This window comes from Hominiventricola aquisgranensis (assembly GCF_040096225.1).
Taxonomy (GTDB): Bacteria; Bacillota; Clostridia; order Lachnospirales; family Lachnospiraceae; genus Hominiventricola; species Hominiventricola aquisgranensis.
Genome location: NZ_JBBMFC010000001.1, coordinates 1 through 115,343 on the forward strand (window position 1 = coordinate 1; position 115,343 = coordinate 115,343).

At 45.3% G+C, this 115,343-nt stretch carries 94 protein-coding genes and 3 pseudogenes (1 of these 97 running past the window's edge); 92 read left to right on the forward strand and 5 right to left on the reverse strand.

The annotated features are described in order from the left end of the window. Positions 1-353: 353 nt before the first annotated feature. The 8 genes from WMO62_RS00005 to glgB all read left to right on the forward strand — a co-directional run bounded on the left by WMO62_RS00005 (position 354) and on the right by glgB (position 8,839). Positions 354-1,316 (forward strand): substrate-binding domain-containing protein, encoded by a 963-nt coding sequence (locus WMO62_RS00005; protein WP_178756516.1) that lies wholly within the window; start codon positions 354-356, stop codon positions 1,314-1,316. Positions 1,317-1,399: 83 nt separating this feature from the next. Further along, a complete protein-coding gene (gene pstC / locus WMO62_RS00010; protein WP_117496557.1) occupies positions 1,400-2,254 on the forward strand; it encodes a phosphate ABC transporter permease subunit PstC in 855 nt (284 codons plus the stop codon). Then, positions 2,247-3,122: a phosphate ABC transporter permease PstA gene (gene pstA / locus WMO62_RS00015; RefSeq protein WP_435390373.1), complete on the forward strand. Its 876-nt coding sequence runs from the start codon at positions 2,247-2,249 to the stop codon at positions 3,120-3,122. Before pstC ends, pstA begins: the two co-directional genes overlap by 8 nt. Before the next feature lie 7 nt (positions 3,123-3,129). Next, the gene (gene pstB / locus WMO62_RS00020) at positions 3,130-3,879 is read left to right on the forward strand and encodes a phosphate ABC transporter ATP-binding protein PstB (RefSeq protein ID WP_349143376.1); all 750 of its coding nucleotides are present in this window, start codon (positions 3,130-3,132) and stop codon (positions 3,877-3,879) included. 4 nt (positions 3,880-3,883) lie between these two features. Next, positions 3,884-4,531 (forward strand): phosphate signaling complex protein PhoU, encoded by a 648-nt coding sequence (gene phoU / locus WMO62_RS00025; protein WP_118596125.1) that lies wholly within the window; start codon positions 3,884-3,886, stop codon positions 4,529-4,531. A gap of 38 nt (positions 4,532-4,569) precedes the next feature. After that, complete coding sequence (locus tag WMO62_RS00030) at positions 4,570-6,264, forward strand: Na/Pi cotransporter family protein (protein WP_349143377.1); 1,695 nt, start codon at positions 4,570-4,572, stop codon at positions 6,262-6,264. 134 nt (positions 6,265-6,398) lie between these two features. After that, the gene (locus tag WMO62_RS00035; RefSeq protein ID WP_349143378.1) at positions 6,399-6,914 is read left to right on the forward strand and encodes a Gx transporter family protein; all 516 of its coding nucleotides are present in this window, start codon (positions 6,399-6,401) and stop codon (positions 6,912-6,914) included. Positions 6,915-6,994: 80 nt separating this feature from the next. Further along, positions 6,995-8,839, forward strand: coding sequence for a 1,4-alpha-glucan branching protein GlgB (gene glgB, locus WMO62_RS00040; protein WP_349143379.1), 1,845 nt, complete (start codon positions 6,995-6,997; stop codon positions 8,837-8,839). Here the strand turns inward: glgB and WMO62_RS00045 are convergent. Next, positions 8,787-9,884, reverse strand: a complete 1,098-nt coding sequence (locus tag WMO62_RS00045) for a HAMP domain-containing sensor histidine kinase (protein ID WP_349143380.1) — start codon at positions 9,882-9,884, stop codon at positions 8,787-8,789. The genes glgB and WMO62_RS00045 overlap by 53 nt on opposite strands. Beyond that, a complete protein-coding gene (locus tag WMO62_RS00050) occupies positions 9,881-10,555 on the reverse strand; it encodes a response regulator transcription factor (protein ID WP_117496565.1) in 675 nt (224 codons plus the stop codon). The genes WMO62_RS00045 and WMO62_RS00050 overlap by 4 nt, the downstream gene beginning before the upstream one ends. Before the next feature lie 317 nt (positions 10,556-10,872). Here WMO62_RS00050 and WMO62_RS00055 point away from each other — a divergent pair, with 317 nt between their 5' ends. From WMO62_RS00055 to WMO62_RS00180, 26 genes and pseudogenes are all read left to right on the forward strand, one after another. Beyond that, positions 10,873-12,084 (forward strand): ROK family protein, encoded by a 1,212-nt coding sequence (locus WMO62_RS00055; protein WP_349143381.1) that lies wholly within the window; start codon positions 10,873-10,875, stop codon positions 12,082-12,084. Between the two features lie 78 nt (positions 12,085-12,162). Next, entirely contained in the window at positions 12,163-13,029 is an 867-nt protein-coding gene (locus WMO62_RS00060; RefSeq protein ID WP_349143382.1) for a class II fructose-bisphosphate aldolase, read from the forward strand. A gap of 24 nt (positions 13,030-13,053) precedes the next feature. Further along, positions 13,054-13,737, forward strand: coding sequence for a D-lyxose/D-mannose family sugar isomerase (locus WMO62_RS00065; RefSeq protein WP_349143383.1), 684 nt, complete (start codon positions 13,054-13,056; stop codon positions 13,735-13,737). A gap of 15 nt (positions 13,738-13,752) precedes the next feature. Next, on the forward strand, positions 13,753-14,874 hold the full coding sequence (locus WMO62_RS00070; RefSeq protein ID WP_349143384.1) for a carbohydrate kinase family protein: 1,122 nt from the start codon (positions 13,753-13,755) through the stop codon (positions 14,872-14,874). Positions 14,875-15,062: 188 nt separating this feature from the next. After that, positions 15,063-15,692: pseudogene (locus tag WMO62_RS00075) on the forward strand (substrate-binding domain-containing protein); the annotation flags it as partial. A gap of 7 nt (positions 15,693-15,699) precedes the next feature. Next, a pseudogene (locus WMO62_RS00080) lies at positions 15,700-16,173 on the forward strand (site-specific integrase); the annotation flags it as partial. A gap of 185 nt (positions 16,174-16,358) precedes the next feature. Then, the gene (locus WMO62_RS00085) at positions 16,359-17,918 is read left to right on the forward strand and encodes an efflux RND transporter periplasmic adaptor subunit (RefSeq protein ID WP_349143385.1); all 1,560 of its coding nucleotides are present in this window, start codon (positions 16,359-16,361) and stop codon (positions 17,916-17,918) included. Next, positions 17,918-20,974, forward strand: a complete 3,057-nt coding sequence (locus tag WMO62_RS00090; RefSeq protein WP_349143386.1) for an efflux RND transporter permease subunit — start codon at positions 17,918-17,920, stop codon at positions 20,972-20,974. The genes WMO62_RS00085 and WMO62_RS00090 overlap by 1 nt, the downstream gene beginning before the upstream one ends. A 139-nt stretch (positions 20,975-21,113) precedes the next feature. Continuing rightward, positions 21,114-22,373, forward strand: a complete 1,260-nt coding sequence (locus tag WMO62_RS00095; protein WP_349143387.1) for a sensor histidine kinase — start codon at positions 21,114-21,116, stop codon at positions 22,371-22,373. Beyond that, positions 22,354-23,178, forward strand: coding sequence for a response regulator (locus WMO62_RS00100; RefSeq protein ID WP_117496575.1), 825 nt, complete (start codon positions 22,354-22,356; stop codon positions 23,176-23,178). Before WMO62_RS00095 ends, WMO62_RS00100 begins: the two co-directional genes overlap by 20 nt. Positions 23,179-23,332: 154 nt before the next feature. After that, positions 23,333-24,145, forward strand: a complete 813-nt coding sequence (gene spo0A, locus WMO62_RS00105; RefSeq protein WP_118438126.1) for a sporulation transcription factor Spo0A — start codon at positions 23,333-23,335, stop codon at positions 24,143-24,145. A 76-nt stretch (positions 24,146-24,221) separates the two neighbouring features. Further along, entirely contained in the window at positions 24,222-25,658 is a 1,437-nt protein-coding gene (gene glgA / locus WMO62_RS00110) for a glycogen synthase GlgA (protein ID WP_349143388.1), read from the forward strand. A 112-nt stretch (positions 25,659-25,770) separates the two neighbouring features. Beyond that, positions 25,771-25,956, forward strand: a complete 186-nt coding sequence (locus tag WMO62_RS00115) for a hypothetical protein (protein ID WP_117496578.1) — start codon at positions 25,771-25,773, stop codon at positions 25,954-25,956. A 15-nt stretch (positions 25,957-25,971) separates the two neighbouring features. After that, positions 25,972-26,229 (forward strand): spore coat protein, encoded by a 258-nt coding sequence (locus WMO62_RS00120; RefSeq protein ID WP_117496819.1) that lies wholly within the window; start codon positions 25,972-25,974, stop codon positions 26,227-26,229. A 522-nt stretch (positions 26,230-26,751) separates the two neighbouring features. Beyond that, positions 26,752-27,525 carry a sirohydrochlorin cobaltochelatase gene (locus WMO62_RS00125; protein WP_349143389.1) on the forward strand — a complete coding sequence of 258 codons (774 nt, stop codon included), beginning with the start codon at positions 26,752-26,754 and terminating at the stop codon, positions 27,523-27,525. A 174-nt stretch (positions 27,526-27,699) separates the two neighbouring features. Then, positions 27,700-30,620, forward strand: a pseudogene (locus WMO62_RS00130) (insulinase family protein). A 12-nt stretch (positions 30,621-30,632) separates the two neighbouring features. Continuing rightward, positions 30,633-31,538 (forward strand): GTPase Era, encoded by a 906-nt coding sequence (era, locus tag WMO62_RS00135; RefSeq protein ID WP_147601892.1) that lies wholly within the window; start codon positions 30,633-30,635, stop codon positions 31,536-31,538. Between the two features lie 59 nt (positions 31,539-31,597). Then, a complete protein-coding gene (locus WMO62_RS00140; RefSeq protein ID WP_349143390.1) occupies positions 31,598-31,753 on the forward strand; it encodes a hypothetical protein in 156 nt (51 codons plus the stop codon). Next, positions 31,695-32,357, forward strand: coding sequence for a DNA repair protein RecO (recO, locus tag WMO62_RS00145; RefSeq protein ID WP_118627087.1), 663 nt, complete (start codon positions 31,695-31,697; stop codon positions 32,355-32,357). Before WMO62_RS00140 ends, recO begins: the two co-directional genes overlap by 59 nt. Before the next feature lie 54 nt (positions 32,358-32,411). Next, positions 32,412-33,008, forward strand: a complete 597-nt coding sequence (locus tag WMO62_RS00150) for a hypothetical protein (protein WP_117496583.1) — start codon at positions 32,412-32,414, stop codon at positions 33,006-33,008. Between the two features lie 18 nt (positions 33,009-33,026). Then, the gene (locus tag WMO62_RS00155; protein ID WP_118438122.1) at positions 33,027-34,424 is read left to right on the forward strand and encodes a glycine--tRNA ligase; all 1,398 of its coding nucleotides are present in this window, start codon (positions 33,027-33,029) and stop codon (positions 34,422-34,424) included. Positions 34,425-34,546: 122 nt separating this feature from the next. Beyond that, positions 34,547-36,208, forward strand: coding sequence for a diphosphate--fructose-6-phosphate 1-phosphotransferase (locus WMO62_RS00160; RefSeq protein ID WP_117496585.1), 1,662 nt, complete (start codon positions 34,547-34,549; stop codon positions 36,206-36,208). Between the two features lie 263 nt (positions 36,209-36,471). Further along, entirely contained in the window at positions 36,472-39,102 is a 2,631-nt protein-coding gene (gene ppdK, locus WMO62_RS00165) for a pyruvate, phosphate dikinase (protein ID WP_349143391.1), read from the forward strand. A 467-nt stretch (positions 39,103-39,569) separates the two neighbouring features. Further along, positions 39,570-40,196, forward strand: a complete 627-nt coding sequence (locus WMO62_RS00170; protein ID WP_349143392.1) for a TetR/AcrR family transcriptional regulator — start codon at positions 39,570-39,572, stop codon at positions 40,194-40,196. Between the two features lie 527 nt (positions 40,197-40,723). Continuing rightward, positions 40,724-49,261 (forward strand): hypothetical protein, encoded by an 8,538-nt coding sequence (locus WMO62_RS00175; protein WP_349143393.1) that lies wholly within the window; start codon positions 40,724-40,726, stop codon positions 49,259-49,261. Between the two features lie 543 nt (positions 49,262-49,804). Then, complete coding sequence (locus WMO62_RS00180) at positions 49,805-51,094, forward strand: M18 family aminopeptidase (protein WP_349143394.1); 1,290 nt, start codon at positions 49,805-49,807, stop codon at positions 51,092-51,094. Positions 51,095-51,104: 10 nt separating this feature from the next. Here the strand turns inward: WMO62_RS00180 and WMO62_RS00185 are convergent, their stop codons facing one another. Beyond that, positions 51,105-52,373, reverse strand: a complete 1,269-nt coding sequence (locus tag WMO62_RS00185; protein ID WP_349143395.1) for a sensor histidine kinase — start codon at positions 52,371-52,373, stop codon at positions 51,105-51,107. A 211-nt stretch (positions 52,374-52,584) separates the two neighbouring features. Between WMO62_RS00185 and WMO62_RS00190 the strand changes: the two genes are divergently transcribed. From WMO62_RS00190 to hflC, 9 genes are all read left to right on the forward strand, one after another. Further along, positions 52,585-53,424 (forward strand): DegV family protein, encoded by an 840-nt coding sequence (locus tag WMO62_RS00190; protein ID WP_349143510.1) that lies wholly within the window; start codon positions 52,585-52,587, stop codon positions 53,422-53,424. A gap of 71 nt (positions 53,425-53,495) precedes the next feature. Continuing rightward, positions 53,496-53,735 (forward strand): hypothetical protein, encoded by a 240-nt coding sequence (locus WMO62_RS00195; protein ID WP_349143396.1) that lies wholly within the window; start codon positions 53,496-53,498, stop codon positions 53,733-53,735. A gap of 124 nt (positions 53,736-53,859) precedes the next feature. Next, a complete protein-coding gene (locus tag WMO62_RS00200; protein ID WP_349143397.1) occupies positions 53,860-54,423 on the forward strand; it encodes an ECF transporter S component in 564 nt (187 codons plus the stop codon). Between the two features lie 15 nt (positions 54,424-54,438). Next, complete coding sequence (locus WMO62_RS00205; RefSeq protein WP_349143398.1) at positions 54,439-55,050, forward strand: uridine kinase family protein; 612 nt, start codon at positions 54,439-54,441, stop codon at positions 55,048-55,050. Then, a complete protein-coding gene (gene larC / locus WMO62_RS00210) occupies positions 55,047-56,339 on the forward strand; it encodes a nickel pincer cofactor biosynthesis protein LarC (RefSeq protein ID WP_349143511.1) in 1,293 nt (430 codons plus the stop codon). Before WMO62_RS00205 ends, larC begins: the two co-directional genes overlap by 4 nt. 42 nt (positions 56,340-56,381) lie before the next feature. Continuing rightward, on the forward strand, positions 56,382-57,296 hold the full coding sequence (locus tag WMO62_RS00215) for a DUF6363 domain-containing protein (RefSeq protein WP_147601900.1): 915 nt from the start codon (positions 56,382-56,384) through the stop codon (positions 57,294-57,296). A 446-nt stretch (positions 57,297-57,742) separates the two neighbouring features. Further along, a complete protein-coding gene (locus WMO62_RS00220) occupies positions 57,743-57,916 on the forward strand; it encodes a hypothetical protein (RefSeq protein ID WP_349143399.1) in 174 nt (57 codons plus the stop codon). An 84-nt stretch (positions 57,917-58,000) separates the two neighbouring features. Continuing rightward, entirely contained in the window at positions 58,001-59,014 is a 1,014-nt protein-coding gene (hflK, locus tag WMO62_RS00225; RefSeq protein WP_349143400.1) for an FtsH protease activity modulator HflK, read from the forward strand. Positions 59,015-59,018: 4 nt separating this feature from the next. Next, positions 59,019-59,987, forward strand: a complete 969-nt coding sequence (gene hflC, locus WMO62_RS00230; RefSeq protein ID WP_349143401.1) for a protease modulator HflC — start codon at positions 59,019-59,021, stop codon at positions 59,985-59,987. A 68-nt stretch (positions 59,988-60,055) separates the two neighbouring features. Here the strand turns inward: hflC and WMO62_RS00235 are convergent, their stop codons facing one another. Then, positions 60,056-61,288, reverse strand: a complete 1,233-nt coding sequence (locus tag WMO62_RS00235; protein ID WP_117496595.1) for an argininosuccinate synthase — start codon at positions 61,286-61,288, stop codon at positions 60,056-60,058. A gap of 260 nt (positions 61,289-61,548) precedes the next feature. Here WMO62_RS00235 and argC point away from each other — a divergent pair, with 260 nt between their 5' ends. The 22 genes from argC to WMO62_RS00345 all read left to right on the forward strand — a co-directional run bounded on the left by argC (position 61,549) and on the right by WMO62_RS00345 (position 84,665). Then, a complete protein-coding gene (gene argC / locus WMO62_RS00240) occupies positions 61,549-62,589 on the forward strand; it encodes an N-acetyl-gamma-glutamyl-phosphate reductase (RefSeq protein ID WP_118510242.1) in 1,041 nt (346 codons plus the stop codon). A 49-nt stretch (positions 62,590-62,638) separates the two neighbouring features. Next, positions 62,639-63,091, forward strand: coding sequence for a GNAT family N-acetyltransferase (locus tag WMO62_RS00245; RefSeq protein WP_118716922.1), 453 nt, complete (start codon positions 62,639-62,641; stop codon positions 63,089-63,091). 2 nt (positions 63,092-63,093) lie between these two features. After that, entirely contained in the window at positions 63,094-64,320 is a 1,227-nt protein-coding gene (gene argJ, locus WMO62_RS00250; protein WP_147601901.1) for a bifunctional glutamate N-acetyltransferase/amino-acid acetyltransferase ArgJ, read from the forward strand. 40 nt (positions 64,321-64,360) lie between these two features. After that, positions 64,361-65,257, forward strand: coding sequence for an acetylglutamate kinase (gene argB / locus WMO62_RS00255; protein WP_147601902.1), 897 nt, complete (start codon positions 64,361-64,363; stop codon positions 65,255-65,257). Then, on the forward strand, positions 65,250-66,434 hold the full coding sequence (locus tag WMO62_RS00260) for an aspartate aminotransferase family protein (protein WP_349143402.1): 1,185 nt from the start codon (positions 65,250-65,252) through the stop codon (positions 66,432-66,434). The genes argB and WMO62_RS00260 overlap by 8 nt, the downstream gene beginning before the upstream one ends. A 17-nt stretch (positions 66,435-66,451) precedes the next feature. Continuing rightward, positions 66,452-67,765 carry a sugar ABC transporter substrate-binding protein gene (locus WMO62_RS00265; protein ID WP_349143403.1) on the forward strand — a complete coding sequence of 438 codons (1,314 nt, stop codon included), beginning with the start codon at positions 66,452-66,454 and terminating at the stop codon, positions 67,763-67,765. 58 nt (positions 67,766-67,823) lie between these two features. After that, positions 67,824-68,255 carry a DMT family transporter gene (locus WMO62_RS00270; protein ID WP_349143404.1) on the forward strand — a complete coding sequence of 144 codons (432 nt, stop codon included), beginning with the start codon at positions 67,824-67,826 and terminating at the stop codon, positions 68,253-68,255. A 90-nt stretch (positions 68,256-68,345) separates the two neighbouring features. Then, positions 68,346-68,828, forward strand: a complete 483-nt coding sequence (locus tag WMO62_RS00275) for a ComEA family DNA-binding protein (RefSeq protein ID WP_118438107.1) — start codon at positions 68,346-68,348, stop codon at positions 68,826-68,828. Between the two features lie 10 nt (positions 68,829-68,838). Beyond that, positions 68,839-69,528, forward strand: a complete 690-nt coding sequence (locus WMO62_RS00280; protein ID WP_117496604.1) for a response regulator transcription factor — start codon at positions 68,839-68,841, stop codon at positions 69,526-69,528. Beyond that, on the forward strand, positions 69,521-70,954 hold the full coding sequence (locus tag WMO62_RS00285) for a sensor histidine kinase (RefSeq protein WP_349143405.1): 1,434 nt from the start codon (positions 69,521-69,523) through the stop codon (positions 70,952-70,954). Before WMO62_RS00280 ends, WMO62_RS00285 begins: the two co-directional genes overlap by 8 nt. A 12-nt stretch (positions 70,955-70,966) precedes the next feature. Continuing rightward, positions 70,967-71,878, forward strand: coding sequence for a GerMN domain-containing protein (locus WMO62_RS00290; protein WP_349143406.1), 912 nt, complete (start codon positions 70,967-70,969; stop codon positions 71,876-71,878). Continuing rightward, positions 71,875-74,073: a DNA internalization-related competence protein ComEC/Rec2 gene (locus WMO62_RS00295; RefSeq protein ID WP_349143407.1), complete on the forward strand. Its 2,199-nt coding sequence runs from the start codon at positions 71,875-71,877 to the stop codon at positions 74,071-74,073. The genes WMO62_RS00290 and WMO62_RS00295 overlap by 4 nt, the downstream gene beginning before the upstream one ends. A 115-nt stretch (positions 74,074-74,188) precedes the next feature. Beyond that, positions 74,189-76,108, forward strand: a complete 1,920-nt coding sequence (locus WMO62_RS00300; protein ID WP_118759908.1) for an OPT family oligopeptide transporter — start codon at positions 74,189-74,191, stop codon at positions 76,106-76,108. Next, positions 76,101-76,445 (forward strand): PqqD family peptide modification chaperone, encoded by a 345-nt coding sequence (locus WMO62_RS00305; RefSeq protein WP_147601907.1) that lies wholly within the window; start codon positions 76,101-76,103, stop codon positions 76,443-76,445. The genes WMO62_RS00300 and WMO62_RS00305 overlap by 8 nt, the downstream gene beginning before the upstream one ends. A gap of 129 nt (positions 76,446-76,574) precedes the next feature. After that, complete coding sequence (locus tag WMO62_RS00310; RefSeq protein WP_349143408.1) at positions 76,575-78,020, forward strand: aminoacyl-histidine dipeptidase; 1,446 nt, start codon at positions 76,575-76,577, stop codon at positions 78,018-78,020. Between the two features lie 10 nt (positions 78,021-78,030). Beyond that, positions 78,031-79,023 carry a DNA polymerase III subunit delta gene (gene holA, locus WMO62_RS00315; RefSeq protein WP_349143409.1) on the forward strand — a complete coding sequence of 331 codons (993 nt, stop codon included), beginning with the start codon at positions 78,031-78,033 and terminating at the stop codon, positions 79,021-79,023. A gap of 686 nt (positions 79,024-79,709) precedes the next feature. Beyond that, the gene (locus WMO62_RS00320) at positions 79,710-79,925 is read left to right on the forward strand and encodes a helix-turn-helix domain-containing protein (RefSeq protein ID WP_349143410.1); all 216 of its coding nucleotides are present in this window, start codon (positions 79,710-79,712) and stop codon (positions 79,923-79,925) included. Positions 79,926-79,952: 27 nt separating this feature from the next. After that, on the forward strand, positions 79,953-80,939 hold the full coding sequence (locus WMO62_RS00325; protein WP_349143411.1) for a DNA cytosine methyltransferase: 987 nt from the start codon (positions 79,953-79,955) through the stop codon (positions 80,937-80,939). Continuing rightward, a complete protein-coding gene (locus WMO62_RS00330) occupies positions 80,887-81,762 on the forward strand; it encodes an NgoMIV family type II restriction endonuclease (RefSeq protein WP_349143412.1) in 876 nt (291 codons plus the stop codon). The genes WMO62_RS00325 and WMO62_RS00330 overlap by 53 nt, the downstream gene beginning before the upstream one ends. Before the next feature lie 36 nt (positions 81,763-81,798). Further along, positions 81,799-82,848 carry a DNA cytosine methyltransferase gene (locus WMO62_RS00335; RefSeq protein WP_349143413.1) on the forward strand — a complete coding sequence of 350 codons (1,050 nt, stop codon included), beginning with the start codon at positions 81,799-81,801 and terminating at the stop codon, positions 82,846-82,848. Continuing rightward, positions 82,848-83,939 (forward strand): DUF262 domain-containing protein, encoded by a 1,092-nt coding sequence (locus WMO62_RS00340; RefSeq protein ID WP_349143414.1) that lies wholly within the window; start codon positions 82,848-82,850, stop codon positions 83,937-83,939. The genes WMO62_RS00335 and WMO62_RS00340 overlap by 1 nt, the downstream gene beginning before the upstream one ends. Beyond that, positions 83,940-84,665, forward strand: a complete 726-nt coding sequence (locus WMO62_RS00345) for an MAE_28990/MAE_18760 family HEPN-like nuclease (protein ID WP_349143415.1) — start codon at positions 83,940-83,942, stop codon at positions 84,663-84,665. Between the two features lie 71 nt (positions 84,666-84,736). Here WMO62_RS00345 and rpsT read toward each other — a convergent pair whose 3' ends face one another. Beyond that, positions 84,737-85,000: a 30S ribosomal protein S20 gene (rpsT, locus tag WMO62_RS00350; protein WP_117496612.1), complete on the reverse strand. Its 264-nt coding sequence runs from the start codon at positions 84,998-85,000 to the stop codon at positions 84,737-84,739. Between the two features lie 226 nt (positions 85,001-85,226). Here rpsT and gpr point away from each other — a divergent pair, with 226 nt between their 5' ends. The 27 genes from gpr to WMO62_RS00485 all read left to right on the forward strand — a co-directional run. Then, on the forward strand, positions 85,227-86,096 hold the full coding sequence (gene gpr / locus WMO62_RS00355) for a GPR endopeptidase (protein WP_117496613.1): 870 nt from the start codon (positions 85,227-85,229) through the stop codon (positions 86,094-86,096). Between the two features lie 54 nt (positions 86,097-86,150). After that, positions 86,151-87,488, forward strand: coding sequence for a stage II sporulation protein P (spoIIP, locus tag WMO62_RS00360; protein ID WP_349143416.1), 1,338 nt, complete (start codon positions 86,151-86,153; stop codon positions 87,486-87,488). A gap of 115 nt (positions 87,489-87,603) precedes the next feature. Then, a complete protein-coding gene (gene lepA / locus WMO62_RS00365) occupies positions 87,604-89,418 on the forward strand; it encodes a translation elongation factor 4 (RefSeq protein WP_117496614.1) in 1,815 nt (604 codons plus the stop codon). 1 nt (position 89,419) lies between these two features. Continuing rightward, positions 89,420-90,565, forward strand: a complete 1,146-nt coding sequence (hemW, locus tag WMO62_RS00370) for a radical SAM family heme chaperone HemW (protein WP_349143417.1) — start codon at positions 89,420-89,422, stop codon at positions 90,563-90,565. A 22-nt stretch (positions 90,566-90,587) separates the two neighbouring features. Beyond that, on the forward strand, positions 90,588-91,505 hold the full coding sequence (locus WMO62_RS00375; RefSeq protein WP_147601913.1) for an AAA family ATPase: 918 nt from the start codon (positions 90,588-90,590) through the stop codon (positions 91,503-91,505). Next, positions 91,505-93,283, forward strand: coding sequence for a cobaltochelatase CobT-related protein (locus WMO62_RS00380; protein ID WP_349143418.1), 1,779 nt, complete (start codon positions 91,505-91,507; stop codon positions 93,281-93,283). Before WMO62_RS00375 ends, WMO62_RS00380 begins: the two co-directional genes overlap by 1 nt. A 13-nt stretch (positions 93,284-93,296) precedes the next feature. Beyond that, the gene (locus WMO62_RS00385; protein ID WP_118596106.1) at positions 93,297-93,524 is read left to right on the forward strand and encodes a hypothetical protein; all 228 of its coding nucleotides are present in this window, start codon (positions 93,297-93,299) and stop codon (positions 93,522-93,524) included. Between the two features lie 242 nt (positions 93,525-93,766). Next, positions 93,767-94,426 (forward strand): polysaccharide deacetylase family protein, encoded by a 660-nt coding sequence (locus tag WMO62_RS00390; protein ID WP_349143419.1) that lies wholly within the window; start codon positions 93,767-93,769, stop codon positions 94,424-94,426. 75 nt (positions 94,427-94,501) lie between these two features. Further along, positions 94,502-95,239 (forward strand): LytR/AlgR family response regulator transcription factor, encoded by a 738-nt coding sequence (locus WMO62_RS00395; protein WP_349143420.1) that lies wholly within the window; start codon positions 94,502-94,504, stop codon positions 95,237-95,239. Between the two features lie 127 nt (positions 95,240-95,366). Continuing rightward, a complete protein-coding gene (locus WMO62_RS00400; RefSeq protein ID WP_118438096.1) occupies positions 95,367-95,930 on the forward strand; it encodes an isomerase in 564 nt (187 codons plus the stop codon). Positions 95,931-96,008: 78 nt separating this feature from the next. Next, positions 96,009-96,536, forward strand: a complete 528-nt coding sequence (locus WMO62_RS00405) for a LemA family protein (protein WP_349143421.1) — start codon at positions 96,009-96,011, stop codon at positions 96,534-96,536. Between the two features lie 12 nt (positions 96,537-96,548). Next, positions 96,549-97,598, forward strand: coding sequence for an SHOCT domain-containing protein (locus WMO62_RS00410; protein ID WP_349143422.1), 1,050 nt, complete (start codon positions 96,549-96,551; stop codon positions 97,596-97,598). Positions 97,599-97,619: 21 nt separating this feature from the next. Further along, complete coding sequence (locus tag WMO62_RS00415) at positions 97,620-99,584, forward strand: clostripain-related cysteine peptidase (RefSeq protein WP_349143423.1); 1,965 nt, start codon at positions 97,620-97,622, stop codon at positions 99,582-99,584. Between the two features lie 193 nt (positions 99,585-99,777). Further along, entirely contained in the window at positions 99,778-100,257 is a 480-nt protein-coding gene (locus WMO62_RS00420; RefSeq protein WP_349143424.1) for a DUF2975 domain-containing protein, read from the forward strand. Positions 100,258-100,269: 12 nt separating this feature from the next. Continuing rightward, positions 100,270-100,494, forward strand: a complete 225-nt coding sequence (locus tag WMO62_RS00425; RefSeq protein WP_117496642.1) for a helix-turn-helix domain-containing protein — start codon at positions 100,270-100,272, stop codon at positions 100,492-100,494. Beyond that, on the forward strand, positions 100,481-101,770 hold the full coding sequence (locus tag WMO62_RS00430) for a DUF4153 domain-containing protein (protein WP_349143425.1): 1,290 nt from the start codon (positions 100,481-100,483) through the stop codon (positions 101,768-101,770). The genes WMO62_RS00425 and WMO62_RS00430 overlap by 14 nt, the downstream gene beginning before the upstream one ends. A gap of 61 nt (positions 101,771-101,831) precedes the next feature. Further along, on the forward strand, positions 101,832-102,329 hold the full coding sequence (locus tag WMO62_RS00435) for a heme-degrading domain-containing protein (protein WP_118438090.1): 498 nt from the start codon (positions 101,832-101,834) through the stop codon (positions 102,327-102,329). 141 nt (positions 102,330-102,470) lie between these two features. Then, positions 102,471-103,112 (forward strand): phosphoribosyltransferase family protein, encoded by a 642-nt coding sequence (locus WMO62_RS00440; RefSeq protein ID WP_349143426.1) that lies wholly within the window; start codon positions 102,471-102,473, stop codon positions 103,110-103,112. 114 nt (positions 103,113-103,226) lie between these two features. After that, complete coding sequence (locus tag WMO62_RS00445) at positions 103,227-104,306, forward strand: carbamoyl phosphate synthase small subunit (protein WP_349143427.1); 1,080 nt, start codon at positions 103,227-103,229, stop codon at positions 104,304-104,306. Further along, positions 104,299-107,496, forward strand: coding sequence for a carbamoyl-phosphate synthase large subunit (gene carB, locus WMO62_RS00450; RefSeq protein ID WP_349143428.1), 3,198 nt, complete (start codon positions 104,299-104,301; stop codon positions 107,494-107,496). The genes WMO62_RS00445 and carB overlap by 8 nt, the downstream gene beginning before the upstream one ends. Positions 107,497-107,560: 64 nt before the next feature. Next, positions 107,561-108,277, forward strand: coding sequence for an MATE family efflux transporter (locus tag WMO62_RS00455; RefSeq protein WP_349143429.1), 717 nt, complete (start codon positions 107,561-107,563; stop codon positions 108,275-108,277). A gap of 208 nt (positions 108,278-108,485) precedes the next feature. Beyond that, positions 108,486-109,850: an MATE family efflux transporter gene (locus tag WMO62_RS00460; protein ID WP_349143430.1), complete on the forward strand. Its 1,365-nt coding sequence runs from the start codon at positions 108,486-108,488 to the stop codon at positions 109,848-109,850. Between the two features lie 874 nt (positions 109,851-110,724). Continuing rightward, a complete protein-coding gene (locus WMO62_RS00465; RefSeq protein ID WP_349143431.1) occupies positions 110,725-111,183 on the forward strand; it encodes a phage holin family protein in 459 nt (152 codons plus the stop codon). Between the two features lie 68 nt (positions 111,184-111,251). Beyond that, complete coding sequence (locus WMO62_RS00470; protein WP_349143432.1) at positions 111,252-111,965, forward strand: N-acetylmuramoyl-L-alanine amidase; 714 nt, start codon at positions 111,252-111,254, stop codon at positions 111,963-111,965. A 379-nt stretch (positions 111,966-112,344) separates the two neighbouring features. Continuing rightward, positions 112,345-113,067 carry an ABC transporter ATP-binding protein gene (locus WMO62_RS00475; RefSeq protein WP_117496651.1) on the forward strand — a complete coding sequence of 241 codons (723 nt, stop codon included), beginning with the start codon at positions 112,345-112,347 and terminating at the stop codon, positions 113,065-113,067. Further along, positions 113,064-114,815: a COG1361 S-layer family protein gene (locus WMO62_RS00480; RefSeq protein ID WP_349143433.1), complete on the forward strand. Its 1,752-nt coding sequence runs from the start codon at positions 113,064-113,066 to the stop codon at positions 114,813-114,815. Before WMO62_RS00475 ends, WMO62_RS00480 begins: the two co-directional genes overlap by 4 nt. A gap of 12 nt (positions 114,816-114,827) precedes the next feature. After that, positions 114,828-115,343, forward strand: the start of a protein-coding gene (locus WMO62_RS00485; RefSeq protein WP_349143434.1) for an ABC transporter permease. It continues 837 nt past the right edge of the window; only the first 516 of its 1,353 coding nucleotides appear in the window; it begins with the start codon at positions 114,828-114,830; the stop codon falls past the right edge of the window.

Below are 115,343 nucleotides of genomic sequence, written 5' to 3' on the forward strand. Positions count from 1 at the left end.
CGCATAGTATAATTACCATTGGTATTGTTATTTAGTAGCATAATTAATTATACCAAAAAATCGCTCAGACCTCACGGTCTGGGCGATTTTTCTGTCAGGGGAGTTTTTTTACAGCCCCTGTTTCTTGTTTTGAGAAAACTATCAGTTCAACTTTATTTATACATCCAACTATCCTAAACAAGCAACAAATGTACAGACGCCGGTGCGCTGGCATCAGATTTTACATACATTTCACATAAAAGCGATTTTAGATTTTACATGGGAACGGTAATATCATAGGCGTACTAAGGAAATGGCATTAAATCAGAAAGAGCCAAACAAAAAGTCATGACATGAAGGAGAGAAGAATTATTATGAAAAAAGTAATCGTAGCAATGATGTTAATGGCAATGACCGCAACCACAGTTGCAGGATGCGGAAGCAATGATACAGCAGCAGATACCACAACTGAGACCGCAGCAGAGGACACCACGGCAGATACTGCTGATGCAGCAGAGGATACCGCAGCAGATACCGCCGCAGCAGGAGCAGCAAGCGGAGCAATCTCCGTACTGTCCCGTGAAGATGGATCCGGTACCAGAGGCGCATTCATCGAGCTGTTCGGAATTGAGCAGAAAGATGCAGATGGTAATAAAGTAGACAACACCATCGACAGCGCAGAGATCACCAACAGTACTTCTGTAATGATGACTACTGTAGCAGGCAACAAAGCAGCTATCGGTTATGTATCTCTTGGATCCTTGGATGAGAGCCAGGTAAAAGCAGTTCTGATCGACGGAGCTGAGGCAACTGCTGAGAATGTAAAGAGCGGAACCTACAAAGTATCCCGTCCGTTCAACATCGCAACCAAAGGTGATCCGGATGGACTTGCAAAAGACTTTATCGATTTCATCTTAAGCGAGGAAGGTCAGGCAGTTGTTGAGGAGAACGGTTATGTAAGCGAAGGCAATACCGGAGCATTTGAGGGAACCAAGCCGGAAGGCAAGATCACAGTCGGTGGATCTTCTTCTGTAACACCGGTTATGGAGAAACTGAAAGAGGCTTATACTGCAGTGAATCCGAATGCAACCATCGAAGTACAGCAGAGTGATTCTACCACTGGTATGACTTCCACGATTGATGGAACCTATGATATCGGAATGGCTTCCAGAGAGCTGAAAGATGAAGAAGCTGCACAGCTGACTCCGCAGGTGATCGCACTGGATGGTATCGCAGTTATCGTAAACAAAGAGAACCCGATCACTGAACTTACTTCTGAAGATGTACTGAACATCTACACCGGAGTAACCACTGACTGGTCCGAGATCGCTCAGTAAAAACAGCTGCACAAAGGGCAGGATGCAAGGGTGAAAACAGGATGCTTTCACCCTTGCCTGTTTACGCAGATGGGAGAATCTATATGAAAAATGTAAAAGAGACCGTCATGCACGGAGTATTCCTAATCGCAGCATGTGTTTCTATTCTGGCAGTAGCTTTGATCTGCATCTTTTTGTTTGCCAATGGACTTCCGGCAATTGCCAAGATTGGACCGATCAAGTTTCTGACCGGGATCAAATGGAAGCCAATGAATGAAATCTTTGGTATCTTTCCTATGATCGTGGGAAGCATCTATGTGACCGCAGGAGCCATTCTTGTGGGAGTTCCCATCGGAATCCTGTGTGCGGTATTTATGGCAAGATTTTGTCCGAAAAAAATATATCCGATCCTGAAACCGGCCATTGAGCTGATGGCAGGAATTCCTTCCATAGTATATGGATTTTTTGGACTGGTGGTGATCGTTCCGATCATACAGCAATTGACCGGAACCAGTGGAAAAGGAGTACTTACAGCTTCTGTTCTTCTGGGAATCATGATCCTGCCAACGATCATCGGAGTTTCAGAGAGTGCGATCCGGGCAGTTCCGGAGAGCTATTATGAAGGAGCACTGGCACTGGGAGATACCCACGAACGCAGTGTGTTCTGTGCTGTTCTTCCGGCAGCAAAGTCTGGAATCATGGCAGGTGTGATCCTTGGAGTTGGTCGTGCTATCGGAGAGACCATGGCGGTGATCATGGTGGCAGGTAACCAGCCGGTGATACCAGGAAGTGTGCTGGCAGGTGTCCGTACCATGACAGCCAACATTGTACTGGAGATGGGCTATGCGGCAGGACTTCACAGAGAAGCACTGATCGCTACAGGTGTAGTGTTGTTTGTATTTATTCTGATCATCAATGTGCTGTTCTCGCTAATCAAGAAGGGAGATAGCAATGGCTAAGAAGGAAAAGGATTATACAAAGATTCAGAAAATGAAAGCAGCAGCTTTAAGAATACTGGTCTGGGGAGCAACAGTCATCACAGTGGCAGTGCTGGTATCTTTAATCGGATATATTCTGATCAAAGGTGTTCCCTGCTTGAAGCCAAGCCTGTTTGCATGGGAATACAATACGGATAACGTATCTATGATGCCGGCGATCATCAACACGATCGTAATGACATTTGTAACTCTTCTGTTTGCAGTGCCGGTAGGTGTATTCTCTGCCATTTATCTTGTTGAATATGCGAAGCGCGGCAACAAGCTGGTGAAACTGGTTCGTATGACGACAGAGACACTGTCCGGTATTCCTTCTATTGTATATGGATTATTTGGTTACCTGATGTTTGGTGTAGCATTTCACTGGGGCTATTCTATGCTGAGCGGTGCTTTGACATTGGCTATTATGGTTCTCCCATCCATTATGAGAACCACGGAGGAAGCATTAAAAGCAGTGCCGGATTCCTATCGGGAAGGAAGCTTTGGTCTGGGAGCCGGACGACTTAGAACCGTATTTGTAGTCATCCTGCCAAGTGCGATTCCTGGTATTCTGGCAGGTGTGATCCTGGCTATCGGTCGTATCACAGGTGAAACAGCAGCACTGATCTATACAGCGGGAACCGTACCTGGTATCCCCACTACAAAACTGGCTGGTGTGCCAATCTTTGATATGATGTCATCCGGCCGTACACTTGCAATACATATGTATGCACTTTTGAACGAAGGTCTCTATATGGAGCAGGCTTATGCAACTGCAGTGGTATTGCTTGTTATGGTACTTTTGATCAATGCACTTTCCGCATTTATTGCGAAGAAGTTTACGAGGAGCTAAGAAAATTATGGGTAAATTTAACATATCGAATCTGGATCTTTATTACACAGATTTCCATGCCTTGAAAAATGTAAATCTGGATCTTCCGGAGAAAGAGATCACAGCGTTCATCGGACCTTCCGGATGCGGAAAATCCACTTTGTTGAAATCCCTGAATCGTATGAATGATCTGGTAGAAGGATGTAAGATCACCGGGGAGATCACTTTGGACGGTGTAGATATCTATAAAAATATAGATGTAAACCTGTTGAGAAAACGGGTGGGAATGGTATTCCAGAAGCCGAATCCATTTCCGATGAGCATCTATGACAATATTGCCTATGGACCGAGAACCCACGGCATTTATAATAAATCCAAGCTTGACGATATCGTTGAGAAGTCTTTGCGCGGAGCAGCCATCTGGGATGAAGTAAAGGATCGTCTGAAAAAGAGCGCACTGGGAATGTCCGGTGGACAGCAGCAGCGTCTCTGCATTGCGAGAGCACTGGCAGTACAGCCAGATGTGCTTCTGATGGATGAGCCGACTTCCGCACTGGACCCGATCTCCACATCCAAAGTAGAAGACCTGGCACTGGAGCTGAAGAAAGATTACACCATTATCATGGTTACTCATAACATGCAGCAGGCAGCACGTATCTCTGATAATACCGCATTTTTTCTGCTGGGAGAAGTAGTCGAGTATGACAAGACCGAGAAACTGTTCTCTATGCCGAAAGACCGGAGAACTGAGGATTATATTACAGGAAGGTTTGGTTGATGATATGAGAAATCAGTTTGAAAAACAGTTGCAGCAGTTGAACGAAGATCTGATCAGTATGGGAGCCCTCTGTAAAGAGGCTGTGGCGGATGCCATGACAGCTCTTCTGTATTCTGATAAACAGGCAAGACAGAAGGCATTCCTGACAGAATATGAGATCGACCACAAGGAGCGCGATATTGAGTCTCTGTGTATGAAGCTTCTGCTCCAGCAGCAGCCGGTGGCAAGAGACCTGAGAAATATTTCCGCAGCTCTGAAGATGATCTCTGATATGGAGCGGATCGGAGATCAGGCATCCGATATTGCGGACATTACCAAATATCTGGAGAATAGTGAGCTGACCCAGCATGTACATATCCAGCAGATGGCAGAGGCAGCTATGGGAATGCTGACAGACAGTATTGAAGCATTTGTAAAGAAAGATCTGTTGCTGGCCAGAAAGGTCATGAAGCAGGATGATGTGGTGGATGAGCTGTTCAATCAGGTGAAATCCGAGCTGATCACAGCTATTGCAGAAGAGTCGGATCAGGGTGAGATTTGCATTGACATGGTAATGGTGGCAAAATATTTTGAACGTATTGCCGATCATGTAGTGAATATTGCCGAGTGGGTGGAGTATTCCGTCACCGGAGAACATAAAGCGCACGAGTAAATAGTTTTATAGAGAAAGATAATGGGGAAAGAGGACAAATGAAAGAAAATATGCAGATTGTATTTGGACTGTTGGGTGGACTTGCTGTATTCATCTATGGCATGAATCTGATGAGTGAAAGTCTTCAGAAGGCAGCCGGAGAGAAAATGAAGTCGATTCTTGCACTTCTGACAAAGAACCGGATCATGGGTGTGATCGCAGGTGCACTGGTAACTGCTGTATTGCAGAGCAGCAGTGCCACCACGGTCATGGCCATTGGTTTTGTCAGCGCAGGACTTATGAGTCTGCCACAGGCAATTTCGATTATTTTCGGAGCAAATATTGGTACTACTATGACCGCACAGATTATAGCCTTTAAGATCACAGACTATATTTATGCGTTTATTTTTATTGGATTTATTCTGACATTCGTCTGTAAATCAGAGCGGATCAAGAGTATCGGACAGACTATATTTGCATTCGGCTTATTGTTCCTTGGCATTGAGACCATGGGGGATGTGATGAAGCCGCTGGCATCCAGTCCGGTGTTTACAGATCTGATTGGAAAAGTGTCCGGTATTCCGGTGCTTGGACTTCTGCTTGGTACGGCAATGACGCTGGTAGTACAGAGCAGTAGCGCGACGATTGCAGTTCTGCAGAATTTTGCAGCCCAGCCGGGTGCAGATGGAGTGACGAGTATTCTGGGACTGGTGGGAGCAATCCCGATTCTTCTGGGAGATAATATCGGAACGACCATCACTGCACTGCTGGCATCTCTTGGACAGAGCCGTGATGCCAAGAGGACGGCGATTGCACATACCATTTTCAATCTGTCCGGCTCCCTTGTATTTATCTGGTTTGTAAAGCCTTATGCTGCACTGATCCAGGCAATCTCTCCCAAGGGACCGGAAGTGGAAGTAATCTCCAGACAGATTGCGAACGCGCATACATTATTTAATCTGACCATGACGGTAGTGTGGGTATGTCTGCTCGGATTGATGGTGAAGATCGTTATGTGGCTGATCCCGGATGCAAAAGATGCAAAAGTCAATCCGCTTCAGCCGGCTTTTCTTGATAAGAAAGTTATCGGTCAGCCAACTGTTGCATTGAAGCTGGTGGCCAAGGAAGTGCTGCACTGCAGTGGAATGGTAAAAAATATGCTGAAGGATCTGGCAGGGCTTAGCAAAAGTGAAGATCCAGCACTGGTTGGAAAGATCAAAGAACAGGGTCAGACGCTTCATTCCTTGATGGAAGCTATCAATGATTATCTGGCAGAGCTGTTTTCTGCAGGTGTACTGACAGAATTGCAGGCAACACAGACAGCCAAACTCATGCATGTGTGTGGAGATGTGGAACGTATGGGAGAACTGGCTGCTGATCTGACAGATGTGATTGCAGGTAAAATGGAACTGAAATACAGTTTTTCAGAAGAAGCTATGGAGGATCTGAGAAAGAGCCTGAAACAGATATCCAAGATGTATGGGGATGCCATGCGGGCATTGGAACAGGGAGAACCGGAAGAACCGGAGAAGCTGATCCATCGTCGGGAAAAAGTCATGGATCTGGATATCAACATGCGGAAAGCCCACATGGATCGGGTGAACAAAGGAAAGTGCAAAGCAAAATTATCGGCACCGTTCACCAGACTGCTTCACTGTGTGGACCGTATGGGAAACAGCTGTGTGAATCTTGCAGATATGGCCATGGAACACATGAACTTTGGATATTTTCTGGATATGGAGGATGACAGATGAATCAGGTCAGCTGTTATCAGAACAGAGAATTCTTCTTCAAAAAAGCTTATGAATTAAGCACTCATTTGGAATAATATCAGGTTTTCACAGAACCCCTTTCTATGATAGAATAAACATAGAAAGGGGCTTTTGTTATGCAAAATAAAACAAAACGATTGGCACTCATGGGACTTCTGACTGCTCTTGGACTGATCATAGGCTATATTGAATTCTTAATACCGATTCCACTGGGAATCCCGGGGGTGAAGCCGGGATTTGCCAATATTGTGATCGTATGGGCACTGTACAGTCTGGGACCATGGGAGGCACTGATGATCAACGGTATGAGGATCTTTCTGTCTGGTTTCTTATTTGGCAATTTTTCCATGATCCTATACAGTCTGGCAGGAGCAGCGGTAAGTTTTCTGTGTATGTGTCTGGCAAAGAAAAGTGGGCTTTTCAGTATGACAGGTGTCAGTATGATAGGTGGTGTCATGCACAATATGGGGCAGCTTCTGGTGGCTATGGCAGTGCTGGAAACAGTAAGTCTGGTTTACTATGGACCGGTGCTTCTGGCTGCGGGGGTGATCACCGGGCTTCTGATCGGCATCGTGACTGGAGAAGTGAAGAAGAGGATTACGGCCGCATTGGTGAAAAAGATAGAATCATAGTACGAAAACGCATTCTTTGTATCTTGTTTCCGTAACGTGTTTCCGATAGAATAGAGAAAAAGATTAAACGGGGGAAATGTATGGATTTTCAGAAATTCTTACAGGGAAAGGCATTTGATGCCTATGAATATTTTGGGGCACATCTGACAGAAGAGGGAGCTGTGTTCCGTGTGTATGCACCGAATGCGGCTAATGTGGAAGTACAGGGAGATTTTTCCGGCTGGAAGTTGCTGCCCATGAAACAGAAACAGAATCCTGGTGTTTTTGAACTTGAGATAGCAGGGGCAGAAGCCGGAATGTATTATAAATATGCGATCACAGGTGCGGATGGACAAGTTGTTTACCACTGCGATCCTTATGGAATGCTTATGGAGCTTCGTCCTGGATTTGCATCCCGGATCGTAGATCGTACCTGGAAGTTTACGGATGAGAAATGGATGCAGAAGAGGGATGTGGGAAAGAATTACAATAATCCTATGAATATCTATGAGCTGCATGCAGGTTCCTGGAAGCAGAAGGAGGACGGCAGCTGGTATGATTATGAGGAGCTGGCAGAGGAGCTGATCCCATATCTGAAAAAAATGGGATTTAATTATATTGAATTTCTGCCGCTGTCAGAGCATCCTGCAGACTGCTCCTGGGGATATCAGAATACAGGATTCTTTGCACCTACATCCCGCTATGGAACACCGCAGCAGTTGAAACGACTGGTAGAGATGTGTCATGAGCAGGGAATCGGTGTGATCACAGATTTTGTGCCCGTGCATTTTGCCATGGATGATTATGGACTGAAGGATTTTGATGGAACACCATTGTATGAGTTTCCACATCCTGATACAGCCTACAGTGAGTGGGGAACCATGAACTTTATGCACAGCAGAGGAGAAGTTCGGAGCTTTCTGCAAAGTGCGGCGAATTACTGGCTGACCGAATTTCATTTTGACGGTATCCGTATGGATGCTATCAGTCGTGCCATCTACTGGAATGGTGATCCGGCCAGGGGAGTCAATGAACGGGCAGTGGAATTCTTAAGAAATATGAATGCAGGGCTTCATAAGCTTCATCCATCGGCGATTCTGATGGCAGAGGACTCGACCGATTTTCCGAAGGTAACCGCACCGACAGAATATGATGGTCTTGGATTTGATTATAAGTGGGATATGGGCTTTATGAATGATACCCTGCGGTTTTTCCAGACTGCACCTGTGTACCGTCCATATGATTATCACAAGCTGAGCTTTTCCATGATGTATTTTTACAGTGATCTGTTCCTGCTTCCTTTTTCCCATGATGAAGTGGTACATGGAAAAGCAACGATCATTCAGAAAATGTTTGGTGACTATGAGATCAAATTCCCGCAGGCAAAGGCATTTTACGCTTATGTGTACATGCACCCGGGCAAGAAGCTGAATTTTATGGGAAATGAGTTTGCTCAGTTCCGGGAGTGGGATGAGACCAGGGAACAGGACTGGGATCTGCTGAAATATCCGCTTCATGATGCATTCCAGCGGTTTTATGCGAAGCTTTCTCATCTTTATCTGGAAGAGCCGGCATTGTATGATGGAGAATATAATTCAGACTGCTTTGGATGGCTGGAAGTGGATGCTGCGGACTATGTGACTTATGCATGGGAACGGAAAGCATCCGGTCAGACGATCGTGACGGTTATGAACTTGTCTGATCAGTTCTGGAAAGATTTCCGGGTAGCTTTGCCGGAACAGTATGAACTGACAGAGCTTTTGAACACAGACTGGGAAGAATTTGGTGGAAATACAAAGCCGGAGGATCAGAACTGGTCGGTGGAGAACAAGCCATATAAAAAGAAGGAGCAGGCCCTGTGTCTGGACCTGCCGCCGTTTACAGCAAGAATATTTAAGGTAAAGAGTGTAAAGCACTCTGCTCAGAAGAAGACTCCGAAGAAATAGTATGTGCCGGAAGGCGGACAGTGAAGGTGCTTCCCATGTCGGGAGCACTTTCCACTTCCACAGAGCCTCCGTAAAGGGTAACGATCTGGCGGACTAACGCAAGTCCCAGGCCGTTTCCCTTTTTTTTGTGGGAAGTATCACCCTGATAAAATTTGTCAAAGACCCGTTGCTTTACCTCTGGTGTCATGCCGATGCCCGTATCCGTGAAGCTGACGGTCAGCCAGTCCTTGTCCATGAAGGCACGGATCGTGATCTCACCGCCTGCCGGAGTGAATTTGATGGCATTGTCCAGCAGATTATTCCAGATATGCGAAGTCAGTTCCCGGTTGCCTTTCCAGATGATAGAATCCAGATCCGGATCGATCACCAGATTTTTTTCAGACCAGATCGTTTCCCGCAGCAGGATGCATTGCCGGATCTGTTCATCCACATGGAAGGATTCCTGGTCTGTGATGATCGTCTGATTCTCCAGACGGGACAGACTTAAGATATTTCCGGTCATATGAGACAATTCTCTTGTTGTCCGGATGATGATATTGATATATTCATTTCGCTCTTCAGCAGAGAGAGTATCGTCCTGCAGAAGGGTGGCATATCCACTGATGGTGGCGAGAGGGGTCTTGAATTCATGGGAGACACTGGAGATAAAATCAGAGTGAAGTGTCTCAGTACTGTTCAGTTCCTGCACCATATGATTAAAATTGGTCAGAAGATCATGGATCTCACCCTTGTGCGGATCTGCATCCAGTTTCACATTGTAATTGCCTTCTGCCACCTGCTGCATGGATCTGGAGAGCTGAGTGATCGGGTTAAGCGCATGCTTGAAGATAAACATACTGATAAACACCCCAAGGATCGTTGTGATGATCGCCAGCACAAAGATAAAATGCAGTCCGGTCAAGGGCAAGGGAAGCAGATTCCACACATTCAGCTGGTTCATCAAGTGAATCGTAAGACCTACGATCAAAAAGGAAAAAATCATCATCCAGAAACAGCACACGACCACTTTTGCCCAGATGGAATAAAAACTATTTTTCATTTTCATTTGGTGATCATCCCCTTATAACCAAGTCCCCTTACGGTCTGGATCTGAAAATAAGGAATATCCCGGAACCGGTCTCTCAGCCGGTTGATATGCACATCCACGGTACGGATATCGGTCTCGGAATCATATCCCCACAGCTCGTCCATGATCTGCTGACGGGTAAAGGTATGGTTCGGGAAGGACAGAAGCTTGTACAGCAGCTGAAATTCCTTCTGAGGAAGGATCTGGGAATTATCGTCAATTGTGACGGTCAGATTGATATAGTCCAGGCACACATGGTCAAATTCCAGTTTCTTTTCATAGATGATCTTTGCTCTTCGAAGCAGCGCTTCCACGCGAAGCAGCAGTTCATTGACATCAATGGGTTTTACCATATAGTCATCAATGCCCAGCTTAAAGCCTTTGGCTTTGTCCGGGAATGTATCACGGGCTGTAACCACAAGGATCGGCAGCTGATACCCACTGTCTCTGAGTGCTTTGGTAAGATCATATCCGTCCATGTTCGGCATCATCAGATCGGTAATGATCAGGTCAATATACATCTGATCCAGCAGAGCCAATGCTTCCTCGCCGTCTGTGGCAGAAGCAGTCTCATAACCATTCTTATTTAATACACGGCAGATCAGCTTGTTCAAAGCCTGATCGTCTTCAACAACTAAAATGTGAAACATACGCTTGTCACCTCAAATATAAATTATCATTTATCATAACTGGATTTATCATAAAGGACGTTTGTGAACGGAGTGTGAATTTGTAAAATATTTTCTACAGCTGTTGCTGGGTTTGGGGAGCATGGGTTATACAAATCTTTAAGTTTTGTGAAAAGTGAATGATTACCAGATGTTGAATTTGTATATTTTGTATACAAATTGTGCATCTGGTAATTTTTTTTGCACATTTTATGAAAAAACTATTGACAATTAGTAAAAGGAATGTATCATGTAAATATAAAGTAAAAGCGTTGTACTAATAACAGGAGCTAAAGCAGATGTCAAAAACAGGTGTGAATAACAAACTTTTGAAACAGAAGAACCGTGGTTTACTGCTGAAGCTGATTGCAACCGGGGAATGTAGTTCAAGAATTGAGCTGGCACAGAAGACCGGCCTGGCCAAGATGACCGTTTCTAATATTGTTAACGAATTTTTGGAAAACGATATGCTGGAAGAACGGGAGAAAGTACAGACGGAGGGAAAGGGAAGAAATCCTATTCAGCTCAGTATTTCACCCAGAGCACCTAAGCTGATTGGTGTGCATCTGTACCGGGAAGGCTGTAATGTGATTTTATGTGATCTACAGCTGAATATACTTCGAAAATTCAGTTTTCCGGTGACATCTGCCAATGCAGAAAATCTGATGGAACAGATACTGGATGCGATTGACAGGATGTTTGTTGAGGCAAAAGGAGAACGAATCTGGGGAATTAGTATTTCCGCACTTGGTCCGTCGGATATTCTCAGAGGAAAAATACTGAAACCTACGAATTTTTGTGGAATTCAGGATTTGGAACTGAAGAGAGAGATAGAATTAAGGTATCAGATGCCGGTCTATTTTGACAGTGAGAGTAACGGTGCTGCCATTGTAGAAAAATACTACGGAAATGGAAGTGACTGTGAAGATTTTATCTACGTAGTTCTGGCAAATGGTGTAGGAAGCGGTCTGGTAGTGGGTGGAAAGCTTTACACCAGTATCAGCGGCATGACATGCGAGTTTGGCCATGTGAGCATTAACTGGAAGGGGCGACCCTGCAATTGTGGAAGCAGAGGCTGTCTGGAAACCTACATTTCCAGTAAAGTGCTGGAAGAAAAGATGCAGAGAGTAACAGGCGAGATAAAGAGTTTCCGGGAATTCTGTCAGGAAATAGATCTGGCATTGAAACGAGAGCAGAATAGAGAAACGGAATTTAATGGGAAAGAGAAACAAATAGATCTGATTCTCAGGGAAATGGCAGAATACCTGTCCTGTGGTATTACTAATTTCTCCAATGGTCTGAATCCACAGAAGATTATTATTGGCCATGACGGTTACTGGGTGCCGGATCAATATCTCAGACTGGCAGAAGAACAGGCCAATGAACGGCTTCTTACCAGGCGATACCGGAAAATCAAGGTGATGAAATCTCATTTCCAGGCGGAGGGAACGGTGTTCGGCTGTGCAGGTGCACTGCTGACTGCCATTTTTGAAGGAAAATTATTTGAATAAGCGTAAAGCGGTTACACTGGACAATAGTCCATAAATTATACATCATGATAGGCAGAAAAAAGAAGGAGGAATTTTATAATGTTGGCAACATTAAAAGACGTTCTGAAAGTAGCAGAGGAGAAAGAGATTGCTATCGGCGCATTTAATGCACCGAATCTGGAAAGTCTGCAGGCTGTTATGGCAACTGCAGAGGAGATGGATCTTCCAGTGATCATTCAGTTTGCACCGGTTCATGAGGTACATAATCCGCTGGCGCTTATGGGACCTCTGATGGTGGATTTCGCGAAGAAAGCAAAAGTTCCGGTATGTGTACATCTGGATCATGGTGACAGCATTGACCGTGTGAAATTTGCACTGAGCATGGGATTTACTTCTGTTATGTATGACGGTTCCACTCTTCCGTATGAGGAAAATGTGGCAAATACCAAGCTGGCAGCAGAACTGGCACATGCACAGGGAGCTGACATTGAAGCAGAGCTTGGAAGCATGGGAAAGACCGAGTCTGGAGAAGGTGTAGGAAGCGGTGAAGATGATGAGACTAAGATTTACACTGATCCGGTACAGGCAAAGGATTTTGTGGCAAGAACAGGTGTGGATGCACTGGCATGCTCTTTTGGCACCACTCATGGTATTTATCTGAAGAAACCGCGTCTTGATTTCTCTGTAGTAGAAAATGTAAGAAAAGAGACGAATGGTATTCCGGTTGTTATGCATGGCGGTTCCGGCGTCAGCAAAGAAGATTTCCATGCAGCCATTCAAGCAGGCGTCCGCAAAATCAACTACTTTACCTATATGGACCGTGCAGCTGGTATGGCCGTACAGAAATGGGCAGCAGAACTGAAAGAAAACGTTCCGCCATTCTATACCAGTGTGACGGCTGTAGCCAAAGAAGCAATGAAAGAAAATGTAAAAGATGCTATGCGTACATTTGCGCGTCTGGATTAATCGAAAAAAGGGGGATTTACGATTATGAAACGTTCCAGAATCAATCAGGTCATTAAAGATATGGAAGCTCTGGCAAAAGAAAATGGATTTCACCTGCCGCCGTTCTGCAGCTGGACACCGGAGGAATGGGCAGAAAAAGGTCATGAGTGTGATGAGATCCGTGACAATAAATTAGGATGGGATATTACAGACTATGGTCTTGACAGATTTGATGAAGTAGGATTTGCGCTGGTAACTATTCGGAATGGTAACCTGAAAGATCCAAAATATAAGAAACCTTATGCGGAAAAACTTCTGATGCTGTATCCGGGACAGGATTCTCCGCTTCACTATCATTGGAGCAAGATGGAGGATATTATCAATCGCGGTGGAAATGATCTTTATATTACTGTATTTAACGGTGCAGATGGTAATAAAAAACTGGATACAGATGTAACAGTTGTAACAGATGGAGTAGAAAGAACTGTTCCTGCGGGAACAAAAATTAAGCTGACTCCGGGCGAGAGTATTACTATTACCCAGTATCTGTATCATGATTTCATCATGCCGAAAGAAGGCGGACCGGTACTGTTAGGAGAAGTTTCCATGTGCAACGATGATGAAAACGACAACTGCTTCTATGAGAAGATGGGACGTTTCCCGGAGATCGAAGAGGATGAACCACCATATCGTTATTTGTGTACGGAATATCCGGCAGCAAAAGACTGATGGAGGAATTTCTCTATGGAGAAGAAAATTGTAGTGGCTGGACATATCAGCGTGGATATGACGCCGGTATTCCAGGGAAGTAAAAAGAAAAGTCTTTCGCAGATACTGTGTCCGGGAAAGCTGATCCGCACTGGAGATATGGTTGTCTATAGCGGAGGTGTAGTATCCAATACGGGTCTTGCACTTCATAAAATGGGAGCAAATGTTCATCTGGCAGGAAAAATTGGAAATGATGCATTGGGTGAAATGATGCTCGCTATGATGAAACAGCATGGAACCGAAAAAGATCTGATTATTGATGATGCAGTGTCGACTTCATACACCATAGTGATTGCACCACCTGGAATTGACCGTGTATTTTTACATGGACCGGGTGGAAATGATACCTTTGTGGCGGACGACCTGAAAGAAGAACTTCTGGATGGTGCAGCACTGGTACATTTTGGCTATCCGCCTCTTATGCGGAAAATGTATGAAAATGATGGTGCTGAGCTGGTAAAACTGTGTAAAAGGGTTCATGAAAAAGGAGCGGCCATGTCTTTGGATCTGGCAGCGGTTGATCCGGATTCTCCGGAAGGACTTGTAGACTGGAAAAAACTTTTGACATGCGTACTTCCGGAGGTGGATTTCTTTGTACCGAGTATGGAAGAACTTTGCTTTATGCTGGATCGTCCACGTTATGAAAGCTGGATAGAACGGGCAGGAGATGGCGATGTGACGGAAATCCTGGATCTGGAGAATGATATCCGTCCGCTGGCATCCCAGGCAATTGATCTGGGCGTAAAGGTTCTTATGTTGAAGTGCGGTGCACAGGGAATGTATTATCAGACGGCCGGGACTGATCTGATTTCCAAAATTCCGCCGGCAGTGGAATTGAAGGTGGAAGACTGGGCAGACAAATCCGGATTTCAGAAGAGTTTCATTCCCAGCAGAGTACTTTCCGGAACCGGAGCAGGTGACTCCAGTATTGGCTGTTTCCTGTACTCCATGCTGCATGGCTACCCTGTAGAACGCTGTATTCAGCTGGCGGCAGCCCAGGGGGCATCCTGCGTAGAGGAAGTAGATACACTAAGCGGTCTTCATACACTTCCAGAACTGGAAGCCAAGATCGCAGCAGGATGGAAAACAAGAGAATAAGAAAACGACAGGAGCAGTGCTTATGTGACAAATCACATGGCACTGCTTCTTTACTTTGTGACAAGTGGCATGTGAAGTATGACAAATGTCATGAAAAAATCGTTACAATGTACAGGTGTACAAATCATGAAAATCATATATGATACAAATATCACAAAACAATATTATTTTAGGGGAGGAAAACCAAAATGAAAAAGAAAGTTCTTTGTGCACTTCTGTGTACAGCAATGGTAGCATCTTTAACGGCTTGCGGAAGCAGCTCATCTAAGCCGGCAGATACTTCTGCTGATACTGCGAAAGAAGAGAGTACCGACGCCGCAGATGATACCGCAGAAGCAGATACTGCTGATGCAGCAGCATCTGAGGGAGGAAGAGTTTTTGGTTATACTTGTATGGATGGAACCAACCCGTTCTTCGTAACTCTGGAAGCTTCAATCCGTGAAGTTGTAGAAGCACATGGTGACACTCTTATTTCCATGGATCCGGCAAACGATTCCAATACTCAGATTAATCAGATTGAGGATATGATCTCCAGAGGCGTAGAGTTCATGTTCGTAAACCCGGTTGACGCTGACGGTATTATCCCGGCACTGGATATGCTGAAAGAGGCAAACATCCCGATGTTTGGCTTCGATACTCAGGTTGGTGATATGAGTTATCTTACTTCTTATGCAGGATCTGATAACTACAATGCTGGTTATGTTTGTGGTGAAGACCTGGCTAAGAAAATTCCGGAAGGTGGAGATATCCTTGTACTGGATTCCCCGACCATGCAGTCTGTAACAGACAGAACCAATGGATTCCTGGATGCAATCAAAGAATGCGTTTTCGGAAGCTCTTGCAATTACACCTGCGGATTTTGATTTTGCCAGACAGACATTATCGATCAGCAAGACATGGGATTATAAAGGAGAGGGTGGATTTCTGCCTACAAAGAACAAGTCTTCTGTGAGAAAGATACAGATTGACTGGCAGATTGTAGTAAAATTTTCTGAACTAACGAAAGGTCTCCCTGAAAATGCGCCTATCTTTGTCGGAGCGACTAAAATATATAATTCAACAGTCAACGATGTGCTGACCAGACACTGTAAGGAGTGCGGTATTTCAGAGATTTCCATTCATGGACTCCGTCACACACATGCATCCTTGCTTTTGTTTGCGGGTGTATCTATTGCCAGCGTTGCACGCAGACTGGGACATGCGAGTATGACAACAACACAGAAGACGTATCTACATATTATTCAGGAACTTGAAAATAAGGATGTAGATCTTGTAATGAGAACGCTTTCCGGATTATAAAATTAGAATGTAGAGGGATTGCTTACGCTGATAAAGAACAACTGCAGGTTTTTATAAAAGAAAATTTGCAGTTGTTTATTTTATGCCAAGATCCAAATATTGTTACAGAAATTTATAATTTGTTTATAATCGGGTTATAATCTGTACACGGCTAAAAATTGAAAAAGATGACAGGAGGAGACAACATGAAAGCAAAGAAACTTATGGCAATGGGACTCGCAGTGACACTCTGCGTATCCGCGACCGCTTGCGGTAAGAATAAGGAGACAACCCAGGTCAGCAAGGTTTCTGTAGAAGTGGAAAATCCCCAGATGGGTGAATTGACCAGTGATACTACTTACATAGGTACAGTAGAACCGCAGCAACAGGTATATGTGATGCCGAAGCTGTCCGGAACAGTCACACAGGTCAATTATAAAGTAGGAGATACGGTAAAGGAAGGCGACGTACTGTTCAAAATCGATGATGAAGCATATCAGGTTCAGATGGACAGCGCACAGGCAGCATACAATACGGCACAGGCAGGAGCTACGGCGGCGACCAGCGGAGCCAGAGATCTCCAGAATTATCAGACTGAGGAGCAGATCCGTCAGCTTCAGAAAAATCTGAATGATACATATGAAAGTAAAGATGATATGGAAGATGATCTGGATGACACCAGAGAAACTATCAAGACAATGAGTGCAGCAAAGCAGCAGGCTCAGGCGGCAGTTGATAATGTGACAGAGCAAATTGGTGTAAAAGAAAAAGAAATTGAAGAGGCTAAAGTAGCAGGTAAGGATATATCTGTGAAGGAAACAGAGCTAGAGCTTCTGAAGTCTAAGAAGGCAGCGGCACAGCAGCAGTTAGAAACAGCAAATACAACGCTTTCTTCTTTGAACAGCGCAAAATCTCAGCTCAAATCCGGCATCGACCAGATTGAGACCAGCCAGGATACCTTGACAGACAGCTTAAATACTGCAAAACAGGCTTACTCCATCACACAGAACGAGGTATATCCGCAGACAGATGCAACGTATACTGCACAGCTTAACCAGGCAGCCGTAGGTATTGAGTCTGCACAGATGCAGCTGGATTATTGTACGGTGACGGCTCCGATCAGTGGTGTGATCGAAGCAATCAATGTAGAAAAAGAAGGAATGGCAGCAGCAGGTAATGTGGCATATATCATTTCCAACAAGGATTCCATGACTGTGACTTTTGATGTGGCAGAGGCTGCAAAAAATGCATTGAACATAGGTGATCATGTGACAGTGGAACGTAATGGACAGACCTTTGACGGAAGCATCACCGAGATCGGAACGATGGCAGGTCAGCAGACCAAACTGTTCCGTGTCAAAGCAACCGTGACAGGCGCCGGAGATGCCCTGCCAAACGGTGTATCTGTAAAGGTAAGTGCCACCACAGAAAAAGAAGACAATAAGATGTTGATTCCATTTGATTCGCTGTATTTCTCAGGTGGAGATGCTTATGTGTACTGCGTGGAGGACAATAAGCTGGTTCGTACTTCTGTAACAGTAGGTCTTATGGATGATGAACATGCAGTGATCGAAGACGGGCTGACAACTGACAGTCTGGTTGTGGATAACTGGTCTGCCAAATTAAGAAATGGTGCAGAAGTAGAGATCGTGACTCTCAACGGAGAAGATGTGGTAAACAATACAGAAGACACATCTGAGGAAACAGAAGAGTCACAGGAACAGGCAACCGATGAGACATCTGCGGATGAGGAGGCTGCCGAGTAATGAATAGATTGACGAGGTTAGTGTTAAAACGGTCAGTAACGACTCTGCTGGCAGTACTTGCTCTGGTAGTATTCGGATTCTCATCACTGACCACTCTGCGTCTGGAGCTTATGCCGGATATGGAGATGCCGATGAAGATCGTATATACTGTATATCCGGGTGCAGATTCCGAGTCTGTGGACGATCTGGTGACAACGCCCATCGAGGATAAAATCGGAAGCTTAAGTGGTGTAAAATCCATCACTTCCAGTTCCATGGAAAATGTCTCCATGGTACTTCTGCAGTATGATTATGATCAGAATGTAAATGATGCATATCTGGATCTGCGGGCAGCATTGGATCAGGTAAAATCAGACCTGCCGGACGACAGTCAGGATCCTATGATCATAGAGATGAATATGGATTCTATGCCAAGCATTACCTATTCTGTCAGCACCTCCGATGGAACCGATGCCCTGGCATTTGCCAATCAGGATGTGGTTCCGGAGCTGGAAGCACTGAGCAGCGTGGCACAGGTCACTGTGTCTGGTGGACAGGAACAGTACATAAAAGTGGAGCTTGACAGAAATGCACTGAACCAGTATGGACTGAACATGAACTCCATAGCTCAGTATATCAAGGCAACGGATTTTACGATCCCGTTGGGAAATCTGGAGCAGGGAAGTCAGTCCATCAGTGCCATCAGCACTTCGGATAATGATACTGTACAGGCAATCCGGAATATTCCGCTGTATACAGCTACTGGAAGTGTGATCCATCTGTCTGATGTGGCAGATATTGACTGGTCTGTGAAGGATGCAGACAGTATTGCAAGATTTAACGGGGAAGACACCGTAACGATCTCCATGACCAAGAATCAGAGTGCCAGCACCATCGGTATGGTAAATGATGTGAAAAAGGTCATGAAAAATATTTCAGAGCAGAATGAAAATGCAGTGATCGAAGCTTCCTATGATGCATCGGAAATGATCTTTGAATCCTTAAGTTCTGTAGGAAGTACACTGGCTTTAGGTGTTATCCTTTCCATGATCGTTCTGTTCATTTTCTTCGGCGACTGGAAAGCAAGTATTATCGTAGGATGCTCAATGCCGATCTCGCTCCTCATGACGGTGATCGTTATGGCTTTGATGGGCTTCTCTTTGAACATTATGACTCTGGGTGGTCTGGTCATCGCCATCGGTATGATGGTAGACAGCTCCAGTGTCGTGATCGAGAGCTGTTTCCGTGCAAGAGATCGAGTGCCGGATTTCAAAGAGGCAGCACTGCAGGGTACCACAGAAGTGATTTCCTCTATTGTGGCATCCACCATCACAACGGTTGTTGTATATCTGCCGTTGTGCTTCTCCGGTGGAATGACCGGACAGATCTTTATTCAGCTGGGTCTTACGATTGTATTCTCCCTGGTGGCATCCCTGATCTCTGCGATCACTCTGGTACCACTGTTCTTTAAGATGTATCAGCCGCAGCAGAAGGAAGATCTGAAGATCAATCATTTGCTGGATATCATCAAAGAAAAATATGACCATATGGAGAGAAAAGTTCTTCACAGGAAAAAAACAAGCGTTCTGGTAGCAGTGTTACTGCTGATCGCTTCCTTCGTGATACTGAGCTTTACTAACATTGTAGCCATGCCAACCATGGATGAAGGTATGGTCAGCGTAGAAGCTACGTTCCGTCCCGGAACCAGGGTGGAGACTGTCAGTGAGCAGATCCTTCCGATCGAAGCTATGATCGCAGCTGATGAAAATGTAGAGAATTACACGATGACGGCTTCTTCCGGTAGTGCAACCATCTCTGTCAACTTAAAAGATAAGAGAAAGATGAGCACGCAGGAAGTGGTGGATAAATGGATCGAGGATACCAGTGATATTGTGGATATGCAGCTTGATATCACCATGTCAAGTTCCATGTCAATGGGAACAAGCTCCAGTTCCGGCGCATCCATTACCATTGGATCTGTGAATCTGGAAGATGCAAAAGAAGCTTCGGAGATGATCCAGGAAGCAACATGGAATATTCCAGGTGTGCTGAATGTATCGTCTGATGCAGGAAATAACACGACACAGCTTCGTGTTGTGGTAGATCCGTTAAGTGCCATGAGCCACGGTATGACACCGGCGCAGGTGGCAGGCGGTCTCTATAGCATGCTGAGCGGAACCACAGCCATGACAGTTACCTCAGACGGTGAGGAATATGATGTGGATCTTGAGTTTCCAAAGGGAACCTACGACAATGCCAGTCAGCTGATGGATGCAGATATTGGAGGTATTCCATTGTCCGAGCTGGCAACAGTTGAATATACCAATGCAGCGCAGACAATTATGAAGATGGATGGCAAGTATACCGTGACGGTAACAGCGTCCTGTCTGTCTGATGACAAATCCGATATTCAGGATGCTATGGATCAGTTACTGACCACACTGGATCTGCCAGACAGCGTATCTGAGGCTAAGACTCTGATGGATACCATGCAGGATGATATGTTTGGCGATATGGGTAAAGCCCTGGCAACTGCAGTATTTCTGGTATTTCTGGTAATGGCGATGCAGTTTGAGTCACCAAAATATTCGCTGATGGTCATGCTGAGTATCCCGTTCAGTTTAATTGGTGCCTTCGGTCTGGTATTTATCAGTGGAATTGATTTCAGTATGGTCGGTCTGATGGGTGTGCTGACATTAGTCGGTACGGTAGTAAATAATGGTATTCTCTATGTTGACGGTGTAAATATGATGCGCCGCCGGATGGATGTGGAGGATGCCCTGATCGAAGCCGGTAAGACCAGACTTCGTCCGATCCTGATCACTACACTGACAACTGTCATTTCCATGACACCAAGTGCCCTTGGATTTGGCGGAAGAAGTTCTGTTATGATGCAGGGTATGGCACTGGTCATCATCGGAGGTCTGGTAGCGTCTACGATCCTGATTCTGGTATTGATGCCGGTATTCTATCTGATCGTATATGGAACCAGCAAGAAGAACAGACGGAAAAAGAGACAGAAATATTATTTCTGGAAGAGAAAAACAAATACAGAAAAGCCTTTGGAAGAAGTATAAAAGCTTTGAAAAGAGAGGGGATTACGGAGAACCGTAATCTCCTTTTCGGTTTGCCGCATGCATAATTGGCTGTTGTTGTTTTGTTGTAGTCTGCCATGTATTCTGTTCCTGTAAAAAAACAGAAGATGAAGGCGAATAAATGGACTTTATAAAAGAAAAACTGAATATATGGAGAAACTATGGATTTGAAGCAAAAAAAATCCGGTTTTTGGAATTTTCGCTGGCGGAATATAACGCAAAAGTGCTGATCAACTGTCTGTGTATTGGTATTCCGATTATGTTCTTGCTGATTTGTATAAGAAGTGTGGCACTGGGATTTGAGAAGGCAAATGTATGGCCCATGGTGCTGGCCATCATAATATTTGTGTATTTGTTGTATTCTACAAAAGATCTTCTGAAATCGCGGATCAGGCTGAAGAAACACATTCATGTTCTGACCCGGATTTTCATCTGGACCATTTACGGAATGGCATTATATTACGATATTATGATGCGGCCGGGAGAGATCAACGGTATGCTCTGTGCAATCTTCATCGGGATGGAACTGATCTTCGCAGAATATCCGGAGAATCACCTGAAGATGGTTCTGTATGCATATCTGCTCACCATCTGTGTGGAGCTTCTGTTTGAGCATGGCGAGATCATGGTAATCAATCTGACCAACAGTCTGATCGCCATGCTGGTTGGACTCTATGTATCGTGGAATCAGTCCAGAGATCGGTTTACGATTCTGCTGTACAGGTACACAGAAGGATCAGAAGAAGAACAGAGAGTACGGACACAGATGATGCTGTCGCAGATCCGGCCACATTTTATCTACAATATTCTGGCATCGATCCAGGTGCTTTGCCTGAAGGATCCCCAGAAAGCAGCCGGAGCAGTTGCCTGCTTTTCCAGTTATCTAAGGGGAAATATGGATGCCATCGGCAACGAAAATCTGGTGCCGTTTCCTTATGAGCTTGCTCATGTGGAGAACTATGTGACGCTGGAAAGGATCCGGTTCGGAGAGAAACTTAAGGTCTGTTATGAATTTGAAAAAGGCTGGGATATGGATTTTGACATTCCTGTGTTGAGTTTACAGCCTATTGTGGAAAATGCCATCAAATATGGTGTAGGAGATAAAAAAGGCGGAGGAACCGTGTGGATTTCTGTACGGCGGGAAGGAGACAGTGCTTTGGTAGAAATCAGAGATGACGGAGTTGGTGTAGATGCACGCAACCTGAACGAACTCCCTATCCGGGATGATGGAAAGACCCATGTGGGACTGCACAATGTACAGGCGAGAGTAAAGCTGATGGCAGGAGGAAGCCTTGAATTTTTCAGCAAAAAAGACTGGGGAACGATCGTGACGATCAAGGTTCCGTGGAGGAGGAAGATACATGAATATACTGGCAGTTGATGATGAGCCTTTGATGCTGTGGCAGTTGACAGAAAATCTGAAACGCATATTTGAAAAACCGGAATATCGAGTCAGCGGATTTGATGAAGTGGATGATGTGATGGAATGGCTGGATGCACAGGAGAAGGGATCCATCGCCTATGCATTTCTGGATATCAAGCTGCGTGGGATGTCAGGAATTGAACTGGCCAAGGACATCAGAGAAAGAAGCCCGGAGACAAAGGTGATCTTCTGCACCGCTTATTCGGATTATGCTATGGAAGCATTTTCCGTCCATGCAGTAGGTTACTTGCTAAAGCCAGTCAGTGAAGGAGACATCCGGGATGTGCTGCGGCAGCTGGATCAGATTCTGACCAAGCCGTCAAAAAAGTCCGGAGTTGTGGTAAGAGTGCAGACATTTGGCGAATTTGAAGTGTTTGTGAATAACAAACCGCTGGTATGGGAGCGGAAAAAAGCACGGGAGCTGATGGCATATCTGGTAGACAAGCGGGGAGCATCCGCGACAACGGCGGAGATCGCCCTGGCATTGTGGGACGATGACAGCAAGATCCGAAGTGTACAGACGATCATTTCATCTCTTCGAAAGACCCTGAGGAAGGCCGGGGTGACAGATGTTCTGGTCAAATCAAGGAACAGGACAGCTGTGGATGTCTCAAAGATCTGTTGTGATCTGTATGAATTTATTGATGGAAACGTGGCAGCAGTCAATGCTTATCGAGGTGAATATATGTCCAATTACAGCTGGGCTGAATTTACCAATGGGCATCTGTATCACCAGACCTTTCACCGGTTTGAAGATAGTTGACAGGAGATATTGGGCTTGTCGAAAATGACTGTCGAAACCGGTAGACGGGATGAGCTTGTCAGATACTACAGCCTTTTTTATAATCTGACTATAAATGCTGATACGTTTTGTATAAGGATGTAGAAATCCAATAGGATAGTGGGGAGGTTTGTATATGAGCAAATGGAGCATTGCGATTGCAGATGATAATGAAAGAATGACAGAGATTTTAAGCGAGATCATGAAGCAGGATGAGGATCTGCAGGTTGTGGGAATCGCCCACAATGGAGAGGAAGCCTGTCAGCTGATCCGGGACAAAGGGCCGGACATTATGCTGCTGGATATCATTATGCCAAAGCTGGACGGACTGTCTGTGATGGAGCGGATCAGCCAGGATACGAAGATCAAAAAGAAGCCGGAGTTTGTTGTTGTATCCGCCATTGGACAGGAACGGATCACAGAAGATGCATTTCTGTTAGGCGCAAGTTACTACATTATGAAACCTTTTGACCATGAGATGCTGCTGAACCGGATCCAGAGCCTGAAGCATGCAGGAACGAAAGTGCGATCTGAGATCCGCACAGAAAGCAGGAAAGTGGTTCCCTATGAAAATAAAAAAGAATATGTGGAACGGAATCTGGAGACAGATGTGACCAATATGATCCATGAGATCGGTGTTCCGGCTCATATCAAAGGATACCATTATCTGCGGGATGCCATCATGATGGCAGTAGAGGATATGAACATGTTGAATTCGATTACCAAGATTCTGTATCCGACTATTGCCAAAAATCATCAGACTACACCAAGCCGTGTGGAACGGGCCATCCGTCATGCTATTGAAGTAGCATGGAGCCGTGGAAAGATGGATACCATTGATGAATTATTTGGATATACGGTCAGTGTTGGGAAAGGAAAGCCTACCAACTCAGAATTTATCGCATTGATTGCCGACAAGATCCGACTGGATTATAAAAAGAGAGCATAACCGGATGAAAACTTCTTTCAAAGAACTTCTCTTTGCGGTATAATAATACGAGAGTATAAAAACTGGAGGGGAAGCGATGAAGAAAATACTTTTTGTTGCATCAGAATGCGTTCCATTTGTAAAGACAGGGGGTCTTGCAGACGTTGTTGGTGCACTTCCGAAATATTTTGATAAAGAAAAATATGAGGTTCGTGTGATACTTCCGAACTATCGGTTTATTCCTGCAAAATGGAAAGAACGCATGCAGTTTGTAACAAGTTTTTATATGGATATGGCATGGAGAAGCCAGTATGTGGGAATCATGGAGATGGAATATGCGGGGATTCATTATTATTTCATCGACAATGAATACTATTTTAATGGGGATAAACCATATGGCTACATCCATGAAGATGTGGAAAAGTTCGCATTCTTTTCCAGAGCGGCTCTGTCTATCCTGCCAGTAGTAGGATATCAGCCGGACATCATTCACTGTCATGACTGGCAGACAGGTCTGGTGCCGGTATACTTAAAAGACAGTTTCCACGAAGGTGGATTTTATTCCAATATGAAATCAGTGATGACCATCCATAATCTGAAATTCCAGGGTGTCTGGAATATCCCGACCGTGCAGGATGCGACCGGACTTGATATGTCTTATTTTACAGCAGACAAGCTGGAAGCATTCGGTGATGCCAATTACTTAAAGGGAGGCATCGTCTATGCAGACCGGATCACGACGGTGAGCCGTACCTATGCTGAGGAGATCAAGACTCCGTTCTTCGGAGAGCATCTGGATGGACTCATGCGTGCCAGAGCCGGACAACTGACCGGAATTGTTAATGGTCTTGACTATGACGAGTGGAATCCACAGACGGACGAACATATTTATAAGAATTATTCCGTGGACAATTTCCGGAAGGAAAAGGTAAAGAACAAGCTGGAGCTTCAGAAGGAGCTTGGACTTGCGCAGGATAAGAAAGCCATGATGATCGGTATTGTATCCCGACTGACAGATCAGAAGGGATTTGACCTGATCGACTGTATTATGGATGAGTTCTGCCAGGATGCAGTACAGATCGTGGTGCTGGGAACCGGCGAGGAGCGTTACGAGAATATGTTCCGTCATTTCGCATGGAAATATGGCGACAAAGTGGCAGCCTGCATCTATTATTCCAACGAGATGTCGCATAAGATCTATGCAGCCAGCGATGCATTCTTGATGCCGTCTCTGTTCGAGCCGTGTGGATTGAGTCAGCTCATGAGTCTGCGTTATGGAACACTGCCGATCGTTCGTGAGACCGGTGGACTGAAAGATACCGTGGAACCGTACAATGAGTATGAGGAGACCGGAACCGGATTCTCCTTCACCAATTACAATGCTCATGAGATGCTGGGTGCGATCCGCTATGCGGAGGAGATCTACTATGACAGAAAGCGTTCCTGGAATAAGATCGCAGAGCGTGCCATGAAAGCAGATTTCTCCTGGAGCCATTCTGCAAAAGAATATGAAAAATTATATGATGAAATGTAGATGATACAGAGTCCGGTACAGGAATTCTGGAAAATTTTAAATGTTATGAAAACCTCCCTGTGAACACATACTACTGCCGTAATCAGTATGGTTCACAAGGAGGTATTTTATTATGGCACAGTTATCAGAACTGGATGTACAGAATCTTCGTCATCTGATCGGCGGCAGCGAGACCTGTCATGCAAAATTTTCTGCATATGCGCAGGAAGCAACTGACAGCCAGGTTCGACAGTATTTTGAGCAGGCGGCTCAGTCTGCCAAAGAAAACAAACAGCAGCTTATGGGATTCTTGAAATAGGAGGAACAGATCATGATGGATGAAAAGACCATGGTCAGTGATACACTGACCGGTATCAACGGAGAACTGAAAATGTATGCGGAGTATATTTCTCAGAGCGAGGATCCGAAGCTTAAACAGACACTGAAGCAGATGAGAAATAAGGCAGAGGCTGCTCAGGAGCAGATCTATCAGATCGCCAGGGAGAAATCCTATTATGTGCCTGCGGCCCCAGCAAGCAGAGAAGAAATCGAACAGGTGAGATCACTGTTTAAGCCGGAGTCAATGCTGTAAATACTTCATTGTAGCAGCAAAAAAGCTCGGATAAAGTCTTGCGGTAGCCCCGGGTGATAGAATAAAAGCTCGTATGACGTGTATCGGACAAACTAAGCTCTGTGTATCGTCTGGATACGTACACTTGCAGTGTACGCACCAGCCGACACACGGAGCTCACTTCGTTCGCTCCAAGTCATAGCAGCGCAGTTTATTTCTATCGCCCTGGGCTGTTGCAAGTTTTGGGAGCTTTTCTGCTGCATTCGCGAGCTGTTACGGTGCATAAAACTTGTAGCTGCCGCAGGTCTGCATGTGCAGGGGACGTCCGCAGTCCCGGTACTTGCTTCCGACCGAGCCTCTGGCGAAGGTCGAAGCTTAGTACCGCTGGACGAGGAATTAGCGGGAGCGGTTCCTCTGCACATGCTGCCTGCGGTGGATATAAGGTCTGTGTCTTTGAGCTATTCCAATTCGGGTTATAGACTTTTTTGCCGAATCAGGCTACACTAAGTAATAGTAGAAATCAAATCAAGGAGTATCTATCGTATGGCGAAAAAAGCAATTTTAGTAGTGAGTTTTGGAACCAGTGTAAATGCAACCAGAGAGAAAACCATTGATCGGATAGAGGCAGATATTCAGAAGGCAATGCCAGACAGAGCATTCTATCGTGCCTGGACCAGCGGTATGATCATCCGAAAAATAGAAAAGCGAGATGACGTACATATCAACACCGTGGAAGAAGCCATGAAGCAGATGCTTTTAGATGGAATTACGGATGTGATCGTGCAGCCAACCCATGTGATCCGAGGAATTGAATATGATCAGTTGAAAGAAGCTGTTCTGGAAAGACGCAGTCAGTTTGAACAGGTTCGGATTGGTACTCCGCTGCTGACTACTTCGGAAGATACAGACGAGGTACTTCAGGCAGTGATGGCAGAGATTGGAACTATCGAAAAAGAGGAAGCAGTTGTATTTATGGGACATGGAACCCCTCATGATAGTAACAGTGTTTATACAGAACTGGATCAGCGGCTGAAGGAACTGGGATATTCACAGGTATTTATGGGAACAGTGGAAGCAGAACCATCTTTGGATACTTTGCTTGAGAAGATTCAGACGTTGCATGTGAAAAGAGTCATTCTTGCACCGTTTATGGTGGTGGCAGGAGACCATGCTATAAATGATATGTCAGGCGATGAGGATGATTCCTGGAAAAGCACATTTGAAAAAGCCGGATATGAAGTAGAATGCATCTTGAAAGGATTGGGTGAATACCCAGCGGTTCGACAGATCTATGTGAAACATGCGTTGGAAGCGTAGAAGTGATAAAAAGTGAATTTTCACTGAAAAAAGTGAAAATTCACTTTTTTTGCATGTGTTTGTGAAGAAAAATATCGCGATTTCCTCCATGGAAAATCCACACATCCTGTGTTATACTCATAAAGAATGTATATACTACACAGAAGAAAAGAACATGGAGGTCATACAAGATTTATGACAGTAGAGCAGTTAGCAACTTATGAACTGATAGAAAAACAGCAGATCCCGGAGATGAATTCTGTAGGATATCTGCTGCGTCATAAAAAGACAGGTGCGAGGGTGGCACTTTTATCTAATGATGATGAAAACAAAGTATTTAATATAGGATTTCGTACACCGCCATCAGACAGTACGGGTGTACCGCATATTATGGAACATTCCGTACTCTGCGGTTCCACAGATTTCCCGGTGAAGGATCCGTTTGTGGAACTGGTGAAGGGTTCCCTGAATACGTTCCTGAATGCCATGACTTATCCGGACAAGACGGTGTATCCGGTAGCAAGCTGCAATGAACGGGATTTTCAGAACCTGATGCATGTGTATCTGGATGCAGTATTTCATCCGAACATTTATAAGGAAGAGAAGATCTTCCGTCAGGAAGGCTGGCACTATGAGCTGGAAAATACGGACAGTCCGCTGATCTACAACGGAGTGGTCTATAATGAAATGAAGGGTGCACTGTCTTCTCCGGAAGATATGTTGGACAGTGAGATCATGCGGGTACTGTACCCGGATACGCCATATTTCCATGAGTCCGGCGGAGACCCGAAAGTGATTCCGGAGCTGACATACGAGGCATTTCTTGATTTCCACAGAAAATACTATCATCCGTCCAACTGTTACATCTATCTGTACGGCGATATGGACATGGCAGAGAAGCTGGCATGGATCGATGAGAAATATTTAAGCCATTATGAGTATCTGGAGATGGATTCCAACATTGCCCTGCAGAAGCCATTTGCAAAGCCGGTGGAGAAGACCGTGGAATATCCGGTGTCTGAAGAAGAGACCGACGATGCACAGGCATATTTATCTTACAGCACAGTGGTTGGAACCTCGCTGGACGCAGATCTTTATCTGGCATTTCAGGTGCTGGAATATGCCCTGCTGTCTGCACCGGGAGCACCGCTTAAAAAAGCTCTGCTGGATGCAGGAATTGGAAAAGACATTTTAAGCTCTTATGAAAATGGTATTGCGCAGCCGTATTTTTCTGTGATTGCAAAGCATGCAAGAGAAGACCAGAAGGACGAATTCATGAAAGTGGTCAGAGAGACACTGGAAGGAATTGTGAAAAACGGATTTGACCGGAAGGCTCTGCTGGCTGGCATCAATTACTATGAATTCCGTTACAGAGAGGCAGATTTTGGAACTTTCCAAGAGGACTTATGTACGGATTACAGATGTTTGACAGCTGGCTCTATGATGAGAATCAGCCGTTCCTTCATCTGATCGCATTAGATCGTTTTGCAAAGATGAGAGAAAAGCTGGATGAAGGCTATTTTGAAGCTTTGATCAGGACCTGGATCCTTGATAATCCACATGGAGCTCTTCTGGTATTAAAACCGGTGCCTGGTCTGGAAGCAAAGCAGCAGGAAGCACTGGCAGAGAAGCTGAAAGCCTACAAAGACAGTCTGTCAGAAGAAGAACTGATAGTATTGGCAGCACAGACAAAAGAACTGAAGGAATATCAGGATGAGCCATCACCACAGGCAGATCTGGAAAAGATCCCTATGCTGGCAAGAGAGGATATTAAGCGGGAGGCAGCTCCGTTTATCAATGAAGAGCTGAACGTGGAAGGAACTACCGTTCTTCATCAGAATCTATTTACCTCCGGTATCAATTATATCAGACTGTTGTTTGATGCCAAAGAGGTACCGGCGGATCTGATTCCGTATCTTGGTCTGTTAAAACATGTGCTGGGATATATGGATACGGATAATTATAACTATGGTGAGTTGTTCAACGAGATCAACTGCCATACCGGAGGCATCACTTCTACCGTAAATCTGTATGGAAATATGAGGGAGCCGGAAAAATACCGGATCATGGTGGAGCTGCGCTGCAAGGCACTGGTTTCAGATACAGATTTTGGATTTGCCATGATGCGTGAGATCTTAAGCCGAACCAGGCTTACCGACACCAAACGTCTCTATGAGATCGTGGCACAGGTGAAATCAAGATTACAGATGTATCTGACTGGTTCCGGACACTCCGCAGCGGCAGTGCGGGCGATGGCAGAATTTTCAGATTCTTCCTGGGTGACCGATCAGATCAGTGGTATTGCATTTTACGGATTGATCGAACAACTGGAAAAGCATTTTGAAGAGAAGAAAGATCAGATCGTGGAAAATCTGAAGCTGGTGATGCAGTATGTGCTTCGTCCGGAAAATCTGATCGTAAGCTGCACATCTGAAACAGATGGACTGGAAGCCGTGAAGAAGGAACTCCCGGCACTGAAGGCATGTCTGAATACCTTACCGGTTCCAGAGAGAACCAGAACCGAAGAACTTCTGAAGCGTCCGGCAAAACGGGAAGGCATCAAGACTCCGTCAGCTGTTCAGTATGTGGCGAGAGCCGGACACATTAAGAAGTACTATGGCACATATCGAATCCTGAAAGTGATCTTAAGCTACGATTATCTGTGGATCCAGGTGCGTGTGAAGGGCGGCGCTTATGGCTGTATGAGCGGATTTGGTACTTATGGAGACAGTTATCTGGTATCCTACCGTGACCCGAATCTGGGACAGACCAATGAGGTATTCGAACAGACACCGGAATATGTGGAACAGTTTGATGCATCTGAGCGTGATATGACCAAATATATTATCGGAACCATCAGTGATATGGATACTCCGCGGACACCGGCCATGGAAGGCAGCCGTGGTCTTGCATCCTGGCTGACTCAGACAACCCTTGAAGATATTCAGAAATACAGGGATGAAGTACTGGACGCACAGCCGGAGGATATCCGGGCACTTTCAGGCGGTATCCGTGAGCTGCTTGAGGAAGGTGCATTCTGTGCTATTGGAAATGAGAGTAAGATCGAAAAAGAAAAGGAATTGTTTGACACCACATTCCGTTTGTTTGGTGCATAAAGAGGAGAAACTATGAGTGAACAGAAGAAATCAGGATTTGTAACACTGGTGGGAAGACCTAATGTGGGAAAGTCTACCCTGATGAACCGGCTGATCGGACAGAAAATCGCTATTACATCCCATCGTCCGCAGACCACCCGAAACAAGATCCAGACGGTCTATACCTGTGATCGTGGACAGATCGTGTTTGTAGATACGCCAGGTATTCACAAGGCAAAAAATAAGCTGGGTGAGTATATGGTCAATGTGGCAGAGAAGACTTTGAAGGAAGTAGATGTGGTACTGTGGCTGGTGGAGCCATCTGACCGTGTAGGAGCAGGAGATCAGCACATTGCCAATCAGCTGAAAAATATCAATACACCGGTTGTTCTTGTCATCAATAAGATCGACATGGTGAAAAAAGATCAGGTATTCGGATTTATCGAGGCTTACCGGAAACTGATGGATTTTGCAGATATCGTTCCGGTGTCTGCCCTGAAAGGCTCCAATGAGGCAGAACTGATCGATGTGATCTTCAAATATCTGCCGTATGGTCCTATGTTTTATGATGAAGATACGGTTACGGATCAGCCTATGCGTCAGATCGTATCGGAGCTGATCCGTGAAAAAGCACTGAAGCTTCTTGATGAGGAGATTCCCCACGGAATCGCTGTTTCCATTGATATTATGAAGGAACGGCCAAACCAGCCGATCTGGGATATTGAAGCGACCATCGTGTGTGAGCGGGATTCCCACAAGGGAATTATCATTGGAAAAGGCGGAGCTATGCTGAAGAAGATCGGGTCTGCAGCCCGCTATGAGATCGAGCGGATGCTGGATGCAAAGGTCAATTTAAGACTCTGGGTCAAGGTCAAGAAAGACTGGCGTGATTCTGACTTCCTTATTAAAAATTTTGGTTACGACAAAAAAGAAGTATAGCTTTGATCCGCTTCGGGGATTCTATGAACATACAGAACCGAAGAAGCGGAGGCAGAAGGATGGACAGTTGGGATCGATTTGCACACACCGGAGATATACGGGATTATCTGGCTTACAGAGTAAAGAACTGCAAGTCCGAGAAAGCAGGAGAGAAAGATGAGCAGTCAGACCTACACCGTGACCGGCATGGTATTGTCTGCCGCACCGGTCGGTGATTATGACAAGCTGGTGGTCTTACTGACCAGAGAGCGCGGAAAAATCAGAGCATTTGCCAGAGGAGCCAGAAGGCCTGGAAGCGCCTTGATGGCTGCGGCAAATGCATTTGCGTTCGGTGAATTTCAGATCTACGAGGGAAGGACTTCCTATACTATGAGTCAGGCATCGATCCAGAATTATTTTGGCGAATTGATGACGGATTTTGAGGGAGCCTGCTACGGACAGTATTTTCTGGAATTTGCCGACTATTATACAAGAGAAAATGCAGATGGGTCGGATTTTCTGAAGCTTGCCTATCAGTCCCTGCGGGCGCTGCTGGTGCCGTCGCTTCCAAGAAAACTGGTCCGCTACATATATGAACTGAAAGCCATGACGTACAGCGGTGAGTGTCCCCAGACCTTTGAACAGTTTTCGGACTGGAACCTGAATCCATCTACGGAATATGCTCTTCAGTATGTGGTGGCAGCTTCTGTGGAGAAGCTCTATACCTTTCTTCTGACGGAGGAAGTCTTCGCAGAATTCGCAAGGGTGGTCACGTGGCTTAGAAAGCATTATGTGGAGCACCGCTTCAAATCGTTGGAAATACTTGAAACTTGCCTGTAAAGCGGTTATAATGTGGAATAGTTAAGCCCTTGTGGCAGGTAAGGAGGAAGTTTAATGAAGAAATGGATGTCGGCTGTCTGTGTCCTGATGGCTGTTCTCTTCATGACTGGATGTGGCAAGGATAAGTCCTTCAACCCGTCGGTATCTTCACTTTACATAGAAAAAAACGGAGAGATCACACAGGCGATCGTGGAAAGCTTTGCTCAGGAGTACTATAGTCTCGATGAGTTTTCAGCCATGGTACAGAAGGAAGTAGATGTCTATAACCAGAAACTGGGAGAGACAAAGATCACGGTCGAAAGTACAGAAGTCAAAGACAGCGTGATGTATCTGAAGCTGCATTATGCGGATGCGGATACGTACAGACTTTATAATGAAGAATATCTGTTTGTGGGATCTGTGGAGGACGCTCTGTCAGAAGGGCTGTCATTTAACATGATCTTCCGTGATGCAGACTATGAAGGTGAATATACAGCAGCGGATGTGACAGAGAATAAGAGTGAAACTGTGGCAGTTGCAAAGGAAGAAGGCGTGATCCAGCTGGAGAAGCCGGTGAAATACGTCAGCAGCAATGTGGAAATACTGGATGCACATACCGTGGAAGTGATGCCCATTGAAGCGGAAGATGAGTATGCCTATATTATTTATTAAAGATGAAGGAGAACAGTTATGGAAAAGACAATGGAAAAAATCGTAGCTCTTGCAAAGAACCGTGGATTTGTATATCCAGGAAGTGAGATCTATGGTGGACTTGCAAACACCTGGGATTACGGTAATCTTGGAGTAGAGCTTAAGAATAATGTAAAGAAAGCATGGTGGAAAAAATTCGTTCAGGAGAATCCGTACAACGTAGGTGTTGACTGCGCAATCCTGATGAATCCGCAGACATGGGTTGCTTCCGGACATCTTGGGGGCTTTTCTGATCCACTGATGGACTGTAAGAGCTGTAAAGAGCGTTTTCGTGCAGACAAACTGATCGAAGATTATATGGATGAGAATCATATTGAGCATGAAGGCGGAGTTGATGGCTGGTCTCAGGAAGAGATGAAATCCTACATCGACGAGCATGACATCTGCTGTCCGAAATGCGGTAAGAAAGATTTCACAGATATCCGTCAGTTCAACCTGATGTTCAAGACCTTCCAGGGTGTTACCGAGGATGCAAAAAATACTGTTTATCTTCGCCCGGAGACTGCACAGGGTATTTTCGTAAACTTTAAGAATGTACAGAGAACTTCCAGAAAGAAGATCCCGTTTGGTATCGGCCAGATCGGAAAATCCTTCCGTAATGAGATCACACCGGGTAACTTCACTTTCCGTACCCGTGAGTTTGAGCAGATGGAGCTTGAGTTCTTCTGCAAACCGGGCACTGACCTGGAGTGGTTCCAGTACTGGAGAGCATTCTGCCGTGACTGGCTTCTGGCTCTTGGTATCAAAGAGGATGAGATGCGTCTTCGTGACCACTCTCCGGAGGAGCTTTGCTTCTATAGTAAAGGTACTACCGACATCGAGTTCCTGTTCCCGTTCGGATGGGGCGAGCTGTGGGGAATCGCAGACCGTACCGACTATGATCTGACACAGCATCAGACGGTATCCGGTCAGGATATGAGCTACTTCGATGATGAGAGCAAAGAGAAATACATTCCGTATGTTATCGAGCCGTCTCTGGGAGCAGACCGTGTGGTTCTGGCATTCCTGTGTGCAGCTTATGATGAGGAGAACATCGGAACCGAAGAAAAACCGGATATGAGAACAGTTCTTCATTTCCATCCGGCACTGGCTCCGGTTAAAGTTGGCGTTCTTCCACTGTCCAAGAAGCTCAACGAGGGTGCTGAGAAAGTATTCACCGAGCTGTCCAAGAAATACAACTGCGAATTCGATGACAGAGGAAATATCGGTAAGAGATACCGCCGCCAGGATGAGATCGGAACTCCGTTCTGCGTAACCTACGACTTTGACTCTGAGACGGATGGATGCGTAACTGTTCGTGACCGTGACACCATGGAGCAGGAGCGTGTGGCAATTGCTGATCTTGACAAATATTTTGATGAGAAATTTGCATTCTAATCAGTGCTCAGAGGTTGACGAAAATACGTTAAAATGATAATTTATAAGTTGGAGTAATGGTTCAGAGCCATAGTCTGTATGGCTCTGGATAGTTATAAAATATACAACAAAGGAGTATAATTATGAATCTTTCACCACTTCAGAAAGCAAGATATGAGTACAGCCCGAAGCTTCCGGGAATGCTCAGAAACGGTATTGCAGAGATCGCTGTTAAAGAAGGCGAGAAGACCACAAGTGCAGCAGATCAGGAGAAGATTGCTGAGCTGTTTCCGAATACTTATGGCGAGCCGGAGGTTACCTTTGAAAAAGGACAGAACACTTCTGCATCCAAGAAACAGGTAGTAGGTGTTATCCTTTCCGGCGGACAGGCACCAGGCGGACACAATGTTGTAAGTGGTCTGTATGATGCACTGAAGGCAACCAATAAAGAGAATGTCCTGATTGGTTTCAAGGGTGGTCCAAGCGGACTGATCGAAGACAATTTCATCGTATTTGATGATGCATATATCAACGAGTACAGAAATACCGGTGGATTCGATATCATCGGTTCTGGAAGAACCAAACTGGAGACTGAGGAGCAGTTCAAGATCGCTACTGAGGTTTGCAAAAAACATGGTATCACCGCAATCGTTATCATCGGCGGTGATGATTCCAACACCAATGCATGCGTACTTGCTGAGTACATGGCAGCACATAAGACCGGCGTACAGGTAATCGGATGCCCGAAGACCATCGACGGAGACCTTAAGAATGAGGATATCGAGATTTCCTTTGGTTTTGATACTGCAACCAAGACTTACAGCGAGCTTATCGGAAATATCGAGAGAGACTGTAACTCTGCTAAGAAGTACTGGCATTTCATCAAAGTTATGGGACGTAGTGCTTCTCACGTAGCACTTGAGTGTGCACTGGAGTGCCAGCCGAACATCTGCCTGATCTCTGAGGAAGTAAAGGCTAAGAAACAGTCTCTGTCTGAGATCGCAGATTATATCGCAGATGCTGTAGAGAAGAGAGCTGCAGATGGCAACAACTTTGGTGTTGTTGTAATCCCGGAGGGTGTTGTTGAGTTTGTTCCGGAGTTCTCTGCACTGATCAGCGAGATCAATGAGCTTCTTGCAGGAAGCAAAGCAGATGCATTCAACGCTCTGGAGAGCTGGGCTGAAAAATATGCATTCATCGAGAAAGGCCTTTCCAAAGAGGCTATGGAAGTATTTGCAATTCTTCCGCAGGCTATTCAGCAGCAGCTGTTCCTTGAGAGAGATCCGCACGGAAACGTACAGGTATCTCTGATCGAGTCCGAGAAATTGTTTGCAGCACTGGTAGGCGACAAACTGAAGGCAAGAAAAGCAGCAGGAACCTACACTGGAAAATACGCAACCCAGACTCATTTCTTCGGATATGAAGGAAGATGCGCATTCCCGTCTAACTTTGATGCTGACTACTGCTACTCTCTTGGATACAACGCATTCATGCTGATCCAGTACGGATACAATGGATACCTTTCCAAGGTTTCCAACCTGTCCAGACCGGCAGAAGAGTGGGTTGCAGGCGGTATGCCGATCACCAAGATGATGAATATCGAGAGAAGACATGGCGAGGACAAGCCGGTTATCAAGAAAGCACTTGTTGAGCTTGATGGTAAGCCATTCAAATATTTTGAAGCACACAGAGATGAGTGGGCTGTTGAGACCTCTTATGTATTCCCGGGAGCAATCCAGTACTACGGACCGACCGAGGTATGCGATATCACAACCAGAACTCTGGCTCTTGAGCAGGGTAAATAAGTATAATAGTAAAAAACAGTAAAATCCTGTCGTCGAAAGACGGCAGGATTTTTTTGACATATTACCACCTTATAAATTGAACATCTGTTAATAAAATGTCAAAAGTTTAGCGTGATAAAGTGAATAATATTGTATAAACTGCACAAAAGTCGGTTGACAAAACATTTATATGTGTTACAATAAATATGTGCGCATAGTAGGCCTGGCAGCTACACGATGCGCATTTTTGATTTATATTTTTTATATTATTAGGAGGGCATGTAATGGCAAAGTGGGTTTATCTTTTCACAGAGGGAGACGCTGGTATGCGTAATCTGCTGGGAGGCAAAGGTGCCAATCTGGCAGAGATGACGAATATCGGACTTCCGGTTCCGCAAGGATTCACGATCACAACAGAGGCGTGTACACAGTATTATGAGGATGGTCGTGAGATCAACGAAGAGATCCAGGGACAGATTAATGAATATATTGTAAAAATGGAGGAGATTACCGGCAAGAAATTCGGGGATACCGAAAATCCTCTTCTGGTGTCTGTACGTTCTGGTGCGAGAGCATCCATGCCGGGTATGATGGACACTATCTTAAATCTTGGTCTTAATGAGACTGTTGTAGATGTTCTGGCGCAGAAATCCGGTAATGCTCGTTGGGCATGGGACTGCTATCGTAGATTTATCCAGATGTATTCTGATGTGGTTATGGAAGTGGGCAAAAAGTATTTTGAAAAGCTCATTGATGAGATGAAAGAGAAAAAAGGTGTGAAGCTTGATGTTGAGCTTGATGCTGACGATCTGAAAGAACTGGCTAATCAGTTTAAAGCTGAATATAAAGAGAAGATTGGTGCTGACTTCCCGGATGATCCGAAGGAGCAGCTGATGGGGGCAATCAAAGCAGTCTTCCGTTCCTGGGACAACCCTCGAGCAAATGTATATCGTCGTGACAATGATATTCCGTATTCCTGGGGTACTGCAGTTAATGTACAGTCTATGGCATTCGGAAACATGGGAGATGATTGCGGTACTGGCGTTGCATTTACCCGTGACCCGGCTACCGGAGCAAAAGGTCTGTTCGGTGAGTTCCTGACTAATGCACAGGGCGAGGACGTAGTTGCTGGTGTTCGTACGCCGATGCACATTAGTGAGATGGAAGAGAAGTTCCCGGAGGCATTCAAACAGTTCAAAGAGGTTTGTGAGACTCTGGAGAAACATTACAGAGATATGCAGGATATGGAGTTTACTGTTGAGCACGGAAAACTGTTCATGCTGCAGACCCGTAATGGTAAGAGAACTGCAAAAGCAGCCCTGAAGATTGCCTGCGATCTGGTAGATGAAGGTATGAGAACACCGGAAGAGGCAGTGGCTATGATCGAGCCGCGTAACCTGGATGCACTTCTTCATCCGACCTTTGATGCAGCAGCACTGAAGGCAGCAACTCCAATCGCAAAAGCACTGGGAGCAGCTCCTGGAGCAGCTTGTGGTAAGATTGTATTTACAGCAGAAGATGCAGAGAGCTGGGCAGCAAGAGGCGAGAAAGTTGTTCTGGTTCGTCTGGAGACCTCTCCGGAGGATATCACTGGTATGAAAGTATCTCAAGGTATCCTGACCGTCCGTGGCGGCATGACCAGCCATGCAGCAGTTGTTGCACGTGGTATGGGCGCATGTTGTGTATCTGGATGTGGTGATATCATCATGGATGAAGCAAATAAGAGATTCACTCTGGCTGGAAAAGAATATCATGAGGGAGATGTGATCTCCTTTGACGGTTCCACCGGATGCATCTATGATGGTGCGATCCCGACTGTTGATGCTAAGATCGCAGGTGATTTCGATCGTATCATGGGATGGGCTGATGAGTACAGAACCATGAAAGTAAGAACCAATGCAGATACTCCAACAGATGCAAAGAAAGCACGCGAGCTGGGAGCTGAGGGTATTGGTCTTTGCCGTACTGAGCATATGTTCTTTGAGGGAGACAGAATTGACGCATTCCGCGAGATGATCTGTTCTGACACTGTAGAAGAGAGAGAAGAAGCACTGTCCAAGATCCTTCCGCTGCAGCAGGGAGACTTTGAACAGCTGTACGAGGCTATGGAGGGAGAACCGGTTACCATTCGCTTCCTGGATCCGCCTCTGCATGAGTTCGTTCCGACTGAGGAAGAGGACATTAAGAAACTGGCTGAAGCAAAGGGCAAGACGGTTGCAGATATCAAAGCAATCATTGATTCTCTGCATGAGTTTAACCCGATGCTGGGACACAGAGGATGCCGTCTGGCAGTTACCTATCCGGAGATCGCCAAGATGCAGACTGCAGCAGTAATCCGCGCAGCAATTAACGTAAGCAAGAAGCATCCGGATTGGAAGATCGTTCCGGAGATCATGATCCCGCTGGTAGGCGATATCAAAGAGCTGAAATATGTGAAAAATATTGTTGTTGAGACTGCTGATGCAGAGATCAAGGCTGCAGGCGTTGAGATGGAATATGAAGTAGGTACCATGATCGAGGTTCCGAGAGCTGCTCTGACTGCAGACAAGATTGCTGAAGAGGCTGAGTTCTTCTGCTTCGGTACCAACGACCTGACTCAGATGACTTATGGATTCTCCCGTGATGACTCCAGTAAGTTCATGGATGCATACTTTGATGCAAAGATCATCGAGAACGATCCGTTCGCAAGACTGGATCAGAGTGGTGTAGGTCAGCTGATGAAGATGGCAATTGAGAAAGGTAAGAAAGTCCGTCCGACCCTGCACTGCGGTATCTGTGGAGAGCACGGTGGAGATCCGTCTTCCGTAGAGTTCTGTAATGAGATCGGTCTGGATTATGTATCCTGCTCACCGTTCCGCGTGCCGATCGCAAGACTGGCAGCAGCACAGGCAGCACTGGCTCAGAAAGCAAAATAAAGTAATTCTGAAGAATATAAAAGCCCGGCGATCCGTATGGATCGCCGGTTTTTTTGAGTGGTGTTGTGCTTGAAGGCATGTGGTTCTATTCTGTGTTGTGCCTGCGATTGGACAATTTTCAGTTGTTAACAATGTGAATGCTCCAAAATCTTGTCAAAAGAAGGGGATTTTCATGCACGTTGGATAATTACTGCACTTGCCAGACACTGATTATCCATTTATTTTCATATATGGGGCTTTTCTGTTATTCATTGGATAATTGCCATGAAATCAGGTTGCAAATTCTCCAATATCGGTGCGAAAAACTTCACGCGAGGATGTATTTGGCGGGCCAGTTACTTCGCCGCTCGCCGCGCTTGAATTGTCCAAATCTTGTGCCAGAATAAAGAGTATGCTATAATCAAAAAAGAATTATGCAAAAAATCAGAAGAGTGTAAAAAGAAGGGATTATGAGGACAAAGGGGATTATGCAGACCAAGAAGGACGAACGGAGAGAGAAAATATTAACGGAAGCCTATCGGATCTTTGTGGAGAAGAAGATCGAGCCGGTGAGCATGGGAGAGATTGCAGAGGCGGCAGGTATCGGAAGAGCGACTCTGTTCCGGTATTATTCCAGCAAACTGGAGCTGGTGATTGCGGTCTGTACCAGAGAATGGAAAGCATATCTGGATGCGCTGGATCAGGTGCGTCCGATCAGTTCTGTGGGAGAGATTCCGGCAATCGGAAGATTGATTTTTACACTGGACAGTTATATTGAAATGTACCAGTCCCATAAGGCATTGCTTTGCTTTAATGATAATTTTAACCATTATGTAAGCCATGAAGGATGCGAAGAAGAGCAGCTGGAGGAATTCCATGCAGCATTGTATTCTGTGGATACCCGCCTTCATATGATGTATGCGAAAGCGAAAGAAGACAAGACCTTCCGGACTGATATTCCAGAAGAAGAATTTATGCGGGTGACCGTGCATTCCATGATGACAGCCTGTGCTTACTATGCGGGTGGTTTTATCTGGGGATCTCAGAAAGACAGAGATTATACGCCAGAACTGCTGCGGATCAAAGAAATGATATTGAATTATGTAAAGGTATAAAAAGGCACTTGATTTCTCAAATGCCTTTAGTTATAATCTACTTAGAAAGTGAATCGGATGTGAGTCCGATTTGCCCTCAGTTAGAAAACTAATAAAGAGATAGCATCCTGACTTTTGCGAGGGTACGGGATGCTATTTCTTTATGTCAAAATGATTATCTATGTACGATAGAGCCGCAAAAACTACTAGCAATAAAGTTAAAACTTCCATTGTGTTCATAGGGCATCACCCTCCTTTGGTACTAGAGGGCATCTGACATCGGAAAATCACATCCTGCTTTCTGTTCAATTATGCAAATAGTATAGCAAAAAACAAGTGGATATTCAATAAAAAGTACGAAGCTGCCGTAATACGAAAGATGTATTGCGGCAGCTTCTTTGCATAGATTCCGCAAAAATATAAAGTATAAACGCGAATAGATTGACACCCAGTCTCATTTTTTATAAAATACTGGTGAGACGTGCAGTCTCATACGAAAAGAAAAAGAATCAGACATAGATACAGAACATGGAAAGGGAGACATGCATATGAAAAAGACTGGGTGGAAAGAACTGAGGAAACGACTGTTGGCGCTGGGGATCGCTGCGGTGATGATAGGAAATACAGTGGATTTGTCAGTGCTGCCGGTTCTGGCACAGGAAACAGAAGATACCTCGATGGAAGGTGGTTCAACGGAAGAATTCGCAAATGAATCTGAACCTCAGAAGGAGGAAACTTCCAATGTAGATGGCAACGGCGAAGAAACAGGCGAAGTATCTGAAAATACAAATTCTGAGCAAATTTCCGAAGAAGATGCAGATAATGAAGAAGAAATCACAGATGAAGCAGTTCTGGATAGCGAACAGACAGGAGCAGATTCTGCGCTGGTGATGTATGAAATGACAGACTCTTACGAAGTAGCAGCACAGGCGGGCGAAGCAGCACTTGAAGTGACAAAAGATGGGGAGAAAGCCAGGGAGTATGCAAGCTTTGATGCATGGGCAAGCAATGGCACGATCAGCGGGGACTACATAATTAAATTGTTGTCTGATATTACCCTTACTCAGACGCTTACCTTTGTAAATGGAACGATCACTCTGGATCTGAATGGAAAGACCCTGAGTACAGGTGATGGAGATACTGTTAATGTGAAAATTACATCGGGTAGTAATGTGACGATTACATCGACTGACAGTAAAGGAACACTTACCGGAAGGGCTGGAACATGGAACCCTTATGGTACAGTTAAAATAGAGCGCGGTGGAAGTTGTACCATAAAGAATGATGTATCAGTGAACAATAGCAGGAATACTAATAGCAGAGCCATCTACAATACCGGCGGAAAACTTGCAATTGAAGCAGGTGCAGCAACTTCCGCATACACTGGAAATCCTTCCATAGAGATTAGCGATGACGGTACTGCAAAAATCACAGGTGGTGATTTTAAGGGAGGAATCGTTGTTAAATCCAATGCCGGGAATGTTGAGATCGGCGGTGGAACTTTCAGATATAATTCCAATACAAATTTTGGAGCCATCTGCAATCGAAAAGGTGATGGAAAACTCAGTGGAATCATAAAAACAGGCTACGGTATAAAATTATCAGATGGCAGTTATGTGAATCTGGACAGCGAGGACACAATTACAGAAGATGTAAAGGTTGTGAAATATCCGCTGTATTTCATAGAACAGCCTGTAATTGACACGACAAATGCACAGGCATTGGTCGGATATAAAAACGCACCAAAACTGACAGTCCAGGCCACAGATGGAGAGTACACGGATGGGATTACCTATGAATGGCGTGTGAAAAAGACATTGGAAGAAGCAGAAGCAACAGATGAGGCCATTTCTGATGTAAATTCCCGGACTTACCAGATTCCTTCAGGACTTACAGTCGGAACCTATGAGTATTATTGTGTTGCATCCAAAGGGAATGATACAGCAACCTCCAATCATGTTATGTTCACGGTTACTGCCGGATATGTGCAGACAACGATCGATGGAATGACAGCGGAATATCTGTCCATGCAGGAAGCATTGGCAGCCATAGACACAGCAGTAAAAGATGCGAATGAGAAAACGTTGGATATTACGCTGACACTGCAGAAAGACATCAATATCCATGACAACAATGGAGCTTCCATCGACTGGACATTAAGCAGTGGAAATGCAGAACAGATCAATGTTACATTGGATCTGAACGGGAAAAGGACAAGTACCGCGCAGAATGGGAAATCCTATTTGAGGGATCTGAAGTTAACATTTTCTGGTACGAATGTCAGTTGTATGTTGAAGGACTCTGTGGCAGGGGTAAATGGAACATCTGACAATGGCAATTTGTTTGGTATTGTTCAAGTAAGCAATAATGCAAAACTGAATGTAGAAAGCGGAAAATATGAGCAAATCAATATAGGGTCTGATTGTGAGATTAAGGCAGGTTTTTATGCTGCGCTTAATGCTTATGGTGGTTCTCGGTTAAAGATTACCGGTGCAGACACGCAGGTAACAAAGTTATATGCAATACATTACAGTGAAAATAATGAATCTACACAGGCAAATCGGGCAAAGATAGAATTGTCCGGTGGAACTTATGGAAACATTTCAATTGCGACAAAGCCTGAGGTAAATGATCTGAATAATCAGACAGCCGGTTATGCCATTATGGATATGCTGGCAGCGGATCAGGCATATTTTGCATCAGGCAGGAAAGTGACTGTGCCAAGAACACAGACGGAATTGAGCAGTGTCCGTGTTCTTTCGGCGGATACAGAGGAAGATCTGTCTCAGGCGGTTGTGAAACTTGTGCTGGATGAAAAGACCAGTTATTACGATAGCTGGGGAAATGCAATCAACTATCTGATCAATGATAAAGCGAATGTGCAGAACAGCAAAAAGCTGGAAATTATCTTACTGAAAGATATAACGCTTACGGAAGCCATTGCAAATGATCAGCCGGTAACATTACCGGAAGAAGTGGTCTTGAAATCCGATGATGGTCAGCACTATACATTAGCGGGACCTTCTGAAGATAAAAAAATCCTGATGGTGAATAGCCACAGCAGATTGATCATAGAGAATATCAATCTGAAAAATGGCGTGTTCTATATGCTTGCCAGCAGTGATTTGATTCTCAGAGATGCAATGCTTGAGAATACAGGTCGCTATATGATTAACCTAAATGCGTCTTCAGGAGGCACATACAATGTTTATCTGGAAAAAGGAGCAACGGTAAGTCCTGCAGAGGTATTTGCACATTCAACGGTAAATATCTATTATGGAGCAGAAACAACGAGTTTTGCGTTAGCAAAAGGTTCATACGGAACACTGAACCACTGGTACTCACTGACTCTACCGGAGAACGTTACGCTGCCCGGCACAGAAGAGGGTGGAGTGAATGCGAATTGTGTTAAGGAAAATGATGACAATTGGTATGGTCTGACTGGAGCAAAGATCACTGTGGGAAATGAGATCTGTACAGGCTATCAGACTGCAGATCATAAAGCGATTACTTTGAAAAATAACACATTTACCATGCCTTCCACAGTAGTGACTCTTCAGGGACATCAGACAAATGATTCATGGAAATGTAAAAACTGTGGGAAAACAGATCTGGCACAGGCGTATGCCAATGGCGGTCTCAGAGTGGAAGGATTGGAAGAACGTACCTTTGATACCTGGCCACAGATGCTGACCAGAGTAGTACTGTCCGAAGGTGGAAAGGAACAGGAACTGGTCAAGCCGACATACAAAACTTCTTATGAGTATGGCAGTAAAGGTTTGCAGAATGGAGGTCAGGCACAATATTATGTAGATTACAATAATTATACAAATGCCTATACCTATGGACCGGAAGATAAGGAGTTTGAAGCTGACAAGGCACCAAAAGCAACCATCACCGGATTGAAGGATTGTTTTGGTACGGTGGAGATCTACTATACCATTGGCAAAGGAAGAATTGCGGAGATCAGACCACGTATTATTTATGGAGAGGAAGGAACAACTCCGAAATATTATGATGGCAGCTCACACATGGCGTGGACGGTTTCGTTTGATAGTTTTCCTGTTCGGTTTGTGCCTGATGCGGTAGATAAAGAACAGATACCAGCGTCTATATTTGATGGGACAAGTATTGAACAATGGAAAAGCCGGTATATAAATAATTATGGAGCCATAGACGGAAATGTATTCAAGTATACATTATACTACAGCTTAGATGAACAGAAAAGCTGGACAGATGTCACAGTGCAGGATTTGGTTAATGTAGCAAGAAATGGCTATTTCGTAAAAGATGCCGGCAATTATCCATTTTATCTGAAAATGGTAAACAGTGACAACTGCGAAGATTTTATTCACGAATACACGGCAGTGGTACAGCCTGCGGATCTGTCAGATGCCAGCGTTACAGTAAATGGAAAAGATGAAAATTATGCAGCTTATTATACGGGAAATGCGGTAACTCCGAGTTGGACTTTTCAGTATAATAACGGAAAGAAGTCTGTGGATCTTGTGAATGATACTGATTATACAGTGTCTTATGAGAACAATACGGATCCTGGAACAGCTACAGTAACCTATACCGGAAAAGGCAATTACACAGGAACCAGAACTGAGAATTTTGAAATCAAATATGCGTTTGTACCGAAGCAGACCACGGCATCAGCAGACCATTGGTATAATAATAGGTATATTATTTTTAACTATTCCGCGTCAAATGATGAGAATAGTGATTCTAAGATATATACTGCATCAGCAGAAGCAGGAGCCGGGCTGAGTGAAAATAATTATTGGATTTATGAAAATTTACAAGACGCTGTGAATAATGAGAATGGAAGTCCAAACTATTATTCGGATCTGGAAGAAGGTGTTTCCAACAGAGTCATTTATATCAGAAACTTGTCTACCGGCTATATCGGAGCACCCGTACATCTTACCTTACATGTAGACCGGACCGCACCTTACTGGACGGATACAGATGGCAATGCCGGAGATTATGGTATCCAGATCAAGACGAACTGGTTTCGGACACTCCTTAATAAGATCAGCTTCGGATATTTCTATAATGACACGAATCTGGAAGTGAAGATACGTGCCAACGATGCCAAAGCAGGTATCGAGACCAGTGGTGTGGATAAGTATTACTACTATATTGACAAAATCACGGATCCGTCAGGCGAGATCAATGCGAAAACAGTTGAAGAACTGGATGCACTGCGTAATGGTGGAAAATTTACCGAAGCGGAAGCTAAGGGTGACGGGATTGTATCTTTCACTGTGAGTGACAGTGCCAACTTTGTAGTGTATGCATATGCAGTAGACAAGGCGGGAAATCAGAGTAATTACATCAGTAGTGATGGCGTGATTTTTGATAAAGATGCGCCGGTTGTGAATGTAAAGAAACCTTCGAAAGCGGACGGAACCTTGAAGGATATAGAGGTGACTCTGAAGGTTACTTTGGATGAGGACGCGACACTCATGTGGTTCTTCGTATCTGAAGGTGTGTTTCAGGAGGGTGATAACTACACTTATGAGGAATGCAAACAAGATATCGAAGACTATATGAATAGTGATTCGAAGTATCCACAGTTTGCAACTCAGGAAGATGGAAAATGGATGCCGCGAGTTACTGGATACACGGATAACGACAATGGATTTTCTTATGGTGTGTGGAATATTCGTGAAAAGGGACCTGATAATAGCTCTTCAAATAAAAAATTTATTGCCAGCTACAGACCTGTTATCTTTAAAATAGAAGGCAAAAAAGGTGAAAATACTGTTAAAATAAGCGATTTTGGAAAGACAGATTATTATTTTACGCCCTATCCAAATAAAAAAGTTGCAGTCTGGATCGCAGCCATTGATAAGGCGGGCAATATAACAGCACCGGTGCAGCCCCTTGAATACACCACCACCAAAGCCATGCCAAAGGTAGAGAAGGCACCGGAACTGAATGGTACATATGGAGATGCGATTAAGAATCTGGAGTTGACACCTGGTGTTGCAAAGTATGGTGATACAGTTGTTCCTGGCACATGGCAACTGACCGATACAAGGGATACCGTATTACCGGTGGGCACACCCGAGACTGTCGAAGTGACATTTACACCAGATGAAAGCCTTCAGGATCAATATGAAAGTATCAAGGTAAACGTAGTTCCAACGCTTCAAAAGCGTAAGATTACGATTCAAGTCGAGAACATGAAGAGCACATATGGGAATCCGCTGCCGGGAATCAATGAGATTACATTTAAAATTGATGATACTACACCACTGGTAAACCTCGACACGAAAGAGGCGATTCAGAAGACATTGCAGCTTACAGGTAATTGGGGACAGGAACAATATCCGTCTGCAGGCAATTGGGGATTTGCAGTTTCATCGAATAGTGCGAATTATGATGTGACTGTGAAATATTATGAGGACCTGTCAGATACGACGAATGAACAGACAGGTGGTGGTATCCTTCATATTGCAAATGTACCGTGGGAATTTGTAAAAGCTGAAGGCTACCAGGCTACATGGGATGTTACCTATGGAACAGATCCATTCTCACTGGCTGTGGAAGGAAAAATTGGAGAGAACAGACTTACCTACACCGTAGAAGATGCGAAGGATGCCGATGGAGTTGAGATTCCTTCCAGCGAGATTAAGGAGAAACTTCTCCACATTTCTGATGATGGTAAGGTGACAGTCAAAGGTGCAGGAAGTGCTACAATCAAGATCTCCGTGCCTGACTACATAAAGGCAAATTATACAGGAGCGGAAGGTTCCGTAACCGTCAATGTCAATATTGCAAAAACCACGGTTTCACCGGCAACAGAAGTACAGGTTGCTGGTACACTGAATTATGGGGAGCCTTTATCAAAACTGGATCTGACAGACACTGTATTTTACAGAGCGGGATCGACGGTCGAAGTGCCGGGAACGATTGCGTGGAAAGAGCCGGATGCGATACTGAATGCAGGGGCGCAGCGAGCAGAATATGTATTTACACCGGACAGTACCGTGGCACAGAATTATGAACCTTATGCAGGAAGCATTTCTGTTACGGTAAATAAAGCAACGCCGACCATTGAACAACTTCCGGTGCCGGGAGAGTGTATTTATCATCCGGATCTGTCATATGACAAGGAACTTTTAGGTGCTGCGGCGAAGAGTCGGGGTGTTGTAACTGGCATTGATGGCAAACAGATCAACGGCGAATGGAAGTTTAAGGATCAGACAGTGAAATTATCTGTTGGAATCAGTTCGCAAGAGATTTATTTTGAGCCAGAATCGACTGATTACAACGAAGTAACCGCATTTGTGAATGTAACGGTGGTAAAAGCAATTCCTTATATCAGTGAACAGCCAACAGCAACCTATACCCATGGTGATTGCCTGTATAATCAGCAGCCAGTCGGCGGAAAAGCCATCTGTGGAGATGGAAAAGGTGGTGAGCCAGGTGAGACAGGAACGACTACAAACGTACCGGGAACCTTTACATGGAAGTCAGCTTCCGGCCAGCTCACACACACGGGAGACAATGGGAAGGAATTCGAGTATATTTTCACACCGAGGGATACGACCTCTTATGAGACAGTGACAGGTAAGACTACAATAACAGTCAATCAGGCACAATATCCGCCACTGAATCCCGTAGGTGGAAATGGTGTTATTTATGCGCCGAATTCCTGCGAAAAGGTTGGAAATGTAGAGCTGCCACAGGGTTGGAAGTGGTCTGATGAAGATAAAGAGAAAGGTCTTGTGGTGGACGAGTCTCGGGCAGATGTACATGCGGAATATACGGGAGCAGATGCTGCAAATTATGAATTGACAAAAGTAAGCCTGACGGTATACCGTTCAAATTGCAATCATGTCCAGACAACCATTGAAGGGGCGAGAGAGGCGACCTGTGTTGCAACAGGAACAACAGGAAATGTAGTTTGTGTGATCTGCAAAAAGACCGTGAGCAGCGGTTATCCGATCCCGAAGGATCCGACCAACCATACCTCATTGACTACGAAAGTGATCAAAGTAGCAACGACCACGGAAGAGGGGCTCATGCAATATGAGTGTACCGCTTGTGGCTATAAGGAGACGAAGACCATTGCCAAGCTTCCGGGTGGCAATAATCATACGGGCACTGGATCTGGCGGTTCCGGTTCGAAGCATCACCACAGCAGTTCTGGTAGTTCAGAAAGCAGTGCTGGTACCACAGCTTCAACCACACCGACCTTGCCAGCGGCTCCGGCAGAGACGCCGAAGACCAATCCGTCCACAGTGAAACTTCCGGGCACGAAGACGGAAGCACAGAAATCTGCAGACGAGACTGGCGTAAAAGAACCGTATGTAGCAGGCGATACAGGCAAGAGTGGCTGGGATCTGGTTAAAAATGAACTGCAGGATGCATGGAAGGATGCAATGCAGGAGAATCAGGATCAGACAGATGGTTCGGCAACCGTTACTGTCAATATGAATGATGCGACTGTCGTGCCGGGCGACATTTTTGACAGCATCAAAGGACAGGACATTAACGTTGTCTTCGACATGGGCGATGGCATCACCTGGACGGTTAACGGTATGGATATTACCGCAGATCAGATGAGGGATATTGACCTTGGTGTGACCACAGGAGCGGATGCCGGACAGAGCATTCCGGTGGACGTGATCAATAATGTGTCCGGTGAGCGTTACTCCATGAATCTGTCGCTGGCATACGACGGAGAGTTCGGTTTCCAGGCGGTGCTGACGGTGAACATGGATCAGAAGAATGCCGGACTTTACGCAAATCTCTTCTATTACAATGAAGATTCCGGCGAACTGGAATTCATCAGTGCCGGTGAAATCGGCACTGATGGAAATGTGGATCTGACCTTCAGTCATGCATCTGATTATGTAGTCGTGATCAATGCACAGCCCATGGATGTGGAAGCTGCAGATACGGATGCTTCGGACGCCGCAGATGATGCACAGCAGGCGGGTGCCGCAGCGGTTGCTTCTGGTCAGAATTCAGGAACCATGATCTGGATCGTTCTGCTGGTGATTGCAGTGATTCTCGCAGGTGCAGGCATTGTGCTTGTGCAGAAGAGTAAGAAGAAAAATTAGAGACTTGAAAATGGTGGCGCTACAGATTGTCTGGTACATCTGTGGCGCTGTTATTTTATGTGTGTATATTCCTTGTTGGACAATTCACATGTGCCAAACAGTTGAGTTAGCCAATTCTTCTGTAGATGAAGTCTAGGTCATGGCGCGTTTGGAGAATAGTTGCCCTGAATGCGCGGTGATTGTCCAATGAGTGCCGGAAAATGTTCTCGCGGAAAGTTGATTGGAGAATAAGGGATTGAAGAACGCAGGAATTATCCAAAGAAGGTGCAAAACAGCAATCTGTGAAGCTGGAATGGACAATTATCCTCAATACAGCGTCAGAATTCTCCAACAAACTTGCAAAAACCAGTAAATCAAGAGAAAAACGGACAATTACTGTCTGTCAGAGTTCCCAATTATCCAATCGCCAGTAGGAAGGCTTCGCGCGAGAAAGTGACTGGCTGGTCAGATGCGTCTCCTGTTTTTCCGTTGGAAATCCATCTGAGTTATGGTAAGATAACAATTAGTAGATTTGCATCATCGAAGAACTGGAGGCACATTAACATGAGAAAGACAGACAGTACAGAGAAGTTAACAACGCTTATCAAGGCAGCAACTTCTCCATTTCACACAGCAGCGGCAATTGTAAAGGAGCTTCGGACAGCGGGCTTTGAGCCACTGGTCATGAATCGGCCATGGCAGCTGGAAGCAGGCGGAAAATATTATGTGGAGCAGTATGGTTCTGCTGTTGTTGCATTTACGGTTGGAGATCAGGTGCAGGCGGAAGGATTCAGGATTGCGGCAGCGCATACAGATTTTCCGGGGCTCAGGGTGAAGCAGCAGGCGGAGATTTTAAGAGAGACCTATGCGCAGCTGAATGTGGAAGTATATGGAGGTGCGATTCTTAATACCTGGTTGGACAGACCGTTGTCTGCTGCCGGACGGGTGGCACTGAAAAGTGATGATGTGTTTCATCCGCAGATGCGTCTGGTAGATTTGAAGCGGCCGGTATTTATCATTCCCAATCTGGCGATTCATCTGAACCGAGATGTGAATAAAGGAGTGGAACTGAATCGTCAGAAAGACATGCTTCCTTTGGCTGGTATGGGTGGAGAAGTGGTATCCAGAGATTTTTTCAGAGAATTACTGGCGAAGGAGCTGCATGTGCAGCCAGAAGAGATCCTGGATTATGAGATGGGACTGTATAATGCAGATCAGCCGGAATATGTGGGGATTCATGAAGAATTTTTAAGTGCGCCGCGGATCGATAATCTGTCAGGTGTACAGGCAATCCTCACCGGTATCACGGAAGGAAGCCGGGAAGGCGGCATCAATGTGGCGGCATTTTTTGATCATGAGGAAGTGGGAAGCCGTACGAAGCAGGGGGCAGGCTCCATGTTTTTATCCATGGTACTGGAGCAGATCAGCATCGGTCTTGGACAGGAGCGTCTGCAATTCCTTCATTATCTGGCTGACAGCATGTTTCTGTCAGTGGATGTGGGACATGCATATCATCCTAATTATGGGGAGAAGATGGATCCTACCAACCACAGCATTCTGAACCGGGGATTCTGTATCAAGGAAGCCAGCAGCCAGTCTTATGCTACGGACAGTCAGGCTATTGCAGTGATCGAACAGATCTGCAGACAGGAAGAGATTCCTTACAGTAAGTTTTTCAATCGCTCAGACGGAAGCTGCGGAAGCACCCTTGGTTCTATTGCCTCCAGTATGGTGCCGGTGCCGACGGTAGATGTGGGGGTTCCGATCCTTGCCATGCATTCTGCGCGGGAGCTGATGGGCAGACGGGACGAGCAGGCTCTTTCAGATATGATCCGCGCTTACTATACGTTGTAAAATGAAATGTTTATAGAATGATCCTTACAGCAAAATCAGTGCCTTCCATGAAAAACTGATATTGTCCTTGTTGACTTTCTACATAGTAAATGATGCTTTTAACACCTAGTCCGTGCCCTGACCTCCTGGTGACAGGAATCCCATCTGAAAAAACAGGCGGTACAGGAGCCGGATTTTTTTCCAGCAGCATCAGATGATTCATTTTTTCAAAAATATGCAGTTCAATGCGTCTGTTTTCCTGAGAGAGATCTTTTACCGCATTCATGGCATTTTCCAGAATATTAGACAGGATTGCACAGAAGATCATCTCTGAACAGGGAAGATCTTTGGGTGCGGCGACCTGTGCATGAAATGCAATTCCAAGCTCCTGCAGTCGGGAACTGTATATGGACAGAATCGAATTGAGCAGTTCATTTTGTGAAAATGTGCTGATGATGGTATTTTCATAAGTCTGGTGTATCTGCTGGATATAGTCCAGAGCTTTGTCAGTCTCCTGGTTCTGCACATAGGTCTGTAAAATCATTAAATGGTGCCGCATATCATGCCGCAGGATCGACATATTGTGTTCACTTTTTTTTGCCTGCTCAATCTCGGAACGCAGCGAACGAAGCTGCATGTTGATCAGTTCATTGTACTGTTCAGTCCGGCTCTTCAATTCATATTCTCGAAAATAAATGAGCAGAAACAGAAGATAGGCCAGGCAAAGGGCGAAACCCATGAATTCGGATACGACCTTGCTGCCGGAATACAGCAGGGTTGAAAATTTGGTTGTTGCATAATCAAACAAGTAATAGACAAAAGGCATACTGCAGATAATGATTAGTTCCCGGTCAGATTTCTCGAAGAGCAGGGCGGTGGTCGGACACAGATATCTGCACAGCAGGAAAAATACGATAAGTGTTACCAGGATTCTGCAGAGGTAATAGCACCATTCCTCATGAGTGAGAGTGAGTACAAAGATTCCGGCCCAGTTGCTGTATTGACAGCAAAGGTAAGCCGTCAGAATGGAAGTCAGTGACTGAAGCCAGCGGAATTTGTAGTAAAATACCAGGATCAACAACAAAGGCAGATGTACAACAAACGGATAGATTTCATCGGAAAATTCTGTGCCGATCAAGAAAATGCTGATTAGACACAGAAGTCCGGAAGCAAGTGCCGACAGCAGCAGGATTCCGATATTTTTCCAATTTCGATTCACTCCTAAAAAAAATGCCGACAAAAAGACGCCGAACAGTAAGGTGGTGAGATGGTGGGTATAAAACAATATCTGAAGTAACATGAAAAAATCCTCTCATCATTAGATAATAAGACTATTATAGAAGATATAACAGATTAACGCAAATGGTTTGCAGACTATTTGATGGTAAGAATCGGTTGCATATGTGACAATCTTGTGGTAATATTATCTGGTATTAAAAACTACGAAAGAACGTTTTTGAATCTTTTTAGATAAATGATAAGAGATGAAAAGGAAAGGACCGGATCATATGATAAATTACAGGATCGTTGTTGACAGTTGTGGGGAATTTACAGAGGATATGAAAAAGAATCCTCATTTTGTACATGCGGCATTGCATCTTTCTATAGATGGGGAACAGTTTGTGGATGATGAGACATTTGATCGTCTTGACTTTCTGGCGAAGATGAAGGAGAGTCCAAACTGTCCGAAGTCCAGCTGTCCGTCACCGGAAGTGTACAGAGCGGCATTTGACTGTGGGGCAGAGCATCTCTATGCGATCACGCTGTCCGCAGAACTGAGTGGTTCTTACAACAGTGCAGTGCTTGGCATGAACCTTTTTCTGGAGAATCATCCAGATGCAAAAGTGCATGTATTTAATTCCTGCTCGGCATCTGTGGGAGAGACGCTGATTGCAAAGAAGATCGCTGAGTACGAAGAGGCGGGTCTTGATTTTGAAGCAATTATTGAGAAGGTGGATGACTTCATCCTTCATATGCATACGTATTTTGTGCTGGAGAGCCTGGATAACTTAAGAAAGAACGGACGTCTCAGCGCAGTGAAAGCACTGGTGGCTACTGCATTGAATATTAAGCCGGTTATGGGAGCTACTGATCAGGGTGTGATCATTCAGCTCGGTCAGGCAAGAGGCATGCAGAAAGCACTCCGTCTGATGGCAGAGACAATAACAGCAGAGCTGGAGCATCCGGAAGAGAAGGTGCTGGGACTGGTTCACTGCAATAATCCGGAACGTGCGGAATATGTGAAACAGGAATTAATGAAGCTTGTAAAAGTAAAAGATATTATTGTGCTGGAGAGTTCCGGAGTCAGCACACTTTATGCGGCACAGGGCGGAATTATTATTGCGGTTTAGGAAAAATGTGATATACTTATTCTATTAAGCGTTGTGAGGTGCAGCGCGAGAAACAGCAAGGAGAACGTTTCATGAGTCAGGAAAAAGTAGATCGTTATAAAGAGCAGAAAAAGAATCGCAAGGCTATTTTAGCAAAGAAAAAAAGAAATGTATTTCTTACAAAATGTGGCTGCGGCCTGGTCGTTGTATTGCTGGCAGCATGGCTTGGATATTCAGCAGTGGATTCCTATTATGCCAAGGCAAACAGCGAGACTGTATATGCAGATGTGACAGCACTGGATGAGTATACCAGCGCATTAGCATCAGAGTAGATCGTAGGAATAAGGGGCTGTTTTCCTGAAAAAAGGAAAGCAGCCTTTTTGTGTCAAATTCAGTCTTGACCCTGAAGCAGGGTTTAACGATATAATAAAGAAACAGCAAAGAGAGGATAGAGATATGATACAGACTGGAACGAAAAAACTGACATTGGCGGCAATGTTTTTTGCCATTGGTATAATTCTTCCGTTTTTTATCGGGCAGATTCCGTTGATTGGACAGATGCTTCTTCCGATGCATATCCCGGTCCTGCTGTGCGGATTGATCGTTGGCTGGCAGTATGGCCTGGCAGCAGGTTTCTTCCTTCCACTGGTACGTGGTATGCTCTTTGGAATGCCGGCACTTTTTCCTAATGGAATCGGCATGGCATTTGAGATGGCAACGTATGGATTGGTGATCGGATATCTGTACAGTCATTCCCGTTGGCAATGTATCAAATCCCTGTACCGTTGTCTTATTGTGGCAATGATCGCCGGAAGACTGGTCTGGGGAGCAGTACGTGTGGTACTTCTTGGCGTGAGTGGTATCGCATTTTCATGGGAACTGTTTATGGCAGGCGCGCTGATCAATGCCATTCCGGGTATTGTGCTGCAGCTGATCCTGATCCCGATGATCATGGTAGCTTTGAACAAAGCGAAGATTGTTCCCTTTAAGAAGAATGAGCATGTGCGTCAGAACGTATAGGAGGCAGAGAAACGTATGAAGGAGATCGCGGCGGCGATTATAACAGAGACAGGTAAATTAGAGGCGAAAAAAGATCATCTGCTGATTGCCATTGATGGGCGCTGTGGCTCTGGAAAATCCACATTGGGAGCATATCTTCAGCAGAAAATGCATGGTAATCTGCTGCATATGGATGATTTTTATCTGCGGCCGGAACAGCGGACGCCTAAGCGGCGGGAAGAACCTGGAGGAAATGTAGATTGGGAACGGTTCCTGGAAGAAGTACTGCTGCCTCTTCATAAAGGAACGAAATTTACGTATCGACCATTTAACTGTCGGAAATGGGAACTGGATCAGCCGGTGGAGGTGGAAGCAAGGAAGATCAATATTGTGGAAGGGTCTTATTCTTGTCATCCAGAGTTATATGACTACTATGATCTTCATGTGTTTCTGACTGTTGATCCGAAAGAACAGATGTACCGGATTCAGAATCGGCTGGGAAAAATGACCTGTGCGGAGACCTTTCGGACAAAATGGATTCCTATGGAAGAGAATTATTTTTCAAAGATGCAGGTACGGGAGCGCTGTGAGCTATGTTTTGACACTACCCATGCAAAGCGCGTGGATGGACAGCAGGAGGAGAGATAATGAAAACATTATATCTGGAATGTTACTCCGGTATCAGCGGAGATATGACAGTGGCGGCTCTGTTGGATCTGGGGGCAGATGAGCAGGTATTACGACATGCTCTTGCAAGCCTGCCGGTGAAGGGCTTTGACATTAAGATCAGCCGGGTGAAAAAATCTGGGCTGGATGTGTGCGATTTTGATGTGTTGCTGGATGAAGAGCATGAGAATCATGACCATGATATGGCATATCTGCATGGAGATGATCATATGGAACATGTGCATACACACACGCATGGTGGTGGAGAACATATGCATCCGCACATTCATCGTGGTATGAAAGAGATCCGTGAGATCCTGACACAGGCAGACCTGACACCGCGGGCTTATGAGACGGCCCTTCGCATTTTCACAGTGCTTGGAGAAGCGGAGGCGAAGGCTCATGGAACCACGCTGGAGCAGGTGCACTTTCATGAGGTGGGAGCTGTGGATTCTATCGTGGATATCGTATCCGTAGCAGTCTGCCTTGATAATCTGAATATTGATAACGTGATCGTTCCAGTACTGTATGAAGGCGGTGGAACCATTCATTGTCAGCATGGCATCCTTCCGGTACCGGTACCGGCGGTATCCAATATTGTGGCTGCTCACGGAATCCGTCTGGCACTGACCGGCGAGAATGGAGAGTATGTAACACCAACCGGGGCAGCGATCGTGGCAGCTGTCCGGACATCTGATAAGCTGCCGGAGAGCTTTGTGATGGAAAAGATTGGTCTTGGCGGAGGAAAGCGGGAATATAAACGACCAGGAATCCTGCGGGCGATTCTGATTTGTGAAGAGGAGAAGGAGCAGGAGAAGATCTGGAAGCTGGAGAGCAATATAGATGACTGTACCGGAGAAAATCTGGGTTATGTAATGGAACGGCTGATGGAAGCCGGAGCCAGAGATGTACATTACAGTGCAGTATATATGAAGAAAAATCGTCCGGCATGGCAGCTTAATGTAATCTGCACAGAGGAGAGCATTCCGAAGCTGGAGCAGATTATTTTTGAGGAGACGACCACCATTGGTATTCGTAAAAACCGCGTGGAGAGAAGCGTGTTAAAGAGAACTTTTGACACTGTGCAGATTTCTGAGGGAGAGGCAAAAGTAAAATTATGTCAGGTGCCTGGCAGAGATGGTGTAAAGTCAATACAGCGCTGTTATCCAGAATATGAAAGCGTTGTACAGTTATGTCGGGCAAGCGGAAAGTCTTATCAGGAGATCTATCAGGAGATTGTCGCCGTCTGGCATGAAGAAAATAGATGGTAGATGAAATCTGTGAATAGACATGACCTGGGAGGTGGTGACAGAATGAGTGGAAAAATTTATTCACATATTGATAAGATTCCTTCGGGCAGTGCGTCCAGGAAGGTGACAGAAGGATGCCTGGTACTGGAAGGCGGCGCATTTCGCGGTCTGTACAGTCAGGGGTTCATGGATGCCATGATGAAAGCAGGCATCAATATGCAGTGTACCATTGGCGTATCAGCAGGAGCTATGGCCGGGATGAATTATGTGGCTGGTCAGATTGGCCGGTCTGCCAGAGTGAACCTGAGATATCGCCATGACAGCCGTTATGTGGGAATCCAGGCGGTTCGCCACAACAAAGGACTGATCGGATTTGATTTTGTGTTCGATGGTCTTAAAGAATCCGATCCATTTGATGGAAAACGGTTCTTTGAGCCGGAACGGAGGTTTGTGGCAGTGGCAACGAACTGCCTGACCGGAGAGACTGAATATTTTGAAAAAGGTCATTGCACCAATATCTTTCACGCAATCCGTGCATCGGCATCCATGCCATATATTTCCAAGATGGTGGACATCGATGGCAAGCCTTATCTGGATGGTGGATGCAGCTGTAAGATTCCTTATCAGTGGGCAATCGACCAGGGGTTTGAGAAAATCGTGGTGATCAAGACTCGTCATGCAGATTATAGAAAAAATCTGAAGAAAGCCTCAGAGACCTCTCTGGCACATCGGATCTATCACACTCATCCCGAGTTTGCCCACGTGCTGGAGCAGAGTGATGCGGCCTACAATCACCAGTGTGATGAACTGGAACAGCTGGCAAAAGAAGGACGGATCTATCTTGTCAGCCCGTCTGTACCTATGAGGATCAGCCGTCTGGAAAAAGATATGGAAAAGCTGGGGCATCTCTATGCCAGAGGCTATAAAGATGCCAAAGACCAGATGGAGCAGCTGAAAGCATATCTGGGAATGAAATAAAAGCCTGTATATGCAACAGCCCGTGAGGTCAGCATAAAAGCTCGTATGACGTGTATCGGACAGAAATGCACTGACGTACTGCCTGAACACGTACACATACTGTGTTCGTGTCAGTCAATACGCCACCACATTCCAGTCCGCTCCAAGTCATACAGCGCAGTTTATTGCTGACCTCACGGGCTGTTGTAGTTCGTGATAGTTTATTCTATCGCCCGGGGCTGCTGCAGGTTATGAGAGCTTTTGTTTCATACACAGATCCTTTGATCACATTTTATGTCATATGTACCTTGTATTTTATAGAAGTATCTGCTAAGATAAATACAACAATCTCTTGTATCGAATTTCTAAGCGATTTTCCGCGAAAATATCATGAGAGAACGGACTTTGATAATTGAATAAAGGCTTTACGCTATGGTATAATATTGCCTGAAAGGGCGGTGAAATATATGAGAGGTGAAGAGTACAATATGCCGACAGATATTCAGTTTAAGGATGATCTGAGAAAAGAAGAGATACGGATTGAAAATGAACTTGAGCTGCTTGAAAACAAAGAATATGATAAGTTAAAGAAAAAACTTGAACGTGACCTGAAACGGGTACGTGAGAGTCTTCAGGACTGATTAGTAACTAAATAATCAAACCTAAGGTGTGAGGTCTTTATTGAGAAATTAAAGAGCTTATGCTTTTATACAATGGAGAAGGCGATGATTAATTTACATTTTGGGAAAAATTACAGGGAAGTGAATCCGGAAGAACAAGGGATGAGTGGACGGAAGCCGAAGCCGGAGAGAAAACATCGGTTTCAGAAGACTAAAAAGGCAGGACTAGTCGTGCTAGGAATTGTTCTGGTGTTGTTGCTTGCGAATTCCTGCTGGTTTACGATTAAGGAGGAAGAACAGGCGGTCGTCTGCACATTTGGAACACCGAAGGCAGTGACAGATCCGGGACTTCATTTTAAGATTCCCCTGATCCAGACAGTGACAAAGGTAAATACTACAATTCAGGGAATCGCTGTCGGATATGATTCGGACGAGGAATATACAGATGAGGCGATGATGATCACTTCAGACTATAATTTTATTCAGGTAGATTTTTATGCAGAATATAGGATTTCAGATCCGGTGAAAGCGTTATATGCATCGGAAGATCCGGTTGATGTTCTGGACAATATTGCTCAGAACTGTATCCGTACTACGATTGGTTCGTATAATGTAGATGCAGTATTGACAACTGGAAAGAATGAGATTCAGGCAAATATTAAGCAGATGATCATGGATAAACTGGAAAAATATGACATTGGTATCCAACTGGTCAGCATATCCATACAAGATGCACAGCCCCCTACAACAGAGGTTATGACAGCATTCAAAGCAGTTGAAACAGCCAAGCAGGGAAAAGAAACGGCTTTGAATAATGCAAATAAGTACCGGAATGAGCAGATCCCTCAGGCAAAGGCAGAGGCTGACAAGATTCTGCAGGATGCAGAGGCACAGAAAGAGAGTCGTATTAACGAGGCAGAGGGACAGGCATCCAGATTTAATTCCATGTATGAGGAATATATCAAATATCCATCAATCACAAAACAAAGAATGTTTTATGAAACCATGGAAGATATTCTGCCTGATATGAAGGTTATCATTGAAGGAGCAAATGGAAGCCAGATTCAGCAGCTTCTTCCGCTGGATTCTTTTAATACAGCAGAAGCTACGGAGGAATGATCAGATGGATAAAGAAAAGAAAAAGTTTGGTATTTTTAAATATATTTTGGTTCTGGCGGTTCTGGTCATCCTTAGCAATAGTCTGGTAATTTGCAGAGAAGATGAGTATAAGCTGGTTCGGCAGTTTGGAAAAGTGCAGCGTGTGATCAGTACATCGGGATTATCTTTTAAAATTCCATTGATTCAGTCGACAGACACGGTACCGAAGGAATTACTGCTTTATGATCTGCCGGCATCAGATGTTATTTCATCCGATAAAAAATCGATGATCGTGGACAGCTATGTACTCTGGAAAGTGACGGATCCGCTGAAATTCACACAGACACTGGCCAATTCTATCTATAATGCTGAGAACAGGATCAATGCACTGGTATACAATGCGACTAAGAATACAGTATCCAGCATGACTCAGGACGAAGTGATCAAGAGCAGAGATGGAAAAATGACAGTCACCACCGCAGGAACAGAATCTGATGTGGAATCCAATGATCTGGTGCTGGAGGAAAAAATAGAAGAAGTGGCCATAAAATCTCTCACAGAAGAAATAATGGAGCAGCTGGGAGATTATGAACAGTATGGAATTGATATTCTGGCTGTGGAAGTGAAAAAACTGGATCTGCCGGATGACAATAAACAGGCTGTTTATACACGAATGATCTCGGAACGTGAAAATATAGCAGCCCAGTATACAGCAGAAGGAGCGTCTCAGGCTCAGATTATACAGAATACAACTGACAAAGAAGTGTCGATCATGCTGTCGGAGGCGAATGCACAAGCAGAACAGACCATCGCAGAAGGCGAGGCAGAATATATGAAAATTTTGTCTGATGCCTATGCGGATGACAGCAGAAGTGAATTCTATTCTTTTGTGCGCAGCCTGGATGCTGCCAAAGAAAGTCTGAAAAACAGCAAAGATAAGACACTGATCCTTCCAGCAGATTCACCAATCGCAAGAATCTTTACCGGAAAGTAACAGTAGAAGAATAAAAAAAGAGCTGCCTGTGGAAATATTCCATAGACAGCTCTTTATCACAAGACTATTTATTTCTCATTCTCATTTTTCTTAGCTTCCATCAGCTTCATTGCACGAACCTTCAGCGGCAGTCCGAACAGTGTGATGAATCCACTTGCATCGTGATGATCATACATATCACCAGTTGTGAAGGAAGCCAGGGATTCGTTGTAGAGGCTATATGGAGAAGTGGTTCCGGCTTTGATGATATTTCCTTTGTAAAGCTTGAATTTTACTTCACCGGTCACATATTCCTGAGTGCTTGCTACGAATGCGCGGATAGCGTCACACAGCGGAGTGAACCATTTTCCTTCGTATACAACCTGGGACATTTTGTTGCCCATGTCTTTCTTGGCTTCCATGGTAGCGCGGTCAAGAACCAGCTCTTCCAGCTGTTTGTGAGCTTCCATCAGGATGGTTCCGCCAGGAGTCTCATATACTCCACGGGATTTCATACCAACTACACGGTTTTCGACGATATCTACAATACCGATACCATGTTTTCCGCCAAGCTTGTTCAGCTCTCTGATCACATCAGCAACTTTCATCTTTTTGCCATTTACAGAAGTCGGAACTCCTTTTTCAAAGGTCATAGTCACGTACTCAGCCTGATCCGGTGCTTTTTCCGGAGTAACGCCAAGAACCAGCATATGATCGTAGTTCGGCTCATTTGCCGGATCCTCAAGCTCCAGGCCTTCATGGCTGATGTGCCACAAGTTGCGGTCACGGCTGTAGCTGTGGCTGTGGTCAAACGGAAGGTCGATGCCATGTTTCTTGCAGTACTCAATCTCGTCATCACGGGACTGCATGGTCCATACATCAGTCATTCTCCACGGAGCGATGATCTTCAGGTCAGGAGCCAGAGCTTTGATCGCCAGCTCAAAACGGATCTGGTCATTACCTTTACCGGTAGCACCGTGACAGATAGCGGAAGCACCTTCTTTTCTTGCAATCTCAACCAGCTTCTTAGCAATAACCGGACGAGCCATGGAAGTTCCCAGAAGGTATTTGTTCTCATATACAGCACCAGCCTGTACACACGGCATGATGTAATCTTCTGCAAATTCATCAACAATATCTTCAATATATAATTTTGCTGCGCCGGAAGCTTTTGCACGCTCTTCCAGACCGTCCAGCTCGTTACCCTGTCCGCAGTCTACGCAGCAGCAGATAACGTCATAACCGAAATGCTCTTTGAGCCATGGAATAATAGCAGTGGTATCCAGTCCACCTGAATAGGCAAGAACTACTTTTTCTTTCATATTAAAAATCCTCCTAATGTAACGTGGTTTCACTGAAAATAAATATACAACATCCGGCAGGAAACTGCAAGCGAAAAAATATACATGATAACAACAAAATATACATTAAAATTGAATATAATGCATAAATATAGAAAATAAATGAATTTTATATGTATAAAGATGCAGAAAAATATAGAAAGGTACTTGCAAACTCAACCAAAGAGGTTTACAATATTTCCATTCGACAGAAAAATAGTGAAATTTGTGAGGTAGAGAGTATGATAAAAGCAGGTATTATCGGAGCAACCGGTTACGCAGGAGCAGAGCTGGTCAGACTTCTTCTCGGACATAAAGAGGTAGAGATCAAATGGTATGGATCCAGAAGCTATGTGGATCAGGCGTATGCATCCGTCTATCAGAATATGTTCCAACTGGTAGATGAAAAATGTCTGGATGACAATATGGAAGCTATGGCAGATCAGGTGGATGTGATCTTTACTGCAACTCCTCAGGGACTGTGTGCATCCCTGGTCAATGAGAATATATTAAATAAGGTAAAGATCATCGACCTGAGTGCGGATTTCCGTATTAAAGATGTCAATGTCTATGAGAAATGGTATGGCATTGAGCATAAAGCACCCCAGTATATTGAAGAAGCAGTGTATGGACTTTGTGAAGTCAACAGAGAGAAGATCAAACAGGCAAGGATTATTGCTAATCCAGGCTGCTATCCGACCTGCAGCTTCCTCTCTATCTATCCTTGCGTGAAGGAAGGACTGATCGATCCAAACACCATCATCATTGATGCCAAATCCGGTACTTCCGGAGCAGGAAGAGGAGCCAAGGTTGATAATCTGTTCTGTGAGGTCAATGAAAATATCAAAGCCTACGGTGTGGCCGGACACAGACATACACCAGAGATCGAAGAGCAGTTAAGTTATGCGGCAGGAGAGCCGGTACTGATCAATTTCACCCCGCATCTGGTGCCTATGCAGAGAGGTATCCTGGTAACTGCTTATGCATCTCTCAAAAAAGATGTGACATATGAAGAAGTAAAAGCAGTTTATGATAAATATTATGACAAAGAGTATTTTGTTCGTGTACTTAACAAAGATGTATGCCCGCAGACCCGTTGGGTAGAAGGAAGCAACTTCGTGGATGTGAACTTCAAGATCGACCCGAGAACAAAGCGGATCATTATGATGGGTGCCATGGATAATCTGGTAAAAGGTGCAGCCGGACAGGCAGTACAGAATATGAATCTGTTATTTGGATTAGATGAGAAGACAGGTCTTCAGATGGCGCCGCTGTTCCCGTAAGTGTCTGAGATATTTACGGAAATAGACGATAAGACAAGGAGGAAACACCATGGATATCCGGGTGATGAAAAGTGAAGATTATGACAAGCTCTATGAGTTGTGGATGACGATCAAGGGGTTTGGCATCCGAAGTATCGATGATTCCCGGGAGGGTGTGACCAGATTTCTGAAACGGAATCCCACCACCAGTATTACTGCCTGGGACGGGGATACACTGATCGGTGCGATCCTGTGCGGACATGACGGAAGAAGAGGATGTCTCTATCATGTGTGTGTGCGGAAAGGATACCGACGTCAGGGCGTAGGTAAGTCCATGGTCGTGGCATGTATGGAAGCTCTGCGGAAAGAGCAGATCAACAAAGTTTCACTGATCGCATTTACCAAAAACGATATTGGAAATGCATTCTGGAACAAGATCGGCTGGACAGAGCGGGAAGATCTGAATTATTATGATTTTACGTTAAATGAGAAAAATATTACTGCATTTATTGAGGAGGACTGAGGATGAAGATCATTACAGGCGGTGTGACCGCAGCAAAAGGATTTGAGGCAGCTTCGGTAGAAGCCCGCATCAAATATCAGAACCGTAAGGATATGGCGCTGGTGTACAGTCAGGTTCCCTGTGTGGCAGCGGGAACATTTACTACCAATGTGGTAAAAGCAGCTCCGGTTAAATGGGATCAGGAAGTGGTCTATCATTCTGAATCCGCACAGGCAGTGATCATCAATTCCGGTATCGCCAATGCCTGCACAGGTGCGGAAGGATACGGATATTGTAAGCAGACCGCTGAGGCGGCAGCGAAAGCCCTGAATGTACCGGAGAGTTCCGTGCTGGTAGCATCCACCGGAGTGATCGGTATGCAGCTTCCCATGGATCGGATCGCAGCGGGTGTGGAACTGCTGGCAAAGGGAAAAGAGGATACCGAAGAGGCAGGTCTTGATGCAGCAAAAGCTATCATGACCACCGATACCAAACCGAAATATGTGGGTGTGGAGATTGAGATTGGCGGTAAGACCGTGACCATCGGCGGTATGTGTAAAGGCTCTGGCATGATCCATCCGAATATGTGTACCATGCTTGGATTTGTGACCACCGATGCAGCAATCACCAAGGAGCTTCTGCAGAAAGCACTGTCCGATGATGTGAAAGATACCTACAATATGGTGTCGGTGGATGGAGATACTTCTACTAATGATACAGTACTTTTGCTGGCAAATGGAATGGCGGGTAATCCGGTCATCGACAAAGAAGACAGTCCGGAATATACAGAATTTAAGAAAGCACTGAATTATGTAAATACAGAGCTGGCGAAGAAGATCGCCGGAGATGGAGAAGGAGCAACCTGTCTGTTTGAGGTAAAGGTGATGGGAGCCGAGAGCAAGGAACAGGCCGTGACCTTGAGCCAGTCCGTCGTGATGTCCACCCTTACCAAGGCAGCCATCTACGGACATGATGCCAACTGGGGGCGGATCCTGTGTGCCATGGGATATTCCGGAGCACAGTTTGATCCGGAGAAAGTGGATCTGTATTTTGAGAGTAAAGCAGGGAAGCTGAAGATCATCGAGAATGGTGTGTCCACGGGATACAGTGAGGACGAGGCAACAAAGATCCTTTCCGAGGACTATGTGACGGCCATTGCAGACGTGAAGATGGGAACGGCCACTGCCACCGCATGGGGCTGTGATCTGACCCATGAATATGTAAATATCAACGCAGATTACAGAAGCTAAGGTGGAAAAACCTGTATTTACAGGGAAGAGGAGTGGAAAAATGAGAAAAGATGATGAAAAATATCTGGAGAAAGCGGCCGTCCTGGTGGAGGCCCTTCCCTATATTCAGAAATTTAACCGGAAAGTGATCGTTGTAAAATACGGCGGAAGCGCCATGGTAGATGAACAGCTGAAGAAAAGTGTGATCAGTGATGTGACCCTTCTGAAGCTGGTTGGATTCAAGCCGATCATCGTACATGGAGGCGGCAAGGAGATCAGTAAATGGGTCGGCAAAGTCGGTAAGGAAGCACAGTTTATCAATGGATTGCGTGTGACTGATGAAGAGACCATGGAGATCGCGGAGATGGTTCTGGGTCGTGTAAACAAGAGCCTGGTCACTATGGTGGAAGAGCTGGGAGTCAAGGCAGTCGGCATCAGCGGTAAAGACGGCGGCCTTCTGAAAGTAAAGAAAAAGTATGCAGACGGCAAGGATATCGGTTATGTAGGCGAGATCACAGATGTAGATCCCAATATTCTCTATGACCTGATGGAGAAGGATTTCCTTCCGATCATCTGTCCGGTCGGACTGGATGACGAATTTAATACCTACAATATCAATGCAGATGATGCAGCCTGCGCCATTGCCCGTGCAGTAGGTGCCAACAAGCTGGCATTTCTGACTGACATTGAAGGCCTGTACAGAGATTTTGAAGATAAGAGTTCCCTGATCTCTGAGATCAAGGTTAAGGAAGCAAAAGAACTGATCGCCGGAGGAACCATAGGCGGAGGAATGCTGCCGAAGTTGTCCAATTGTATTGATGCCATTGAGGCAGGTGTATCCAGAGTTCATATTATTGACGGCCGGATTCCCCACAGTATTCTGATGGAGATCTTCTCTGACCGTGGTGTTGGAACCGCTATTCTGGGAGATACGGAGGAAAAATATTATCATGAGTAATCCATATATTGAAGAAGCCGAGGACGCGATCCTCCATACATATAATCGCTATCAGATTGTTCTGGATAAAGGTGAGGGCATGTATCTTTACGACGTCAATGGAAAAGAATATCTGGATTTTGCAGCAGGTATTGCAGTGCAGTCTCTGGGCTACAACAACAAGGAGTATACCCAGGCACTGAAAGACCAGATTGACAAGCTGACCCATATTTCCAACCTCTATTATTCTGTTCCTATGGCAGAAGCGGCTGAGAAAGTAAAGAAAGCCAGTGGTATGGAGAAAGTATTTTTTACCAACAGCGGCACAGAAGCGATCGAAGGTGCACTGAAGGTTGCCAGAAAATATTCCTATGCAAAATACGGCGAGAACCGTTATGAGATCATTGCCATGAATCATTCATTCCATGGAAGAAGTATGGGGGCTCTGTCTGTGACTGGCAATGAAAAATACAGAAAACCCTTTGAACCGTTGATCGGCGGTGTGCGTTTTGCAGATTACAATGATCTGGAAAGTGTAAAAAGTCAGTTGACAGATAAGACCTGTGGTATTATTCTGGAAACCGTGCAGGGTGAGGGCGGTATCTATCCGGCAACCGAAGAATTTTTAAAAGGAGTCCAGGCACTTTGTGAAGAACATGATCTGGTATTGATCCTGGATGAGATTCAGTGTGGTATGGGACGAACTGGTTCCATGTTCGCATGGCAGGAGTACGGTGTGATGCCGGATGTGATGACCTGTGCAAAAGCACTGGGCTGTGGAGTGCCGGTGGGCGCATTTGTACTTGGTAAAAAAGTGGCAGAGACTTCTCTGGCACCTGGAGATCACGGAACTACTTATGGAGGCAACCCGTTCGTATGCGCAGCGGTCAGCAAGGTATTTGATCTCTATGAAAAAGAACAGATTGTGGATCATGTACAGAAGGTCGGTGCATATCTGGAAGAAAAATTGAATGCCCTTGTGGATAAGTATGATTTCCTGAAAGAACGCAGAGGAAAAGGTCTGATCCAGGGACTGGAAGTGGAAGGAAGACCGGTGGGAGAGATTGTGAACCGAGCACTGGAGCATGGACTGATCGTCATCACCGCAGGAAGCAACGTGCTTCGTTTTGTTCCGCCGCTTGTGATCACCAATGCAGATGTAGATGAGATGATTAAGAAACTAGAAAGTTGTTTTTAGTGAAGAAAGAGGAATAAATGAAATCAACAGTTCAGAAAATACTGGCAGTGCTGGTAGTTGTATTACTGGTGGCAGAGATTATTCATGCCAGTAAACTGAATCAGAAAGACAGTGTGACACTGGCGGAGAAGCGTCCGCTGCTGATCTGGTATACAGATCCGGATATACAGGAATATATGCAGCAAAGTGCAGAAGCGGCGGCTGCCCAGTATGGGGTTCAGGTGGAGACGGAGCTGGTATCGGAAGTAGACTACATTGAAAATATCAGTGAACGTTCTGTGGCAGAGACCATGACAGGACCAGATCTCTACGTGCTTGGCAGTTCTCAGATGGAGAAGGCTGCTCTGGCAGGTCTGACCGATCAGCTGGACGACAAACAGATGGCGGACACCTATTCAGAAAAGGCGGTCCATGCAGTAACCTATGCTGGAAAAGTCATGGCATATCCGTTCTATGTGGAGACCAGTGTACTTCTCTATAACCGGTATTATGCAGATGAGGCTCCAGCTACTATTGATGCGATCCTGGACTATTCAGAAAATTATGAAGCCAGCGAAGTGACAGCCAAAGTTGAGAATATGTTTGAGTGGAACGTGGCTGACGTGATTGAAAACTATATGTTTCTGGGTGGCTATACAGATCTTGGCGGAGAGGACGGAGATGACAAGAGTCAGGTATCCATGGATGTTGATAAAGCTGTGGAATGCATGATGTATTATCAGAGTCTCAACAGCTTCTTCGCATTGGATGCGGATACCATCACCTCTGATGAAATCATTCAGAATTTTATTGATGGTAAGACTGTATTTGCCATTGCCAATGCAAGTATGATCGGAAAGCTGGATGAAGCCATTGCAAATGGTGAGATTCCGGAGTATCCAACGGAACGCACAGTAACCGATGAAAACGGAGAAGAACAGACCGAAGAACTGAACTTTGATCCATTTTATGCAGCAGCACCGCTGCCGGATCTGACCAATGATCTGGAGACAGGAGGATTGTCTGTGACCAATGCAATTGCAGTGAATCCCTATTCTGTAAACCGTGATGCAGCTGCAGCCATAGCCCGTTATCTGACGGAGAAAAATGTTGGCAGTCTCTACGAGATGACCAGCAAGATTCCGGCATGTCAGTCTCTGGCAGAAGCCCCTACTCCGGCATGGGATGCGGTATGTGAGGCTTATGACAAGGCTGCAGAGGTTCCAAAGATCATGGAACTGTCTGATATGTGGCTTCATCTGGAAGCAACCATGGCAGATATCTGGCGAGGGGAAGACGCAGCGACCCAGATGCAGGCATTTTCAGATCTTATGACAGAGCGGTTGAACTAAAGATATCAGAATAAGATTCCAATCCTGTGGAAATACTTACCGAAAAGGAGGTTTTCACATGATTGGAATTTTTGTTGCCCTTTTATCGGGTGCACTGATGAGCATTCAGGGTGTATTTAATACAGAAGTGACCAGGCAGAGCAGCGTATGGGTGTCCGCATCCTGGGTGCAGTTTTCTGCTCTCGTTACCTGCCTGGTGATATGGGGAATCTTTGACCGGAAAAATCTGATGCTGATCACCAGAGTCTCGCCTGTGTACATGCTGCTTGGCGGTGTGATCGGCGCATTTATCACATATACAGTGATTCAGGGAATGTCGGCACTGGGACCGGCAAAGGCAACGATGCTGATCGTGATTGCCCAGCTGACGATCTCCTGGCTCATTGAGCTTTGCGGGATGTTCGGGGTAGAAAAAGCGGATTTTTCCATGCGAAAACTTATGGGACTCCTGGTGGCGATTGCAGGCGTAGTACTCTTTGAATGGGAATAAAGTTTGTGCTTGTGTTTCCGGCGCAAGTCCGATACAATAAGAAATGGATATGGACAGGACTTTTCTTCGGAAAAGGAGAAGGAAAGTTCGATGAAAAAATGGAAAATGATGGCATTGATCTGTGTGCTGTGCGGCAGCCTGTCTGGCTGCGGCCTGTCTTTTTGTGGAATTCCTCTGGGAAAAAGGGAACCGCTTACGTTTGTCTGTGGGGAGAAGAATGTGGAAATGCAGGCGGATGAAGAAGCGGATGGTGGAAAACTATCTGAGCAGGATGGTACAGAGGTGCAGATGACAGATGCATCGGAGACAGTCCGGGATGGGACCGCTTCTGCGGATACATCTGTCACGTCAACACAGTCAGATACCTCGTACTCCGATGGAAAAGTCAACATCAACACCGCCGGGCTGGAGGAACTGATGACATTGAAGGGCGTAGGTGAGAGCAGAGCAAGGGCCATCATAGAATATCGGGAACAACAAGGGGCTTTTGAGACACCGGAGGATATTATGAATATTTCCGGTATCAAGGAAGGCGTGTTTTCAAAGATAAAAGATCAGATTGCTGTGCGTTGAGGTGAGGAGTATGGGACAGAGAGTATTAGTAGTAGATGATGAAAAGCTGATCGTCAAAGGAATCCGGTTCAGTCTGGAGCAGGACAATATGGAAGTGGATTGTGCTTATGACGGAGAAGAGGCATTGGAAAAGCTCAGAGCAAATGAGTATGATATGGTGCTTCTTGATATTATGCTTCCCAAACTGACCGGCCTTGAAGTATGTCAGCAGCTCCGGGAATTTTCCAATGTGCCGGTGATCATGCTGACCGCCAAAGGCGATGATATGGACAAGATCATGGGTCTGGAGTATGGAGCAGACGATTATATTACCAAACCATTCAATATTCTGGAAGTAAAAGCGCGGATCAAAGCGATCATCCGCCGGACGAAGAAGAAAGAGCCGGAGAAGCAGCCAAGCCGCGTGGTGGAGAAGGGAGATCTTCACCTGGATTGTGACAGCCGCAGACTCTACATTGGTGGAAAAGAGATCAATCTGACAGCCAAGGAGTTTGATCTGCTGGAGCTGATGGCGCTGAACCCCAATAAAGTATACAGCAGAGACCATCTGCTCAATGCAGTATGGGGCTATGACTACCCGGGTGATGTAAGAACCGTTGATGTGCATATTCGTAGACTGCGCGAGAAGATCGAGAGCAATCCAAGCGAGCCGAAATATGTACATACTAAATGGGGAGTAGGATATTATTTCAATGCATAAGATAAAGTTTCAGGGAAAATTTTTCAAAAGTCTGAATTTTCGCATTATGCTTTTTCTTTTGCTCATGGGAACAGTTCCGGCGTTGATCATCGGCGGAGTATTTCTTATGTCCTATGAGCGGCAGGCCATGGCGCAGCTGAGCAATGATGTGAAAAATCAGTGTCAGATCCTGTCCACCCAGCTCAGGGACGGAGAGAATCTGCTGAAGACAGAAGATGAGGTGCTGCAGGGGGAACTGACCCAGCTGGCTTCTCTTTATGATGGAAGGATCATTATTATTGACCAGAATTTTCAGATCATCGAGGATACGTCGCAGCTGGAAGAAGGCCGGATTATGGTGGCAGAAGAAGTGGTGCGCTGCTTTAAGGGGGAGAATACCAGCCACTATGTGAGCGGTCGTTTTATTGAGATGACCGTTCCGATCATTGTGGAAAACAAGGATACTAAGACCGTGATTGGCGTGATCCTGGCAAGTGCTTCTACAGACGTGATCCATGTGCAGATGGAGGGACTGACAGCTTCTGTACAGATGTGGATCGTAGTAGTGATCATCTGTGCACTGGCGCTCTCGATCATTCTTGCCAACTGGCTGATACGTCCGCTGCAGCATATGAACCGGTCTATCGGAGGACTGGTAGAAGGATCACTGGATGGGGATCTGGATATCCATGATTGTACAGAGACGGAAAATATTTCTGATACATTCAATCTGATGCTTGCAAAGCTGAGGCTTGTGGAGGAATCCAGGCAGGAATTTGTATCCAACGTGTCCCATGAGCTGAAGACACCGCTGACTTCCATGAAGGTGCTGGCGGATTCTCTTCTCATGCAGGAAGAAGTGCCGAATGAATTATATCGGGAATTTATGCAGGATATTACGGAGGAGATCGACAGAGAGAATTCCATTATTTCGGATCTGCTGACTCTGGTAAAGATGGATCGAAAGACCCAGGAACTGAACATAGCAGTTACAGATGTGAACGAATTTATGGAGACGATCCTGAAGCGTCTGCGTCCTATTGCAGAAAAAGCCAATGTGGAAGTGGTCTTTGAGAGTAATCGAAGTGTCAGTGCAGAGATCGATGCGTCCAGACTATCGCTGGCATTTTCCAATCTGGTGGAGAATGCCATCAAATACAACAATGAAAATGGATGGGTTCGGGTGACTCTGGATGCCGACCACAAGTTCTTCTATGTGAAAGTGAGTGATTCTGGTATGGGAATCCCACAGGAGTCACTGGATTATATTTTTGAGCGTTTTTACCGGGTAGATAAGTCTCATTCCAGAGAGATCGGCGGTACAGGACTGGGACTGGCGATCACAAAGAGTGCAGTTGTTGCCCACAGGGGAGCTATCAAAGTGCAGAGCAAACTGGGAGAGGGAACAACCTTTACGGTGCGTATTCCACTTCGATATATTGTATAGGAAGGATCATTTATGAGAAAATGGTTATGGATTCTTCTGCTGGCAATTCCGCTGCTTATGGCGGGATGCAGAAAACAGCAGCAGGTGGATGAGAGTGGGTATCGAATCTGGTATATCAACCAGGATGAGACCTGCCTGAAATATGAAAATAAAGAACTGCAGTCCAAGAATGAAGAGGGATTGCTCCGGGAAATGATGGAAGTCATGCGGGAGACACCGACAGACGATGAGCTGAAGCCGGTGATTCCGGAGGATGTTACGCTTCTGGATTTTGACTTTGAGCATAATCAGCTGTATCTGGATTTCTCGCCGGAATACAAGAAGATGCCGAAGGTCTATGAAGTGCTTTGCCGGGCGGCAATTGTACGTACCCTGGGACAGATCGATGGTGTGGAATACGTGGACTTTCAGGTCAACGGAGAGCCACTGACCGATCTTGAGGGAAAAGAGATCGGTCTTATGAATGAAGATCAGTTTATTGAAAATGCAGGTGAGGAGATCAATGCTTATAAGACAGCGGATCTGACCCTTTATTTTGCCAATAAAGCAGGGGATAAGCTGGTAGGACAGAGGGTCGCTATGGAGTATAACAGCAACATTTCGCTGGAAAAACTGATCGTGGAGCAGCTGATCGCAGGGCCGCCATTTGAGGGTGCTTATCCGACCATTCCATCAGAGACCAAGCTTTTAAATATTTCCATCAAGGACAATATCTGCTATGTGAATCTGGATGAGGGATTTCTTGGAACCGGTTACAATGTGATTGAGAGTATTCCGGTCTATTCCATCGTTAATTCTTTGATTGAAAATACAGATGCACAGAAAGTACAGATCAGTATTAACGGTGAGACCAACCGGATGTTCCGGGAGAGCATTAATTTTGATACGATTTTTGAAAAGAACGAGGGGCTGATCGAACAGTGAGACAACGACCAGTAGCGTGCGCGGCGTTTTTGCTGTTCCTGATCCTGCTTCTGATGCCTGCGGAGTTTTTTTACAGGACTCCGCGGCTGACAGAAAAGTGTAAGGCAGAAGTGCTCGGTTATGTGGAACGCCGCACATGGAAAAATGAAAAGATGCAGCTATTGCTGGAAGATTGTCAGATCCGTACAGGGGAAGACGAGTTTCAGGAGGATCGGCTGCTTGTCTATACGAAAGATCCCACAGAATATGAGGTGGGAAGTATTCTTTCCCTTTCGGGAACTATTTACCCAATAGAAGAACCAACCAACCCAGGACAATTTAACAGCAGACTATATTATGCGGGAAAAGGGATATCCTATACATTGTACGCAGATCAAGCGAATCATATGGGCGGAACGGTGCATCCTGTGAAAGAACAACTGCTGCGGCTTCAGAAGCAGATCGGGCAGATCTATGAGACAGTGCTGGAGGAGCCGGAAGACGGCATTCTGAAAGCTATGGTGCTGGGAGATAAGACGGAACTGGACAGCGAGGTGCAGAAGCTTTACCAGCAAAATGGCATCTCTCATGTGCTGGCGATCTCAGGACTTCATATTTCACTGATTGGTATGGGACTTTATAAAATGCTGAAGAGGATTACAGGATATGGGATGATATCGGCAATCCCAACGATGGCTTTGCTCATGGCGTATGGTTGGATGACAGGTGGTTCTTTATCCTCGGTGCGTGCTGTCGGCATGTGTGCCATTGCAATCCTGGCAGATTTGGTGGGAAGGACCTATGATATGCTGACTGCCATGGGCGTGATGCTTCTGGTGATCGCCAGAACCAATCCTCTGGCAGTGAAGCAGAGTGCATTCTTGCTGTCCTTTGGTGCGGTGCTGGGAATTGCATGGTTTGGTCCGTTATGGACACTGGAAGAGAAAAAGAAGAAAAAACAAAAGTGGAGGGAAGGGCTTCAGACCAGTCTGTCCGTGCTATTGATGACATTCCCTGTATTGCTGCAGTTTTTCAGTGAGTATGCTTTGTATTCAACTTTTTTGAATCTGTTGGTGATTCCACTGATGAGCGTGTTGATGGCAGCAGGAATTCTCTGCGGTGCGGTGGGACTTCTGAATCTTCAGGCGGCAAGACTGCCGGGACTGGTCTGCCATGGAATCCTGTCGGTCTATCAACGGATGGGAAACCTGTGCCTGCGATTGCCGGGTTCAGTGTTGACTATTGGAATCCCTGATCCATGGAAAGTGCTTATCTATTACCTGACTCTGGCACTGGCACTTTTTCTTCTATATAAAGAGAAACAGCGTAAGAAATACTGGAGAAAGCAAGAATCATTCAGGATCTCCAGACGGATCCTCTTCTGGTGCCGGGGAAGCGTACTTTTTACATTGCTGCTGCTGTGCGTGCATTATCAGAGTGGAATGGAGATCTGTATGCTTGATGTGGGGCAGGGGGACTGCCTGTTCTGGGAACTGCCGGATGGGACGACGTTTTTGTCAGATGGAGGCAGTACCAGTGTATCAGACGTAGGAAATTATCGGATCGTGCCATTCCTGAAAGCCAGAGGAGTGCACAAGATTGATTATCTTCTCATTTCTCATATGGATCAGGATCATATCAACGGTATTAAGGAAGTGCTGGAGGATGGAAGCATTCAGGTGGAGCAGGCACTGCTGCCGGGACTGCAGAGGAAAGATGATGCTTATCTGGAGATGGAAGCACTTCTGGAAAATGCAAATGTGGAGAAGCTCTGTCTGAACAGTGGAGATCTGGCGGCGCAGGGAGATTATTCCATGCGATGTCTGTGGCCGCCTGTGGAAGGACAGACGGATGACCGGAATAAAATGTCATTGGTCATGGAGGTGGAATACGGCGAATTTCGTATGCTGCTGACCGGAGACATTGGTGAACAGGCGGAGCGTCAGCTGGCAGCAACGGGACAACTGGAAACGGTGGACATTTTAAAGGTGGCGCATCACGGATCCCGTTATTCCAGCAGCTCTGAATTTCTGGCGCAGGCCACCCCGGCGGTCAGCCTTATCTCCTGCAGTGCCACCAACCGATATGGTCACCCAGGGCAGGAGACCCTGGAACGTCTGCAAACTGAAAAAAGTGCAGTCAGAATAACAAAAAATTGTGGTGCGATCTGTGTATGGACCGACGGAAGTGTAATTAAATTGAAAACTGTGAAATAATTGTGAAATAATTTCAATTTAAGACTTCCATTTGTGAAAAATTTTTAGTATAATGGGGGATGTTACACTGGTCTGAAAAAGATCAGGAGAAAAAAGAAGAATTGAGGAAAGACAAATGGAAAACAAAACAGACTTCAAACCGTATATTCCGGCAGACAAAGTGATGCCTGAATTTTCGGTGACGGCTGCAGTGCTGGGATGCCTTCTGGCAATTCTCTTTGGAGCAGCAAATGCGTATCTGGGACTGCGTGTAGGTATGACCGTATCTGCATCGATCCCGGCAGCTGTAATCTCCATGGGAGTGATCCGCATCATCCTGAAAAAGGATTCCATTCTGGAAAACAACATGGTACAGACCATCGGTTCTGCAGGTGAGTCCCTGGCAGCTGGAGCAATCTTTACTCTGCCGGCTATTTTCATGTGGGCAGTAGAGGGAAAATGTGATGCTCCTGGTATTCTTTCTATCGCACTGATCGCACTGTGCGGAGGAATCCTGGGTGTACTTTTCATGATTCCGCTTCGTCAGGCACTGATTGTAGACGAGCATGGAACCCTGCCGTATCCGGAGGGAATGGCATGTGCAGAGGTACTTCTGGCAGGAGAAGAGGGTGGCGAAAAATCTACCGTTGTGTTCAGCGGACTTGGAATTGCAGCTCTCTATAAATTCATCACAGACGGACTGAAACTGTTCCCGAGTGAGGTGGCATTTGATATCAAAACACCTATCTACACCGGAGGAGTTGGAATGGATGTACTTCCAGCACTGGCCAGTGTTGGATATATCTGTGGAATCAAGATTTCAAGCTACATGTTTGCAGGTGGCGTTCTTTCTTATCTGGTGCTTATTCCGGCTATTGTATACTTTGGCGGTGAAAGCCTCTCTGTAGTTATGGACAGTGCTGGAAATGCCATCGCGTTCAATGCACTGAGCCCGGGAGCAATCTGGAGCAACTACATTCGTTACATCGGTGCAGGTGCTGTTGCGGCAGGCGGTATTTTAAGCCTTGTAAAATCTCTTCCGGTTATGATCAAAACCTTCGTAAAAGCAATGAAGGGATTTGGTAAAAACGCAGAAAGCGGAAGCAGAACTGAGGTAAATATTTCCACAAAAACAGTATTGATCGGTGTGATCGCAGTAGCAGTTGTAATGTGGCTTCTTCCGGAGATCCCAATCAGCCTTTCCGGTGCATTGATCGTTGTAGTATTTGGTTTCTTCTTTGCATCTGTTTCTTCTCGTATGGTTGGTCTGGTAGGAAGCAGTAATAACCCGGTATCCGGTATGGCTATTGCAACCTTGATCGCAACAACCATTATTTTCAAAGCAATGGGTGTAACTGGTGTAGAAGGAATGGTTGCAGCAATCAGTGTGGGAACTGTTATCTGTATTATCGCAGCAATCGCAGGTGATGCATCTCAGGACCTGAAGACGGGATATATCGTAGGTGCAACTCCGAAAAAGCAGCAGATCGGTGAGATCCTTGGTGCAGTTGTAGCTGCATTTGCAATCGGTGGTGTTATGTACCTGCTTCATGCAGCATGGGGATTTGGTTCTGAAGCAATCCCGGCTCCGCAGGCTTCTCTGATGAAGATGGTTGTTGAGGGCGTTATGGGAGGAACTCTTCCGTGGACACTGGTACTGATCGGTGTGTTTGCAGCAGTGATCGTTGAGATCCTTGGAATCCCGGTTATGGCATTTGCAGTTGGTCTGTATCTGCCGATCTACCTGAGTACCCCGATCTTCATCGGCGGTGTGATCAGATGGTTCCTGGAGAATAAAAAGAAATTTGCAGATGATGCAAGCAGAAAAGATTTCATTGACCGTGGAGTTCTGTATACTTCTGGTATGATCGCAGGTGAGGGTCTGGTTGGAATCCTTCTGGCAGTATTTGCTGTTGTGGGACTGAACTTTGACTTCTCTGGTATCTATGGTGGAAGCTTTGAGACAGTAGGTGCAATTGTTGGAGTGATCGCATTTGCAGCATTACTGGGAAGTATGATGTATTTCTGTAAAGGAAAGAAAAAACAGAATGCCTAAAAAGAAAAAAGAGTCAGTAAATTATCTGGATCAAATTCCAAGGATCTCCGTCCCCAAATGGGAGGTCCTGGAGGATGGGCTGGTGGAAGTGACGGTGGAAAATAAAGGATTTTTCAATGTGATCGCACAGAAATGTTTTCACCGCCCGCGAACCAGCTACATTAAGCTGGATGAATATGGAAGCTGCGTATTTCAGCAGATCGACGGGGAGAAGAGCATCTATGAGATCGGACAGATCCTGGAACAGACCCATGAGGGGGCTTCCAATCAGCTATATGAGCGGCTGTCTGCATATTTTGAGACGCTTCGGAGACTGCATTATATTCAGTTTCACTGATTGTTCAGAGTCCATGTAAATGGGCTCTGAAATTTTCTGGGGAAATATTCTGGAAAACAAGGGATTGACCAGAAGCCGGAAAACGAGTACCATCAACATAGACAGGATTATATGACAGGAGGACTTACGATGAGTATGGTATCTATACAGAAACCCGAAAAAGTATTTCAGTATTTTGAAAAGATCTGTTCGATTCCACATGGTTCCAGAAATGTAGAGAAGATCAGCAATTATCTGGTATCATTTGCAAAAGAGCATGATCTTAAATATCGTCAGGATGAAAAATATAATGTGATCATCTGGAAAGATGGTTCCACAGGGTATGAGCAATCTGAGCCGCTGATCATTCAGGGACATATGGATATGGTGGCAGTGAAGACTGCAGATTGCGAAAAGAATCTGGAGACCGACGGACTGGATCTGGAGATAGATGGAGATTATCTGCAGGCAAAGGGAACTTCTCTTGGCGGTGACGACGGAATCGCTGTTGCTTATGCGCTGGCGATCCTGGATGATGACAGTTTGGCACATCCGCCCATTGAAGCTGTATTTACTGTAGATGAGGAGATCGGCATGCTTGGTGCTGATTATATGGATGCTTCTGATCTGAAGGGACGTCTGTTCCTGAACATTGACTCTGAGGATGAAGGTGTGTTTACTGTAAGCTGTGCAGGTGGTGTGATGGCAGTCTGCACGATTCCGGGAAAGAAGGAAGATGCAGAGGGCAGTGTAATCCGCATTTCTCTCAAAGATTTCCGCGGCGGACATTCCGGTGTGGAGATCAATAAAGGAAGATATAATGCAAATATAGTCATGGGCAGACTGCTGATGACTGTACAGAAGAAAGCAGATGTGCGTCTGGTGACGATCAACGGCGGTGAGAAGGACAATGCCATTGCAAATTTCTGTGAGGCAAAGATTCTTGTGGTAAAAGAGCAGGAGCAGCAGGTATGTGACTGCCTGAAAGAGACCTTTGCAATCATCAGCAAAGAGTGTCATGTGACAGATCCGGATGCATTGATGGAGCTGGAAACAGCAGAGACAGTGGCTCAAGTATTTGATGTAGAAAGTACCAATCGTGTGATCCTTGCACTGGTGCATATGCCGAATGGAATTCAGAGAATGAGCCCGGAGATTGAAGGGCTGGTGCAGACTTCTCTGAACCTTGGGGTCCTGCAGACGGTGGAAAATCATGTGGACTTTTCCTGGGCAGTAAGAAGTTCTTCCGGAGATGAGAAGCAGTATGTTCTGGATAAGATCATTTCCCTGGCAAAGCTGCTGGGCGGCAGTGTTACTACACAGGGCGCATATCCGGGATGGGATTATCTGGAGGATTCCAGACTTCGCAAGATCATGATCGAAGCATACAAGGAGCAGTATGGAGAGGAGCCGGTAGTAGAAGGAATCCATGCTGGTCTGGAGTGTGGACTGTTCGCTTCCAAACTGGAAGGACTGGATGCTGTGTCCATAGGGCCGCAGATGCATCATATCCATACTACAGAGGAGAGATTATCCATCTCTTCTACATTGCGTACATGGAATCTGATCGTGCGTACTCTGGAACTTCTGAAATAGGATACATGCTATGAAAATGTTGATGGAAGACATCAAGAACAAGCAGTTTAAAAATATTTATCTTCTGACCGGAGAGGAAGTCTACCTGCGCATGCAGTACCGAAAGAAACTGAAAGAAGCGCTGGTGGAGGATGGCGACACCATGAATGTAGCCATCTTCTCCGGAAAGGGCACAGATCCCAAGGAGATCATTGATCTGGCAGAGACGATGCCTTTCTTTGCAGAGCACAGAGTGATCCTCATTGATGATAGTGGATTTACCAAAAATGCCTGCCCGGAGCTGGCGGATTATGTGGCGCAGATCCCGGAGAGCACCTGCATCATTTTAAATGAGGCAGAGGTGGACAAGCGTGGAAAGCTCTATAAGGTCATCAAGAGTAAAGGCCGCGTGGTGGAGTTCGAGAGACAGGATGAGCGGACACTTATGCGCTGGGTACTGACCGTGCTCAAAAAAGAAGGAAGAAATATTACGGAAGATACCATGAAAGCATTTCTGGGACGAACCGGCGCAGATATGGAAAATATTTCCAAAGAGCTGGAAAAACTGATCTGTTATACCATGGGTCAGGATACCATCACCACGGAAGATGTATATGCGGTCTGCACGGAACAGACCGAGAACAGGATCTTCGAGATGATCCAGTCGATCACAGAAAAGAATCGTAGGAAGGCCATGGACCTCTATGCAGATCTGCTGGCTATGAAGGAGCCGCCTATGCGGATCCTGTTCCTGATCACCCGGCAGTTCCAGCAGCTTATGCTGCTGAAGCAGATGTCAGCGGAAGGACTGGACCGTTCAGAACTGGCAAAAAAAGCTTCGATCCCACCCTTTGCCCTTGGCAAATATCAGGCGCAGTGCCGAAAATTTACTTTGGCGGATCTTCGCCAGGCAGTAGAAGACTGTGTGGATACCGAAGAACAGGTCAAGACCGGCCGCATGGGCGACCAGCTGGGGGTAGAACTGCTGATTATGAAGTATACAGAAAAGAACTCAGGGCACTGATCTTCAACCAACCTGCCAGACTTCGGTATCTGATATGGACATCGCTACCCTTTAATGAAAATTGAAAATGTGGACTCACGACCCTTTATGGAGGCCGACAAAACAATGCCAATACGAGTGTTTTGTCGGCCTCTTTGGTCGTTCAAGTCCACATTTTATTTTCCTAAAAGGCTAGCTCAAAGTCCTATCATATACCGAATGCGGGCAGGCATGTGGAGACAGTGCTCTGAGGGTTTGGATGAGAGTCTGTCGGTCTTTTCTGCTGGGTGATTGGACAATTCAAGCGCGGTGAAAAACTGGATTCTCCAAAAGCTTCCTCGCGTGAAGTCTTTTTAATGGTTGTTGGACAATTATTGTGTGTTTTACACCTGAATTTCTCCGAATCTTATGCAGGAAGGCGTTTTTAGGTGTTTGCTGGATAATTATTGCAATATCAAGACTGGAATTATCCAATTGGTGTCAGAAAAGCTTCACGAGAGGAAGTGATTGGCTGGCCGGGGTATTTGCCACGCTTGAATTGTCAAAAATGAAGAAACTAATATTTCGCAAACTTGTAAAGGTATGGTAGGATCATAGGAATGTATGTTCGAAAAAGCTCATTGTTTCGTGAGAAAATCTTGATATGAATTGATAATGATGATATACTGAATGGGATTCGAAGAATAAATGCTATTGGGAGATTAGATATGTCAGTATGCTATGATAAACTTTGGAAAATGCTAATAGATAAACGAATGAATAGAACAGTTTTAAAAGATAAAGCGGGAATAAGTTACAATGTGCTTGCAAAGATGGGAAAGGAAGAGCCGGTTTCATTAGAAAGTCTTCATAAAATCTGTAAAACCTTAAGGTGTGATATAGGAGATATTATGGAATTTGTAGATGATAAAATTGATGTGTGAAAAAATAGGACAGAGGAGGACGTGTTTGTGCAGAAGCCATTAACTTGTGTTGAGATATGTGCAGGAGCTGGTGGGCAGGCTTTAGGGCTTGCAATGGCTGGTTTTGTTCATGTTGCACTTGTTGAATATGAAGCTGATTATTGTAATGCATTAAAACAGAATCGCCCAGAGTGGAATGTGATATATGCAGATGTGCGAGACTTTGATGGAAAGCCATACAAAGGCGTTGATTTATTAGCAGGAGGTGTTCCGTGTCCGCCATTTTCAATAGCTGGTAAGCAGTTAGGGAAAGATGATGAAAGAGACTTGTTTCCCGAAGCACTTAGGCTGATTAAAGAAATTAGACCAAGAGCTGTTATGTTGGAAAATGTGAGGGGATTTTTAGACAATGGTTTTACAGAGTATAGGCAATATATTTTAAAATCCATAGAAAAATTAGGTTATAATACACAGATTAAACTATTGAATGCGTCTGATTTTGGAGTTCCACAACTTCGTCCAAGAGTTGTTATTGTGGGAATTCAAAGGGATGAAAATAAAAATTTTGCATATCCAAAGGGAGATTCCGAGGGAGCCCCAACGGTTGGAAATATATTATATGATTTGATGTCTGAAAATAAGTGGAAAGGTGCTAAAAAGTGGGCTCAAAATGCAAATAAGATTGCACCAACATTGGTTGGAGGATCAAAAAAACATGGAGGACCAGATCTTGGACCAGTGAGGGCTAGAAATGCATGGGCTGAATTAGGTGTAGATGGGCGTGGGGTAGCTGATATGGCTCCAGAACCAGACTTTGAAGGGATGCCACGATTAACAAGTAGAATGTTGGCAAGGATACAGGGGTTTCCTGATACATGGACGTTTGGCAAAAAGAAAACTGCTGCGTGTCGTATGATTGGAAATGCATTTCCTCCACCAGTGGCAAAAGCTGTAGGTGAAAAGATAAAGGAGTGTTTAGAAAATGAATGCACTGATTGCGAAAGAACGATTTCACTTTCACGAAAGATTGTTTGAGACTAATACACTAACATTGACTAAGGCTGGTGTGGCTTCAAATGCAGATACAAGTAGTCGAGGATCAAAAGCAATATCAAAGAGGATAGTGGAGATTTTGGTTGAAGAACAGCAACATAAAATTAATATGGTGGAAAAAATTTCGGGCCAAACGCTTGGAAAACAATTTGAGATGCTTACAATGGAATTTTTACAGGCTACATTTCCTAATTTGCAAAATTTATATCCAGGAAAATGGTCAATATTACAATTAGGCAATAATAATAAACTTAAGACAAGTGATTTTGAACAGTATGAGCATTTAGCATATTTAAGTGCATTGACAGCAGAAAATGCACAATTAGCAGCAGCGTTAGGAAATGATTATCTTGTAGCACCAGATGTAGTTGTCTATCGTGAACTTTATGATGATGACGAAATAAATCAGAATCAATGTATTGTAGATGCTGAGGTGAGTAAAATGGCAGATATAAGAAAAGTTAATGGTGGGAAACCTTTGTTGCATGCTAGTGTATCGGCTAAATATACTATGAGAAGTGATAGAGCACAAAACAGTCGTACAGAAGCATTAAATTTGATTCGTAATAGAAAAGGACATCTGCCACATATAGTAGTTGTCACTGCTGAACCGATGCCGAATAGATTAGCATCCTTAGCTCTGGGAACAGGTGATATTGATTGTGTATATCATTTTGCTCTATATGAACTTATACGTGCAGTAAATGAAGTGGGTTCAGAAGATGCAATTGAATTACTGAATACACTTGTAAGTGGAAAAAGATTGAAAGATATTTCAGACTTACCACTGGATTTAGCTGTTTAAGAAAAAATATATTATAGAACTTGGGAGGTAATATTAATGCCTTGTATGGCAATTGATTTATTTTGTGGAATAGGAGGATTAACCAAGGGACTATCACTTGCTGGAATAGATGTATTAGCTGGATTTGATATAGATGGAAGTTGCCAGTTTGCTTATGAAGTAAATAATGCGGCAGAATTTATATGCGAAGATGTAACAAATATTGAAGGTGCTGAATTGAAACGAATGTATCCAGAAAATACAGTGCGTGCATTGGTAGGATGTGCACCATGTCAACCATTTTCAAGATATTCCTCTAGATATAGGAAAAAAGGGCACACTGACAATAAATGGAAATTGTTATATTCATTTGAAAGATTGGTAAGAGAAACTTTACCGGATATTGTTTCTATGGAAAATGTTCCTAACTTGATTCATGAAAATGTGTTTGAGGATTTTGTGAGAACACTAAATGAGTTACAATATGAAGTTGAATATCAAGTGGTAAATTGTCCAGATTATGGAGTTCCACAACACAGGAAAAGATTAGTGTTGTTAGCATCAAGATTTGGGGAGATACATTTAATTCCACCATTATATGATGCAGAACATTATATAACGGTTAGAGACGCAATAGGTCATTTACAGCCAATTGAAGCTGGAGAAATCTGTCCTAATGATATTTTACACCGTTCTAGCGCTTTATCTGCAATAAACATGGAAAGAATACAGCAATCTGTGCCGGGAGGAACATGGCGCGATTGGGATGAAAATTTGAGATTAAAATGCCATAAAAAAGAATCGGGTACAACATTTCCATCTGTTTACGGAAGAATGGAATGGGATGAGCCGTCACCTACGATGACTACGCAATTTTATGGATATGGAAATGGAAGATTTGGACATCCTGAGCAAAATAGAGCAATATCATTAAGAGAGGGTGCGATTTTACAATCTTTTCCAGATGATTATGTTTTTATTGATGAACAGCATCCGGCAAAGAAAAGAGAATTGGGAACTCATATTGGAAATGCAGTACCTGTTGAATTGGGAAGAGCTATAGGAATGAGTATTCAGAAACATTTAGCGGAAATGGGAGTGAATTGATGGAGGATAATGGGGTGAAGGTTAGAGAAGCAAAAGAGGAACAGCAAATAAAAGAATCTGCAAAACAAATAAGGGATAAAAAACAAGATATTAAATTTGATGTAAGAGATTATCCAATTAATTATCTTGTTAGTCAATATGAAAAACAGGAATTTTATATACCGTTAGAATACCAACGTAATTTTGTGTGGAGTAGCAATGACAGATGTTTTTTTATTGAATCAATTTTAATGGGATTGCCAATCCCGTTTATGTTTTTCGCAGATACAGATGACGGACGAATAGAAATTGTAGACGGAGCACAACGAACTCAGACATTAGTTCAATTTTGTCAAAATGACTTGGAATTACAGGGTCTTCAGATATTAAAAAACTCAAACGGTTTTTTATTTGAAGATTTGGATCCGGCTATTCAAAGAAAATTTTTAAATACAAATGTAAGAGTGGTATTTTTGGAGGAAGGTACTACAGAAAACGTGCGTCAAGAAATATTTAAGCGTATTAATACAAGCGGTTCACGTATAAAACCGGCAGAAGCAAGACGAGGATCTTTTGATGGGAAATTCAAGAAATTTTTGGAGGACTGTGTAAAAAATCCGTTATTTAATGAACTAGCACCGAGAACTAAGACTACAGAAGACAGATATGAAGGCTTTGAATTAGTGTCAAGATTCTTTGCGTATTATGATAATTATGAGAGTAATTTTGAAAATTATACAGGAAATGTCACGAAATATATTGACGAGTATGTAGAAGAACAGAATAAAAAAGTAGAAGAGGATGAAAATATTATCTTAAAGTGTCGAGAAAATTTTGAAAAGATGCTTTCATATGCCGAGAAAATTTTGGGAAAGAGAGGATTTAGGAAAAGCTTAACATCTAAGTCAACACCGCGTGCTAGATTTGAGGCTTTATCTATTGGTATTGCTATAGCCTTAAAAGAAAAACCTGATCTTCCAATAAGAGAGGTTACAGATTGGATTGATGGTGAGGAATTTGCTAAGTGTACAAAATCGGATGCGGCTAATAATAAAAATAAACTTGTTGGAAGAATTAATTTTGTAAAAAATAAATTAATTTCGGGGGAATAAATGATTACATTTCAAGATACATATGATAGCCGAAAAATGGAAATTGAAAATTTTTTAGAACTTATGAAATTCCTAGAAGCAAAAGAAAATGAACGAGAAGATGGTAAGAGTAAATTTTCTGAATTTTTTTATCCAGAAAATGGTGGAATACATTTGACATACCAAGCATTGATTAATATTTTAAAATCGAATGTGTCATTAATGATTTACAATATTATTGAATATACTGTAACCAATTTGATTGATAGTATATATGATGAGATAAGAGTAAATCATTTGTCTTATATTGATGTCAATGATTCTATTAGGAATTTATGGAGAAAAACTATTTTAAAGTCAGCCAATGATCCTAATGCGAACTTTAGTACTTTTCTGAAAAAGAATGAAGAAATTATATCAACGATATTGAGTAATAATGAATTGAATATGAATGCTAAAAATACTTTGCCTGGTGGGAATTTAGACGGAAACTCTATAAAAGAAACTTTTGAATCTCATGGTATTCAAGTGAAAACAAATAGCAGAAATTATAGACCAGATATTCTGGTTGGGATAAAAGAGAACAGAAATAATTTAGCGCATGGTTCGGTATCATTTGTAGAGGCAATGAGAGAAGATAGCATTGATGACATTAGAGCAAATGAAGAATTAGTGGTTGGATTTTTGGAAGAACTGATAGAATTAGTTTCTACATATATTGAAAAACAAAAATATAAAACTTCATAACAAAAAAACGACTGGCATGACGGTACCAGTCGTTTTATATTTCATATATTTATGCTATTCCGATTCCAGCCTTATGCCATTTTGTTAACAGCAGTCTGCAGACGGGAGATCTTTCTGGAAGTAGTATTTTTGTGATATACTCCCTTGGTAGTAGCTTTATCCAGGGTAGAGATAGCAGCTTTCAGAGCAGCTTTTGCAGCTTCCTGATCTTTGGAATCGATTGCTGCGTATACTTTCTTAACCATGGTCTTTACTTCAGATTTGATTGCTTTGTTTCTTGCAGTTCTGGTCTCAGTTACCAGGATTCTTTTTTTTGCGGATTTGATATTAGCCAATTTCGTGCACCTCCAAAATTACTTTACATCCCGGACAAATATGCCGGGAATCTATGATATCGTTTCTCTTAAGTCGTGGTTCCTAAAAGCGAGACACGGTGGCTTTTCATGGAAACACACAGATATTATAGTAATCGAAAGTATGACTTCTGTCAATACATATTTTCACTTTTTTAGGGGAAAATATACCGAAATATACCATGATATTTGGAAGGGAGCAGATGACATGGAGCGCATGAGAGTAAGGACAGATCTGGCGCTGGAGGCGAAGGAGAGTTTTTCGGGAAGCGATGTGGAGGTACATGGGGTTGTTGTGGAAGAAGAGTATGACAAGGAACAGAATCTTCGTCTGACCAGAGTGAGGATCGAGTCAGAGCGGGGAGCGCGGGAAATGGGAAAACCCATCGGTACCTATTTGACATTAGAAGCTCCCGGTATGGCTTCCCCTGATGAGGATTATCATCGGGAAATCTCGGAAAAGCTGGCAGAGTATCTGAAAGAATTGATGGGTGGACAGAAGAATCCGTCTGTTCTGGTGGTGGGACTTGGCAACAGGGATGTGACGCCGGATGCGCTGGGGCCGAAGATGGTTTCCAACCTGTTGATCACAAGACATCTGATTCGGGAGTATGGTCGGGAGGTCATGGGTGTGGGAGACTGTTGTGAGATCAGTGGTCTGGCACCAGGAGTCATGGCACAGACAGGTATGGAAACGTCAGAGATCATCAAAGGCGTGGTGCAGGAGATATCTCCGGATCTGCTGATCGTGATCGATGCGCTGGCAGCCAGAAGCACTCGCAGGCTTTGCCGGACGATCCAGCTGACAGACACGGGGATCCAGCCAGGTTCCGGTGTGGGTAATCATCGGGCAGCACTGACGAAAGAGACACTTGGTATACCGGTGATAGCCATTGGTGTACCGACGGTCGTAGAGGCAGCAGCGATTATTTATGATGCGCAGGGAAACTGTGAACAGATGCCGCCCCATCTGAATGGAATGTTTGTCACACCGAAAAATATCGATGAACTGATCAAACAGTTGAGTTTTACATTATCCGAGGCATTGAATATGGTGTTTGCACATGGAGAACGTTGAGGGTTACGATTCTTTATGTGAGCAGGCATATTCCACATATTTATGGGTATGTGCATGGCTTTGAACTGTCTCGCATATAATATCAACGGTGGAGATGCGAAGATGGATCGTTTCATGAAGGTTGTAAATCGACTGTTATGGGTTATATTTCTGGGAATGGGAATTTATTTGCTGGCGGCAGGAAGCAGCCGTTTCTGGACCGGGAGTGTGCAGGAATTGCTGGTGAAAGGCTGTCAGGCACTGGAGCGTGCTGCCTGGCAAGGGGCGGCACGCAGTCTGTATCCAGGGCTCTTTATGGGATATGAGGAGACAGATACGCAGTCTTTGGAGGACTGGTACATAGAGTGGGCGTTGTGGATGCATCCGCTCACAAAATTGTCAAAAGCGGCAGGAAACAGTCAGACACTGGAGAGTGCAGCTACCTATGAGATGTTGGTCAGTGGCGGTGTGCATGATGAAAATGAGACCGATGCTTCCGGGGAGGCTTACGATCTGGAAACACTGGCTGAAAAAGAAAATGAGCAGGCAGTAAGCGAGGCAGATGTGGACGTACCTGAAGAAGTTCCGCAGGAGACGGAAGATATCGCACAGGCAGAACCGAAGCCAGATCTTATAGAAGGCGGAACGATTTATAATCTGGAAGAACTGTCAGATTTTGATTTTCTGCTCAGTCATTTTTATACGGTGGAATCTAACACCAGTATTTCAGCGGCGGAGCTCAATGCGGAAAAGCTGCTGGGAAAGGATATGACTATTGACCGGGATGTGGATGGACCGCAGATCCTGATCTATCACACCCATTCCCAGGAAGGTTTTGTGGATTCCGTGCCGGGTGATAATTCCACCACCATTATGGGAGCAGGGGAGTATTTGTCGGAGCTCCTGCGGGAGAAGGGCTTTGAAGTGATGCATGTGACCAGTGTCTATGATCTGGTGGATGGGAAACTGGACAGAAATGAGGCATACAGCCGGGCAGAGAAGGAGATCAGCCAAATTTTGGAAGAATATCCGTCTATTCAGGCAGTGATCGACTTGCACAGGGACGGAGTCAATGAAAATACTCATCTGGTGACGGAGATCAATGGCAAGCCCATGGCTCGGTTTATGTTTTTTAATGGTCTGAGTCGCACGAAGAAAAATGGTCCTATTGATTATCTGTACAATCCTTATATTGAAGATAATCTGGCATTGACTCTTCAGTTGAAGCTGCTGTGCGATCAGTATTATCCGGGCCTCTCCAGAAATATTTATCTGAAGAGCCTCCGATATAATCTGCATCTGTCCGATAAGGCATTGTTGATTGAGGTGGGCGCGCAGACCAATACCCTTCAGGAAATCCTGAATACGATGGAACCACTGTCAGTGTTACTTGCGAAGGTTTTCGGAGTATGATATATTACAAGCAATGAGCAGTGCATGGAGCGTCAGCGAAATCGAGCTTATGCACTGCGTAAGAGGCATATACGCAGTACACTGCGTTTTGAAGAGATACAACGGAGGATAAGGAATGGCAGAAATAGATCAGAGCAAGATCCGCAATTTTTGTATTGTGGCGCATATTGACCACGGAAAGTCGACACTGGCGGACCGTATTATTGAGATGACAGGACTGCTGACCAGCAGAGAGATGCAGGCGCAGGTTCTTGACAACATGGAACTGGAGCGAGAGCGTGGAATCACCATCAAAGCGCAGGCAGTTCGTACCGTATATAAAGCAGAAGACGGCGAGGAGTATATTTTCAACCTGATCGATACACCAGGTCACGTGGACTTTAACTATGAGGTATCCCGCAGTCTGGCAGCCTGTGACGGAGCAATCCTGGTAGTAGATGCGGCGCAGGGAATCGAAGCACAGACTTTAGCCAATGTATATCTGGCGCTGGATCATGATCTGGATGTGATGCCGGTCATCAACAAGATCGATCTTCCCAGTGCAGAGCCGGAGCGAGTGATCGAAGAAATTGAGGATGTGATCGGAATAGAGGCACATGACGCACCACGGATCTCTGCAAAGACCGGACAGAATGTGGATCAGGTACTGGAACAGATCGTAAAGAAGATTCCGGCACCAAAGGGTGATCCGAAGGCACCTCTGCAGGCATTGATCTTTGACTCTGTCTATGATTCCTACAAGGGAGTTATTATTTTCTGCAGAATCAAAGAAGGAACGGTCCGCAAAGGCATGCCGATCCATATGATGGCGACCGGGGCAGATGCGGATGTGGTAGAGGTTGGTTATTTTGGAGCAGGTCAGTTTATTCCTTGTGAGGAACTGAGCGCCGGCATGGTAGGTTATATTACCGGAAGTATTAAAAATGTAAAAGACACCCGTGTGGGTGATACGGTCACTGACCAGAACAATCCCTGTGCAGAGCCGCTGCCGGGATATAAAAAGGTACAGTCCATGGTATACTGCGGACTCTATCCGGCAGATGGAGCTAAATATCCGGATCTGAGAGATGCTTTGGAGAAGTTGCAGCTTAACGATGCATCCCTGCAGTTTGAACCGGAGACTTCTATTGCACTGGGATTTGGTTTCCGCTGCGGATTCTTAGGACTGCTTCATCTGGAGATTATTCAGGAGCGTCTGGAGAGAGAGTACAATCTGGATCTGGTAACAACGGCACCGGGCGTTATTTACCGGGTACACAAGACCAATGGTGATATGATCGAGCTGACCAATCCGTCCAATCTGCCGGATCCGTCAGAGATCGAATATATGGAAGAGCCTATGGTCAGCGCAGAGATCATGGTAACGACAGAGTTTATCGGTGCAATCATGGATCTTTGCCAGGAGCGTCGTGGCATTTATAATGGTATGGACTATATTGAGGAGACCCGTGCGCTTCTGAAATACGACCTGCCGCTCAACGAGATCATCTACGATTTCTTTGATGCACTGAAATCCCGTTCCAGAGGCTATGCGTCCTTCGACTATGAGTTCAAGGGTTATGTACAGTCAGAGCTGGTGAAGCTGGACATCCTGATCAACAAGGAAGAGGTGGATGCACTTTCCTTCATCGTGCATAAGGATTCCGCTTATGAGCGCGGACGGAAGATGTGCGAGAAGCTCAAAGATGAGATTCCGCGTCATCTGTTCGAGATTCCGATCCAGGCGGCTGTAGGAGGCAAGATCATTGCCAGAGAGACGGTCAGAGCTATGAGAAAAGATGTGCTTGCAAAATGTTACGGCGGCGATATTTCCCGTAAGAAGAAGCTTCTGGAAAAACAGAAGGAAGGTAAGAAGAGAATGCGTCAGATCGGTAATGTAGAGATCCCGCAGAAAGCCTTCATGAGTGTTCTGAAACTGGATGATAAATAACATGACAAAAAAACCATTGGAATTATACATTCACATTCCTTTTTGCGTAAAAAAATGTGCATATTGTGACTTCCTTTCAGGGCCTTCCACACTTGAGGTGCGGGAGGCCTATATCAACTGTCTGATCGAGGAAATCTGTCATTGCAAACATGCAGGGGTCGGGGATTCTGATAATAAGTGGGCACCCTGTGATCCCGAAAACTATGAGGTGGTATCTGCATTTTTTGGAGGTGGTACGCCAAGTATTCTGAAGCCTGACCAGATCCGCCGGATCATGACGGCATTGAAGGAAGTCTTCTGCTGGAATTCAGACGCGGAGGTGACTATTGAGGCCAATCCGGGAACGGTGGATGAGGAAAAACTGCGGAACTATCTGGATTGCGGTATCAATCGGATCAGTTTTGGTCTTCAGTCTGCGGACAATGAAGAACTGCGAAAGTTAGGACGGATCCATACCTGGGAGGAATTCCTGGATAGTTTTCATCAGGCCAGGATTGCCGGATTTACTAATATCAATGTGGATCTTATGTCGGCACTTCCAGGTCAGACAGTGGACAGCTGGAGAAAGACCCTTGAAAAAGTGTTGGAACTTAAGCCGGAACACATTTCGGCATACAGTCTGATCATTGAGGAAGGTACACCTTTTTATGAGAAATATGAGGATCATCCGGAGCTGTTGCCACCGGAAGAGGAAGAGCGGCAGATGTATCATGATACGAAGAGGATTCTTCATGAACATGGTTATGAGCGGTATGAAATCTCCAATTATGCCCGGGCGGGCTATGCCTGCAGACATAACCTTGGTTACTGGGATCGGAGGGAATACAAAGGATTTGGACTGGGAAGTGCATCTCTTCTGGAAAACAGGCGTTATACCAATACCTGTGAACTGAAGCAGTATCTACAGGGACGGATCAGAGGAACAGAAGAAGAACTTTCAGAGCAGGATATCCGGGAAGAAACATTTTTCTTAGGCTTGCGGAAGATGGAAGGCATTGATCCGGGTCCATATGGGGCACATTATGAAAAATTATTGGAAAAGTTGCAAATGCAACAGCTTTTGGAAGAGAAAAATGGCAGAATCAGTTTAACAGAGTATGGAATTGATATCAGCAATTATGTGCTGGCGCAGTTCCTGGAGGATTGAGAGTACGATAAGAGGAGTTTATATGCAAAAAGAATTACAGTTTTTGGAGGAGCAGGATATAAGTCCAACCCTTTTGGCACAGGTGGAAGCATTTCGGCAGGAATATCCGGCGGATGAGGCAGCATTGCAGAGAGTGAACCGCCCAAACATTCCGTTTTATGGAAAAGAGATCCTGGAGATGGCCATGGCAGCTCTGCTTCAGGGATCGAACCTGCTGCTGTCAGGAGCCAAGGCGACCGGTAAAAATATTCTGGCGGAGAATCTGGCATGGATCTTCGGCAGACCTTCTTATAATATTTCCTTCAATGTCAATACGGACAGCAGTACGTTGATAGGAACTGACACGTTCCGCAATAATCAGGTGGAACTTCGGAAAGGAAGCGTATACCGCTGTGCGGAAGAGGGCGGATTTGGCATCTTTGATGAGATCAATATGGCAAAAAATGATGCAGCCAGCGTTCTTCATGCCACACTGGATCATCGGCGGATGATCGATGTGCCAGGCTATGAACGGATCGATCTGCATCCGGCTACTCGTTTTATAGGAACTATGAATTATGGGTATGCGGGAACCAGAGAGTTGAATGAAGCATTGGTATCCCGGTTCCTGGTGATCGATATGCCCGCACTTACCAAGGAAAATCTTTACCGGATCATTCGTCATGACTATCCAAAGATCAAGGAAGAGGCGCTGGATGCATTTGGCGGACTGTTCCTGGATCTGCAGGAAAAGGCAGATAATAGTGAGATCTCTACCAAATGTATGGATCTGCGAGGTCTTCTATCCGCATTGGGAGCAGTGAAGATCGGGCTTACGCCCTGGCAGGCTGTGCAGATGGGCATTATTAACAAAGCATTTGATATTTTTGAGCGGGAGATCGTGTCAGATATGGCAATGACCAGAATTCCCGAGGACTGGACAAGGGAGAATGTATTCTAATGCAGGACAGATCGCAGATATACAGCGAGGAAGAATATCGTTACGAACTGGAAAACCGCATGAAGAATCTGCTGTGGACAGTGAGTGGAGACTATGATCTGGATGTGAACCTGGATCTTGATTCCTTTCGGGAATCTCAGTATATTACCCTCTATGATGCGGTCAAACAAGGGGCATTTGCGCGTTATTTTTCCAAGGACGAGTTTGGCATGTATCTGGTGAAAAAGCTTTATATGGGTGCGGATGAGCCATCCCTTGCAGGATTGGCACAGATGTGTGTGGATCAGGCGGTATTACAGAAAATCACAGTTGAGCGTAAGGGTGTGTCAACTCTTCGGAAAAAAGCTTTTGGAGATATTCTGGATCGGGATTTTGACCGGCTGGCAAGACGGAATGACCCGGTAGCACGGATGAAGATCGCTATGCTCCAGCAAGGACTTGATGGGACCTATACAGCTGGTAAAATGGTCCGGGAGCAGGTGGAAGAGTTATTTTCTCTCCAGAATGCAGAGGATACGATGGATGTGATCCGAAAAGTGGACGGATTTTACAATCGTCTGGTAGACCCGCATTTTGAAAAGGAACATGGAACGCTGGAACAGGTTCTCTCCGTCAGGGAAGCAGATTTGAAAAAATTTGACTGGCAGGATTTCCTGGATGAAAATGCCACAGAAGCCTCATTGGAAGAGATGATGCGACAGGCAAACAGCAGTACATTGCCGGAGGATGAAGAAGAGGCGGAGGAGAAAAAGCATCGCGCCGGAAAGATCCTGATCACTGAGGAAGACATTAAAAAGATGTATTCCTATATAGAACTGCATTTTGGTACATCCTATATGGATGCAAGGGAACAGGAACGGCTGAATCGACGGATCTGCCGTGGAATTCATGCGGACTGTAAGCTGTATTTTACGGAGGGCATTCTAAAGGGCTGTGTCAGGGAAAATAATACGTATGTGCTGGCGAAGCGGACCAGTGAGATGAATGAACGGTTTTACCGGCAGAATCAGAGGATCTCCCGGCATAATATTGCTGCACTGGGAGATATTCTGAAGCGGTCCCTGCAGGCACGGAATGAAGACGATACGCAGATATCTGACTATGGAACAGTGATTCCACAGAAGCTGTGGAAAGTGGGACGGACCAGTGATACAAAATTATTCTTAAAGCAGTTTAAGAAAAATAATTCGGATTTTGTAGTGGATGTGCTGATCGATGCCAGCGGTTCCCAGCGAAGCCGCCAGCATATGATCGCTCTGCAGGGGTATATTTTGTCAGCGGCACTTACCCGGGCAGGGATCCCACATCGGGTCTTGAGTTTCTGCTCTTTCTGGGACTATACAGTCATGCGGAGATTCCGGGAATATAATGATCCGGCAGAAGCAGACTGGAATCTGATGGAATTTACCTCTTCGTCCAATAACAGGGACGGACTGGCATTACGGGCGGCAGCAGATGGGTTGCTGGCAAGACCGGAGGAGAACAAGGTATTGATCGTGTTAAGCGATGGACGCCCTAATGATCTGGTGGTGAACCGGCCAAATGCGAAGAATCCGGCAGTCTATACCGGCGACTATGCGGTGAAGGATACGGCATCAGAAGTGCGGCGTCTCAGAAGTCAGGGAATCTCTGTGCTGGGTGTCTTTGCAGGAGAAGAACAGGATCTGCAGGCAGAACGTAAGATCTTTGGCAAGGATTTTGCTTATATCAGGGAGTTGTCCACTTTTGCCCATGTGGTAGGACGGTATTTGAGAAAACAGCTGGATGAACAGGACTAAGGGGGAAATGAGTATGAAAGAATATGAAGTGGTACATGAGATCTTCAATGAATGCGCCAACAATCAGATGCGGGATGTATTTTTTGAGGAAGTAGCGCTGGATGATCCGGAGCAGTATATCCGGAGCCGTCACAAAGACAGAGAACTGAAGATCGAGCGGGAAGACCTGGAGGATGGAACCATTGTCTATCATGTGGAGACTTCCGGGATCGCGCAGAAATATACCTTCACGGAGATCTGAGGGCAAAAAGAAAAGGCCTTGCAGCCTTGATTTTCTGAGGGAGTGGAGGACTCTTACGAATCCCACAAGTGTTATGAATGAAATACGGATATGTCGTTCTTACAAGTACTATCATATCAGGGAAATATGTCCAAATTATGGCAATGTTCTAAAAGAATTATAAAATAAATAAAGAAACCTTGAAGCATTTCTTAATGAACTCTGACATAAGATGGAATGATGCAGGATCTGGAGAATGGCATATGAGGCGATGGTGTACTGCACTGATCATAATCTGTCTGATGGCAGGGTGGACAGCTCTGTGGCAGGAAGAGAAGGTGCTGTCTGTCAGTACTGCTTTTGTGGAGACGAAAAAGGCAGCACTGACCTTTGATGACGGTCCCAGCTCCCTGTATACAGAACGGCTGCTTGACGGGCTGAAAGAGCGGGGGGTAGTGGCGACGTTCTTTGTGACTGGTGAAAATGCACAGTCCTGCCCGGATCTGATCCGGCGGGAGAAGGCGGATGGACATCTGATCGGCAATCATACCTACAGTCATATCCAGCTGACTTCTGATAATAAAGAGGTATTTCGGGAAGAGCTTGTGAAGACTAACGAGATCCTGAAAGCTATCACCGGGGAGAATGTGACCTATATCCGGCCGCCTTACGGAAGCTGGGATAAGAGTCTGGAACAGGACCTGAACATGTTTCCGGTGTTGTGGAATGTGGACCCTCTGGACTGGTGCACACCAGATGCGGGGCTTGTGATGTCAAGAGTATTGCAGCAGGTGGAGGACGGGGACATCATTCTGCTTCATGATTATTATGACACATCGGTGACGGCGGCTCTGATGATCGTAGATGAGATGAAGAAGCAGGGGTATGAATTTGTAACAGTGGAAGAGATCCTGTTCGACTGAAACGGTGGAATTGTCGAAAAAAGTATGCTATGATGAATCAAAGTCTAGAAAATTCAGAAGAAAGAGATTACAGAGATGATAAAAGCGGCGTTTTGCGATGATGATTTGTCTATATTGAACGAGCTGCATGTTCTGATGGATAACTATCGGGTAGAACGAAATCAGGAAATTACATATACTGCATTTCACAGTCCGCTGGAGCTGATAGCGCAGATCGAGAAGGGAATGCGGTTTGATATTCTGTTTCTGGATGTTCTGATGCCAGGGGTCAACGGAATTGAGACGGCACAGGAGATCCGGGAATATGACAGTGCCATGAAGATTATTTTCCTTACCTCTTCTGCGGAGTATGCAGTGGAATCTTATACGGTCAATGCATATTTTTATCAGTTGAAGCCTATCTGGCCGGAGAGTTTTTACAGGCTGATGGATTCTGTGCTCAAGGAATGCGCGCAGGAGCAGAGAAGAAGCCTGATCCTCAGATGCAAAAGCGGGATCACCCAGATCAGTCTGGACAGGCTTATGTACTGTGAGGTCCAGGGACGGACACTGGTCTTTCATATGCAGAACGGCGAACAGCTGAAGAGTGTGGGAAGCATGGATGATTTAAGCGGACAGCTTGCAAAATACAACAACTTTCTTCGGGCGCACAGGTCTTATCTTGTTAATATGGAATACATCAAAACTATTTCTTCCAAAGCAATCCTCATGGTAAATCAGGATGAGATCCCGGTTCCCCATGGAAAATGTTCAGAAATCAAAAATCAATATCTGGAATATGCATTCAGTAAAGATCAGGTGGTGCTTGCCTGATGGTCGATTCAATGCATTTTTTGGTCGGTTTGTGTCGAACCGGCCATTTTTTTGTTTTTCTCCTGTACACTGGAAACAACAGGTGGAACTTAATAACCACAAAACAATGTGACGAAGGAGAAAGAATATGAAGAGAAAAGTACTTGCAATGATGATGAGCCTGACTCTGGCGATGGCAGTAACTGCATGTGGAGGATCTGATACGGAGACTGATGCAGCAGATACAGCAGTGGAAGAAACTGTTGATGATACTGCAGAAGCAGATGAGGCAGAGACAGAGGATGTAGCAGCAGAGGATACTTCTGAGGAAGCAGATGAGGATCTTGGACCGCTGTACTCTATCGAAGCAGCAGTGGCACCGGATGTAGCAGGAACAACCTGGCATTTTGTAGGTGCTATGCTTAGCGGCGAAGAACTTGATGCAGAGACAGCAACTGGTGTTCTGGATCAGAACTATGGTGGAACGCTTGATATGGTATTTGATGAAGATGGCAATGCAACCATGGAGCAGGGAGGCGGAAACCTCACTGGTACTTATGAGTATGTAGATGAGTACACCTTACTGGTATCTCTGGACAACAGCGGAAGCACACTGAATTATGCATGTGCATTTGCTGAGGACGAGGACGGAGTGACCATGGTACTTATGAATGATGATACTGGATATAACGGAATCTATTTCATGCAGTAAGATCCACAGATAAAATTGAATCGCGACAGCGGATGCGGGGTGATCCGCATCCGCTGTTTTTGCATGGAGGGGTCTTTGATGAAAAGCCTGGTGATTGTAATTTTACTTCTGATCCTGCTGATGATCTGGATTCTTATGACAAAGAAAAAACTGGTGGTAATGGATGAGAACGTGAACCTTGCTATGGGACAGCTTGGTGTGCAGGTTTTCTCCCAGTTTGATGCTGCAATGCTGTTGGTGGATCTGGTGGAATCTTATACAGAGAAAGATGGCAGTCGGCTGAAGAAAATGATTCAGACAGAATATCGGATCCTTACAGCCAGATCAATGCCTTCGGATGTGTTGAAACAGGAGCGTGTGATCCAGAAGGTCCTGGATGAAATTTCTGATATTTCCGGAAAATATCCGGAACTGAAAGAAGACAGAGGATATGTAAAATGCCTGGATGCGGTGGAGAGTTATAAAAAAATGGTGTGGACCAGTAGATTGATCTATAATGATATTGTGACAAAATACAACCAGGCGATTCGTATGGTTCCCACCTGTCTGGTCGCTGGCATTCTTGGTTTTCATAAAAGAGAATATCTGGAATCGGGAGAATATTAGGAGGATATGAATATGGGATTATTCAGCAATAATAAAAAATTATGTCCGGTCTGTGGAAAGCCGACTCCAAGGCTTCTGGCAACCAAGGTGGAGGATATGCCCATCTGTAAGGACTGTGACCGGAAGATCGACCTGCCTAAGGGGCTGGTGGATAAGATGACACTGGATAAATTCAGCAAATACATTTCCTATCATGATCAGCAACAGCCTCTGAGGGACAAATTTACAGAGACATACCGCTTTGATTTTGGGTTCGGAAAAGGAACATTTGTGATGGATGCATCCCATGGATTCTTCAAACTGAAGGATGACGAAAATGCACTGATCATGAAAATATCCAATTTCAAGAGTCTGAGGGTGCTGGAGGATGACAAGCCTCTGTATGAAAGCCAGGGCGGCACGATCAAATGTTATAAGAGTATGATGCCATCAAAGATCAGAGCCATGTCCACCCAGATCACGCAGTATGAGGCGCAGAGACGGGAATATGAGATGGTAGAACAGATGGAACGGATGCGGGATGAACGGGACCGCCTTTATGATGAGCGAGACCGTCGGCTTGGCGGCAGAAGACTGGATGAGCGAGACCGTCGGATGGATGATCGGCGATTTGACGAGCGTTCCACGAGAACTTACCGCAGTGAACCGACTTTTGATGTGAAAGGCCCATTCCGCTACTTTTATGTGGAACTTGCCATGAAACATCCGTACTGGGGTTCGATCCGCTGGCCGCTGGCTGCACCGGAATTTGACAGGTACTATCCAAGTGTGAATACCTATCTGCAGGAGTATGAGGATAAGGTGGATCAGCTTCATACACTGGTGGTCAATCTGATCCAGATGGTAAGCCCGGGGGCAAAAGAGATTCAGATGTCTGCGGCAGGAAGTGCAGGTGCGGCAGCCGCTCAGCCGGTCAAGAGCGTGCTCGGCAATAAGAAACCAGCTGCTGCCGCAGGAACAAGTGCCGTGGAGGAGATCAAGAAATACAAAGAACTTCTGGATGCAGGAGTTATCACACAAGAAGAATTTTCAGCAAAGAAAAAGCAGCTGATGGGAATCTGAGTTTACATGGGAGGGATGCGAATGAAAAAGAGATTTCTGGCAGCATTCATGATTCTGGTGATGGGGTGTGCTTTGACAGCCTGTGACGAAGAGGAGACGGCAGACGGACAGACTGCGGATACTGCTTCCGAAGCAGAAGAGGGAAGCTGGTCAATCTACTGGTATCTCTGTGGAAGTGATCTGGAATCTGGTGGTGGATTTGCCACCTATGATCTGAGTGAGCTTATGGAGGTGGAGCTTCCGGAAAATGTAAATGTGGTCATTGAGACGGGTGGATCTTCCGAGTGGCAGAATGATGTGGTCGATGCAGACCACCTGCAAAGATGGCTGTACAGCAGTGAAGGACTGGAACTGGTGGATGAGCAGCCTTCTGCAAGTATGGGAGAAGCAGAGACTCTTGCAGATTTCCTGCAGTTTGCAAAGAACAATTATCCGGCTGAAAAGACAGCTGTGGTATTCTGGAACCATGGAGGTGGTTCTGTGTCGGGTGCTTCGTTTGACGAACTGTATGGATTTGATTCATTGACCCTGGATGAAATGTACACAGCATTTGCCAGTGTGTGGGAGCCTTCGGAAGAAGAACAGCCTTTGGAGCTGGTAGGATTTGACACCTGTCTGATGGCAACAGTGGATGTGGCATATACGTTTTCGGATCTGGCACACTATCTGGTTGCATCCGAGGAGACAGAGCCTGCCAATGGATGGTATTATTCCCAGTGGGTTGGTGCCCTTGCGGATGATCCTTCCATGGATGGAGAAGAGCTGGGGCGTGTGATCTGTGATGCTTATTATGCAGGCTGTGAGGAAGTGGGAACTCAGGACAACACCACTCTTTCTCTTACAGATCTGACAAAAGTGGGACCGCTTCTGACGGCTTATGATACCTTTGGCTCAGAAGCACTGGCGGCAGCCTGCGAAGATCCTGGATTCTTCTCACAGTTCGGCCGTGTGGCGGCAAAGAGTGAGAATTATGGAGGTAATACCAGAGAGCAGGGTTATACCAACATGGTGGATCTTGGTCATATGGCAAGACAGAGTTCTGATATGCTGGGGTCTGCCAAGGACGTGCTGGATGCACTGGAGGACTGCGTTCTGTATCAGGTAGGAGGTCAGTATCGGACAGAAGCGACCGGACTTTCCTGCTATTATTCCTACAATGGTGATGTGGATGATTTCTGGGGCTATGCTAATATTGGCACAGGAGCTGCGTTCAAATATTTCTATGCCTATGAGCTGACCGGTGAACTGGATGATTCGGGTATGGAATATATTAAAAATATGCAGTTTGAGGAGCTGCCGGAGGTGAAGAATCTTCTGTCTGTGGACTGGGACGGAGCACCGCTGGATGTGACGGATGATGGTATCTCCTATCTGACATTGGGACCGGAAGCCAATGATATTCTGGCTGGAATCGGCTTTAGCCTTTATTATGTGGATGAGGAAGATGACCTGATGCTCTGGCTGGGAACCGATAATGATATGAACGCAGACTGGGAAAATGGAGTCTTCTATGACAATTTCCGCGGAGTCTGGGGAAGCATTGATGGCAACATGGTTTTCATGGAGCTGAGCGACGAAAGCGAAGATTATACTATGTTTTCTGTTCCGATTCTCCTGAACGGAGAGGAATATAATCTGCAGGTTGTCTATGATTTCACTACTGAAGAGTGGAGCATCCTTGGCGCACGTCAGGGCATTGATGATACGGGTATGGCTGACAAGGAACTGCGGCTTCTGGAGGAAGGTGATGAGATCACAACCATCTGGTATGCAGCAACCGCAACCGGTGATGATGATTTTGAAGCTTATACCGCAGATACCTTCACAGTGACTGCAGATACCAGCTTTGATGAGATGAAACTTCCGGATGGAAGCTATTCCATGGTATACGAGATGCGTGACGCCATGGATAATTACGCATACTCTGATGCTGTGATCTTTGATTGTGCAGACGGTGAGATCCAGACGACGGTATTTACAGAGTAAAATGCTGACATAGAAGCCAATGCCAATGCAGGTGGAGGCTTTACGTCCTCCTTTCAGGGCAGCCTTATGGCTGCCCTTTTTTCATGCCACATTGCTGCACGACTATTATTTATCGTAAAACAATAAAAATATATTGACAAATACAGGAAGTACAAGTATACTGAAGCCACAATAAGGAAAAAGGAGAAGAAAAATGGAACAGCGTACATTGGTAAAATGGTTGAAGATACTGGTATTATTTGCAGCGGTCTGTGGACTGGGACTGGCAGGAGGTGTGCTGCCACTGGCAGGACAGTGGCTGGTGGAGAGCTATCCAGAGTTTTCCTATTGCTTCTGGCCGTGGCTCATCTTTCTGTGGGTTTTGTCGATTCCTTGCTTTTGGGCTCTGTATCTGGCGTGGAAGATATTTGGAAATATTGAAAAGGATCATGCATTTACTACGGAAAATGCAGAGTATATGGGACGTATTTCTTTTCTGGCGGTAGCGGATGCTGTGGTGCTCTTGGTGGGAAATGTGTTGTTCTGGCTGATTGGTATGAATCATCCAGGAATATTGCTTTTGTGCTTTGTGGTCACGCTGATCGGTATTGGATTTTCTGTAGCGGCAGCAGCATTGTCTCATCTCATTTGGAAAGCGGCTGATCTGCAGGATCAGAGCGACTGGACCATCTAGGAGGGCGAACATATGTCGATCATTATCAATATAGATGTCATGCTTGCAAAGCGGAAAATGAGCGTTACAGAGCTATCTGAACGGGTTGGGATCACCATGGCGAATATTTCCATATTAAAAAATGGTAAGGCCAAGGCAATCAAGCTGAGTACCTTAAACAGCATCTGCAAAGCACTTAACTGTCAGCCAGGAGATATTCTGGAATATGTGGAGGATGAGGACGATGAATGCATTTGATCGTGTAAAGGGAATGGATCGGATCTTCTGCGGACTGTATCTGCTGCTTGGCTATGGATTTATTTGGATGTTCACGAACAGTACTTCTGCATGGTGCCTGCCTGTCTACACCGTTTTTTATACAGCAGTGGTGCTGGTGTATGCCAGGACTTTGGGAATCCGTCCTGTGAAGGAAAGCTGGTTCTGGTTTGTGATTTTGCTGATACTCGGAATTTCTCAGGAAATGGACAATGGCATGATGGTCGGACGGTTTCTGGCATTACTGCTGGTGGCTGCTTACTGGACATTCGCAGTATCAGGGAGACTGCTGGATCAGGGACGAACATCCGGCTGGATCTTATTCGATGGATGGAATGCATTGGGAATGGTACCATTTACCAATATGGATGCCCTGATCCGGGTGTTGTTTCACCAGAAGAGCGGTGACGGGGAGCAGGACAAAACATCCCTGTCAGAAATGAAAGCGGTGGCTCTGGGTTTGGGGATAGCAGCAGTTCTCCTGTGTATCCTGCTGCCGCTTCTGTCTGGTGCGGACGCCGGATTTGAGATGCTGACAGGAGATGTGGCAGACTGGATCACGGCGCATCTGCTGGGATTTGCCCTTCGTATGTGCTTTGCAATACCTGTGTCATTTTATCTGTTTGGTCTGACTTTTGGAGGACTGACTGGACGGCATACAGACTATATCAAGGAAGATATGCTGAAAAAGACAAAAAACCAGATTCAGATCCTGCCGGTACCGGCAGCGGTCACAACTTTTGTGCTAATCTGTGGTGTGTATCTATTATTTATCGGACTGCAGGGGTCATACCTGTTCTCGGCACTGGCTGGAAAGCTGCCGGAGGCATTTACCTATGCAGAATATGCCAGAAGGGGATTTTTTGAATTGTGTCAGGTATCGGTGTGGAACCTTTGTATTTTGATCATGTCAGATCTGTTCACCAGTCGGAAAGACAAACAGTTCATGTGTCTGAAAGGAATGAATGTCTGTCTGTCGGTGCTGACACTGCTTCTGATCACCACAGCGATTGGGAAAATGTTCCTGTACATCAGTGCCTATGGGCTGACTGCTTACCGGATTCTGTCACTTACCTTTATGCTGTGGCTGACGATTATATTTGTGGGATGGATCATCCGTCAGTGGAGGACATTTCCTCTGGCGAGAATCAGCATTCTGACAGGAGCAGTGCTCTACACCCTTCTTTGTGTGCTTCCGATGAGCAGTCTTTGCAGATATTATAATCTATGGGCACAGACGCATGGATTTTTACACTGAAAAGTGCTATACTGGTAGGCACAAAGGGTGATTGACCCGAAGTCAGAAGGAGGAAATTCGTATGATGTTGGAAGAGTCGGTTAAAGTTTTGACCATGCAGGAGGAAATACTTCAGTTTTCTCATTTTACGAATGAGGATGCATGGGAGCTTGGTAGCTATATGGTTGAAGAAGCAGCCAGAAATGATCTGCCTGTGGCGGTCAGCATCCGTCTGAATAATGGTTACACAGTGTTTCAGTATGGATTCAGTGGGACCAACTGCAGTAATGAATTGTGGATGAAGAGAAAAGAAAATACCGTCCGCATGATGGAGATGAGTTCCCTGCGTTTATATATGCTTCTTAAGCTGAAGCAGGAAACACTGGAAGACAGGGGGTTAAATGGAAAAGATTACGTAGCCAGAGGCGGCGCATTCCCGATCCGTGTGGAAGGTGTGGGAGTGATCGGAAGCGTGATCGTATCGGGACTTGATCATATGGCAGATCATGATTTTGCAGTAGCATGCATCAGTCAGTACCTGCGGATCGACAATATCCCTCGTCTGCCGGTGAATTATTGACACATATTTTTTGAATATTTGCATATCTCTGAATAAAATTCACAAAACACTTGCGGAAAAACCATATTTTATGTACAATATTCCTATATAAAACGGCGGGGAGGGGATTCGTAACCAGCCGAATAAAGGGGGATCAGATATATGGAAGATCGTATGTTCAAAATTATTTCACCTGCTGACAAAAAAGTAGCCCTGAAGGTTATCCCGGGACACTTTGTGACTTCTCATTCTCATATCACTCATTATATAGATATGACTACATTAAGAGCCCGTCAGAATGAGGCAGAAGCGGCAGCAAGACTGTTGGCAGCAAAATATGCCAATACAACGATGGTAGATACGATCATCTGTCTGAACGGATGTGAAGTGATCGGTGCATACCTGGCACAGGAGCTGAGCCGTTCTGGTATCCGGTGTATGAATGCTCATGAAACAATTTATGTGACTGCTCCGGAACAGGACATCAACGGTCAGATGATCTTCCGCGACAACACGAAGCTGATGGTGCAGGGAAAGAATGTATTGATCCTGTCCACCTCCATCACGACTGGTGTGACACTTGACAAGGCAATTGACAGTGTTGAATATTACGGAGGGCGTGTGCAGGGAATCGCTTCTGTCTTCAGTTTTATCAGCAAAGCAAGAGGCGTTGAGGTCAACAGCATTTTCGGTGCCAAAGATATGAAGGGTTATGCTTCTTATGATGCAAGAGTGTGTCCTATGTGTAAGGCAAAACAGAAAATTGATGCGATCGTCAATGGATTTGGATACAGCAAGATGTAGCAACGGAAAGTTTTTTGAAAAACATTGGGGGAGGGGCTTGCCAACTTCCCCCTTTTTGTGTATAATAACGACAATTTGGGTATTTTTAAGACAGGAAAGGACAAAGGTGAAAAGATGAAAGCATTTCTTATTCTGGAAGATGGCCATGTCTTTACAGGCAGAAGCATCGGTTCCACCCGCGAAGCGGTCAGTGAGATCGTGTTCAATACGTCTATGACGGGATATCTGGAAGTCTTGACGGACCCCTCTTATGCAGGGCAGGCAGTCGTAATGACTTATCCTTTAATTGGCAACTATGGAATCTGTTATGAGGATATGGAGTCAGAAAGACCATGGGTTGATGGTTTTATTGTCCGTGAGTTATCCAGAATGCCGAGTAATTTCCGGTCTGAGGATACAATTCAGAATTTTCTTGAAAAAAATGACATTCCTGGTATCTGCGGCATAGATACGCGTGCACTTACCAAAATCTTACGTGAGTCTGGTACCATGAACGGTATGATTACCACTGATGAAAATTATAATATGGATGAAGTCATGAAGAAGCTGAAGGCTTATTCAACCGGGGATGAAGTTTCCAAGGTGAGCTGCCGTGAGAAAAAGGTGCTGCCAGGTGACGGCTATAAAGTAGCACTTCTTGATCTTGGTGCAAAGAAAAATATTGCCAGATCATTAAATGAGCGTGGTTGTGAGGTGACGATCTATCCATCTACCACAACTGCAGAAGAGATCATTGCATCCAGACCGGATGGAATCATGTTATCCAACGGCCCTGGAGATCCGAAGGCCTGTGTGCAGGTGATCAAAGAGATCCGCAAGCTCTATGAGACAGAGATCCCGATCTTTGCAATCTGTCTGGGACATCAGCTCATGGCACTTGCTACAGGTGCAGATACTTTTAAATTGAAATATGGACACCGCGGCGGCAATCACCCGGTGAAAGATATGGAGACTGGAAGAGTTTATATCTCTTCTCAGAACCATGGTTATGCGGTCGATCCTGAGAGTCTTGACCCACAGGTTGCTGTGCCGGCATTTACCAATGTGAATGATGGAACCAACGAAGGTCTGAAATATGTAGGAAAAAATATTTTCACAGTTCAGTACCATCCGGAGGCATGCCCCGGACCGCAGGATTCCAGTTACCTGTTTGACAGATTTTTGAAAATGATGGAGGAAAAGAAGAATGCCTAAGAATCCGGATATTAAAAAAGTACTGGTGATCGGTTCTGGCCCTATCGTCATCGGACAGGCTGCCGAGTTTGACTATGCAGGTACACAGGCCTGCCGTTCTCTGAAGGAAGAGGGACTTGAGGTTGTTCTTCTCAACTCTAACCCGGCTACGATCATGACGGATAAAGACATTGCAGACCGTGTTTATATTGAACCATTGACAGTAGATGTGGTTGAACAGCTGATCCTGAAAGAAAAGCCGGACAGCGTGCTGCCGACTCTTGGAGGACAGGCAGGACTGAATCTGGCAATGGAGCTGGATGAGAGAGGATTCTTCGAGAAGACTGGTGTAAAACTGATCGGTACGACTTCCCAGACCATCAAAAAAGCAGAGGACCGTCTGGAATTCAAGGCAACCATGGAGAAGATCGGCGAGCCGGTAGCTCCGTCTCTGGTTGTTGAGAATCTGGAGGATGGTATCGCATTTTCCAATAAGATCGGTTATCCGGTAGTGCTTCGTCCGGCGTATACGCTTGGTGGAAGCGGCGGTGGAATCGCACACAATCAGGAAGAACTGGAGGAGATCCTTGCAAATGGACTTCGTCTTTCCCGTGTAGGCCAGGTGCTGGTTGAGCGTTGTATCGCAGGCTGGAAAGAGATCGAGTACGAGGTAATGCGTGACGGAGCAGGAAATGTGATCACCGTCTGCAACATGGAAAATATCGACCCTGTCGGCGTACATACCGGTGACAGTATCGTTGTAGCACCTTCCCAGACTCTGGGGGATAAAGAATATCAGATGCTCCGTACTTCTGCACTGAATATCATCAGTGAGCTGAAGATCACTGGAGGATGTAACGTACAGTTTGCTCTTCATCCTGAGAGCTTTGAGTACTGTGTGATCGAGGTAAACCCGCGTGTAAGCCGTTCTTCTGCACTGGCTTCCAAGGCAACTGGTTATCCGATTGCAAAGGTGGCTGCAAAGATCGCCATCGGATATACACTGGATGAGATCAAAAATGCAATTACCGGACAGACTATGGCAAGCTTTGAGCCGATGCTGGACTATTGTGTCGTTAAGATGCCGCGTCTGCCATTTGATAAATTCATCAGTGCAAAAAGAACACTGACCACACAGATGAAAGCGACCGGAGAGGTCATGAGTATCTGTGACAGCTTTGAGGGTGGCCTTATGAAAGCCATCCGTTCTCTAGAGCAGCATGTGGACAGCCTTATGTCTTATGATTTCAGTCATCTGGACAGAGAAGGACTGTTAGAGCAGCTGGCAGTTGTAGATGACCGTAGAATCTGGGTGATCGCAGAGGCACTCCGCCAGGGAATTTCTTATGAAGAGATCCATGATATTACAAAGATTGATATCTGGTTCATTGACAAGATCGCAATCCTGGTAGAGATGGAGCAGGCTCTGAAGACACAGGAACTGACCGTTGATCTTCTGAAAGAAGCAAAACGGATTGAATTCCCGGATAACGTGATCGCACGTCTGACTGGTAAGACCGAGGATGAGATCAAACAGATGCGTTATGACAATGGTATCGTGGCAGCATTCAAGATGGTAGATACCTGTGCAGCTGAGTTTGAAGCATCCACACCGTATTACTATTCTGTATTCGGAAGTGAGAATGAAGCAGTTGAGACCAAAGACCGCAAGAAGGTCCTGGTTCTTGGTTCCGGTCCGATCCGTATCGGACAGGGTATCGAGTTTGACTTCTGTTCTGTACATTGCACCTGGGCATTCTCCAAAGAAGGATATGAGACCATCATTATCAATAACAACCCGGAGACCGTAAGTACAGACTTCGATATTGCAGATAAACTGTATTTTGAGCCGCTGACACCGGAAGATGTGGAGAGCATTGTCCGTCTGGAAAAACCGGATGGAGCGGTAGTACAGTTTGGTGGACAGACCGCTATCAAACTGACCGAAGCTCTGATGAAGATGGGTGTTCCGATCCTTGGTACTTCCGCAGAAAATGTAGATGCGGCTGAGGACAGAGAGCTGTTTGATGAGATCCTGGAGCAGTGCCAGATCCCGAGACCAAAGGGAGGAACCGTATATACTGCAGAGGAAGCAAAAGAGGTTGCCAACCGTCTTGGTTACCCGGTACTGGTTCGTCCGTCTTATGTACTTGGCGGCCAGGGTATGCAGATCGCTATCAATGATGAAGATGTGGAAGAATTTATCGGCATCATCAACCGGATCGCACAGGATCATCCGATCCTGGTAGATAAATATCTGCAGGGTAAGGAGATCGAGGTCGATGCAGTATGTGATGGCGACGACATCCTGATCCCGGGTATTATGGAGCACATTGAGCGTGCCGGTATCCATTCTGGAGACAGTATCTCTGTTTACCCGGCAAAGAGTATCAGTGACCATGTGAAAGCAACTATTGAAGAATATACCAAACGACTGGCGCGTTCTCTGCATGTCGTCGGACTGATCAACATTCAGTTTATCGCAGTGGGCGAGGATGTATATGTAATCGAGGTGAACCCGCGTTCCAGCCGTACCGTGCCATATATCAGTAAAGTAACCGGAATCCCGATCGTTCCGCTGGCAACCAAAGTGATTCTTGGTCATAAGATCAAAGATCTTGGTTATACACCGGGACTGCAGCCGGAAGCTGATTATTATGCAGTGAAGATGCCGGTATTCTCCTTCGAGAAGATTCGTGACGCTGATATCAGCCTTGGACCGGAGATGAAGTCTACCGGTGAGTGTCTGGGAATTGCCAAGACCTTCAATGAGGCTCTCTACAAAGCATTCCTCGGTGCTGGTATTTGCCTGCCGAAATACAAGAACATGATCATGACCGTCCGTGATGAGGACAAGCCGGAGGCTGTGGAGATCGCCAAGAGATTTGAAGCTCTGGGATACAACATCTACGCAACCAAAGGAACTGCCCGTGCGTTGATGGATGCAGATGTACAGGTTCGTCTGACCAGAAAAGTAGAGCAGGAGTCTCCGAACATTCTGGATCTGATCCTTGGACATGAGATCGATCTTGTCATCGATACCCCGTCTCAGGGCGTGGAGCACAGCCATGATGGATTTGTGATCCGCCGTCATGCCATCGAGACAGGTGTAAATGTGCTGACTGCCATTGATACGGCAAAAGCACTGGTTACTTCTCTGGAAGATACCGATCACAAAAATCTGATCCTGATCGATATTGCAAGACTGTAAATAACTGAAAAATATATAGAAAAGAACGGTTCATTGCAGCCGTTCTTTTTATGTGGTTCTTTGTATGTGGACTGGATGGCACAAGTTTGATGAATTTCATCTTCGCAGAGAAGACTTTTCAGATCTGATGCGTACATCAGCATCTCATCTGAAGATCGGATTTACCATGGGTTTTCAGATGTCAGTGATGTGTATTGGACAGCTTTCCATGCAGAGTGCAGTCAATGCGCTGGGTTCAGTGGCAGTGGCCGGATATACGGTAGCAACTAAAGTAGACCAGGTATCTGTACTGGTCAACAATGCCATGATATCAGCTGTCTCTGCGTTTGTATCCCAGAATTATGGTGCAGGGAACAGAGAGCGGATCCGTCAGGGAGTACGTGCGGGACTGATTCAGACACAGGCATTGAATGTGCTGATGGGCGTGGGAATCCTGTTGCTGCGGGAACCTATTGTGGCATTGTTTATTGAACATCCGACAAAAGAGATCATAGTATATTCCAACGGGTATCTGAACTGGGTGGCTCCGTGCTATCTGCTTCTTGGATTTCTGGCTATCTATCGTTGTGCAGTTCAAAGCATGGGAAATACCATTGCGCCTTTTACGGCTTGTATTATTGAACTGGTCATGAGACTTGGAAGTACCATCGGACTCTGCGCAGTAGCCGGATACCTGGGTGTCTGTTTGGCGAGTCCACTGGCATGGCTGGGTGCGTGTTCACTGCTTGTGCCGGTATATTATCATATGGTAACTATTCAGAGCCATGCGCATGTTCAATAAATATGCGGTTCATGCTTGCATGACAGAGCATATTTATGAACATGTATATGGCGAGAAGCCATACATGAGCAAAAGTCGCTAGATGTCCAGGGGACATCTGCTTAGCGAGGACCGTAGTGAAACGGAGACAGCCTCGTAGAGGCGGTTTTGCGAATGTGGCTCTGAATAGTTACATCATATAACACAGGAATAGAAAGAGTGTGAAAATATGAATCAAGATTATTTGATAAAAAAGAAGCCTATGTATGCGCTGGCGTTGTTTGCGCTGCCTATGATCATCGGAAATCTGTTTCAGCAGACCTATACGATGGTGGATTCAGCCATTGTCGGCCGTTATGTGAGTGAGCAGGCACTGGCGGCGGTGGGGGCTTCTTATTCGCTGACAAATGTATTTATCTGTGTGGCCATCGGCGGCGGTATGGGGGCATCGGTAGTGGTGAGCCGTCATTTTGGTGCAAAAGCCTATGATCGTATGAAGACTGCAGTCTATACGGCACTGCTTACTTTTCTTGCCATCAGTATCCTGCTGGGAAGTGTGGGGCTGCTCTGCGGAAAATGGATCATGAATCTGTTGCAGACGCCGTCAGATGTGCTGGACCTGTCTGTGGTGTATCTGAATATTTATTTTCTGGGATTGCCATTTCTGTTTATGTACAATGTGTTGTCCGCTATGTTCAATGCCCTTGGCAAATCCCGGATTCCTCTGTATTTTCTGGTCTTTTCGTCAATCTTCAATGTTGGACTGGATATTTTTATGGTAAAGTCTCTTCATATGGGAGTTGCCGGTGTAGCCTGGGCCACGCTGATCGCGCAGGGAATCTCGGCAGTACTGTCTTTCTGCGTGCTGCTGCGGACTTTATGGGGAATGAAAGGAAATCAGGATGTTGCGCTGAAAACAGGGACGGGCAGCATCTGGAAACATATTTTCAGTATGACAGAACTTCGTACTATGACAGGCATTGCACTTCCGTCGATCCTGCAGCAGTCTACCGTGTCCATCGGTATGATGCTGGTACAATCCGTGGTCAACAGCTTTGGTTCTCAGATGCTGGCAGGTTATTCGGCTGCTATGCGTGTGGAATCCATATGTGTTGTTCCCATGTCTGCCATGGGAAATGCCATTTCTTCTTATACGGCACAGAATATCGGAGCAGAACAGAAAGACCGGGTCAGAGAGGGATATCGTGCGGTGACCATTATGGTCCTTGGCTTTGCAGCAGTGATCTGTCTGGCCCTGGAACTGTCAGGAGACAGCCTTGCTTATCTGTTCCTGGGGGCAGATGGCACGCCAGCAGCTATGCAGACAGCTGTGAGCTGCATGATGTTCATGGGCTGGTTTTACTGTCTGATTGGTTTTAAGATGACTGCAGACGGTGTGCTCAGAGGAGCTGGTGATATGAAACTCTTTACTGTAGCAAATCTGGTAAACCTTGGAATCCGTGTGATTGTAGCTGTGACCATGGCTCCAAGATGCGGTATCTTCATGGTGTGGGCGGCAGTTCCGGTAGGCTGGACTGCTAACTGGCTGATCTCCTATTGCAGGTATCGAACCGGGAAATGGGAGAAGCGGTGAAAAACCGTGAATGCCTCTCTGTTCAATAAGATTTTTACTAACCTGCCAATTAGCAACCCGCGGGCTAGATTTTGGGTAGCCACCCCTATTACGCCGCGTATGCTGCCCAAAACATCATTCAATTAGCAACCCGCGGGCTAGATTTTGGGCAGCCACTCCCAGTTTGCCGCGTTTGCTGCCCAACACTTCATCCAATTAACAACCCGCGAGCTAGATTTTGGGCAGCCGCTCCCAGTTTGCCGCGTTTGCTGCCCAACCCATCATCCAATTAGCAACCCGCGGGCTAGATTTTGGGCAGCCGCACCCACTATGCCGCGTTTGCTGCCAAATACATCATTCAATTAGCAACTCGCGGGCTAGGTTTTGGGCAGCCATCCCCACAGCACCGCGTTTGCTGCCCAACCCATCATCCAATTAGCAACCCGCGGGCTAGATTTTGGGCAGCCATCCCCACAATGCCGCGCATGCTGCCCAAAACTTCATCCAATTAGCAACCCGCGGGCTAGATTTTGGGCAGCCGCTCCCAGTTTGCCGCGTTTGCTGCCCAAAACTTCATTCAATTAGCAACCCGCGGGCTAGATTTTGGGCAGCCACCCCCCACTTCGCCGTGTTTGCTGCCCAATACTTCATCCAATTAGCAACCCGCGGACTGGATTTTGGGCAGCCATCCCCACAACGCCGCGTTTGCTGCCCAATACTTCATTTAATTCATCAAAATTTTTATTTTGTCCTACAAAAAGTCATTCATATGGCTCCGTGTCCATCGGAATCATATGAATGGCTTTTATTATGCCAAGAAAGGAGAGTACATCATATAATGGAGTACGTGGATATCTGGATAGCGTCGGGTATAAAAATGACAAGGAGAGGACATATGAATTTGAATTATATGAAAGCTTTTGTTACTACAGTTATGAGTCTGGTGGCATCGATGCTGGGAGTGTTATACATTCCTGTGCTTTTGATGGTTGCCTGCAACGTGATCGATTATGTCACAGGCATCTGGGCAGCTGGGTATCGACAGGATGGAGGTGTCAGTTCTTATTGTAGCATGTGCGGGATCATTAAAAAGGTGACCATGTGGCTATTGGTATTTGTAGGTGCTATCATTGATCAGCTTCTGGCATATGCAGCTCAGACGATAGGATATCAGCTGCCGTTTACATTTCTGGTGGCATGTGTGGTAGCAATTTGGATCATCTGCAATGAGCTGATCAGTATTCTGGAAAATATGGTCGATATTGGAATTGAATTGCCTGCATTTTTGCTTCCGTTGGTGAGAAAATTGAAAACTACGGTGGATAAGATGGGCGGAACGGACCAGGAAGAATAGTATAAATTGTGGGGGCGGCATGAGCCGCCCCTTTTGCGCCGGCACAAACCGGAAGGAAGGAGAACTATATGAAAATCAACGTGCATGCTGGACATAATCCAGCTGGAAAAGTAGCTTGCGGAGCAGTTGGACTTATCAATGAATCAATCGAGGCCAGAAGAGTAAAAGATGAGGTGATCAGTAAGCTTCGTCAGCTTGGTCATACCGTTTATGACTGTACGGTTGATAACGGTACCGGACAGGCCGATGTGCTGAAAAAGATCATTGCGAAATGCAATGCCCATGCAGTAGATCTGGATGTTTCCATTCACTTCAACTCTGGAGCGGGCGATAAAGGTGGAAACGGCAAGACCACTGGTGTGGAGTGTTATGTCTATTCTGCTGCAAGTAAGGCAAAGGCATTTGCTGAAAAGATCTGCCAGGCGATCAGCAATCTGGGATTCAAGAACCGTGGTGTGAAGATCAGTCAGAAACTGTATGTGCTTAAAAAAAGTAAAGCACCGGCACTGCTGTTGGAGTGTTGCTTTGTGGACGACAAGGACGATGTGCAGTTATACTCCTATGAGAAGATGGCGGATGCTATCGTGTATGGAATCACTGGAGAGCACGTGCAGATTGCACCGGAAACGGATAAAGCAGAGCAGGGCGAGGAAACTTCCACGGGTGACAGAAAAGCTCTGTATCGTGTCCAGGTAGGAGCTTACAGCGCCAGATACAATGCGGAAGCACAGGCGGAAAAGTTGAGAAAAGCTGGCTTTGATGCGGCTATTGTTCAGGCATAAATCGTGTTACTAAATTGTTATTAAATCTTATATTTTGACATGATTTTGCATTTTTTTCAAAAGTGAGATTTCCTATAATACTGAGAAAAATTGGCATTTGAGAAAAATGTCTATTCAGAGCCACATTCGCAAAATCGCCTCTGCGAGGCTTTTCTTTTGCTCATGATGGCTTCTCGCCATATACATATTTAAAAATATGCTCGATCATGCAAGCATGGCTCGCATATTTATTAAATATGTGCATGGCTCTGAATAGTTACAATAAAATTAAGATTAATTAAGAATTATATAGATTAATCTATGATATACTTTGTATAGGGCATGGTTCCCTTTGAACCGGAACCATGCCCTAATATTCTATAAATACAGGAGGAGAAGCGTGGAAAAGACACGGGAACCTGCGATTCAGGTGAAGAACCTCTATAAAATATTCCGGGTGGGCAATGAAAAAGTACGTGCGCTCAACGGTGTGGATCTGACTATCTACAAAGGTGAGTTCTGTGCGATTGTCGGTACATCCGGTTCTGGAAAATCTACCATGCTGAACATGCTTGCCGGGCTGGAAAAGCCGACCAAAGGCGAAGTGATCGTGGCTGGCGAGCATCTGGAAAAAATGAATGAAAATCAGCTTGTCAAGTTCCGGAGGGAACATGTGGGATTTATTTTTCAGTCCTTTAATCTGCTGGGAACCATGAATGCTATTGAAAATGTAGCATTGCCGCTGACATTCCGGGGAGTGGATAAGAAGATAAGGGAAGCCAAGGCAGTGGAGATGCTGAAGCTGGTAGGACTTCCTAAACACATGAAGCACCGGCCAAATGAGATGTCGGGAGGACAGCAGCAACGTGTGGGTGTGGCACGTGCCCTGGTATTGGATCCGGAGATCATTTTTGCGGATGAGCCCACTGGTAATCTGGATTCCAAAACATCAGCAGAGGTGCTGGGATTGATGAGAAAAGTTGTGACAGAGAAGAATCAGACAATGGTCATGGTAACCCATGACAACCATCTGGCGGGATTTGCAGACCGCATCTTTCATATCATAGATGGTAAGATCGTGAAGATCGAGGACAGAAGTGAATACAAGGAGGATGAGCAATGAATAAGTGGGGAATGAAAGGAATTGTGCTGGGACTGTGCCTGAGCATGATGGCTCCAATGGCAGTGGCTATGGTGCCGGGAATGAGTGTGGAGGCTGGAGAAACAGATGATGCAAAACTTCTTGCAAAAGCAAAAGCGGATGCGCCTAAAGAATTGGCTGATTATAAGAGATTAATAGATCCGGACAATAAATATGCCAGTAAATTAGATGAAATTATTACGAAAGCACGGGCGCAGATCGATAATATGACCACAGCCACAGGTGTTACCAACTATGTGAGCAAAGCAAAAGCACAGATGGATGCAGTAGTTAATCCCCCCAAAGATGACAAAGATGACAAAGATGACAAAGACGATAACACGACCGTTCCGGTCAATGCAGATCATTTTCTGACCGTTGGCGGCAACTGGGTGACACCGGTGGCCAATGCAGGACAACCGGTGAGCATTGTACTTCCGATCGTGAATATGGGAAAGACCAATGTAACGAAGGCTGTGGTGACTCCGGTGCTCAGTACGGACACTGCTACCTGGCCGTTTGAGATCACCCAGTCAGGATATTCTCAGACCATTGAGGATCTTCCGGGAACCGATACGGGTATGTCTGATATGGACCGCCGCCGGGAACTGACCTGGAATCTTCAGACCAGAAGCGATGTGGGAAATGGATATCAGAAGATTTCCTTTAATGTAAGATATTTTGCATCTGACGGAAGCAGTCAGACCACTACCCTGGATACGTATATTCAGACCAGCGGTACCGCAGGTGTGAGTGCAGATGGAAAAGCATCCACCCCGCGAGTGATCGTGACTGGTTTTGAGACAAATCCAGAAGTGGTACATGCAGGTGACAGCTTTATGCTGACGCTTCATCTGAAAAACACATCTACAGCTACCAGTGTCAACAATATGCTTTTTGAGTTTGATGCGGCAGTAGAGGGAAAAGATTCGGAGACAACCTATGAATCCTTCCTTCCGACTGCAGGTTCCAATACTATTTTTGTAGATAAGATGGCAAAAAATGGGACCAGAGATATTCAGATCGAGATGGAAGCCAGGTCTGATCTGGCACAGAAGCCGTATGCTATTGACGTGAATATGAGTTATGAGGATGAGCATGTGAATGCTTATACAAATAAGGCCAGTGTGTCCATTCCGGTGAAGCAGGAAGCAAGAATCGACATGAGCCAGCCAGAGGTGACACCGTCCAGCATTGATGTGGGCAGTGAAGCCAATGTGATGTTTAGTATCTACAATCTTGGAAAGACCAAGCTTTACAATGTGTCTGTGAAGACTGACAGTGAGTTCTTCTCTGGTGGAGACTGCTTTGTTGGTAACCTGGATTCTGGAGCTACCGGTTCTGTGGATATGTATCTGACCGGAGAAGCAGCGACTACTGACGATGGAACAGTAAAGCTGCAGATCACTTATGAGGATGAGACCGGGGCACCAACTACCGTTGAGAAAGAGATTTCGCTTTTTGTAACAGAACCGGTTTACGATGATGGTATGCATGATGACACCGCGATGCCTGATGGTGACACTGGAAATGGCATGGGAATCGGTGGAAAGATTGCTGTTGTGGTAGTGATTCTTATAGCAGCAGGTGTGGCAGGTGCAGTCATCGTGATGAAACGGAAAAAGAAAAAAGAGCAGCAGAATCTGGAAGACGATATTATGGATCTGGATGAAGAAGATGGAGATAATATCACATCGGATGAGACAGAAGATACAGATGATCAGGAATAGAAGGGGCAGCTTATGAAATTTTCAGATTTGCTTCGCATGAGCGGTTCCAATCTGCTCAGACGAAAGCTTCGTACAGCTCTGACGGTACTGGGAGTGGTCATAGGAACTGCGTCAATCGTGGTTATGATTTCCCTCGGTCTGGGACTTCAGAAAAGCTCCCTGGAGCAGATCGAGCAGTATGGAGGTTTGACGACCATCAATGTAAATACCTGGGGAAATTATAATTCTGATTCATCACAGGAAGAACTGAGGATCGACGATGGCGTTGTGGAGACGATCTCCAAGATTCCTCATGTGGAATTTGCTTCTCCGATACTGAGTACCTATGTGCTGCTGAAGCAGGGAGTTTACGAAGGCAGCCTGACAGTTCAGGGAATGACACAGGAAGCACTTCAGAATATGGATATGAAAGTTGGTGAAGGTACACTTCCGGAAGCAGGTGCTCCGCTTTCGTTCTTCTATGGTAATCAGGTGATCACCAATTTTTATAATTCAAAGACCAATGAAGGCTATTGGGAAAACAGTGAA

What these genes read in the sequence shown, in the direction of transcription:
- WMO62_RS00095 (WP_349143387.1), top strand. Translation starts at nt 21,114, where the DNA reads ATGGACTTTATAAAAGAAAAACTGAATATATGGAGAAACTATGGATTT.
- argC (WP_118510242.1), top strand. Translation starts at nt 61,549, where the DNA reads ATGATAAAAGCAGGTATTATCGGAGCAACCGGTTACGCAGGAGCAGAG.
- WMO62_RS00340 (WP_349143414.1), top strand. Translation starts at nt 82,848, where the DNA reads ATGGAGGATAATGGGGTGAAGGTTAGAGAAGCAAAAGAGGAACAGCAA.
- WMO62_RS00405 (WP_349143421.1), top strand. Translation starts at nt 96,009, where the DNA reads ATGAAAAGCCTGGTGATTGTAATTTTACTTCTGATCCTGCTGATGATC.
- WMO62_RS00385 (WP_118596106.1), top strand. Translation starts at nt 93,297, where the DNA reads ATGAAAGAATATGAAGTGGTACATGAGATCTTCAATGAATGCGCCAAC.
- WMO62_RS00185 (WP_349143395.1), bottom strand. Translation starts at nt 52,373, where the DNA reads ATGTTACTTCAGATATTGTTTTATACCCACCATCTCACCACCTTACTG.
- WMO62_RS00410 (WP_349143422.1), top strand. Translation starts at nt 96,549, where the DNA reads ATGGGATTATTCAGCAATAATAAAAAATTATGTCCGGTCTGTGGAAAG.
- lepA (WP_117496614.1), top strand. Translation starts at nt 87,604, where the DNA reads ATGGCAGAAATAGATCAGAGCAAGATCCGCAATTTTTGTATTGTGGCG.
- WMO62_RS00200 (WP_349143397.1), top strand. Translation starts at nt 53,860, where the DNA reads ATGATACAGACTGGAACGAAAAAACTGACATTGGCGGCAATGTTTTTT.
- WMO62_RS00180 (WP_349143394.1), top strand. Translation starts at nt 49,805, where the DNA reads ATGAGAAAGACAGACAGTACAGAGAAGTTAACAACGCTTATCAAGGCA.
- WMO62_RS00005 (WP_178756516.1), top strand. Translation starts at nt 354, where the DNA reads ATGAAAAAAGTAATCGTAGCAATGATGTTAATGGCAATGACCGCAACC.
- WMO62_RS00160 (WP_117496585.1), top strand. Translation starts at nt 34,547, where the DNA reads ATGAATCTTTCACCACTTCAGAAAGCAAGATATGAGTACAGCCCGAAG.
- ppdK (WP_349143391.1), top strand. Translation starts at nt 36,472, where the DNA reads ATGGCAAAGTGGGTTTATCTTTTCACAGAGGGAGACGCTGGTATGCGT.
- WMO62_RS00460 (WP_349143430.1), top strand. Translation starts at nt 108,486, where the DNA reads ATGAATCAAGATTATTTGATAAAAAAGAAGCCTATGTATGCGCTGGCG.
- gpr (WP_117496613.1), top strand. Translation starts at nt 85,227, where the DNA reads ATGGAGCGCATGAGAGTAAGGACAGATCTGGCGCTGGAGGCGAAGGAG.
- WMO62_RS00345 (WP_349143415.1), top strand. Translation starts at nt 83,940, where the DNA reads ATGATTACATTTCAAGATACATATGATAGCCGAAAAATGGAAATTGAA.
- WMO62_RS00480 (WP_349143433.1), top strand. Translation starts at nt 113,064, where the DNA reads ATGAATAAGTGGGGAATGAAAGGAATTGTGCTGGGACTGTGCCTGAGC.
- glgB (WP_349143379.1), top strand. Translation starts at nt 6,995, where the DNA reads ATGGATTTTCAGAAATTCTTACAGGGAAAGGCATTTGATGCCTATGAA.
- hflK (WP_349143400.1), top strand. Translation starts at nt 58,001, where the DNA reads ATGATTAATTTACATTTTGGGAAAAATTACAGGGAAGTGAATCCGGAA.
- recO (WP_118627087.1), top strand. Translation starts at nt 31,695, where the DNA reads ATGAGCAGTCAGACCTACACCGTGACCGGCATGGTATTGTCTGCCGCA.
- WMO62_RS00195 (WP_349143396.1), top strand. Translation starts at nt 53,496, where the DNA reads ATGAGTCAGGAAAAAGTAGATCGTTATAAAGAGCAGAAAAAGAATCGC.
- WMO62_RS00395 (WP_349143420.1), top strand. Translation starts at nt 94,502, where the DNA reads ATGATAAAAGCGGCGTTTTGCGATGATGATTTGTCTATATTGAACGAG.
- WMO62_RS00055 (WP_349143381.1), top strand. Translation starts at nt 10,873, where the DNA reads ATGTCAAAAACAGGTGTGAATAACAAACTTTTGAAACAGAAGAACCGT.
- WMO62_RS00060 (WP_349143382.1), top strand. Translation starts at nt 12,163, where the DNA reads ATGTTGGCAACATTAAAAGACGTTCTGAAAGTAGCAGAGGAGAAAGAG.
- WMO62_RS00285 (WP_349143405.1), top strand. Translation starts at nt 69,521, where the DNA reads ATGCATAAGATAAAGTTTCAGGGAAAATTTTTCAAAAGTCTGAATTTT.
- pstA (WP_435390373.1), top strand. Translation starts at nt 2,247, where the DNA reads ATGGCTAAGAAGGAAAAGGATTATACAAAGATTCAGAAAATGAAAGCA.
- WMO62_RS00330 (WP_349143412.1), top strand. Translation starts at nt 80,887, where the DNA reads ATGAATGCACTGATTGCGAAAGAACGATTTCACTTTCACGAAAGATTG.
- phoU (WP_118596125.1), top strand. Translation starts at nt 3,884, where the DNA reads ATGAGAAATCAGTTTGAAAAACAGTTGCAGCAGTTGAACGAAGATCTG.
- WMO62_RS00100 (WP_117496575.1), top strand. Translation starts at nt 22,354, where the DNA reads ATGAATATACTGGCAGTTGATGATGAGCCTTTGATGCTGTGGCAGTTG.
- WMO62_RS00390 (WP_349143419.1), top strand. Translation starts at nt 93,767, where the DNA reads ATGAGGCGATGGTGTACTGCACTGATCATAATCTGTCTGATGGCAGGG.
- WMO62_RS00085 (WP_349143385.1), top strand. Translation starts at nt 16,359, where the DNA reads ATGAAAGCAAAGAAACTTATGGCAATGGGACTCGCAGTGACACTCTGC.
- WMO62_RS00090 (WP_349143386.1), top strand. Translation starts at nt 17,918, where the DNA reads ATGAATAGATTGACGAGGTTAGTGTTAAAACGGTCAGTAACGACTCTG.
- WMO62_RS00150 (WP_117496583.1), top strand. Translation starts at nt 32,412, where the DNA reads ATGAAGAAATGGATGTCGGCTGTCTGTGTCCTGATGGCTGTTCTCTTC.
- WMO62_RS00380 (WP_349143418.1), top strand. Translation starts at nt 91,505, where the DNA reads ATGCAGGACAGATCGCAGATATACAGCGAGGAAGAATATCGTTACGAA.
- spo0A (WP_118438126.1), top strand. Translation starts at nt 23,333, where the DNA reads ATGAGCAAATGGAGCATTGCGATTGCAGATGATAATGAAAGAATGACA.
- WMO62_RS00305 (WP_147601907.1), top strand. Translation starts at nt 76,101, where the DNA reads ATGCCTAAAAAGAAAAAAGAGTCAGTAAATTATCTGGATCAAATTCCA.
- WMO62_RS00335 (WP_349143413.1), top strand. Translation starts at nt 81,799, where the DNA reads ATGCCTTGTATGGCAATTGATTTATTTTGTGGAATAGGAGGATTAACC.
- glgA (WP_349143388.1), top strand. Translation starts at nt 24,222, where the DNA reads ATGAAGAAAATACTTTTTGTTGCATCAGAATGCGTTCCATTTGTAAAG.
- WMO62_RS00070 (WP_349143384.1), top strand. Translation starts at nt 13,753, where the DNA reads ATGGAGAAGAAAATTGTAGTGGCTGGACATATCAGCGTGGATATGACG.
- WMO62_RS00125 (WP_349143389.1), top strand. Translation starts at nt 26,752, where the DNA reads ATGGCGAAAAAAGCAATTTTAGTAGTGAGTTTTGGAACCAGTGTAAAT.
- argB (WP_147601902.1), top strand. Translation starts at nt 64,361, where the DNA reads ATGAGAAAAGATGATGAAAAATATCTGGAGAAAGCGGCCGTCCTGGTG.
- WMO62_RS00120 (WP_117496819.1), top strand. Translation starts at nt 25,972, where the DNA reads ATGGATGAAAAGACCATGGTCAGTGATACACTGACCGGTATCAACGGA.
- WMO62_RS00035 (WP_349143378.1), top strand. Translation starts at nt 6,399, where the DNA reads ATGCAAAATAAAACAAAACGATTGGCACTCATGGGACTTCTGACTGCT.
- WMO62_RS00270 (WP_349143404.1), top strand. Translation starts at nt 67,824, where the DNA reads ATGATTGGAATTTTTGTTGCCCTTTTATCGGGTGCACTGATGAGCATT.
- WMO62_RS00280 (WP_117496604.1), top strand. Translation starts at nt 68,839, where the DNA reads ATGGGACAGAGAGTATTAGTAGTAGATGATGAAAAGCTGATCGTCAAA.
- WMO62_RS00045 (WP_349143380.1), bottom strand. Translation starts at nt 9,884, where the DNA reads ATGAAAATGAAAAATAGTTTTTATTCCATCTGGGCAAAAGTGGTCGTG.
- era (WP_147601892.1), top strand. Translation starts at nt 30,633, where the DNA reads ATGAGTGAACAGAAGAAATCAGGATTTGTAACACTGGTGGGAAGACCT.
- WMO62_RS00260 (WP_349143402.1), top strand. Translation starts at nt 65,250, where the DNA reads ATGAGTAATCCATATATTGAAGAAGCCGAGGACGCGATCCTCCATACA.
- WMO62_RS00420 (WP_349143424.1), top strand. Translation starts at nt 99,778, where the DNA reads ATGGAACAGCGTACATTGGTAAAATGGTTGAAGATACTGGTATTATTT.
- WMO62_RS00140 (WP_349143390.1), top strand. Translation starts at nt 31,598, where the DNA reads ATGGACAGTTGGGATCGATTTGCACACACCGGAGATATACGGGATTAT.
- WMO62_RS00290 (WP_349143406.1), top strand. Translation starts at nt 70,967, where the DNA reads ATGAGAAAATGGTTATGGATTCTTCTGCTGGCAATTCCGCTGCTTATG.
- WMO62_RS00465 (WP_349143431.1), top strand. Translation starts at nt 110,725, where the DNA reads ATGAATTTGAATTATATGAAAGCTTTTGTTACTACAGTTATGAGTCTG.
- WMO62_RS00440 (WP_349143426.1), top strand. Translation starts at nt 102,471, where the DNA reads ATGGAAGATCGTATGTTCAAAATTATTTCACCTGCTGACAAAAAAGTA.
- WMO62_RS00300 (WP_118759908.1), top strand. Translation starts at nt 74,189, where the DNA reads ATGGAAAACAAAACAGACTTCAAACCGTATATTCCGGCAGACAAAGTG.
- WMO62_RS00320 (WP_349143410.1), top strand. Translation starts at nt 79,710, where the DNA reads ATGTCAGTATGCTATGATAAACTTTGGAAAATGCTAATAGATAAACGA.
- WMO62_RS00115 (WP_117496578.1), top strand. Translation starts at nt 25,771, where the DNA reads ATGGCACAGTTATCAGAACTGGATGTACAGAATCTTCGTCATCTGATC.
- WMO62_RS00220 (WP_349143399.1), top strand. Translation starts at nt 57,743, where the DNA reads ATGAGAGGTGAAGAGTACAATATGCCGACAGATATTCAGTTTAAGGAT.
- WMO62_RS00155 (WP_118438122.1), top strand. Translation starts at nt 33,027, where the DNA reads ATGGAAAAGACAATGGAAAAAATCGTAGCTCTTGCAAAGAACCGTGGA.
- WMO62_RS00435 (WP_118438090.1), top strand. Translation starts at nt 101,832, where the DNA reads ATGATGTTGGAAGAGTCGGTTAAAGTTTTGACCATGCAGGAGGAAATA.
- WMO62_RS00065 (WP_349143383.1), top strand. Translation starts at nt 13,054, where the DNA reads ATGAAACGTTCCAGAATCAATCAGGTCATTAAAGATATGGAAGCTCTG.
- WMO62_RS00175 (WP_349143393.1), top strand. Translation starts at nt 40,724, where the DNA reads ATGAAAAAGACTGGGTGGAAAGAACTGAGGAAACGACTGTTGGCGCTG.
- WMO62_RS00415 (WP_349143423.1), top strand. Translation starts at nt 97,620, where the DNA reads ATGAAAAAGAGATTTCTGGCAGCATTCATGATTCTGGTGATGGGGTGT.
- holA (WP_349143409.1), top strand. Translation starts at nt 78,031, where the DNA reads ATGAAAATGTTGATGGAAGACATCAAGAACAAGCAGTTTAAAAATATT.
- WMO62_RS00400 (WP_118438096.1), top strand. Translation starts at nt 95,367, where the DNA reads ATGAAGAGAAAAGTACTTGCAATGATGATGAGCCTGACTCTGGCGATG.
- WMO62_RS00375 (WP_147601913.1), top strand. Translation starts at nt 90,588, where the DNA reads ATGCAAAAAGAATTACAGTTTTTGGAGGAGCAGGATATAAGTCCAACC.
- WMO62_RS00425 (WP_117496642.1), top strand. Translation starts at nt 100,270, where the DNA reads ATGTCGATCATTATCAATATAGATGTCATGCTTGCAAAGCGGAAAATG.
- argJ (WP_147601901.1), top strand. Translation starts at nt 63,094, where the DNA reads ATGAAGATCATTACAGGCGGTGTGACCGCAGCAAAAGGATTTGAGGCA.
- WMO62_RS00265 (WP_349143403.1), top strand. Translation starts at nt 66,452, where the DNA reads ATGAAATCAACAGTTCAGAAAATACTGGCAGTGCTGGTAGTTGTATTA.
- WMO62_RS00275 (WP_118438107.1), top strand. Translation starts at nt 68,346, where the DNA reads ATGAAAAAATGGAAAATGATGGCATTGATCTGTGTGCTGTGCGGCAGC.
- hemW (WP_349143417.1), top strand. Translation starts at nt 89,420, where the DNA reads ATGACAAAAAAACCATTGGAATTATACATTCACATTCCTTTTTGCGTA.
- WMO62_RS00245 (WP_118716922.1), top strand. Translation starts at nt 62,639, where the DNA reads ATGGATATCCGGGTGATGAAAAGTGAAGATTATGACAAGCTCTATGAG.
- carB (WP_349143428.1), top strand. Translation starts at nt 104,299, where the DNA reads ATGCCTAAGAATCCGGATATTAAAAAAGTACTGGTGATCGGTTCTGGC.
- WMO62_RS00030 (WP_349143377.1), top strand. Translation starts at nt 4,570, where the DNA reads ATGAAAGAAAATATGCAGATTGTATTTGGACTGTTGGGTGGACTTGCT.
- WMO62_RS00205 (WP_349143398.1), top strand. Translation starts at nt 54,439, where the DNA reads ATGAAGGAGATCGCGGCGGCGATTATAACAGAGACAGGTAAATTAGAG.
- WMO62_RS00215 (WP_147601900.1), top strand. Translation starts at nt 56,382, where the DNA reads ATGAGTGGAAAAATTTATTCACATATTGATAAGATTCCTTCGGGCAGT.
- WMO62_RS00310 (WP_349143408.1), top strand. Translation starts at nt 76,575, where the DNA reads ATGAGTATGGTATCTATACAGAAACCCGAAAAAGTATTTCAGTATTTT.
- pstB (WP_349143376.1), top strand. Translation starts at nt 3,130, where the DNA reads ATGGGTAAATTTAACATATCGAATCTGGATCTTTATTACACAGATTTC.
- WMO62_RS00430 (WP_349143425.1), top strand. Translation starts at nt 100,481, where the DNA reads ATGAATGCATTTGATCGTGTAAAGGGAATGGATCGGATCTTCTGCGGA.
- WMO62_RS00455 (WP_349143429.1), top strand. Translation starts at nt 107,561, where the DNA reads ATGTGGACTGGATGGCACAAGTTTGATGAATTTCATCTTCGCAGAGAA.
- WMO62_RS00470 (WP_349143432.1), top strand. Translation starts at nt 111,252, where the DNA reads ATGAAAATCAACGTGCATGCTGGACATAATCCAGCTGGAAAAGTAGCT.
- hflC (WP_349143401.1), top strand. Translation starts at nt 59,019, where the DNA reads ATGGATAAAGAAAAGAAAAAGTTTGGTATTTTTAAATATATTTTGGTT.
- pstC (WP_117496557.1), top strand. Translation starts at nt 1,400, where the DNA reads ATGAAAAATGTAAAAGAGACCGTCATGCACGGAGTATTCCTAATCGCA.
- WMO62_RS00050 (WP_117496565.1), bottom strand. Translation starts at nt 10,555, where the DNA reads ATGTTTCACATTTTAGTTGTTGAAGACGATCAGGCTTTGAACAAGCTG.
- spoIIP (WP_349143416.1), top strand. Translation starts at nt 86,151, where the DNA reads ATGGCTTTGAACTGTCTCGCATATAATATCAACGGTGGAGATGCGAAG.
- WMO62_RS00235 (WP_117496595.1), bottom strand. Translation starts at nt 61,288, where the DNA reads ATGAAAGAAAAAGTAGTTCTTGCCTATTCAGGTGGACTGGATACCACT.
- WMO62_RS00170 (WP_349143392.1), top strand. Translation starts at nt 39,570, where the DNA reads ATGCAGACCAAGAAGGACGAACGGAGAGAGAAAATATTAACGGAAGCC.
- WMO62_RS00445 (WP_349143427.1), top strand. Translation starts at nt 103,227, where the DNA reads ATGAAAGCATTTCTTATTCTGGAAGATGGCCATGTCTTTACAGGCAGA.